At 71.7% G+C, this 115,343-nt stretch carries 87 protein-coding genes and 1 pseudogene (1 of these 88 running past the window's edge); 43 read left to right on the top strand and 45 right to left on the bottom strand.

Annotated elements, in window-relative coordinates; all coding sequences use genetic code 11:
- The 3 genes in view from ligD to ABZ386_RS09950 are tightly spaced (each overlapping or abutting the next) and all read right to left on the bottom strand, a layout consistent with a single transcriptional unit that may run on beyond the window.
- Window positions 1-731 carry the 5' portion of a non-homologous end-joining DNA ligase gene (gene ligD, locus ABZ386_RS09960; protein ID WP_355721431.1) on the bottom strand. The gene continues 199 nt to the left of window position 1, outside the view, so only the first 731 of its 930 coding nucleotides appear in the window; it begins with the start codon at window positions 729-731; the stop codon falls past the left edge of the window.
- Window positions 728-2,575: a transketolase gene (locus tag ABZ386_RS09955; RefSeq protein ID WP_356673209.1), complete on the bottom strand. Its 1,848-nt coding sequence runs from the start codon at window positions 2,573-2,575 to the stop codon at window positions 728-730. The genes ligD and ABZ386_RS09955 overlap by 4 nt, the downstream gene beginning before the upstream one ends.
- Window positions 2,572-4,455: an FAD-dependent oxidoreductase gene (locus ABZ386_RS09950; protein WP_355721437.1), complete on the bottom strand. Its 1,884-nt coding sequence runs from the start codon at window positions 4,453-4,455 to the stop codon at window positions 2,572-2,574. Before ABZ386_RS09950 ends, ABZ386_RS09955 begins: the two co-directional genes overlap by 4 nt.
- A 171-nt stretch (window positions 4,456-4,626) precedes the next feature.
- Between ABZ386_RS09950 and ABZ386_RS09945 the strand changes: the two genes are divergently transcribed.
- Entirely contained in the window at window positions 4,627-5,589 is a 963-nt protein-coding gene (locus ABZ386_RS09945; RefSeq protein WP_351343171.1) for an LLM class F420-dependent oxidoreductase, read from the top strand.
- Window positions 5,590-5,605: 16 nt separating this feature from the next.
- A pseudogene (locus ABZ386_RS09940) lies at window positions 5,606-6,729 on the top strand (enolase C-terminal domain-like protein).
- Window positions 6,730-6,800: 71 nt separating this feature from the next.
- Here the strand turns inward: ABZ386_RS09940 and ABZ386_RS09935 are convergent.
- Both ABZ386_RS09935 and ABZ386_RS09930 read right to left on the bottom strand, forming a co-directional pair.
- Complete coding sequence (locus tag ABZ386_RS09935) at window positions 6,801-7,823, bottom strand: SDR family oxidoreductase (protein WP_351343173.1); 1,023 nt, start codon at window positions 7,821-7,823, stop codon at window positions 6,801-6,803.
- Window positions 7,824-7,829: 6 nt separating this feature from the next.
- Window positions 7,830-8,300: a phage holin family protein gene (locus tag ABZ386_RS09930; protein ID WP_356615852.1), complete on the bottom strand. Its 471-nt coding sequence runs from the start codon at window positions 8,298-8,300 to the stop codon at window positions 7,830-7,832.
- Between the two features lie 48 nt (window positions 8,301-8,348).
- Here ABZ386_RS09930 and ABZ386_RS09925 point away from each other — a divergent pair, with 48 nt between their 5' ends.
- A complete protein-coding gene (locus ABZ386_RS09925) occupies window positions 8,349-8,696 on the top strand; it encodes a VOC family protein (RefSeq protein ID WP_356615854.1) in 348 nt (115 codons plus the stop codon).
- An 18-nt stretch (window positions 8,697-8,714) separates the two neighbouring features.
- Here ABZ386_RS09925 and ABZ386_RS09920 read toward each other — a convergent pair whose 3' ends face one another.
- From ABZ386_RS09920 to ABZ386_RS09870, 11 genes are all read right to left on the bottom strand, one after another.
- Window positions 8,715-9,275, bottom strand: a complete 561-nt coding sequence (locus ABZ386_RS09920; protein WP_351343178.1) for a GNAT family N-acetyltransferase — start codon at window positions 9,273-9,275, stop codon at window positions 8,715-8,717.
- A 37-nt stretch (window positions 9,276-9,312) separates the two neighbouring features.
- Complete coding sequence (locus ABZ386_RS09915; protein ID WP_351343180.1) at window positions 9,313-11,091, bottom strand: CocE/NonD family hydrolase; 1,779 nt, start codon at window positions 11,089-11,091, stop codon at window positions 9,313-9,315.
- A 145-nt stretch (window positions 11,092-11,236) separates the two neighbouring features.
- The gene (locus ABZ386_RS09910) at window positions 11,237-12,169 is read right to left on the bottom strand and encodes an LD-carboxypeptidase (protein WP_358964509.1); all 933 of its coding nucleotides are present in this window, start codon (window positions 12,167-12,169) and stop codon (window positions 11,237-11,239) included.
- 34 nt (window positions 12,170-12,203) lie between these two features.
- Window positions 12,204-14,168 (bottom strand): prolyl oligopeptidase family serine peptidase, encoded by a 1,965-nt coding sequence (locus tag ABZ386_RS09905; protein WP_351343184.1) that lies wholly within the window; start codon window positions 14,166-14,168, stop codon window positions 12,204-12,206.
- Window positions 14,169-14,172: 4 nt separating this feature from the next.
- Window positions 14,173-15,486 carry a M20/M25/M40 family metallo-hydrolase gene (locus tag ABZ386_RS09900; protein ID WP_351343186.1) on the bottom strand — a complete coding sequence of 438 codons (1,314 nt, stop codon included), beginning with the start codon at window positions 15,484-15,486 and terminating at the stop codon, window positions 14,173-14,175.
- Complete coding sequence (locus ABZ386_RS09895) at window positions 15,479-16,312, bottom strand: M55 family metallopeptidase (protein WP_355718627.1); 834 nt, start codon at window positions 16,310-16,312, stop codon at window positions 15,479-15,481. The genes ABZ386_RS09900 and ABZ386_RS09895 overlap by 8 nt, the downstream gene beginning before the upstream one ends.
- Before the next feature lie 74 nt (window positions 16,313-16,386).
- Entirely contained in the window at window positions 16,387-17,481 is a 1,095-nt protein-coding gene (locus tag ABZ386_RS09890) for an SGNH/GDSL hydrolase family protein (RefSeq protein ID WP_358964508.1), read from the bottom strand.
- 129 nt (window positions 17,482-17,610) lie between these two features.
- The gene (locus tag ABZ386_RS09885) at window positions 17,611-18,336 is read right to left on the bottom strand and encodes a class I SAM-dependent methyltransferase (protein WP_358964506.1); all 726 of its coding nucleotides are present in this window, start codon (window positions 18,334-18,336) and stop codon (window positions 17,611-17,613) included.
- A gap of 124 nt (window positions 18,337-18,460) precedes the next feature.
- Window positions 18,461-20,902, bottom strand: a complete 2,442-nt coding sequence (locus ABZ386_RS09880) for a SpoIIE family protein phosphatase (RefSeq protein ID WP_358964504.1) — start codon at window positions 20,900-20,902, stop codon at window positions 18,461-18,463.
- A gap of 144 nt (window positions 20,903-21,046) precedes the next feature.
- Window positions 21,047-23,437, bottom strand: a complete 2,391-nt coding sequence (locus tag ABZ386_RS09875; RefSeq protein ID WP_358964503.1) for an MFS transporter — start codon at window positions 23,435-23,437, stop codon at window positions 21,047-21,049.
- Between the two features lie 156 nt (window positions 23,438-23,593).
- Window positions 23,594-24,037: an SRPBCC family protein gene (locus ABZ386_RS09870; protein WP_351343198.1), complete on the bottom strand. Its 444-nt coding sequence runs from the start codon at window positions 24,035-24,037 to the stop codon at window positions 23,594-23,596.
- 170 nt (window positions 24,038-24,207) lie between these two features.
- On the opposite strand from ABZ386_RS09870, the gene ABZ386_RS09865 reads away from it, so the two are divergent.
- From ABZ386_RS09865 to ABZ386_RS09850, 4 genes are all read left to right on the top strand, one after another.
- Window positions 24,208-25,248, top strand: coding sequence for an Rv2578c family radical SAM protein (locus ABZ386_RS09865; RefSeq protein WP_358964501.1), 1,041 nt, complete (start codon window positions 24,208-24,210; stop codon window positions 25,246-25,248).
- A 137-nt stretch (window positions 25,249-25,385) separates the two neighbouring features.
- Complete coding sequence (locus ABZ386_RS09860; RefSeq protein ID WP_358964500.1) at window positions 25,386-26,981, top strand: alpha/beta hydrolase; 1,596 nt, start codon at window positions 25,386-25,388, stop codon at window positions 26,979-26,981.
- Between the two features lie 61 nt (window positions 26,982-27,042).
- Entirely contained in the window at window positions 27,043-27,441 is a 399-nt protein-coding gene (locus ABZ386_RS09855) for a RidA family protein (RefSeq protein WP_355728884.1), read from the top strand.
- 20 nt (window positions 27,442-27,461) lie between these two features.
- Window positions 27,462-27,959 (top strand): GNAT family N-acetyltransferase, encoded by a 498-nt coding sequence (locus tag ABZ386_RS09850; protein WP_358964498.1) that lies wholly within the window; start codon window positions 27,462-27,464, stop codon window positions 27,957-27,959.
- 4 nt (window positions 27,960-27,963) lie between these two features.
- Here the strand turns inward: ABZ386_RS09850 and ABZ386_RS09845 are convergent, their stop codons facing one another.
- The gene (locus ABZ386_RS09845; protein WP_114256312.1) at window positions 27,964-28,539 is read right to left on the bottom strand and encodes an adenylosuccinate lyase; all 576 of its coding nucleotides are present in this window, start codon (window positions 28,537-28,539) and stop codon (window positions 27,964-27,966) included.
- Between the two features lie 394 nt (window positions 28,540-28,933).
- Here ABZ386_RS09845 and ABZ386_RS09840 point away from each other — a divergent pair, with 394 nt between their 5' ends.
- From ABZ386_RS09840 to pssA, 9 genes are all read left to right on the top strand, one after another.
- A complete protein-coding gene (locus ABZ386_RS09840; protein WP_351343209.1) occupies window positions 28,934-30,739 on the top strand; it encodes a 3-hydroxybutyryl-CoA dehydrogenase in 1,806 nt (601 codons plus the stop codon).
- A gap of 136 nt (window positions 30,740-30,875) precedes the next feature.
- The gene (locus tag ABZ386_RS09835; RefSeq protein ID WP_198678341.1) at window positions 30,876-31,685 is read left to right on the top strand and encodes a TetR family transcriptional regulator; all 810 of its coding nucleotides are present in this window, start codon (window positions 30,876-30,878) and stop codon (window positions 31,683-31,685) included.
- 381 nt (window positions 31,686-32,066) lie between these two features.
- Entirely contained in the window at window positions 32,067-33,410 is a 1,344-nt protein-coding gene (gene ccrA, locus ABZ386_RS09830) for a crotonyl-CoA carboxylase/reductase (protein WP_114256309.1), read from the top strand.
- Between the two features lie 17 nt (window positions 33,411-33,427).
- Window positions 33,428-35,476, top strand: a complete 2,049-nt coding sequence (locus ABZ386_RS09825) for a protein meaA (protein ID WP_355719887.1) — start codon at window positions 33,428-33,430, stop codon at window positions 35,474-35,476.
- Window positions 35,473-36,435, top strand: a complete 963-nt coding sequence (locus ABZ386_RS09820; protein WP_351343214.1) for a CoA ester lyase — start codon at window positions 35,473-35,475, stop codon at window positions 36,433-36,435. Before ABZ386_RS09825 ends, ABZ386_RS09820 begins: the two co-directional genes overlap by 4 nt.
- Window positions 36,436-36,440: 5 nt before the next feature.
- Entirely contained in the window at window positions 36,441-36,953 is a 513-nt protein-coding gene (locus ABZ386_RS09815) for a MaoC family dehydratase (RefSeq protein ID WP_033309326.1), read from the top strand.
- Window positions 36,954-36,955: 2 nt separating this feature from the next.
- Window positions 36,956-38,161: an acyl-CoA dehydrogenase family protein gene (locus ABZ386_RS09810; protein ID WP_190050162.1), complete on the top strand. Its 1,206-nt coding sequence runs from the start codon at window positions 36,956-36,958 to the stop codon at window positions 38,159-38,161.
- 170 nt (window positions 38,162-38,331) lie between these two features.
- The gene (locus tag ABZ386_RS09805; protein ID WP_114256304.1) at window positions 38,332-38,988 is read left to right on the top strand and encodes a phosphatidylserine decarboxylase; all 657 of its coding nucleotides are present in this window, start codon (window positions 38,332-38,334) and stop codon (window positions 38,986-38,988) included.
- 58 nt (window positions 38,989-39,046) lie between these two features.
- Entirely contained in the window at window positions 39,047-39,829 is a 783-nt protein-coding gene (gene pssA, locus ABZ386_RS09800) for a CDP-diacylglycerol--serine O-phosphatidyltransferase (protein ID WP_351343358.1), read from the top strand.
- A 78-nt stretch (window positions 39,830-39,907) separates the two neighbouring features.
- Here the strand turns inward: pssA and ABZ386_RS09795 are convergent, their stop codons facing one another.
- Window positions 39,908-41,026 carry a glycerate kinase gene (locus ABZ386_RS09795; RefSeq protein WP_358964717.1) on the bottom strand — a complete coding sequence of 373 codons (1,119 nt, stop codon included), beginning with the start codon at window positions 41,024-41,026 and terminating at the stop codon, window positions 39,908-39,910.
- A 248-nt stretch (window positions 41,027-41,274) separates the two neighbouring features.
- Here ABZ386_RS09795 and ABZ386_RS09790 point away from each other — a divergent pair, with 248 nt between their 5' ends.
- The 3 genes from ABZ386_RS09790 to ABZ386_RS09780 all read left to right on the top strand — a co-directional run bounded on the left by ABZ386_RS09790 (window position 41,275) and on the right by ABZ386_RS09780 (window position 43,716).
- Window positions 41,275-42,348, top strand: a complete 1,074-nt coding sequence (locus ABZ386_RS09790; protein WP_351343218.1) for an ADP-ribosylglycohydrolase family protein — start codon at window positions 41,275-41,277, stop codon at window positions 42,346-42,348.
- A gap of 74 nt (window positions 42,349-42,422) precedes the next feature.
- Window positions 42,423-42,917 carry an NUDIX hydrolase gene (locus ABZ386_RS09785; RefSeq protein WP_351343220.1) on the top strand — a complete coding sequence of 165 codons (495 nt, stop codon included), beginning with the start codon at window positions 42,423-42,425 and terminating at the stop codon, window positions 42,915-42,917.
- 73 nt (window positions 42,918-42,990) lie between these two features.
- Window positions 42,991-43,716 carry a Sir2 family NAD-dependent protein deacetylase gene (locus tag ABZ386_RS09780; RefSeq protein WP_355719896.1) on the top strand — a complete coding sequence of 242 codons (726 nt, stop codon included), beginning with the start codon at window positions 42,991-42,993 and terminating at the stop codon, window positions 43,714-43,716.
- A 30-nt stretch (window positions 43,717-43,746) separates the two neighbouring features.
- Here the strand turns inward: ABZ386_RS09780 and ABZ386_RS09775 are convergent, their stop codons facing one another.
- Window positions 43,747-44,232, bottom strand: a complete 486-nt coding sequence (locus tag ABZ386_RS09775) for a methylated-DNA--[protein]-cysteine S-methyltransferase (RefSeq protein ID WP_351343224.1) — start codon at window positions 44,230-44,232, stop codon at window positions 43,747-43,749.
- An 8-nt stretch (window positions 44,233-44,240) separates the two neighbouring features.
- Window positions 44,241-45,710 (bottom strand): AlkA N-terminal domain-containing protein, encoded by a 1,470-nt coding sequence (locus tag ABZ386_RS09770; protein ID WP_351343362.1) that lies wholly within the window; start codon window positions 45,708-45,710, stop codon window positions 44,241-44,243.
- 142 nt (window positions 45,711-45,852) lie between these two features.
- Here ABZ386_RS09770 and ABZ386_RS09765 point away from each other — a divergent pair, with 142 nt between their 5' ends.
- Window positions 45,853-46,215, top strand: coding sequence for a metalloregulator ArsR/SmtB family transcription factor (locus ABZ386_RS09765; RefSeq protein ID WP_355728248.1), 363 nt, complete (start codon window positions 45,853-45,855; stop codon window positions 46,213-46,215).
- A 25-nt stretch (window positions 46,216-46,240) separates the two neighbouring features.
- On the top strand, window positions 46,241-47,392 hold the full coding sequence (locus ABZ386_RS09760) for an MFS transporter (protein WP_351343227.1): 1,152 nt from the start codon (window positions 46,241-46,243) through the stop codon (window positions 47,390-47,392).
- A 111-nt stretch (window positions 47,393-47,503) separates the two neighbouring features.
- On the opposite strand, the gene ABZ386_RS09755 is transcribed toward ABZ386_RS09760, so the two are convergent.
- Together ABZ386_RS09755 and ABZ386_RS09750 are read right to left on the bottom strand one after the other, a co-directional pair.
- Complete coding sequence (locus ABZ386_RS09755; RefSeq protein ID WP_358964496.1) at window positions 47,504-51,400, bottom strand: glycoside hydrolase family 2 TIM barrel-domain containing protein; 3,897 nt, start codon at window positions 51,398-51,400, stop codon at window positions 47,504-47,506.
- Between the two features lie 225 nt (window positions 51,401-51,625).
- Window positions 51,626-52,456 (bottom strand): alpha/beta hydrolase, encoded by an 831-nt coding sequence (locus ABZ386_RS09750; RefSeq protein WP_351343229.1) that lies wholly within the window; start codon window positions 52,454-52,456, stop codon window positions 51,626-51,628.
- 189 nt (window positions 52,457-52,645) lie between these two features.
- Here ABZ386_RS09750 and ABZ386_RS09745 point away from each other — a divergent pair, with 189 nt between their 5' ends.
- The 3 genes from ABZ386_RS09745 to ABZ386_RS09735 all read left to right on the top strand — a co-directional run bounded on the left by ABZ386_RS09745 (window position 52,646) and on the right by ABZ386_RS09735 (window position 57,674).
- On the top strand, window positions 52,646-54,691 hold the full coding sequence (locus tag ABZ386_RS09745) for a SpoIIE family protein phosphatase (protein ID WP_355724219.1): 2,046 nt from the start codon (window positions 52,646-52,648) through the stop codon (window positions 54,689-54,691).
- Window positions 54,692-54,927: 236 nt separating this feature from the next.
- Window positions 54,928-56,598, top strand: coding sequence for an ABC-F family ATP-binding cassette domain-containing protein (locus ABZ386_RS09740; RefSeq protein ID WP_358964494.1), 1,671 nt, complete (start codon window positions 54,928-54,930; stop codon window positions 56,596-56,598).
- Between the two features lie 242 nt (window positions 56,599-56,840).
- A complete protein-coding gene (locus ABZ386_RS09735; protein ID WP_358964492.1) occupies window positions 56,841-57,674 on the top strand; it encodes a class II glutamine amidotransferase in 834 nt (277 codons plus the stop codon).
- Between the two features lie 39 nt (window positions 57,675-57,713).
- Here ABZ386_RS09735 and ABZ386_RS09730 read toward each other — a convergent pair whose 3' ends face one another.
- Window positions 57,714-58,298, bottom strand: a complete 585-nt coding sequence (locus ABZ386_RS09730) for a TetR/AcrR family transcriptional regulator (RefSeq protein WP_351343236.1) — start codon at window positions 58,296-58,298, stop codon at window positions 57,714-57,716.
- A gap of 134 nt (window positions 58,299-58,432) precedes the next feature.
- Between ABZ386_RS09730 and ABZ386_RS09725 the strand changes: the two genes are divergently transcribed.
- Entirely contained in the window at window positions 58,433-59,257 is an 825-nt protein-coding gene (locus ABZ386_RS09725) for an SDR family NAD(P)-dependent oxidoreductase (RefSeq protein ID WP_358964491.1), read from the top strand.
- A gap of 41 nt (window positions 59,258-59,298) precedes the next feature.
- On the opposite strand, the gene ABZ386_RS09720 is transcribed toward ABZ386_RS09725, so the two are convergent.
- The 4 genes from ABZ386_RS09720 to ABZ386_RS09705 all read right to left on the bottom strand — a co-directional run bounded on the left by ABZ386_RS09720 (window position 59,299) and on the right by ABZ386_RS09705 (window position 64,195).
- Window positions 59,299-59,859, bottom strand: coding sequence for an O-acetyl-ADP-ribose deacetylase (locus ABZ386_RS09720; RefSeq protein WP_358964490.1), 561 nt, complete (start codon window positions 59,857-59,859; stop codon window positions 59,299-59,301).
- On the bottom strand, window positions 59,856-61,265 hold the full coding sequence (locus tag ABZ386_RS09715) for an NAD(P)/FAD-dependent oxidoreductase (protein WP_351343242.1): 1,410 nt from the start codon (window positions 61,263-61,265) through the stop codon (window positions 59,856-59,858). Before ABZ386_RS09715 ends, ABZ386_RS09720 begins: the two co-directional genes overlap by 4 nt.
- Before the next feature lie 172 nt (window positions 61,266-61,437).
- Window positions 61,438-62,283: an inositol monophosphatase family protein gene (locus ABZ386_RS09710; RefSeq protein WP_351343244.1), complete on the bottom strand. Its 846-nt coding sequence runs from the start codon at window positions 62,281-62,283 to the stop codon at window positions 61,438-61,440.
- Window positions 62,284-62,368: 85 nt separating this feature from the next.
- Window positions 62,369-64,195, bottom strand: coding sequence for a gamma-glutamyltransferase (locus ABZ386_RS09705; RefSeq protein WP_358964488.1), 1,827 nt, complete (start codon window positions 64,193-64,195; stop codon window positions 62,369-62,371).
- Window positions 64,196-64,469: 274 nt separating this feature from the next.
- Between ABZ386_RS09705 and ABZ386_RS09700 the strand changes: the two genes are divergently transcribed.
- The gene (locus ABZ386_RS09700) at window positions 64,470-65,138 is read left to right on the top strand and encodes a hypothetical protein (protein WP_351343248.1); all 669 of its coding nucleotides are present in this window, start codon (window positions 64,470-64,472) and stop codon (window positions 65,136-65,138) included.
- Window positions 65,139-65,164: 26 nt separating this feature from the next.
- Here ABZ386_RS09700 and ABZ386_RS09695 read toward each other — a convergent pair whose 3' ends face one another.
- The 9 genes from ABZ386_RS09695 to ABZ386_RS09655 all read right to left on the bottom strand — a co-directional run bounded on the left by ABZ386_RS09695 (window position 65,165) and on the right by ABZ386_RS09655 (window position 76,368).
- Window positions 65,165-66,691: an NCS1 family nucleobase:cation symporter-1 gene (locus tag ABZ386_RS09695; RefSeq protein ID WP_356615881.1), complete on the bottom strand. Its 1,527-nt coding sequence runs from the start codon at window positions 66,689-66,691 to the stop codon at window positions 65,165-65,167.
- Window positions 66,692-66,828: 137 nt separating this feature from the next.
- Entirely contained in the window at window positions 66,829-67,851 is a 1,023-nt protein-coding gene (locus ABZ386_RS09690) for a TIGR03842 family LLM class F420-dependent oxidoreductase (protein ID WP_355722601.1), read from the bottom strand.
- A gap of 12 nt (window positions 67,852-67,863) precedes the next feature.
- A complete protein-coding gene (gene hydA, locus ABZ386_RS09685) occupies window positions 67,864-69,264 on the bottom strand; it encodes a dihydropyrimidinase (protein WP_351343254.1) in 1,401 nt (466 codons plus the stop codon).
- A gap of 64 nt (window positions 69,265-69,328) precedes the next feature.
- Window positions 69,329-70,171 (bottom strand): nitrilase-related carbon-nitrogen hydrolase, encoded by an 843-nt coding sequence (locus ABZ386_RS09680; protein WP_358964486.1) that lies wholly within the window; start codon window positions 70,169-70,171, stop codon window positions 69,329-69,331.
- A gap of 155 nt (window positions 70,172-70,326) precedes the next feature.
- The gene (locus tag ABZ386_RS09675; RefSeq protein ID WP_351343258.1) at window positions 70,327-71,925 is read right to left on the bottom strand and encodes a PucR family transcriptional regulator; all 1,599 of its coding nucleotides are present in this window, start codon (window positions 71,923-71,925) and stop codon (window positions 70,327-70,329) included.
- 27 nt (window positions 71,926-71,952) lie between these two features.
- On the bottom strand, window positions 71,953-73,239 hold the full coding sequence (locus ABZ386_RS09670; protein WP_351343260.1) for an aspartate aminotransferase family protein: 1,287 nt from the start codon (window positions 73,237-73,239) through the stop codon (window positions 71,953-71,955).
- Window positions 73,236-74,078, bottom strand: a complete 843-nt coding sequence (locus ABZ386_RS09665; protein ID WP_355722588.1) for a nitrilase-related carbon-nitrogen hydrolase — start codon at window positions 74,076-74,078, stop codon at window positions 73,236-73,238. Before ABZ386_RS09665 ends, ABZ386_RS09670 begins: the two co-directional genes overlap by 4 nt.
- Window positions 74,079-74,248: 170 nt before the next feature.
- Window positions 74,249-76,009: a hypothetical protein gene (locus ABZ386_RS09660; RefSeq protein ID WP_358964484.1), complete on the bottom strand. Its 1,761-nt coding sequence runs from the start codon at window positions 76,007-76,009 to the stop codon at window positions 74,249-74,251.
- Window positions 76,010-76,116: 107 nt separating this feature from the next.
- Window positions 76,117-76,368, bottom strand: coding sequence for a helix-turn-helix transcriptional regulator (locus ABZ386_RS09655; RefSeq protein ID WP_198678340.1), 252 nt, complete (start codon window positions 76,366-76,368; stop codon window positions 76,117-76,119).
- A 32-nt stretch (window positions 76,369-76,400) separates the two neighbouring features.
- Between ABZ386_RS09655 and map the strand changes: the two genes are divergently transcribed.
- Together map and ABZ386_RS09645 are read left to right on the top strand one after the other, a co-directional pair.
- Entirely contained in the window at window positions 76,401-77,168 is a 768-nt protein-coding gene (gene map, locus ABZ386_RS09650) for a type I methionyl aminopeptidase (protein WP_356503423.1), read from the top strand.
- 179 nt (window positions 77,169-77,347) lie between these two features.
- A complete protein-coding gene (locus ABZ386_RS09645; RefSeq protein WP_356503425.1) occupies window positions 77,348-79,879 on the top strand; it encodes an ATP-dependent Clp protease ATP-binding subunit in 2,532 nt (843 codons plus the stop codon).
- A gap of 48 nt (window positions 79,880-79,927) precedes the next feature.
- On the opposite strand, the gene ggt is transcribed toward ABZ386_RS09645, so the two are convergent.
- The gene (gene ggt / locus ABZ386_RS09640) at window positions 79,928-81,727 is read right to left on the bottom strand and encodes a gamma-glutamyltransferase (protein WP_355723614.1); all 1,800 of its coding nucleotides are present in this window, start codon (window positions 81,725-81,727) and stop codon (window positions 79,928-79,930) included.
- 104 nt (window positions 81,728-81,831) lie between these two features.
- Here ggt and ABZ386_RS09635 point away from each other — a divergent pair, with 104 nt between their 5' ends.
- Window positions 81,832-82,587 (top strand): hypothetical protein, encoded by a 756-nt coding sequence (locus ABZ386_RS09635; protein WP_351343271.1) that lies wholly within the window; start codon window positions 81,832-81,834, stop codon window positions 82,585-82,587.
- A gap of 115 nt (window positions 82,588-82,702) precedes the next feature.
- Window positions 82,703-84,271 carry a CocE/NonD family hydrolase gene (locus ABZ386_RS09630; RefSeq protein WP_355723608.1) on the top strand — a complete coding sequence of 523 codons (1,569 nt, stop codon included), beginning with the start codon at window positions 82,703-82,705 and terminating at the stop codon, window positions 84,269-84,271.
- Between the two features lie 222 nt (window positions 84,272-84,493).
- On the opposite strand, the gene ABZ386_RS09625 is transcribed toward ABZ386_RS09630, so the two are convergent.
- Window positions 84,494-85,237 carry an amino acid ABC transporter ATP-binding protein gene (locus ABZ386_RS09625; protein WP_351343275.1) on the bottom strand — a complete coding sequence of 248 codons (744 nt, stop codon included), beginning with the start codon at window positions 85,235-85,237 and terminating at the stop codon, window positions 84,494-84,496.
- 140 nt (window positions 85,238-85,377) lie between these two features.
- Window positions 85,378-85,785, bottom strand: a complete 408-nt coding sequence (locus ABZ386_RS09620) for a DUF6278 family protein (protein ID WP_351343277.1) — start codon at window positions 85,783-85,785, stop codon at window positions 85,378-85,380.
- 313 nt (window positions 85,786-86,098) lie between these two features.
- Between ABZ386_RS09620 and ABZ386_RS09615 the strand changes: the two genes are divergently transcribed.
- Window positions 86,099-87,826, top strand: a complete 1,728-nt coding sequence (locus tag ABZ386_RS09615; protein ID WP_358964716.1) for an SGNH/GDSL hydrolase family protein — start codon at window positions 86,099-86,101, stop codon at window positions 87,824-87,826.
- Between the two features lie 10 nt (window positions 87,827-87,836).
- On the opposite strand, the gene ABZ386_RS09610 is transcribed toward ABZ386_RS09615, so the two are convergent.
- The 3 genes from ABZ386_RS09610 to pcaC are packed head-to-tail and all read right to left on the bottom strand — an operon-like array spanning window position 87,837 to window position 90,648.
- The gene (locus ABZ386_RS09610; protein WP_114256274.1) at window positions 87,837-88,616 is read right to left on the bottom strand and encodes an exodeoxyribonuclease III; all 780 of its coding nucleotides are present in this window, start codon (window positions 88,614-88,616) and stop codon (window positions 87,837-87,839) included.
- A gap of 53 nt (window positions 88,617-88,669) precedes the next feature.
- A complete protein-coding gene (locus ABZ386_RS09605; RefSeq protein ID WP_358964482.1) occupies window positions 88,670-89,305 on the bottom strand; it encodes an MBL fold metallo-hydrolase in 636 nt (211 codons plus the stop codon).
- A 35-nt stretch (window positions 89,306-89,340) separates the two neighbouring features.
- Window positions 89,341-90,648: a 4-carboxymuconolactone decarboxylase gene (pcaC, locus tag ABZ386_RS09600; protein WP_351343282.1), complete on the bottom strand. Its 1,308-nt coding sequence runs from the start codon at window positions 90,646-90,648 to the stop codon at window positions 89,341-89,343.
- Between the two features lie 447 nt (window positions 90,649-91,095).
- Between pcaC and ABZ386_RS09595 the strand changes: the two genes are divergently transcribed.
- From ABZ386_RS09595 to ABZ386_RS09585, 3 genes are all read left to right on the top strand, one after another.
- On the top strand, window positions 91,096-93,402 hold the full coding sequence (locus ABZ386_RS09595; RefSeq protein WP_358964480.1) for a beta-L-arabinofuranosidase domain-containing protein: 2,307 nt from the start codon (window positions 91,096-91,098) through the stop codon (window positions 93,400-93,402).
- Window positions 93,403-93,512: 110 nt separating this feature from the next.
- The gene (locus ABZ386_RS09590; protein WP_356619579.1) at window positions 93,513-94,922 is read left to right on the top strand and encodes a non-reducing end alpha-L-arabinofuranosidase family hydrolase; all 1,410 of its coding nucleotides are present in this window, start codon (window positions 93,513-93,515) and stop codon (window positions 94,920-94,922) included.
- Window positions 94,923-95,007: 85 nt separating this feature from the next.
- The gene (locus ABZ386_RS09585; RefSeq protein WP_358964478.1) at window positions 95,008-96,654 is read left to right on the top strand and encodes a lectin; all 1,647 of its coding nucleotides are present in this window, start codon (window positions 95,008-95,010) and stop codon (window positions 96,652-96,654) included.
- 80 nt (window positions 96,655-96,734) lie between these two features.
- Here the strand turns inward: ABZ386_RS09585 and ABZ386_RS09580 are convergent, their stop codons facing one another.
- From ABZ386_RS09580 to ABZ386_RS09570, 3 genes are all read right to left on the bottom strand, one after another.
- Window positions 96,735-99,359: an RICIN domain-containing protein gene (locus ABZ386_RS09580; RefSeq protein WP_358964476.1), complete on the bottom strand. Its 2,625-nt coding sequence runs from the start codon at window positions 99,357-99,359 to the stop codon at window positions 96,735-96,737.
- 164 nt (window positions 99,360-99,523) lie between these two features.
- Entirely contained in the window at window positions 99,524-100,630 is a 1,107-nt protein-coding gene (locus ABZ386_RS09575; protein WP_358964475.1) for a ricin-type beta-trefoil lectin domain protein, read from the bottom strand.
- Between the two features lie 523 nt (window positions 100,631-101,153).
- The gene (locus ABZ386_RS09570; protein WP_355718375.1) at window positions 101,154-102,323 is read right to left on the bottom strand and encodes an ROK family transcriptional regulator; all 1,170 of its coding nucleotides are present in this window, start codon (window positions 102,321-102,323) and stop codon (window positions 101,154-101,156) included.
- A 696-nt stretch (window positions 102,324-103,019) separates the two neighbouring features.
- Between ABZ386_RS09570 and ABZ386_RS09565 the strand changes: the two genes are divergently transcribed.
- From ABZ386_RS09565 to ABZ386_RS09525, 9 genes are all read left to right on the top strand, one after another.
- Window positions 103,020-104,297: an FAD-binding oxidoreductase gene (locus ABZ386_RS09565; protein WP_358964473.1), complete on the top strand. Its 1,278-nt coding sequence runs from the start codon at window positions 103,020-103,022 to the stop codon at window positions 104,295-104,297.
- 117 nt (window positions 104,298-104,414) lie between these two features.
- The gene (locus ABZ386_RS09560; RefSeq protein WP_358964471.1) at window positions 104,415-107,273 is read left to right on the top strand and encodes an FAD-binding and (Fe-S)-binding domain-containing protein; all 2,859 of its coding nucleotides are present in this window, start codon (window positions 104,415-104,417) and stop codon (window positions 107,271-107,273) included.
- Window positions 107,274-107,524: 251 nt separating this feature from the next.
- A complete protein-coding gene (locus ABZ386_RS09555; protein WP_358964470.1) occupies window positions 107,525-108,874 on the top strand; it encodes an aspartate aminotransferase family protein in 1,350 nt (449 codons plus the stop codon).
- Window positions 108,875-108,901: 27 nt separating this feature from the next.
- Window positions 108,902-109,984, top strand: a complete 1,083-nt coding sequence (locus tag ABZ386_RS09550) for a phosphotransferase (RefSeq protein WP_358964468.1) — start codon at window positions 108,902-108,904, stop codon at window positions 109,982-109,984.
- 48 nt (window positions 109,985-110,032) lie between these two features.
- Window positions 110,033-110,719, top strand: a complete 687-nt coding sequence (locus ABZ386_RS09545) for a haloacid dehalogenase type II (RefSeq protein ID WP_358964466.1) — start codon at window positions 110,033-110,035, stop codon at window positions 110,717-110,719.
- A 371-nt stretch (window positions 110,720-111,090) separates the two neighbouring features.
- On the top strand, window positions 111,091-112,188 hold the full coding sequence (locus ABZ386_RS09540; RefSeq protein WP_351349400.1) for a polyamine ABC transporter substrate-binding protein: 1,098 nt from the start codon (window positions 111,091-111,093) through the stop codon (window positions 112,186-112,188).
- Window positions 112,181-113,347, top strand: coding sequence for an ABC transporter ATP-binding protein (locus ABZ386_RS09535; RefSeq protein WP_358964465.1), 1,167 nt, complete (start codon window positions 112,181-112,183; stop codon window positions 113,345-113,347). Before ABZ386_RS09540 ends, ABZ386_RS09535 begins: the two co-directional genes overlap by 8 nt.
- Before the next feature lie 39 nt (window positions 113,348-113,386).
- The gene (locus tag ABZ386_RS09530) at window positions 113,387-114,256 is read left to right on the top strand and encodes an ABC transporter permease (protein WP_355727409.1); all 870 of its coding nucleotides are present in this window, start codon (window positions 113,387-113,389) and stop codon (window positions 114,254-114,256) included.
- Window positions 114,253-115,095, top strand: coding sequence for an ABC transporter permease (locus tag ABZ386_RS09525; protein WP_358964463.1), 843 nt, complete (start codon window positions 114,253-114,255; stop codon window positions 115,093-115,095). The genes ABZ386_RS09530 and ABZ386_RS09525 overlap by 4 nt, the downstream gene beginning before the upstream one ends.
- Window positions 115,096-115,343: the final 248 nt, after the last annotated feature.

The following is a 115,343-nucleotide window of genomic DNA, read 5'->3' as shown; positions in this document are numbered from 1 at the left end:
AAGGGCGCGACGGCGGTCTGCGCGTAGGCGTTGCGCTGGATGTCGAGGTAGAGCCGGTCGCCGCGGTCCTTCTTGCGGGCGGCGGTGGTCAGCCGGTCGGGGTGGGCGTCGGCGAGGGTGTCGGCTACGTCCCGGGCGAAGGCGCGGACCTCGTCGAAGTCGTACCGGCCGGTCAGCGGGACGATCGCGTGCAGCCCACGGGACCCGGTGGTCATCAGCGCGGAAGGCAGCTCCAGCTCGTCGAGCAGCTCCCCGAGCAGCCGGGCGGCCTCGCGCACGGCCTCGAAGTCGTCACCGGCCGGGTCGAGGTCGAAGACCAGCCGGTCGGGGTGGTCCGGGCTGTCGGCGCGGGACAGCCAGCGGTGCAGGGTGATGCTCGCCTGGTCGGCCAGGTAGAGGAGGGTGGCGGTGTCGTCGCAGACGGTGTGCCGGACGGTGCCGCCCTCCTTGGCCAGCTCGACGCGGGGGATCCACCCCGGGTAGTGGTCCGGGGTGTTCTTCTGCATGAACCGGGGCCCGTCGATGCCGTCCGGGTGCCGCTCCAGCATCAGGGGGCGGCCGCGCAGGTGGGGCAGCATGAAGGGGGCGACGGCCCGGTGGTAGTCCACCAGGTCGCCCTTGGTGTACTCCTTGGCGTCGCCGCCGCCGGGGAAGAGCACCTTGTCCGGCCGGTGCACCTCCACCGTGCGGCGGCCCGCCCGCACCCTGCGCGTGCCGTCGCCGCCGCTCACCGCACGACCGCCTCCTCCACCAGCAGCCGTCCGGCCGCCGCGACGGACTCGGCGTCGATGCCCGCGGCGTGCAGCTGCTCGTCGGGGGAGGCCGAACCCGGCATCGTCCGGACGCCGAGCCGCACCAGACGCGGTACGGGGCGCCCGTCGGTGAAGGCGTCGAGCACCGCGTCCCCGAGGCCGCCCTCGGGGCGGTGGTCCTCCACGGTCACCAGGCAGCCGGTCTCCTCGGCGGCCCGGCGCAGGGTGGCCCGGTCGACGGGCTTCACGGAGTACAGGTCGATCACCCGCACCCGGATGCCCTCCTGCTCCAGGGCGTCGGCGGCGGCCAGTGCCTCGTGCACGGTGACGCCCGCCGCGACGAGCGTCAGCCGGTCCTCGCCGGAGGAGCGCAGCACCTTGCTGCCGCCGATCGGGAACTCCTCGTCCGGGCCGTAGATCACCGGGCTCTCGCCGCGGGAGGTGCGCAGGTAGCGGATGCCCTCCAGGCCGGCCATCGTGCCGATGAGCCGCGCGGTCTGGTTGGCGTCGCACGGGTACAGCACGGTCGAGCCGTGCACCGCCCGCATCATCGCCAGGTCCTCCAGGCCCATCTGGCTGGGGCCGTCCTGGCCGATGGCGACGCCCGCGTGGGAGCCGACGAGGTTGAGGCCGGAGCCGCTGATGGACGCCATCCGGATGAAGTCGTACGCCCGGGTCAGGAAGGCCGCGAAGGTGGCCGCGTAGGGCACCCAGCCGCGGGCGGCGAGGCCGACCGCCGAGGCGACCAGCTGCTGCTCGGCGATGTAGCACTCGAAGTAGCGGTCGGGATGCTCCTTGGCGAAGAACTCGGCACGGGTGGAGTCGCCGACCTCGCCGTCCAGGGCGACGATGTCGCCGCGGCCGGTGCCGAGCGCGGCCAGGGCCTCGCCGAAGGCGTTGCGGGTGGCGACCTCCTCGCCCTTCTCCCAGGTGGGGAGCTCGAAGTCCCCGGTCTGGACGGAGTGCAGCATGCGGGCGGCGGCCGGTTCCCGCACCTGGACGCGGAGGTCGCGGGAGCCGCCGAGTTCGGCGATCGCGTCCTCGTCCTCCGGCAGCGGCTTGCCGTGCAGGCCCTCGCGGTCCTGGACGCCCTCGACACCCTTGCCCTTGAGGGTCCGGGCGAGGATGGCGGTGGGCTGGCCCTTGGTGGAGGCGGCCTCGCCGTAGGCCCGGTCGATCGCGTCCACGTCGTGGCCGTCGACCTCGATGGTGTGCCAGTCGAAGGCCTGGAAGCGGCGGGCGTAGGCGTCCAGGTCGTGGCCGTGCCGGGTCGGGCCGCGCTGGCCGAGCCGGTTGACGTCGATGATCACGGTGAGGTTGTCCAGGTGCTCGTACCCGGCGTGCTCGGCGGCCTCCCACACGGATCCCTCGGCCAGCTCGCTGTCGCCGCACAGCACCCAGACGCGGTAGCCGGTGCGGTCCAGGCGCTTGCCGGCCAGCGCGATGCCGACGCCGACGGGCAGGCCCTGTCCGAGCGAGCCGGTGGCCGTCTCGACCCACGGCAGGCGCTGCGGGGTGGGGTGCCCTTCGAGGCGGCTGCCCAGCTTGCGGAAGGTGAGCAGTTCGTCGTCGTCGATGGCGCCGGCCGCCTTGTACGCGGCGTACAACAGCGGCGAGGCGTGTCCCTTGGACAGCACGAAGCGGTCGTTGCCGGGGTGGGCCGGGCGGTCGAAGTCGTAGCGGAAATGGTTCGCGAGCAGCACCGCCATCAGGTCGGCGGCGGACATCGAGGACGTCGGATGCCCGGAGCCCGCGGCGGCGGCAGCGCGGACGCTGTCCACGCGCAGCTGCTGTCCGAGGTCGGTGAGTTCACCGGTGTTCATGAGTCTCCCTTCGCGGAGTCGTCCGGGACGTCGGTTCGTTTGACGGGGCCGGGTGCGGCGCCGGTGTCCGGGGGCGGCTGGTCGCCCGGGGGCGGCGGGGCGGGCTCGGGCTGGTTCTTCGCGGGCTCACCACCCGGCTGATTCCTCGCGGGCTCACCACCCGGCTGGTTCTTCGCCGGCTCACCACCGGGCTGCCCCTTCGCGGGCTCAAGGGGCTCAACGGGCTCAGCAGGATCACCACCGGGCCGGTTCCCGGTAGGTCCGGCGTCGGGGCGGCCCTTCGCCGTCTCCGACTCGGAGCGGCGCAGGACCGCGGATCCGGAGCCGGGGCGGTCGCCGGGCGCTGCGTCGTCCGGGCGGCCCTTCGCCGTCTCGGACTCGAAGCGACGCAGCTGAGCGGGCCCGGACCCGGCCGGCGGACCCGCCGCCGCGCCGGATCCGGGCTGCCCCTTCGCGGGCTCGTCACCGGCCCGGCCCCGGTCGGGACCCGTACCGGTCCCCCCGTCGTGCGTGTCGGCCTCGATCGCCGCCCCCGGCCCCGACCTGGCGCTCACCTCCTGCCGCCGCCCGGGCCCGCCCGGCACCCGGGCCAGCTCCGGCGACGACGTGTCCAGCGGCACGGACCAGGACCGCACGAGCCCCAACTGCACGGCCTGGCGCGGCAGTACGGCGTCCAGCAGCCAGTCGGCGGCGACCCGGACGCGGTTGCCGGGCATCGCGGCGAGGTGGTAGCCGCGCGTCACCGCACCGGCGGGCACCCCGGACAGGGGCACGCCGAGCGGGTTGGCGGCGGCCTTCGCACCGCCCAGGTCCACGACGAAGCCCAGGTCGCGATGGCGGTAGGGCTTCCGCGCCCCGCCGAGACCCAGCGACGCGGCGACGTTCTCGGCCGCTACCTTGCCGTGCCGCCAGGCGTGCTGCGCCGTCATCGGCGTGTAGCTCCCCGGCTTCTCCAGATCCGGCACCGCGGCCACGTCACCGCAGGCGAACAGTTCGGGCCGCCCCGGCACCTGCAGGTGGGGGTCGACGAGCAGCCGCCCCTTCTCCATCGGCAGCCCGAGGGACTCGACCAGCGGGTCGGGGCGTACGCCCACGCACCACACCAGCGTCCGGGTCTCGACGAACTCGCCGTCGGTCAGCACCACCCCGTCGTGCGTGGCCTCCTTCACGGAGGTCCCCATCCGCACGTCGACGCCCCGCTCCCGCAGCACCCGGTCGGCGGTGGCGGACAGCTTCTCGTCCATCTCGGGCAGCACCCGCGGCGCCACGTCCAGCAGCATCCAGCGCGGCCGCATGCCCCGCCGCAACGGGTGCTTGCGGACCTGCGCGTCGGTGAACATCTGCCCGTGCGCGGCGACCTCGGTGCCGGTGTAGCCGGCGCCGACCACGACGAACGTGCAGCGCGCGGCGCACGCCTCGGGATCGTCGGCGGCGGCCGCGAGCTCCACCTGCCGGGTCACGTGGTCGCGCAGGTACAGGGCCTCGGGCAGCCCGCGGAAGCCGTGCGCGTGCTCGGCGACCCCCGGGATGGGCAGCAGCTTGTTGACGCTGCCCGCGGCGAGCACCAGCCGGTCGTAGGCGAGCGTGCCGCCCTCGCCCTCGGGGCCGGTGTAGTGCAGCGTGCGGTCGTCGAGGTCGATCCGGTCGGCCTCGCCCAGCACCAGCCGTACGTCCGGCAGCGTGTCCGAGAGGGAGACGGTGACCCGGCGCGGCTCCAGCACACCGGCGGCGACCTGGGGCAGCAGGGGCAGATACAGGAAGTAGTCGGTCGGGTTCAGCAGGGTGATGTGGGCCCGGCCCCGGGTCATCCGGGACAGGGTGCGGGCCGTGCGGTATCCGGCGAAGCCGGCACCGACGATCACGATGCGGGGTCGACTCACGGTCGCTCGCCTCCGGCGCTGTCGCGTACCTCGGGAGCCTTCCGCGTCCCCCTGGCCAGGGCACCCAAACGTCCACCGGTCTCCGCCCGCCCGCACGGCACCGGTTTCCGGCCCGGCGCCCGGGTACTCGGTGCGGGTTACGAACCGCCGACGTCGCGGAGGCACTTCCCCATGCCCGAGTACGGTTACTTCCTCTCGTGCGAGCAGTACGGACCCGCCGAGCTGATCGAGCAGGCGCGGATGGCCGAGCAGGCCGGTTTCCAGGCGCTGTGGATCTCGGACCACTACCACCCGTGGAACGACGCGCAGGGTCAGAGCCCGTTCGTGTGGTCGGTCATCGGCGCGCTGTCCGAGGCGGTGTCGCTGCCCATCGAGACGGCGGTGACCTGCCCGACCGTGCGGATGCACCCGGCGGTGGTGGCACAGGCCGCGGCGACCAGCGCGGTGATGACGGACAACCGCTTCCGGCTGGGCGTGGGCTCCGGCGAGGCCCTCAACGAGCACATCCTGGGCGACCACTGGCCGCCGGCCCACGTCCGCCTCGACATGCTGGAGGAGGCCATCCAGGTGATGCGCCGCCTGTTCACCGGCGAGGAGGTCAACCACCACGGCCCGCACTACACGGTCGAGAACGCCCGCCTGTACACCGTGCCGGACGAGCCGATCCCGATCGACATCTCCGGCTTCGGCCCGGCGGCGACGCAGCTCGCCTCCCGCGTCGGCGACGGCTACATCACGATCCAGCCGGACGAGACGATGGTCGAGCAGTACCGCAAGGGCGGGGGCGGCGGAAAGCTGGTCAGCGGCGGCACCAAGGTCTGCTACGGCACGGACAAGGAGGAGGCCGTACGCACTGTGCACCGGCTCTGGGCGAACGAGCAGCTGCCGGGCGAGCTGGGCCAGGTGCTGCCCTCCCCCAAGCACTTCGAACAGGCGCAGCAGCTGGTCACCGAGGACATGGTGCGCGAGAACCGGGTGTGCGGCGACGACGTGGACGAGCACGTGCAGGAGCTGAAGCAGTTCGCCGACGCGGGCTTCGACCGGGTCTACGTCAACCAGATCGGCCCGGACCTGCGCGGCTTCTTCGACTTCTACCGCACGAAGGTGCTGCCCCAGCTCCAGCAGGCCGTCTGACGGGACGGGAGGCGCGATGCTGCTCCACCGACCGGTCGTCTCCGTGTACACGGTGCCGACCGACGCCCCCGAGGCGGACGGCACCCTGCACTGGGACTCCACGACCGTGGTCATCTGCGAGGTGGCGGCGGGCGACGAGACCGGCACGGGCTGGACGTACGGCCCGGCGCCGGTCGGCGACGTCATCACCGGGCAGCTCACCCCGCTCGTGGAGGGCATGAGCGCCCTGGACATCCCGGCCGTGCACGACGCGATGTGCCGCTCGGTGCGCAACGCCGGCCGCCCGGGCATCGCGGCCTGCGCCATCTCGGCGCTGGACATCGCCCTGTGGGACCTCAAGGCCCGGCTGCTGGAACTGCCCCTGGCCCGGCTGCTGGGCGTGCGCGAGGAGCAGGTGCCGGTGTACGGCAGCGGGGGTTTCACGACGTACCACGACACGCTCCCCCACTGCCTTAAGGGCGTGGGAGGGGCCCCATGGCCGCGCAGCTCAACGGCTGGGTGCACGGGCAGCGCATCCCGCGCGTGAAGATCAAGATCGGCGAGGGATGGGGCCGCGAGGTGGCCCGCGACCTGCACCGGGTGCGGGCCGCCCGTCATGTCATCGGTGACGACGCCGAGTTGTACGTCGACGCCAACGGCGCCTACACCCGCAAACAGGCGGTGCGGGTGGGCCGGGTCCTCGCCGAGCACGGCGTGGGCTGGTTCGAGGAGCCGGTCTCCTCCGACGACCTGACGGGCCTCAGGCTGGTCCGGGACGCGGTGGTGTGCGATGTGACGGCCGGGGAGTACGGCTTCGACCTGCCCTGCTTCGCCCGGATGATCACGGCCGGGGCGGTCGACTGCCTCCAGGTCGACGCGACGCGCTGTGGCGGCCTGACCGAGTTCCTGCGCGCCGCCGCCCTGGCCCAGGCCCACGGCCTGGAGGTCTCCGCGCACTGCGCCCCGCACGCCCACGCGGCGGCGTGCGCCGCGATCCCGAACCTCCGCCACATCGAGTGGTTCCACGACCACGTCCGTATCGAGGACATGTTCTTCGACGGTGCCCTGGACCCCACCGGCGGCACGATCCGCCCCACCCAGGGGGTGGGCCACGGACTCACCCTGCGCACGCAGGAGGTGGAGGAGTACCGCGTCGCCTGACCGCGAGCAGTCGCCTGGCCGCGAGCAGGGGTCCCGCAAGCAAGCACCAGCAGGGGTCGCGCAAGCAGAAGTCAGCGGCGGACCAGCCTGCGCGCCGCCAGGGCTCCGGCTCCCACAGTGAGGGCCGCGCCCACCCAGCCCCGGTTGCGTGACGCCCACTGCTGCGGGCTGTCGTCCGTGGCCTCGTCGTCGAAGCGCCCGTGCGCCCCGAAGTCCTGCCCGTGGAGTCCGTCCGCCGGGGCCCACAGGTTGGCGGGGCCGTCGGGCCGGCCCTCGTCCTGCTGCGCGTCGAAGTTCGTACGCGCCAGGTAGCGGTCCAGCAGCCCGGGGGCGATCGCGTTGGCGATGAGCGTGGCGGCCGTGGAGCCGCCGACCCAGTACTCCCGGCGCCGCGCGTGCGCCGAGGCGTGCACGACCGCCCGGGCCGCGACCTCCGGCTGGTACACGGGCGCGACGGGCCGGGCCCGGCCCGGCATCCGGTTCAGCACCCAGTCGAACTGCGGGGTGTTGAGGCCGGGCAGCTGCACCATCGTCGTCCGCACCCCGCTGCGGGCGTGCAGCAGCTCGCAGCGCAGCGACTCGTTGAACCCCTGGATGGCGTGCTTGGCGCCGCAGTACGCCGACTGCAGCGGAATGCCCCGGTAGGCGAGCGCGGAGCCGACCTGCACGATCGTGCCGCGGTCACGCGGCAGCATGTGGCGCAGGGCGGCCCGGGTGCCGAACACACAGCCGAGGTAGGTCACCTCGGTCACGCGGCGGAACTCGTCCGGGTCAACCTCCGTGAACGGCGCGAACACCCCGGTGAAGGCGTTGTTGACCCAGACGTCGATGCGGCCGTACGCGTCGACGACCTGCTGGGCGGCGTCCTCGACGGCCTCGGCGTCGGAGACGTCCACGCCGATGACGAGCGCCTCGCCGCCCGCGCGGCGCACGTCGTCCGCCGCGGCCGCGAGTCCCTTTCGCCCGCGGGCGAGCAGGGCGACCTTGTCGCCGCGCGCGGCGAAGGCCCGGGCCGTGGCCCGTCCGACGCCGCCGCTGGCCCCGGTCACCACGACCACCCGGCCGTGCCCGTGCGATGTCCCTGTCGTGCGCACCCGGCATCACGCCCTGTGGTGGGGTACGTCCGGGTCGTCCGTGGGCCGCGGGGGCACGGTGCCCGGGGCGGTCCCGGCGGGCGGGGCGGGCGGCACGGGCGGGTACGGCATGCCTCCGGCGGCCGCCTGGTCCGCTCCCGCACGGCCCGGGAACCGCCCACCGGCCGCGTGCTCGCCGCCCGGGCGGGACGGCCGGGCCATGCCGCGCAGTACGAACGCCGCCACTCCCAGGATCACGGCGGTGATCAGCGCCGCGGCCCAGTCGGGCAGGCCGAGGGCGAGGGCCAGGCCCACGGCGAGGGCGAGGGCCGCGCCCGCGTACAGGGCGAGGGCACCGGACGCGGCGTACAGCGCGGCCTTGCGGCGCTGCTTGCGGGTCTGTTCGCGCAGCTCGTCCCGTACGGTCTCGCGTGCCACCTGTGCCAGCTCGTCGACCAGGTGCTTGTCCAGATGCTCCAGGTGATCCAGCGGCTTCATGCCCGGCCGGGTACCCTCGCCCCCTCGCGCGTAACTAGGCTCCTCCCCATGGAGATTCTGGGTGCCACACTGCGCGTCTGCGTCGACGACCTCGAGACCGCGATTCCCTTCTACGAGCGGCTGGCGGGCGGCAGAGCCCAGCGCTTCGAACGGGGCGGTGTCCAGGTGGCGGCGATCGGCTGCTTCCTGCTGATGAGCGGGCCCCCAACCGAACTTGAGGTGCTGCGCAAGGTGGCCGCGACGATCGCCGTGACGGACGTCGAGGAGACGCACAAGGTGCTGACCGAGCTGGGCGCCCACATCGTCGCTGGGCCCATCGCCTCACCGGCGGGCCGCAACCTGATCGCCCTCCATCCGGACGGGTCGGTCTACGAGTACGTGGACCGTCAGGCGTGATCCCGGCCGGGGCCCGGTTCAGCGCCGCCCCGGCTCCGTGACCATCTCGGTGGTGATCGCCCAGCGCTCGTGGTCGCGCCAGGCCCCGTCGACGAAGAGCATCTTCGGCGAGAAGCCCTCCAGGCGGAACCCGCAGCCCCGGGCCAGGGCGATCGACGCGGCGTTCAGCGGCTGGACGTTGATCTCCAGCCGGTGCAGCCGCAGCGGGCCGAACGCGTACCGCACGACGAGGTCCAGCCCTTCGCGCATCAGCCCGCGCCCGGCGGCGTGCGCGAAGGCGCCGTAGCCCAGCGCTCCGGACTGGAAGCCGCCCTCGACGATGTTGTTGATGTTGATGAACCCGGCGATGGCCCCGTCGGTCCTCTCGCAGACGAGGAAGCCGGCCTTGGACGGGTCCTCGATCAGCCGGCTCGCGTAGGCGGTGTAGGCCTGTGCGGTGTCGGGCGGGAAGAGCCACGGGTGGTGCAGGTCCTTGCTCTCCCGGGCACGGGCGGTGAACTCGGCACCGTCCTCGTAGGTGAAGTGGCGTATGCCCACCCGGGGGCCTTCGGCGAGGTAGCGGGATGCGTTGTGCGGCACCCCGCCACAGTAACCGCCCCGACGGCGTCTCCTCAGGTCAGGGCCCGGTGACCGGCAGGCGGAGCACGCCGGTCTCCCGGGGTCCGCTGACCACGGTCACCGGCTTGATCCCCCGGTTGCCGAAGTAGGCGTCGTCGCTCGCCGCGATCACGAACCGCAGCCGGTGCCCCGTCTCGTACCGGTGCACGATGCCGGGCAGGGTGACGGTGAGGCTCTTGGTCACGTCCGGGACGCGGACCGGCGCGACCAGGCGGCGCACCAGGGTGCGGGTGCCGTCGGGGGCGACGTCGTAGAGCTTGGCGAAGAGGACGAGCTTGTCGGCGGCGTCGCCGGAGTTCTGGGTGCGTTCGGCCTCCGGGGAGCGGACCTTCAGCGTGGCCCGGGGAGCGCCCACGACGTCGAGGGGCCGTTCCAGCGGTGCGCTGGTCCAGTCGAGGTAGGTGCCCTTGGCGTCGCGCGGCGGCGAGTCCGGCACGCCGAGGAGGCCGGCCAGCGAGTTCTCCGAGTGGCTCGTGGGGATCGGCCAGTTGGCGTACCCGCGGCTGCCGCGGACCACCTTGGCGCGGTCGTCGACGAGCGTGCCGTCGCCGGAGAGGTACAGCGTGCGGCTGAGGGCGGGGAGGCGGTCGGCGGTGGCGTAGGTGCGGTCGGGGTCGGTGATCCAGTCGCGGTAGTAGGCGAAGGCGGGTCCGGTGTCGACGTGGGTCCGCTTGCGCAGGTGGCGGTCGAACCAGGCGAGGACGCGCCGGCCGACGTAGCTGGTCTCCAGGTTGCCCCGGGACAGGTCGAGTTCGCCTGTGGCCGGGCCGGTGAGTCCGCCGCTGTGCCCCCAGGACTGCCAGATCATCTTCACGGGGGTGCCCTGCGCCGCGAGTGTCCGGTAGGTCGCCGTCGCCTCGTTGAGGTTGAAGAGCGTGTCGGCCTGCCCCTGGACCAGCAGGGTGGGCGCCTTGACGCGGTGCAGGTACGACACCGGGGAGACGCGGTGCGCGAAGGCGAGCAGCTCGGCGGTCCGGTCGGCGGGGTAGCTCCCGGAGTTGAGGGTGTGGACGGTGCGGCAGGCCTGGGTGACGAAGTGCAGGCAGGTGAGGGAGTTGATCCGGGACGGGTCGAGGCTGGGCTGGAGCAGCGGCTGGCCCTCGCCCATGAGGTAGAAGCCGTTGGTCCACTGCCATTTGAAGACGCCGGGCACGCCGGCGCCGCCGACGGCGTTGTTGGGGTCGAGCGAGTAGGCCAGGTCGTTCCAGGTGATCATCGGGACGAGCGCGTCGAGGCGGTGGTCGACGGCGGCCGTCGCCAGCTGGACGGCGCCGCCGTAGGAGCCGCCGATCATGCCGACGCGTGGGTCGCCGGGGGCGTCGAGGGTGACGAAGTCGGCGGTGGTGCCGTCGTCGGCGGCGCGTTTGCCGCCGAGGAAGTCCACCAGCTGCGCGGCGGCGGCGCCGTCGATGTCCGGGTCGTCGAGGGAGATGAGGCAGCCGCTGCGGCCGAAGCCGAGTCCGGAGTAGACGAGGGAGACGTAGCCGCGCTGGGCGAAGGCCTTGCCGATGGTGTCCGTCGAGCCGTCCGACTTGCTGCCGCCGAAGCCGTTCGTGCCGAGCACGGCGGGCGCCGGGTGGTCGCGGTCCACGCCAGTGGGGCGGTAGAGGTCGGCGTCGACCGTGCAGGCCCGTCCGCCGGCCTGGACGGTGAACTTCAGCGGGGTGACGGAGTAGGAGGCGGCCGCGGTGGCGGGCGGGGTGAGGGCGAGCGGGGCGGCCAGGGCGGCGCCCAGGGCGAGGGCGAGTGCGCGGGATCTGGGCGCGCGTCGGGACACACGGACCTCCACGGTGGGGACGGCGACACCCGGACAACCCGGATACCGACCAGTAGGTACCGGCCGGTAGTCATGGTGTGACACGTGTCAGGGCGCGTCAATCACCGAAACGAGGGTTTCTTGACGGGATTTCAGCAGCGGCCGGTCAGCTCAGGGCCGGTTCGTCGAGCGTCAACGTGCCCGTCTCCGCGTCCAGTTCGGCCCCGATCCCGAGGGGCATCGTCAGCGCGCCCTCGCCGTGCCCGAACCCGAACTCCTCCACGACCGGGACCCCGAGCCCGCCCAGCCGGTCGGCGAGGACCGTGCGCACCTCCTCGTACGGACCGCACCTCGCCCACGACCCGAGCACGATGCCCGCGACCCCCTCCAGCCAGCCCCCGCGCAGGAGTTGGGTCAGATAGCGGTCCAGCCGGTACGGGCTCTCGCCGACGTCCTCCATCAGCAGCAGCCCGCCGCGGGCGCCGGCGTGGGCGTGCGGGGTGCCGAGGTCGCTCGCGAGCAGGCTCAGGCAGCCGCCCAGGGTGACGCCCCGGGCCCGGCCGGGCACCAGTGCGGCACCGCCCGGGGGCGCGGCGGCGATGGTCCGCACGGACTCCGGCTCGAAGAGGGTGGCCCGCAGGTGCTCCTGGGCGCGGGCGTTCTTGAGGAAGTCGACACCGGCCGCCGCGGGCCCGTACAGGGTGACCAGGCCGAGGCGGTTGGCGAACGCCTGGTGCAGGACGGTGATGTCGCTGAACCCGGCGAGCACCTTCGGGCCCGCCGCCCGCATCGCCGCCCAGTCGAGCAGGTCGACCGTGCGCTGCGCCCCGTACCCGCCCCGGGCGCACAGCACCGCGGCGACGGACGGGTCGCACCAGGCGTTCTGCAGGTCGGCGGCCCGCTGCTCGTCCGTACCGGCCAGATAGCCCAACTCGCCGTGCCGGCCGAGCACATGGGGTGCGGCCACGGGGTCGAGGTCCCAGCCGCGCAGGATGTCGAGCCCGGCCTGGAGCCGCTCCTCGGGCACGGGCCCGCTGGGGGCGACGACGGCCACGCGGGCACCGGGTGCGAGCCGGGGCGGCCGGACGAGCGGGTTCACGAGACGGGCTCCAGGGTGGGGATGCCGAGCGGATTCACTTGGTGAGTCGCAGGGTCGGGATGCCGAGCGGGTTCAGGCGGAACACCTGGGCGTACAGGGAGAGTTCGGCCTCCAGGGCGCGCACCATGGTCTCCGCCCTGCGGAAGCCGTGTCCCTCCCCCTCGAAGGCCAGGTAGGCGTGCGGCACCTCGCGGCCTTCGAGACGGGCCAGGAACCGCTCGCACTGGACGGGCGGGCAGATCACGTCGTCCAGGCCCTGGAGCAGCAGGAACGGCACGCGCAGGCGGTCGGCGTGGGTGGCGGGCGAGCGCTCCGCGTACCGAGCGGGCACCTCGGCGAGCGGCCCGATCAGGCTCTCCAGGTACTGGGACTCGAAGTCGTGGGTCTCCCCGGTGCCCCAGCCGGTGAGGTCCAGGATCGGGTACTTGATGGTGCCGCAGGCGTAGACGTCGGTCGTGGTGAGCGAGGCCGCCGCGGTCCAGCCGCCCGCGCTGCCGCCGCGGACGGCGAGCCGGTGCCGGTCGGCGGTGCCCTCCTCGGCGAGGGCCAGGGCGACGGCGGCGCAGTCCTCGACGTCGACCACGCCCCACTGCTCGCGCAGCCGGTCGCGGTACTCACGGCCGTATCCGGTGGAGCCGCCGTAGTCGACCTCGGCGACGCCGATGCCGCGCGAGGTGAAGTAGGCGATCTCCAGGTCCAGCACGAGCCCCGCGCGGCCGGTGGGGCCGCCGTGCGCCCAGATGACGTACGGCGGCAGCTCGTCGCCGGGCGCGACGCAGGCGGGGTGGTGCGGCGGGTAGATGTGGGCGTGGATGTCCCGCCCGTCCGGGCCGGTGAAGGTGCGGATCTGCGGCTCGGGGTAGAACGCGGGGTCCACGGCGTCGTCGTGCTCGGCGCCGATGACGCGGGCGTGGCCGGTGCGCGTGTCCAGCTCCACGACCTCGTGGGCGCTGCGCGGGCTGGCCCCGACGGCGACGACCCGCTCTCCGTGGGCCGCGAGGGTGGGGGCGAACTCGGTCCAGGGCCCGGCCGCGTCGACGACCTCGCCCGTCTCGGGGTCCAGGATGCCGAGGGCGGTGGCGCCGCGGCCGTGCACGACGGCGATCAGCCCGCTCTCCAGCGGCGTGAACCAGCGCGACCCCAGCTTCCACAGCGGGCCGCCGAACTCCTCCTCGCGGGGGCACAGCGGCTCCCCGTCGAGGTAGAGGTTCCACCAGCCGGTGCGGTCGCTCACGTGCAGCAGGCGGCCGTCGTGGGTCCAGTCGGCCTGCGGGATGGACTCCCCGGGGCCGCCGGCGACGGTCCGGGGCTCGAGCGGGGTGCCGTCGGGGCCGATGTCGGCGAGGACCAGTTCGGTGCCGTCCCAGGGCATGCGGGGATGGTCCCAGGCGAGCCAGGCCGCCTGCCGCCCGTCGGGCGAGAGCCTCGGGCCGGTCAGGAACCGGTGCCGGTCGTCGGTGAGTTCGCGCACGGCGCCCCGGTCCTGGGCGGCGGATCCGTCCAGCGGTACGGCCGCCAGGACGCGGCGCACGTCGGTGGGCCCGTCGCCGGTGAACTCCTCCAGCACGCACCACACCTCGCCCCGCTCCGGCCGGAGCAGCGGCTCCGCCCAGCGCAGGCCCGCGCCCACCGGGGACACCGGCGTGAGGGGACGCGGCTCGCCGCCCGGCTCGCAGCGGTAGAGCCGCTGGTCGGCGAAGTTCACGAAGACGAGCAGCGGTCCGTCCTCGCCGGCCAGGGCGGCCCACGGGTGTCCGCCGTACTCGATGACCCGGCTGCGCACGTTCCACGGGGCGGGCAGCACCGGCTCCTCCCGGCCGTCGGCGTGCCGCCGCACCAGGGTGCGCCGGCCGCCCTCGGCGGGGCGCGGCTCGGTCCACCACACCTCGTCGCCGACGAAGCCCACGTACTCCGGGTGCCCGTCGTGCGCGGCGGCCAGGGCCGCGTCGATGGGCGAGGGCCACGCCCCGTACGCCAGCGTCCGCACCGTCTCCCCCACTCGTTCAGGCGGTCCGCAGGAACCGGTCGAGCACCCGGACCCCGAAGTGCAGTGCCTCGACGGGTACCCGCTCGTCGACCCCGTGGTACATGGCGCCGTAGTCGTAGCCCTCCGGCAGCTTCAGCGGGGTGAAGCCGTAGCCGGTGATGCCGAGGCGGGAGAACTGCTTGGCGTCGGTGCCGCCGGACATGCAGAACGGCACGACGTGGCCCTCCGGCGCGAACTCCTCGACGGCGGCCCGCATCCGGGCGAACGTCGGCGAGTCCACCGGCGCCTGGAGGGCGACCTCCCGGTGGTGGAACTCCCACTCCACGTCCGGCCCGGTGAGCCGGTCGAGGGTGCCGCGGAACTCCTCCTCGGCGCCGGGCAGATACCGTCCGTCGACGTACGCCACGGCCTCCCCGGGAATGACGTTGATCTTGTAACCGGCGTCCAGCATGGTCGGGTTGGCGCTGTTGCGGAGAGTCGGCTCGACGAGGTGCGCGGCCGGGCCGAGCTTGTCCAGCAGCGCGTCCACGTCGGTCAGGTCGGTCTCGATGCCGTACACGGCCGCGAGTTCGGTGAGGGCGGCGCGTACGGTCGGGGTCAGCCGCAGCGGCCACTCGTGCGCCCCGATCCGCGCGATCGCCCCCGCGAGGCGCGTCACCGCGTTGTCCCGGTTCACCTTGGAGCCGTGCCCGGCGCGTCCCCGCGCGGTGAGCTTCAGCCAGGCGGTGCCGCGTTCACCGGCCGCGATCGGGTAGATCTGCCGCCCGGCCCCGTCGTGGAACGTGAAGCCGCCCGACTCGCTGACGCCCTCGGTGCAGCCCTCGAACAGCCCGGGGTGCTCGTCGGCGAGGAATCCGGAGCCGTCCTCGGCGCTGGCCTCTTCGTCGGCGGTGAACGCGATGACGATGTCCCGCCGGGGCCGCACGCCCCGGCGGGCCCAGGAGCGCACCACGGCCAGGATCATCGCGTCCATGTCCTTCATGTCGACGGCGCCCCGCCCCCAGAGGATCCCGTCGCGGACCTCCCCGGAGAACGGGTGCACGCTCCAGTCGGCGGCCTCGGCCGGTACGACGTCCAGATGGCCGTGGAGGAGCAGCGCGCCGGCCGTGGGGTCGGTGCCCTCGACGCGGGCGACGACGTTGGTGCGGCCCTTCGTGCGTTCCAGGAGCGTCGGCTCGATACCGGCCTCGGCGAGCCGCGCGGCGGCGTACTCGGCGGCGGGCCGCTCCCGGCAGTCGCCGCCGCCCCGGTTGGTGGTGTCGATCCGGACGAGGTCGGACGTGAACGTCACGACCTCCTCCAGCGCCTGCCCGTCCACCCGCTCAGCCATACTGCTCCTCCACCGCGGCCGCGACGATCGTGGTGACCGCCTTGAAGGCGCGGATGCCCTCGTACATGGTCCCGCTCGTGTACGCCACCTTCCGCTCGGCGATCCGGTCCACACCCGGTACGACCGTGGCGGCCATCGCCAGGTGCTCCGCGTCGAACTCCACGGCGACGGTGAACGGCCCGCCGCGCACGGGCTCGTGACGCACCGCCAGCGCGGCGGCCTCCTTGGCGGCGGCCCGGATGTCGGCCGCGGTGCGCGCGGGCGGGCGGCACACGGCCGCGTACCGGGACACGTGGTCCTTGACGGCGACCTTCAGCGCCCCGGGCGCGTACCCGAGCGCGTCCTCGCAGGCCACGTCGTCGCCGGTGACCAGCACGACCGGCACCCCGAACTCGGCCGCGACCTGCGCGTTGAGCAGCCCCTCGCTGGCCCGTACGTCGTTCAGCCACACGCCCGTGATGGAGTTGGCCAGGTAGGTGTGGGCGAGGACGCCCTCCATGCCGGCGCCCGCGTGGTAGCCGACGAACGCGACGCCGTCGACGTCGCCGTACTGCACGCCCTCCACCATGGACAGCGCCTTGTGCCGCCCGGTGAGCAGCTGGGCCCGGTCGTCCAGCTGCTCCAGCAGCAGGTTGCGCATCGTCGAGTGCGCCTCGTTGATGACCACCTCGTCGGCGCCGCCGTCGTGGAAGCCGAGCAAGGCGGCGTTGACGTCGGAGGTGAACAGCGAGCGGCAGCGCTCCCACTGCGAGGCGCCCGGCAGCACGTCGTCCGGCCAGGTGACTCCGGTGGCGCCCTCCATGTCCGCGCTGATGAGGATTCTCATGACGAGCCGTCCCGGGTGCAGATCTTCATGGTTCGTCACGTTACGCGCTGCGGGCGGAACCGGCTACGAGGTGGTCACCACCGTATCGGCAGGTCGCTGATGAACGCGGTGAGCCGGTCGGCGAGGAGCCGGTGGTCGCGGGCCGAGTAGTGCCAGTGGCAGCCGGTGTTGTCCAGGCCGGTGGCGTCGAGGGACCAGTGGCGGACCCGGCGGTCGCCGGCGGCGGTGCGGTCCCGGACGACCTGCTCGACGTGTCCGGCGAACGGGCCGGTGCCGACGGCCAGCAGGGCGGTCCCGGGGCCGTAGCGCGTGCGCAGTTTCTCCAGGAAGCCGCGGTAGGCGCTGCGGTAGGCGGCGGCGAGGCTCTCGTCCGTCCACGGCTCCCCGGGGTTGACGGGCGTCGAGAAGTCGTTGGTGCCGAGGTACACCACGACGAGCTGCGGCCGCCAGGTGCCCGGGTTCTGCCAGACGTCGCCCGGCACGTTCAGCAGCGCGCGGTCGTAGAAGGTGCGGTAGTTCACCTCCGGGGAGCCGCCGTTGTAGTTGCGCACCATGCCCAGGCCCGAGTAGGCGTTGAGCTGGTAGTCGGCCTTCAGCCGCCGGGCGGTGAGGGCGCCGTAGCTCACGTCCGCGTTGGTGGTGCGCTTGAGCTGTTCGCCGTCGCAGTCGCGGGACGCCGAGAGGTTGCCGTAGCCCGCGGTGAGGGAGTCGCCGACGAACTCGATCTGGCGGCTCCGCGCGGCCGGCCTGCTCAGCACGGCGCCGCCCGGCGCGGCGACGAACCCGCCGAACGCGCTGGTGCTCCAGGGCGTGTCGTTGCGCTTGACGAGCCGGACGGTGTGCACGCCGTCGCGCAGTCCCCTGACCCAGTGGGTCGTCCGGCCCGGCGTGACGAGGGTCGCGACGGTGGTTCCGTCGACCTGGACGTCGTAGTCGGCGGCCGGGTCGTCGAGGACGATTCCGACGCCGGTCCCCCGGACCCGGCCCTCGAAGTACACGCCGGGCCAGCTGTACCGGAGGACGTCCCCGGCGTCCTGGACCCGCCCGGCGGTGTGCACGCTCGCCCGCACTCCGTCCCGGTCGGGCGCGGCGGTGGCGACGGCCGACGTGCCGAGCAGCAGCAGCGACGCCGCCGACGCGACGAGCATCCGGACCCAGGGCAACGGCATGACTGTCCTCCGGACGGCGAGGCAGGTACACGGACAGGACGGCTCACCAGTGACCGTACACCGACAAAAACCAAGGTCACCAGGGTCCGTGCCGGAGCCGGCCGAAGCGGCGGGGCAGGAGCGCCTCGGTCAGCCCGTGCGCCCCGCCACCACCCACCGCGAGGGCAGCTCGACGCGGGTGCCGTCGGGGCGGTACTCCGTGGTGCTCAGGGGGAGTTCGCCGCTCGCGAGGACGGTGAGCCCCGCGGCGCGCAGGTACTCGGGGACGGCGTCGTCCGAGACCTCGCCGGGCGCGATGCCGTGCCGGAACACGGGCGCGAGCTTGGGCGGCGGACCGGCCGGGCCGCTCGCCAGGGCCATCAGCACCGGCTTGGCGTCCCCCGAGAGTTCCACGAGGAGGGCGCGGCCACGGTCGCCGACCAGCGTGGCGATGCCGTCCACGAGCGCCTGCCGGTCGTCCGGCTCGCACTGGTGCAGGACGCCCCGCACATAGACGTTGGCGTCGCCGAGTTCCGCGTGCAGGGCCTGGGTCTCGCTCTTCTCGGCGGCGTCCAGCTGCCGGTAGGTCACCTGCCCCGCCGGGTCGGCCCGCCGGGCGTGGTCGAGGGCCGCGGCGGACAGATCGGCGCCCAGGACCCGCGGGAAGCGGTCGGCGAGGAAACGGGTCTGGGTGCCGTTGCCGCAGCCGAGGTCCACCAGCGGCAGGGCGGGATCGGCCAGGTGCGGTTCGAACAGGGCGAGGTGCGGACCGGCGGTCAGGGCCGGTTCGGCGTCCCAGATCACCGCCCCGGGTTCGTCGGACGCCTCACGCCAGAACCCCTCCCAGGACTCCCGGTACCGACTCGTCACGCTCATGTCCGACTCCCCAGGGTGCGAACGGTTCCCGCCATGAGTGACGGGCGAGTACGGTGTACCGCGCCCCGGTCGCGGCCACAAGGACGCGGCGCGTTCCTTCACCTCGCGTTCGACGCGGCGGTGCTCAGCGGCGCGGCAGGGTCAGCTCGAACCACACCGTCTTGCCGGCGTTGGTCCGGCTGGTCCCCCACTCGCGGGACAGGGTGCTCACCACGCGCAGGCCGCGTCCGGCGTCGTCGAGCGGGCCCGCGTCGATCAGCGTCGGCAGTTCGTGGTCGTCGTCGTGCACCTCGCACAGCAGCGTGTCGCCGCGGACCAGGCGCAGTTCGACGGGGCGGGCGTGGGAGTGCCGTACGGCGTTGGTGACGAGTTCGCCGACCATCAGCTCGGCGGACGCGACCAGCTTCGCCAGGCCCCAGTCGTGCAGTTGCTCGCGGACCGCGGCGCGGGCCCGGCCCACCTCGGCCGGGTCGAGGGCCAGGCGCCATTCGGCCACGTCGTCCGGCTCGATGCCGTTGAGGCGGGCCATCAGCAGGGCCACGTCGTCCTTGCGGCCGCCCCGCGTGTTGAGGGCGCGGATGATCGTGTCGCAGGCCTCGTCCATGGACGCGGCCGGATGAGCGGCCGACTCGCAGAGGGTCGCCAGGCCCACGCCGATGTCCTCGCCGCGCACCTCCACCAGCCCGTCGGTGCACATCACCAGCCGGTCGCCGGGCTCGACGCGCACCCGGACCGCCTCGAAGGGCACTCCCCCGACACCGATGGGCGCGCCCGTGGGCAGGTCCAGCAGTTCGCTGCGGCCGTCCTCGGCCCGGACCAGGACGGGCGGGATGTGCCCGGCGTTGGCGAGGTGGAGTTCGCTCGCGATCGGGTCGTAGACGGCGTACAGGCAGGTCGCGAGGTAGGTGTCGCCGAGGCGCTGGGCGAGGTCGTCGAGGTTGCGCAGCAGCTGGGCGGGCGGCAGGTCGAGCCCGGCCATGGTCTGCACGGCCGTGCGCAACTGGCCCATCATGGCGGCCGAGTTCAGGCCGTGGCCCATGACGTCGCCGACGACGAGCGCGGTGCGCCCGCCGTGCAGCTTCACCGCGTCGAACCAGTCGCCGCCGACCCGTCCGAGCAGGGTGCCCGGCAGGTAGCGGGTGGCGATGTCGCAGCCCGGCATGCGGGGCGGGATGTGCGGCAGCATGCTGTCCTGGAGCGTCTCGGCGACGTTCTCCTGGAACGTGTACATGCGCGCGTTGTCGAGCACCAGGCCCGCGCGGGCGGCGAGTTCGGCGCCGGTGACGCGGTCCATGTCGTTGAAGACGGGCCGCTCCGGGTGGCGCAGCAGGATCATGAAGCCGAGGACGACGTTGCGCGCCTTCAGCGGGACGACGAGCATGGAGCGGCCCGTGATGAGCGGCCGGATGTCGCGCTTCTCGAACTGCGCGGCGATGGCGTGCCCCATCTCCTCGCTGATGCGCGGCACGAGCACGGGTTCGCCGCTGGTCATGCACTGGAAGAACGGCGTGTGCGCCGGGAACGGCATGGCCTCGCCGACCGGCACGACGTCGTCCCAGCGGCCCGGTTCGTCGGTGTGCTCGACGGCGACCCGGTGCCACAGGGTCGTCGTGTCGGGCACGCCGTCGGGGAAGCCCTCGCCCGCGACGACCTGTTCGCGCAGATAGGTGCCGGCGACATCGGTGAAGCGCGGCACGACCGCCCTGCTGACCTCGATGATCGTGCGGGACAGGTCGAGGGAGGTGCCGATGCGCCCGCTGACCTCGTTGAGGAACTCCAGGCGCTCGCGGACGGCGGCGTACTCCAGATCCTCGGCCTCATCGCGCAGTTCCTCCGGTACGGGCTCACCTGCGGCCCGGGCCCGCGCGGCCCGCTCGCGGCGCGCCCTGCGTTCGGCGCGCCGGGCCACGCCCCAGTCGGGGGTGACGGGCACCCGGTCGTTCTGGCTGAACTCCAGGACGGGGTAGCCGAGTTCGAGGACCTGCGCGACGATGCGGGCGCTCTCGCCGACGCTCATGCTGGGCATGATCTCCGGGAGCCGGCGGGCGAGGTCCTCCGCGCCGGGGAAGTCGGTGTGCAGGGCGAAGCCGGGCGCGATCCGCTCGAAGGTCCCGTCGCCGGGCCGCAGCCCGTCCGCGTCGGCGGCGAGCACGAGCAGCCGCTCGGGTCCGGGACCGACCAGCGGATAGGCCCACCACAGGACGTCGGCCCGCTCCCGGCCGGGCGCGGCGAGGCGGGCGCGGCCCGCCGCGGGGTAGGACAGCCCGCCGTCCAGGGAGGATTCGAGGTCGGGCCCGAGGCCGTCGTCGTCGGCGTACGGGGCGGGGTCCTGCCCCTCGGCCAGGGCGCCGGAGACGGGCAGCAGGTCGAGGGCCGGGCGGCCGATCGCCTCTTCCTTGGGGACGCCGAACAGGCGCCGTGCGCCCCGGCTCCAGTGGGACACGAGGCCCTCGCGGTCGACGACGACCACGGCCAGCGGGACCCGGCCGGGCTCGCCGGCTTCCGTCGCCGCGCCGCGCCCAGCCCCGGGGCTGGGGGTGGTGTCCGTCTCGGTGCCACGGTCCATGGCCCAGGCCCTCTCTCCCCACGGATCCGCAAGATCTGTGCCGGCGTCACCACCGTACGGCTCCCGCCGGGGGTGAGGTGAGTCAACGCGGGAATTGCTCGCGCGGGGTGCGCACCGGCGTACGACCCCGCGCGCCCGCGCCGTTCAGTCCTCGTGCCCCAGTTGCAGATCCCGCTCGGTGCGTCCGCCGCCGGCCACCTGGAGGACGGTGGCGACGGGCGGGTAGCCGGCGGCGATGACGGTGTACTCCCCGGAAGCCAGGTCGACGAAGCGGAAGGTGCCGTCGGCGCCGGTGGTGAGCGTGTCGATGACGTTGCCGCCCACGTCCAGCAGGGTCACCCGCGCGTCCTCCACCGGCCGTCCGCCGCCCGCCCGGACGGTGCCGCGCAGCACGGCGCCGCCGGCCAGCTCGATGTCCCGGCGGGTCTCGCGGGCGGCCTGGACGGTGACGGGGAGCGCGGCCGGGCGGAAGGCGGGCGCGCTGGCGGCGAGGGTGTACTCGCCGGCCACCAGCTCGGTGATGACGTAACCGCCCTCGCGGCCGCTGCGGGTGGTGGCGACGACCTCGCCGTGCGCGTTGGTGAGGGTGACGGTGGCGTCCCGCACGGGCGTGCCATCGGCGGTGACCACGCTGCCGACGAGGTTCCCGGCGCCGCCGAGCACGATGTCGAGTTCGACGGGGCGTTCGCCGACGGTGACGGAGACCGCCTGCGGCTGGTGGCCGCCGGCCGCGGCGATCAGCACGTACGAGCCCGGGCCCGGGGTGGCCAGCGCGTAGCGTCCGTCCTCGCCGCTCGCGCCGCGCCCGGTCTGCCGGCCGGTGACGTCGATGAGCGTGAGCGCCGCGCGGGGCACGACGGTCCCGTCGTGGTGCTGCACCGAGCCGCAGACGGGCACGCCGGCGGTGTACGCGCCGCGCGCCTGCGGGATCGGGGCGTTCCCCGGTGCCGTGTCCGGGTCGGTGACGGAGGCGTTGTGGGACACCAGGGGTTTCTCCTTGAGGAAGAAGGCGATGACGAGTCCGAGGACGAGCACCGGCACCAGGTAGAGGAAGATCCGCGGCATGGTGTCGGCGTAGGCCCGGACGTAGTCGTCGCGCAGGGCCGGGGGCAGGGAGTGCACCAGCTGCGGGGTGAGGGACTCCGGGTCGGGCAGCCGGGTCCCCGCGCGCGTGGGCGGGCGGTCGGCCAGGGCGTCGGTGAGCCGTTGCGCGAGGAGCGTGCCGCAGACGGCGGCTCCGACGCTGCCGCCGATCTGCCGGAAGTAGTTGTTGGCGCTGGAGGCGGTGGACAGGTCGGCCGGGCGCACGGAGTTCTGCACGGCGAGGATCAGCACCGGCATCACCATGCCGATGCCGGCGCCGAGGACGGCCGTCCAGATGCCGAAGTGCAGCCGGGGAGTGCCGGCCTCCAGGCGGGAGAGTAGCCACATGCCGGCCACGGAGAGGGCGCAGCCGAGGATCGGGTAGGCCTTGTAGCGGCCGGTGTGGCTGATGAGCTGTCCGGCGATGACCGAGGCGCCGACGATGCCGGCCGTCATCGGCAGCATGAGCAGGCCCGACTCGGTGGCGGAGACCCCGTCGACCATCTGCAGGTAGGTCGGCAGGTAGCCGGCGGCGCCGAAGAGCGCGACGCCGATCACCAGGCCGACGAGGCCGGTGACGGTGAAGACGGAGTCCCGGAACAGCCGCAGCGGCATGAGGGGCTCGGCGGCGAAGCGCTCGACGACGAGGAAGAGGACGGTCGCCGCGGCCGCTCCGGCGCCGAGGCCGAGGATCACGCGCGAGTCCCAGGCGTGCTCCGTGCCGCCCCAGGTGGTCAGCAGGACCAGGCAGGTGGAGGCGGCGGTCAGCAGCAGCGCGCCGAGGATGTCCGGCCGGGCCCTGGCGGCCGGTTTCGGGAGTTTCAGCGCGAGGGCGACGACGGCGAGGGTGACCAGGCCGAAGGGCACGTTGACGTAGAAGCACCAGCGCCAGGAGAGGTGGTCCGCGAAGTAGCCGCCGAGCAGGGGGCCGGCCACGGAGGCGAGGCCGAAGGCGGCGCCGATCACGCCCAGGTAGCGGCCGCGCTGCCGGGGCGGCGCGATGTCGGCGGTGATCGTCTGCACGCCGATCATGAGGCCGCCCGCGCCGGCGCCCTGCAGGGCGCGGAACGCGATCAGCTGGTCCATGGTCTGCGCCCGGCCCGCGAGCGCGGAGCCGGCGACGAAGACGACCAGGGCGAACTGGAAGACACCCTTGCGGCCGAGGAGATCGCCGAGCTTGCCGTAGACGGGCAGTCCGACGGTGGCGGTGAGCAGGTAGGCCGTGATGGCCCAGGACATCCGGTCCGCACCGTGCAGCTCGCCGACGATCTCCGGGAGCGCGGTGGCGACGATCATCTGCTCCAGGGCGGCCAGGAGCAGGGCCGGCAGCAGCGCGAGGAAGACCAACCGCACCCGCCACGGGCTCAGTCGGGCGTCCGCCGTCGGTGGTGGTGCGGGGGCGTCGGGAGGTGCTACCGCCGGTTCGTCCTGCGCCAGAGTGATACCGCCCACCTACCGCTCCCCTCGTCGCGCTGCCGCACAATTCCCGCGTAAAAGCGACAACTACGAGCAAGCGCGACGAGTTACGGCACAGGAGCGAGCCGTACGGAGATCACCCGAACCGGTGAGGGGCCCAACGGCCCCCCGGGGTCCGGGCCTTGGGAGCGGCTACTTCTCGACCTCGGTGGCGAGCCTGGCGAGCACCGCGTCGTAGATCCGGCCGAGCCCCTTGGGCGCGAACGTCTTCTCGAAGAAGCCGCCGATGCCGCCGGCGCCGGTCCAGGTGGTGGTCACGACGACGCGGGACTTGCCCTCCCCGGCCGGGGTGACCCGCCAGGTGGTGACCATGGAGGAGTTGCGGTCCTTCTCGACCAGCTCGCCGTCAGTGGGCTCGGTGACCTCCAGGAGGCAGTCGCGCACGCGCTTGCTGGTGGCCTGGAGCCGCCAGTGGACGAGGGTGCCCTCGCCGTCGCCGCCCTCCCGGACCTCGTACTCGCTGAACTGCTCGGGCAGCAGCTTCGCGCGCGTGCCGCTGTAGTCGGCGAGGGCGTCGAACACCGTCTCCGCGTCCGCCGCGACGATCCGCTCCGTAGTGGCTTCGACCTGCGCCATCGCTTTCCTCCAGGACATGGTTGCTCGGGGGTCGGGGCAAGCCAACCACCCCGCCGCCCGGCCGCCCAAATCGGGGTGGCCCAACCCGGTCGAACACGTTCGGAAAACACCCTCGCACGATCAAGGGAACATGTGTTCTATTCTGTGGGCAGTGCTACCGAGGAGGCGTCATGCGCTGGGAGAACCTCACAGTGGACTCCGAACACAGCCGGGCCGATGCCGCGCTGTTCGGCGCGGACGCGGTGACGACCCGGACCTTCGACACCCCGGAGTTCGCCGGGATCACATTCCACGAGATCCGGGCCCGTTCGATCATCAACCGGGTGCCGGCGGTCTCCCGGATGTCGTTCCAGTGGACGGTCAACCCCTACCGGGGCTGCACGCACGCGTGCGTGTACTGCTTCGCGCGCAAGACGCACAGCTACCTCGACCTCGACACGGGGCTCGGCTTCGACAGCCAGATCGTCGTCAAGATCAACGCGCCGGAGCTGCTGCGCCGGCAGCTCGGCTCGCACCGCTGGCAGGGCGAGCACATCGCGATGGGCACGAACGTCGACTGCTACCAGCGCGCCGAGGGCCGCTACCGCCTGATGCCGGGCATCGTCTCGGCCCTGCGCGACCACGCGAACCCCTTCTCGATCCTGACCAAGGGCACGCTGATCCTGCGCGACCTGGACCTGATCCGGCAGGCCGCCGAGGTGACCGACGTGGGCATCTCCGTCTCGGTCGGCTTCACCGACCAGGAGCTGTGGCGCACCGTCGAGCCGGGCACGCCCGCGCCGGAGCGGCGCCTCGAGGTCGTGCGGACCTTCGGCGAGCACGGCATCGGCTGCGGTGTGCTGATGGCGCCGGTGATCCCGTTCCTGAGCGACGAGCCGGCCCAACTGCGCGCCACCGTACGGGCGATCGCGGCCTCGGGCGCCACGTCCGTCACGCCTCTGGTACTGCACCTGCGGCCCGGCGCCCGCGAGTGGTTCATGACCTGGCTGGGACAGCACCACCCGCACCTGGTGCCGCGCTACGAGCGGCTGTACGCGGAGGGCTCCTACGCCCCGAAGTGGTACCAGCGCCGGATCACCCGTCAGGTGCACGAACTGGCCGAGGAGTACGGCATCGGGCCCACGCGCGCGGGGATGCCGCGGCGGACCCGGCCACCCGAGCCGGCAAAGGAGCCGCCGGTGTCCGGACCGACCCAACTCTCGCTCATTTAGGAGCATACGAGCGCATCCGAAGATCCAATTGGGTCATCAATTTGACGGAATGCGTTCTTCCGGGACCGCTTTCCGGGACGATGCGGCGAGGACGGTGACCCTCGCGGCCCGACATCCCGCCGTCCTGGGAGGACTCCATGAGAAAACGCGCAGCCGCGCTGTGCGGCGCCGCCGTCGTCATGGCCGGGGCCTTCACGGCCGTTCCCGCCGAGGCGAACGCACCCGGCACCGCCGGCTCCGTACAGACCGCGAAGCTCACCTGGAAGAACTGCGCCACCGACAACTACCCGACGCTGCAGTGCGCGTCGCTGAAGGTGCCGCTCGACCACCGCAGGCCGCACGGGAAGCAGATCACCCTCGCCCTGTCCCGCGTCCCGCACACCGCCAAGACCTACCAGGGCCCGCTCCTGGTCAACCCGGGCGGTCCCGGCGGCAGCGGTCTGACGCTCGCCGGGTTCGTCGCGTCCGCGCTGCCGAAGGAGGTCGCGGCCCAGTACGACGTCATCGGCTTCGACCCGCGCGGCGTGGGAGCGAGCCAGCCCGCCCTGGACTGCAAGCCGGGCCACTTCGACCCGGTGCGCCCGAACTCGCTGCCCAGCACGCCCGCGATCGAGAAGGCCAACCTCGACCGCGCCAAGTCCTTCGCCGCCGCCTGCGGCGAGAAGTACGGGCACCTGCTGCCGTACGTCAACACCACGAGCGCCGTACGCGACATGGACGCGATCCGGCAGGCCCTGGGCGCGAAGAAGATCAACTACTTCGGCTACTCGTACGGCACCTACCTGGGCGCGGTCTACGCCAAGTTCTTCCCGGAGCGGGTGCGGCGCCTGGTCCTCGACTCGGTGGTCGACTCCACGGACGTCTGGTACGAGGCCAACCTCAACCAGGACGTGGCCTTCGACGACCGCCACCGCGCCTTCCTGGCCTGGGTCGCCGAGCACGACGCGACGTACCGGCTGGGCACCGATCCGGAGGAGGTCGAGGCCAAGTGGTACGCGATGCGGTCCGCTCTGGCGAAGAAGCCGGCCGGCGGCACGGTGGGCGCCTCGGAGCTGGAGGACACCTTCATCCCGGGCGGCTACTACAACGGCTACTGGCCGGACCTGGCGGAGGCGTTCGCGGCGTACGTGAACGACAAGGACCCCGAGCCGCTGGTCGACGCGTACGAGGACTTCGGCGCGGTGGACGCCTCCGGCGACAACGGCTACAGCATCTACACCTCGGTGCAGTGCCGGGACGCCGGCTGGCCGCGTGACTGGCGGCAGTGGCGCAAGGACAACTGGGCGGTGTACGAGAAGGCACCGTTCATGACCTGGAACAACGCCTGGTACAACGCGCCGTGCGCGTTCTGGCCGACGGACTCGCTGCGCCCGGTGAACGTCGCCAACGGCAAGCTGCCGCCCGTGCTGCTGTTCCAGGCGACCGGCGACGCGGCCACTCCGTACCAGGGCGGCGTCACCGTCCACCATCTGCTGGCCCGCTCCAGCCTGGTGGTCGAGAAGGGCGGCGGCAACCATGGCATCACGCTGAGCGGCAACGCCTGCCTCGACAAGCACCTGGCGGCGTACCTGACCGACGGCACCGTGCCGCGCGGGTACGGCGAGGCGGACGCGGTGTGCGCGGCGCTGCCGGACCCGAAGCCGGCGGCGTCGGCCGAGGGGCCCTCGGCGAAGGCCGGGTCGGCCTCCTCGAAGGGCTCGACGCTGCACGGCCTGCTCGGCTTCCGCGGCTGAGCAGTTGACGGGCCGTCCGTCGGGGGCGGGCCCTGTCAGACCCATGGTCCACCATGGACCCATGAGTGAGCTGACGAGGATCCCCGCCCCCGCCGGAGTGGCCGCCGCGGCCCAGTACAGCCACGTGGTCATGGGCACGGGCCGTTTCGTGGCGGTCTCCGGTCAGCTCGCGCTCGACGAGCGGGGCGAACCGGTCGGCGAGGGCGACCCGGCGGCGCAGGCCCGCCAGGTCTTCGAGAACCTCCGACGCTGCCTGGCCGCCGCCGGGGCGACCTTCGACGACGTCGTCAAACTGACCTATTTCGTCACGGACATGGCCCACATGCCCGCGATCCGGGCCGCCCGCGCCGAGCACATACCCGACGACCGGCTGCCGGCCGCGTCGGCGGTGCGGGTCGCGGGGCTGGTCCGCCCCGAGTTCCTGCTGGAGATCGAGGCGTTCGCGGTGGTGGCGCCGTGACGGGCCCGCGCGTCCGGGAGATGACCCTCTCTGACTGCGACCGCGTCGCGGAGATCCGCGTCCGCGGCTGGCAGCACGCATACCGCGGGATGATCCCGCAGTCGTACCTCGACGGACTCAGCGTCGCGGAGGACGCCGAGCGGCACCGCACCCGTCTCGCGCGGGCCGACGGCCGGGTGGTGAACCTGGTCGCCGAGGACGCGCGCGGCGAAGTCGTCGGCTGGGCCTGCCACGGGCCGTACCGGGAGGGCGAAGTCCTCACCGACGACGCCGAGTTGTACGCCGTCTACGTCCACCCGGACCACCTCGGGCAGGGCGCGGGGCAGGCCCTGCTCGCGGAGTCGCTCACGCGCTGCGCCGCCGCGGGCCACGGCCGTCTCCTGCTGTGGGTGCTGAAGGAGAACGTCCGGGCCCGCCGCTTCTACGAACGGGCCGGCTTCCGGGCGGACGGCGCGGAGGAGCCCTTCGACGTGGAGGGCGTCGCCGTCCCGGAGGTGCGCTACAGCAGGGCGCTTTGAGCCCTCACCGCTGCCTCGGGATCCGCCCCAGCGCCCGCACCGCCGCCTCGGCCAGCGCCGGATGCGCCAGGGCCTCGTTCAGCACGGGTCTGGCCCGGCCGTCCCCCAGCGCGCCCAGTCCGTCCACGCAGGCGAGGGCCACGCGGCGGTACGGATCGTGCGGGCGCAGCCGGCGCTGGAGGGTGGTGATCAGCGCGGGTACGGCCTCGGGGGCACGCAGCTCGACCAGGAGGCGCACGGGGTGCAGGGCGTAGGCGACGCGCAGCTCGTTGGTGGCGAGGGCTGCGGCCGCGCGGGCGGTGCGCGGGTCGCCGAGTCGGGCCAGCGCGTACGCCGCGGAGGCGCAGCGCGGTGGATCGCGGTGGTTGAGCAGCAGCACCAGGGCCTCGAAGGCCCGCCGGTCCCCCGCGAGACCGAGCCGGAACGCGGCCAGTTCCCGCGCCCAGAGCGGTTGCCCGGGTTCGGTGAGCACCGCCGCCAGGGCGTCGAGGTCGTCGGTCGCCACGAGCCGCTCGAACGCGGGCGACGCCCCCGACTCCTGCCGTAAGCGCTCCGTGAGTGATCGCAACTCTTCGTCCATGACGGAGAGGTTAGGCGGGCCGCGAGCCGCGCGGGACGTACATCACAAACACGGGGGCTGGCGCGCTCGTTACCCGCCAGTTAAGCTCAGACGAGCGAGTTACCCACTCGCATTCCTCGCGGTGGTCTGGTGACGCGGCCACCGTGAGAGCAGTCGGTTCGGTGCCTCAGGTACCGCAGTACGGCCCGGCCCCGGGACAGGGCCGGTCGGAACGGCCGATGCTCTCCGGGCGTGTGCACGCCCGTGGAGACGGCACCGGGCGTGTGCGCTCGCAGCCCGGCCACACCCGCACTTCACACGCACCCGGTGCGCCCGGGGTCCGGCTTCCCGCCGGGCCGCCTTCGGCGCACCCGGGCGGCGTTCCCCGTCGTCACCCTCATCCTGGAGTCCCGCGATGGCCACTCCCCTTTCCGACCCGTCCCTGTCCCCGCTGCGGACCGTCGCCGTCGTCGGCCTCGGCACGATGGGCACCGGCATCGCCGAGGTCCTCGCCAAGGCCGGCCGCGAGGTCGTCGGCATCGACATCAGCGAGGCCCAGACCGCGAAGTGCGTCGCCGCCCTGGAGGCCTCCACGGCCCGTGGCGTCGAGCGCGGGCGGCTCACCGAGCAGGAGCGCGCCGAGATCCTGGGCCGCGTCCGCACCTCCGCCGACCTGCGGGCCGCGGCCGACGCCGACCTGGTCATCGAGGTCGCGCCGGAGTCGTACGAGGTCAAGCAGCAGATCTTCCGGGAGCTCGACGGGATCGTGCGCCCCGAGACCATCCTGGCGACCGGCACCAACGCCCTGTCCGTCACCCGGCTGGCCGCCGACTCGGCGCGTCCCGAGCGGGTGCTGGGCCTGCACTTCTTCAACCCGGCCCCGGCGATGCGCCTGGTCGAGGTCGTCTCCTCGGTGCTGACCGCCCCGGCGGCCGTCACGGCGGTCACCGACCTCGCGCTCGACCTGGGCAAGGAGCCCGTCGCGGTCGGCGACCGGCCCGGTTTCGTCGCCGACGGCCTGCTGTTCGGCTACCTGAACCAGGCGGCGGCGATGTACGAGGCGAAGTACGCCTCCCGCGAGGACATCGACGCCGCGATGCGGCTCGGCTGCGGTCTGCCCATGGGTCCGCTGGCGCTGCTCGACCTGATCGGCGTCGACACCGCCCGCACGGTCCTGGAGGCCATGTACGCCGCCTCCCGCGACCGGCTGCACGCCCCCGCACCCATCCTCAAGCAGCTCAGCGAGGCGGGTCTGACCGGCCGCAAGGCGGGGCGCGGTTTCTACACGTACGAGGCGCCGGGCAGCGGCACGGTCGTGCCGGACGCGCTCACCCCGCGGGAGGGCGGCGACACGGTCGCCGGCCGCACGGTCCGCTCGGTCGGTGTCGCGGGCTCCGGGACGATGGCCTCCGGGATCGCCGAGGTCTTCGCCAAGGCCGGGTACGAGGTCGTGCTGGCGGCCCGCAGCGAGGAGAAGGCGCAGGCCGCCAAGGCCCGGATCGGCAAGTCCCTGGCCCGCTCGGTCGACAAGGGCCGCCTGACCGCCGAGGCCGCCGCCGAGACCCTGGACCGCATCACCGCCACGGGCACGTACGACGACTTCGCGGACGTGGACCTGGCCGTCGAGGCGGTCGCCGAGGACCTGGAGGTCAAGCGGCAGCTGTTCGCCGCGCTGGACAAGGTCTGCAAGCCGGGCGCGGTCCTGGCCACCACCACCTCGTCCCTGCCGGTCGTCGCCTGCGCCCGGGCCACCTCGCGCCCGCAGGACGTGATCGGCATGCACTTCTTCAACCCGGCGCCGGCCATGAAGCTGGTCGAGGTCGTCCGGACGGTGCTGACCGCCGACGACGTCCACGCGACGGTCCGCGAGGTCTGCGGCAGGATCAGGAAGCACGCCGTCGACTGCGGGGACCGCGCCGGTTTCATCGTGAACGCGCTGCTGTTCCCGTACCTGAACAACGCGATCAAGATGGTCCAGGAGCACTACGCGTCCCTCGACGACATCGACGCGGCGATGAAGCTGGGCGGCGGCTACCCGATGGGCCCGTTCGAGCTGCTGGACGTCGTCGGACTGGACGTCTCGCTCGCCATCGAGAAGGTCCTGCACCGCGAGTTCCGCGACCCGGGCCTCGCCCCGGCGCCCCTGCTGGAGCACCTGGTGGCCGCGGGCTGCCTCGGCCGCAAGACCGGCCGTGGTTTCCGCGAATATGCCAAGCGCTGAGCGTCCCGGCGACTGGTTCCGGTCCGGCTCCGAGTGGGGCGGCCTGCTCGGCCCGGACCGGTTCCCGCCCCCCTCCGGCGGGGGCGGAGAACCAGGTCATGCGCACCGAGCTGCGCACATGCAGTACGTTCAGGGCATGTCCCAGCCCGCCAAGTCCGCACGTACACCAGCTACGACCGACGCGCCGGAGAGTGCCGCAGGCTCCCGTGCCGCCGCCCAGCGGCTCAAGATGCGCCGGGAACTGGCGGCCGCCGCGATGGAGCTGTTCGCGACCAAGGGGTACGAGGCGACCACCGTCGACGAGATCGCGGCCCAGGCCGGGGTCGCGCGCCGCACCTTCTTCCGCCACTTCCGCTCCAAGGAAGAGGCGATCTTCCCCGACCACGACGACACCCTGATCCGCGCCGAGGCGGTGCTCAACGCCGCGCCCGCGCACGAGCATCCGCTCGACACGGTGTGCCGCGGCATCAAGGAAGTCATGCGGATGTACGCGGCCCGGCCGGAGATCTCGGTCGCCCGCTACAAGCTGACCCGCGAGGTGCCCACCCTGCGCGAGGCGGAGATCGCGTCGGTGGCCCGCTACGAGCGCCTGTTCACCCGCTATCTCCTCGGCCACTTCGACGAGCGCGCGCACGCCGACGACGCCAACGACGACCCGCTGCTGGCCGAGGTCGCCGCGTCCGCCGTGGTCACCGCCCACAACCACGTGCTGCGGCGCTGGCTGAGGGCCGGCGGGCAGGGCGACGTGGAGGCGCAGCTGGACCACGCCTTCGCGATCGTGCGCAAGACCTTCGGCTCGGGCATCGGAGCCGGGCGCTCCACGGAACCGCAGCCGGCCGTCGCCACGGCCTCGGCGCAGGGCGAGGTGCTGGTGACGGTCGCCCGCACCGACGCCCCTCTGGACGAGGTCATGCGGACGATCGAGCAGGCCCTCAAGGAGCGCTGAACCCTCTCCTGCTGTGTGATGACGGCCACCCCACGGGGTGGCCGTTTTGGCATGTCAGGGGCCGTTTTGCAGGCCCTTGAAGCTTCGATTCGATCGATCATCGCTCATTTGTTACGTAAAGATTTCATCTGAGAGCAAGTTCTGGCACTCAGTGCCTTGCGGGGTGACACGCGGTGTCATACGTTGAAGAGGTCCGGGCGACGTCCCAACGGGCCTCGCGCCCGTCCGCCCCGGACGCCTGCGTCACAGGCAACCTCCCGCGCCACCAGCGCTGCCGAACAGCACCACCGCCGAACCGACGGCACACCCTCGAACCCTCAGCAGCACCGACGTACCCATCGGCGCCCCTCCCTCAGGGCGCTCACCGCCGGAGGCAACACCGTGACCGTGAAGGACATCCTGGCCGCGATCCAGTCGCCCGACTCCACGTCGGAGGACTTCGCCGCCCTCCCGCTGCCCGAGTCGTACCGCGCGATCACCGTGCACAAGGACGAGACGGAGATGTTCTCCGGGCTCGCCACGCGCGACAAGGACCCCCGCAAGTCGATCCACCTGGACGAGGTGCCGCTGCCCGAGCTGGGCCCGGGCGAGGCCCTGGTGGCCGTCATGGCCTCCTCGGTCAACTACAACTCGGTGTGGACGTCGATCTTCGAGCCGCTGTCCACCTTCGGCTTCCTGGAGCGCTACGGCCGCACCAGCGAGCTGGCCAAGCGCCACGACCTGCCGTACCACATCATCGGCTCGGACCTCGCGGGCGTCGTCCTGCGCACCGGCCCGGGCGTCAACGCCTGGCGCCCCGGTGACGAGGTCGTCGCGCACTGCCTCTCCGTCGAGCTGGAGTCGTCCGACGGCCACAACGACACGATGCTCGACCCGGAGCAGCGCATCTGGGGCTTCGAGACCAACTTCGGCGGCCTCGCGGAGATCGCGCTGGTGAAGTCCAACCAGCTGATGCCCAAGCCGGACCACCTCAGCTGGGAGGAGGCCGCCGCCCCGGGCCTGGTCAACTCCACCGCCTACCGGCAGCTGGTCTCCCGCAACGGCGCCGCCATGAAGCAGGGCGACAACGTCCTGATCTGGGGCGCGAGCGGCGGACTCGGCTCCTACGCCACCCAGTTCGCGCTGGCCGGCGGCGCCAACCCGATCTGTGTCGTCTCCTCGCCGCAGAAGGCGGAGATCTGCCGCTCGATGGGCGCCGAGGCGATCATCGACCGCAACGCCGAGGGCTACAAGTTCTGGAAGGACGAGAACACCCAGGACCCCAAGGAGTGGAAGCGCTTCGGCAAGCGCATCCGCGAACTCACCGGCGGCGAGGACATCGACATCGTCTTCGAGCACCCCGGCCGCGAGACCTTCGGCGCGAGCGTCTTCGTCACCCGCAAGGGCGGCACCATCACCACCTGCGCCTCGACCTCGGGCTACATGCACGAGTACGACAACCGCTACCTGTGGATGTCGCTGAAGCGGATCATCGGCTCGCACTTCGCCAACTACCGCGAGGCCTGGGAGGCCAACCGGCTCATCGCGAAGGGCAAGATCCACCCGACCCTGTCCAAGGTGTACTCCCTGGAGGACACCGGCCAGGCGGCCTACGACGTGCACCGCAACCTGCACCAGGGCAAGGTCGGCGTGCTGTGCATGGCCCCTGAGGAGGGCCTGGGCGTGCGCGACGAGGCCAAGCGCGCGCAGCACATCGACGCCATCAACCGCTTCCGCAACATCTGAGACACCCGGGGTCATAGATGACTGAGCGTCAGCCCGCCGACGGCAGGCGGGAGAAGGACCGGCCGTGGCTCATGCGCACCTACGCCGGTCACTCCACGGCCGAGGCGTCCAACGAGCTGTACCGGCGCAACCTCGCCAAGGGCCAGACGGGTCTGTCGGTGGCGTTCGACCTGCCGACGCAGACCGGCTACGACTCCGACCACATCCTCGCCCGCGGCGAGGTGGGCCGGGTCGGCGTGCCGATCGCGCACGTCGGTGACATGCGCCGGCTGTTCCAGGACATCCCCCTGGAGCAGATGAACACCTCGATGACCATCAACGCCACGGCCATGTGGCTGCTGGCGCTCTACCAGGTCGTCGCCGAGGAGCAGGGCGCCGACATCACCAAGCTCCAGGGCACGACCCAGAACGACATCGTCAAGGAGTATCTGTCCCGGGGGACCCACGTCTTCCCCCCGGGGCCCTCCCTCCGCCTGACGACGGACATGATCGCGTACACGGTCTCCCACATCCCGAAGTGGAACCCGATCAACATCTGCAGCTACCACCTGCAGGAGGCGGGTGCCACACCGGTCCAGGAGATCGCGTACGCGATGTCCACCGCGATCGCCGTCCTCGACGCCGTGCGCGACTCCGGCCAGGTGCCGCAGGAGCGCATGGGCGATGTCGTCGGCCGCATCTCGTTCTTCGTGAACGCGGGCGTCCGCTTCATCGAGGAGATGTGCAAGATGCGCGCCTTCGGCCGCATCTGGGACAAGATCACCCGTGAGCGGTACGGCATCGAGAACCCCAAGCACCGCCGCTTCCGCTACGGCGTCCAGGTCAACTCCCTCGGCCTGACGGAGGCCCAGCCGGAGAACAACGTCCAGCGGATCGTCCTGGAGATGCTGGCGGTGACGTTGTCGAAGGACGCCCGCGCGCGTGCCGTGCAGCTGCCCGCCTGGAACGAGGCCCTCGGCCTGCCCCGCCCCTGGGACCAGCAGTGGTCGCTGCGCATCCAGCAGGTGCTGGCCTACGAGAGCGACCTGCTGGAGTACGACGACATCTTCGAGGGCTCGAAGGTCGTCGAGGAGAAGGTCGAGGGACTGGTCGAGGCGGCGCTCGCCGAGATGGAGCGCATCGAGGAGATGGGCGGCGCGATGGCGGCCGTCGAGTCCGGCTACCTCAAGTCGCAGCTGGTCGCCTCGCACGCCGAGCGCCGGGGCCGGATCGAGTCCGGCCAGGAGAAGATCGTCGGCGTCAACATCTTCGAGGGCACCGAGCCGAACCCGCTCACCGCCGACCTGGACACCGCGATCCAGACGGTGGACCCGGAGGTCGAGGCCCGGGTCATCGAGGCGCTTCAGCAGTGGCGCGACAGCCGCTACCAGCCGCCCTTCAACCACCCGCGGCCCTGCAAGGCCCTGGAGCGGCTGAAGGAGGCCGCCCGCGGCACGGAGAACCTCATGGAGGCCACCCTGGAGTGCGCCCGCGCCGGCGCGACGACCGGCGAGTGGGCCGGGGCACTGCGCGAGGTGTTCGGCGAGTTCCGGGCGCCCACGGGCGTCTCCTCCGCGCCGGTGGCCGTGCCCGCCGAGGAGGGCAGCACGCTGGCCCTGGTGCGCCGCAAGGTGGAGCTGACGGCCAAGGACCTGGGCGTGGGCAAGCTGCGCTTCCTGGTCGGCAAGCCGGGCCTGGACGGGCACTCCAACGGCGCCGAGCAGATCGCGGTGCGCGCGCGGGACGCCGGCTTCGAGGTGGTCTACCAGGGCATCCGGCTGACGCCCGAGCAGATCGTGGACGCGGCCCTCGCCGAGGACGTGCACGCGGTCGGGCTGTCCATCCTGTCCGGCTCGCACGCCCAGCTGGTGCCGGACGTCCTCGAACGGCTCCGTGTGGCCGGTGCCACAGATATACCGGTGATCGCCGGTGGCATCATCCCGAACGGTGATGCCGAGCAGCTCAGGGCAGCCGGAGTGGCCGCGGTCTTCACCCCGAAGGACTTCGACATCACCGGAATCATCGGCCGCATCGTCGACGAGATCCGGAAAGCGAACCAGCTCGACCCCCTGGAGGTCCCCGCATGACCACGGTCAACCGCCTTCGCCCCCGGCGTTCCTGCCTGGCGGTACCGGGCTCGAACCCGCGCTTCCTGGAGAAGGCCCAGGGCCTCCCGGCGGACCAGGTCTTCCTCGACCTGGAGGACGCCTGCGCCCCGCTGGCCAAGCCCGAGGCGCGGCACACCATCGTGAAGTTCCTCAACGAGGGCGACTGGACGGGCAAGACGCGCGTGGTCCGGGTCAACGACTGGACGACCGAATGGACGTACCGCGACGTCGTCACGGTCGTCGAGGGCGCCGGCCAGAACCTCGACTGCATCATGCTGCCGAAGGTCCAGGACGCCCAGCAGATCGTCGCCCTCGACCTCCTGCTGACCCAGATCGAGAAGACCATGGGCTTCGAGGTCGGCAAGATCGGCATCGAGGCGCAGATCGAGAACGCGCAGGGCCTGAACAACGTCAACGAGATCGCGCAGGCCTCCCAGCGCGTCGAGACGATCATCTTCGGCCCGGCCGACTTCATGGCCTCGATCAACATGAAGTCGCTGGTCGTGGGCGAGCAGCCGCCCGGCTACCCGGCGGACGCCTACCACTACATCCTGATGAAGATCCTGATGGCCGCCCGCGCCAACAACCTCCAGGCGATCGACGGCCCCTACCTGCAGATCCGCAACGTCGACGGCTACCGCGAGGTCGCCCAGCGCGCCGCCGCGCTCGGCTTCGACGGCAAGTGGGTGCTGCACCCGGGCCAGGTCGAGGCGTCCAACGAGATCTTCTCGCCGTCCCAGGAGGACTACGACCACGCCGAGCTGATCCTGGACGCGTACGAGTACTACACGTCCGAGGCGGGCGGCAAGAAGGGCTCCGCGATGCTCGGCGACGAGATGATCGACGAGGCCAGCCGCAAGATGGCCCTGGTCATCGCGGGCAAGGGACGCGCCGCCGGCATGCGGCGCACCAGCACGTTCGAGATCCCGGAGGCCTGAGCGCGATGCAGTTCGGACGCACCTACGAGGAGTTCGAGGTCGGGGCGACGTACAAGCACTGGCCGGGCAAGACGGTCACGGAGTACGACGACCACCTGTTCTGTCTGCTCACCATGAACCACCACCCCCTCCACATGGACACGAACTATGCGGAGAAGACGACGGACTTCGGCAAGAACGTCGTCGTCGGGAACTACATCTACTCCCTGCTGCTCGGCATGTCCGTGCCGGACATCTCCGGCAAGGCCATCGCCAACCTGGAGATCGAGTCGCTGAAGCACGTGGCGCCGACCTTCCACGGCGACACGATCTACGGCCAGACGACCGTGCTCGACAAGTGGCCGTCGAAGTCGAAGAACGACCGCGGCATCGTGCACGTCGAGACCAAGGGCTACAAGCAGGACGGCACGCTGGTCTGCGTGTTCCGCCGCAAGGTGATGGTGCCGACCGAGACGTACATCAAGGAGCGCGGCGGCGAGCAGCCCGGCCGCCCGGAGCTGCGAGAGCAGGAGAAGTAGCCATGGCGCGACTCGCCCAGACCGCCGGTCTGACGGACGTCCAGCAGGAGATCCTGTCCACCGTCCGCGACTTCGTGGACAAGGAGATCATCCCGGTCGCGACCGAGCTGGAGCACCGCGACGAGTACCCGCAAGCGATCGTCGACGGGCTGAAGGAGTTGGGCCTGTTCGGCCTGATGATCCCCGAGGAGTACGGGGGTCTGGGCGAGTCGCTCCTGACGTACGCGCTGTGCGTGGAGGAGATCGCCCGCGGGTGGATGTCGGTGTCCGGCATCATCAACACGCACTTCATCGTGGCGTACATGCTCAAGCAGCACGGCACGCAGGAGCAGAAGGACCACTTCCTGCCGCGGATGGCGGCCGGCGACATCCGGGGCGCCTTCTCGATGTCGGAGCCGGGCCTCGGCTCGGACGTCTCGGCGATCACGTCGAAGGCGGTGAGGGACGGCGACGAGTACGTCCTGAACGGCCAGAAGATGTGGCTCACGAACGGCGGAACGTCCTCCCTGGTGGCCGTTCTGGTGCGAAGTGACGAAGGTCACCCCGAGGGCACCGCGCCCCACAAGTCGATGACGACCTTCCTGGTCGAGAAGGAGCCGGGCTTCGGCGAGGTCCGCCCCGGCCTCACCATCCCCGGCAAGATCGACAAGATGGGGTACAAGGGGGTCGACACCACCGAACTCATCATGGATGGCCTGCGGATTCCTGCGGATCGTGTGCTCGGCGGGGTCACCGGCCGTGGTTTCTACCAGATGATGGACGGCGTCGAGGTCGGCCGCGTCAACGTGGCGGCGCGTGGCTGCGGCGTCGCTCAGCGTGCGTTCGAACTGGGCGTCCAGTACGCGCAGCAGCGTCACACCTTCGGGAAGCCGATCGCCCAGCACCAGGCGATCCAGTTCAAGCTGGCCGAGATGGCTACCAAGGTCGAGGCCGCCCATGCGATGATGGTGAACGCAGCACGCAAAAAGGACTCCGGGGAGCGAAACGACCTCGAGGCTGGGATGGCGAAGTACCTCGCCTCCGAGTACTGCAAGGAGGTCGTCGAAGACGCCTTCCGGATCCACGGCGGCTACGGCTTCTCCAAGGAGTACGAGATCGAACGCCTCTACCGCGAGGCGCCGATGCTGCTCATCGGTGAAGGTACCGCCGAGATCCAGAAAATGATCATCGGCAGGCGGCTGCTCGAAGAGTATCGATTCCAGGGCTAGATGTCCGGATGCGGGGTGTTTTCTTGGAGAAGAAGATCACACCCCGTCAGCACTCTTCCGCCGCCGACTCGGCTGCCTGGCTTACCCAGTTAGGGCCCCGAGCCGCTACGATCGCCGGAAAGCCGCCGTCCCCCGTCAGAGTGCGGCATCATCCGCTACGAAGGTCATCCATGCCCCACAGCCAAACCTCTGCACCTCGCGACAGCCGGGCCGGCGTACGCCTCGCGCGCGGAGCATCGCCGTGGCTCCTTCCGACCGTCGCCACCGCAGCCCTCAGCCTGGCCCGGGCCCGCCGCTCCGGCGCCGCCAAGGCCGTCGCCGTTCCCGCCACCGCGCTCGCGGCGGGAATGCTGTGGTTCTTCCGCGACCCCGAGCGCGAGATCGCCCAGGGCCGGGTCATCTCGCCCGCCGACGGTGTGGTGCAGAGCATCATGCCGTGGAAGGACGGCCGCACCCGCGTCGCGATCTTCATGAGCCCGCTCAACGTCCACGTGAACCGCGCCCCGCTGGCCGGCACCGTGACGTCGGTCGAGCACATCCCCGGTGGCTTCGTTCCCGCCTTCAACAAGGAGAGCGAGAACAACGAGCGCGTCGTCTGGCACTTCGACACCGAGCTCGGCGACATCGAGATGATCCAGATCGCCGGCGCGGTCGCCCGCCGCATCGTCCCCTACGTGCCCGAGGGCACCAAGGTCGAGCAGGGCGAGCGGATCGGCCTGATCCGCTTCGGCTCGCGGGTCGACCTCTACCTGCCCGAGGGCGTGGAGGTCGCGGTCGAGGTGGGGCAGAAGACCGTGGCTGGGGTGACTCGCATTGACCGTGATTGATCCTGACACCAAGGCCGGCTGGGTCCCGGACGCCGACGAGGTCGACGAAGAGGAGGAGATGCCCCTCTCTCTGCGTCTGTCGATAGCGGACACCCTGACGCTCGGCAACGCCACGTGCGGCTTCATGGCGGTGTACTTCACCACCACCGGCATCCTGATCCCGGACCTCATGGGCAGCCAGGAATCCGGCATGGCGCGCAACAGCGCGGCCACGGCGGTCATCCTGATGCTGTGCGCGGCGGTCTTCGACCTGTTCGACGGCCTGGTGGCGCGCAAGCTGCGCTCCTCCCCCATGGGCGCCGAGCTGGACAACCTCTCCGACCTGATCAGCTTCGGCCTGGCCCCGGCGTACTTCGTCCTCGTCTACGGCATGGTGGCGGAGGGCGCGTACCAGCGGGTCGCCGCGGTCGGGGCGATCGTGGTGCTGCTGGCGGTGGTGCTACGGCTTGCGCGGTTCTCGTGCGTCACGGTCAAGGACGGCACCTTCCAGGGCATGCCGTCGCCGTTCGGCGCGCTGACAGTGGTGTCCATCGTGCTGCTGGAGCTGCCCTTCGTGGCGACGCTGCTGGCGATCCTGGGGACGGCGTGGCTGATGGTGAGCCGCGTGGAGTACCCGAAGCCGCGCGGCCGGCTCGCGGTGGCGATGCTGACGTGGATCGTGGTGGGCATGGGCATGATGGCGGCCTGGGCGTTCGACGCGCCGAGCGGTCAGCTGCTGCTCCAGACGGGATGCGCGCTCCAGCTGGTCATGGGGGCGGTGATTCCGCTGTTCGCGACGGCCCGGCGGGTGAACAACTTCCGTGACAACCGGCGCGAGGCGCGGGCGGCACAGCTTCCGTAACGACCGTACGACGAGGAAGGCCCCGAGCTGACAAGCTCGGGGCCTTCCTCGTGCCTGCGGCGACGGGAGCCGCCCGGCTCAGGTCAGGAAGTCCCTGGCGATGCGTTCCGCCACGCGTTCCAGGATCGGGCCCGCCTCCGCGATGCACTTCGCGACGTCCGGCTCCGCGTCCGTCAGGGGGTAGGCCCGGCGGATGCCCGCGCGGCCCAGGGCCTCCGGGGGCAGGGCGAGGCGGCCGCAGACCGCGACGACGTCCTTGCCTGCGGCACGTGCGGCGGCGGCGACACCGGCCGGGGCCTTGCCGTGGAGGGTCTGCTCGTCGAGGGAGCCCTCGCCGGTGATCACCAGCTCGGCGCGGTCCAGGGCGGGGGCGAAGCCCAGGACGTCGAGCATGACCTCGATGCCGGGGCGGAAACCGGCGCCCAGGAGCAGGGCGCCGTAACCGATGCCGCCGGCGGCGCCCGCGCCCGGGGCGGCCGCGTACTCGGCGGCCTTCGGGCCGACCGGGCCCTCCAGCACCTCCGCGAAGTGCGCCAGGGCGGCGTCCAGGGCCGTCACGTCGTCCGGTGTGGCGCCCTTCTGCGGGCCGTAGACCGCGGGTGCGCCCTTCGGGCCGGTCAGGGGGTTGTCCACGTCGCTCGCGAGGATGAATTCGATCTCGCTCAGGCGCGGGTCGAGTCCCGACAGGTCCGCGGTCGCCAGCTCGGCGAGACCGCCCCCGCCCGGGGGCACCGGCTCCCCGTCGGCGTCCAGGAACCGGGCGCCCAGCGCCGACAGCATGCCGGCGCCGCCGTCCGTGGTGGCGCTGCCGCCGACCCCGAAGACGATCGTGCGGGCGCCCGCGTCCAGGGCGGCCCGCAGCAGCTCGCCGGAGCCGTACGTGGACGCCGTGAGCGGTGCGAAGACCCCGGCGGGCAGCCGCTGGAGGCCACTGGCCTCGGCCATCTCCACGACCGCGGTGCCCTCGCGCAGCGCGAACGCCGCCGTCACCTCGTCGCCGAGGGGGCCGGCGACCCGCACCTCCCGGCGTTCGAACCCGGCCGCGACCGCCGCGGCCACGGTCCCGTCGCCGCCGTCGGCCACGGGCAGCGCCTCGACCTCCAGGTCCGGCACGACCCGGCGCAGCCCGGCCGTCACCCGCTCGGCGACCTCCACGGCCGTCAGCGAGCCCTTGAACTTGTCCGCGGCGACGAGCACCCGCTGTGCCTGCCAGGTGCCGCTCACTGCAGCGTCCGCCACTTGCACTCCCCTTGCTCTCCGGGCCCTCACGCACGTCAAGGCCAGTCGCGCCGCTGCGACCTTAACCGCAGGACGCCCCGCCCGTCAGCATCTGCCCATCGCGTGGACCGAGGCTCCCAGGGGCGCGGGGAACCGCGCGAGCGAGCACAGCGCACCCGCGGGGACGAACACACCACGACCCCGGGCGAAACGGGTAGACCGTAACCATGACCCTCGCACGCACCGAGACAGACCTGGCGAACCGCATCCTCGGCGGCTGGCAGGGCCGCATCGCCGGCAACATGCTCGGCAAGCCCGTCGAGCAGGGCGAGGTCTGGACCCGCGACCGCATCGACCGCTACCTGCGGCAGGCCTCCGCCCTGCCCCTGACCGACTACCTGCCCGAGCCGATCAGCGAACACGAGGGCTTCGAGCTGCGCCCCGAATGGCGCCAGTGCGTCCGCGGCCGCATCCACGGCAGCTGCCGTGACGACGACGTCGACTACGCGATCCTCGGCCTGGACCTGCTGGAGACGCACGGCTTCGGGTTCAGCACCGAGCAGGTCGGCGACCTGTGGCTGCTGCGGCTGCCGTACCTCCAGACGTTCACCGCGGAGCGGGCCGCGTACCGCAACCTCGCCAACGGGCTCAAGCCGCCGCTGACGGCGACGTACGACAATCCGTACCAGGAGTGGATCGGGGCTCTGATCAGGGCCGACATCTTCGGCTGGACCCACCCGGGCGCGCCGCGCCGGGCCGCCTCGCTGGCCCGGCGGGACGCGGTGCTGTCGCACACCGGCAACGGGGTCTACGGGGCGATGTGGGCGGCGGCGCTGATCGCGGCGGCGTTCACGGCGCCCACCGTGCGGCACGCCGTCGACGAGGCCCTGGCCGTGATCCCGGCGAGCAGCCGCCTGGCCCGCACGGTACGGCGGGTGGCCTCCCTGCACGACGCCGGGATGTCCTGGGAGGACACGCTCACCACGGTCGCCGAGGAGACCATCGGGATGGGCTGGATCCACACCGTCCCGAACGCGGCCGTCCTCACCGCCGGCCTGCTCTACGGCGACGGCGACTTCACCCGGACCATCACCCTGACCGTCCGCGGCGGCCTGGACACCGACTCCAACGGCGCGACGGCGGGTTCCGTCGCGGGCGTGTTCGGCGGGGCGGCGGCCATTCCGGACCAGTGGAAGGTGCCGCTGGAGGACACGGTCCGCAGCGCGGTGTTCGGTTTCGACGGGGTGCGGATCAGCGAGCTGGCGGAGCGGACGGTGCGGCTGGCGGAGTCCGCGGCCTGACCGCATGCTTCGCCTGCGCCCCGGTGACCGCGAAGATGGGCTCGTCCTCCAGCAGCGGTGGCTACCCTGCTGCGATGACCACCTCTCCTGACTTCGCCGCCTACATCGCCTCCCTGCCCCGCGTCCTGGCCGGTGCCGCCGCGCTGTTCCGGGACGGCGAGGGCCGTGTCCTGCTCGTCGAACCCAACTACCGGGAGGGCTGGGCGCTGCCGGGCGGCACCGTCGAGTCCGACGACGGCGAGACACCGCGGCAGGGCGCGCGGCGCGAGACGGCCGAGGAGATCGGCCTGGACCGCGAGCTCGGCCGGCTGCTTGCGGTCGACTGGGTGCACGGCACCGGCCGTCCGCCGCTGGTGGCGTACCTGTACGACGGCGGGGTGCTCGGCGAGGACGACCTCAAGGCGATCCGCCTCCAGGAGGAGGAGCTGCTGTCCTGGCGGCTGGTCCCGCGCGAGGAGCTGGCCGAGTACCTGCCGGGCGCCCTCGGCCGCCGGGTGCTGACCGGGCTGGACGTGCTGGCGGACGGCTCGGGCCCGGCGGAGCTGGAGAACGGCCACCGGGTGTCCTGACCGGCGCCGCCCGGGCCACCACCGTTCGATATCCGCTCGCCGCCCCGGTGCGGCCCGGCCTACGCTCGGGGGCATGGCCAAGCCACTCGTCGCGCTTCTCACCGGTGCCGGTATCAGCACGGACTCCGGGATCCCGGACTACCGCGGGCCGAACGGGCTGTGGCGGCGGGATCCGGAGGCCGAGAAGCTCGTCACGTACGAGTACTACATGGGCGACCCGGAGATCCGCCGCCGCTCCTGGCAGATGCGGCGCCAGAACCGGACGCTTCAGGCGGAGCCCAACGCCGCGCACCGGGCGGTGGCCGAGCTGGAGCGGTCCGGGGTGCCCGTGCGGGTGATCACGCAGAACGTGGACGGGCTGCACCAGCTCGCCGGGATGCCCGACCGCAAGGTGCTCGAACTGCACGGCACCGCGCGGAGTGTCGTGTGCACCGGCTGCCACGCGCGCGGCCCCATGGAGGACGCGCTGGCGCGGGTCGAGGCCGGTGAGGACGACCCGCCGTGCCTGGAGTGCGGCGGGATCCTGAAGTCGGCGACGGTGATGTTCGGCGAGCGGCTCGACCCCGTCGTCCTCGGCGAGGCGGCCGCCATCAGCAAGGCCTGCCAGGTGTTCGTCGCCGTCGGCACGAGCCTCCAGGTCCAGCCCGCCGCCGGCCTCGCCGGTGTCGCCGCCGACCACGGCGCCCGCCTGATCATCGTCAACGCGGAGCCGACGCCGTACGACGACCGTGCCGACGAGATCGTCCGCGAGCCCATCGGCACGGCCCTGCCCGAACTGCTGCACGGCCTCGCCGTCTAGGAGACAGCACCGGCTGCGCCGGGAGTCCGTTCATGCGAAGAGTGCGGCGCCCCGCTCGAAGTCCAGCAGGCGCTGCTTGCGCTCCAGGCCGCCGCCGTAGCCGGTCAGGCTGCCGTTCGCGCCGATGACGCGGTGGCAGGGGACGATGATGCCGACGGGGTTGCGGCCGTTGGCGAGGCCGACCGCGCGGGAGGCGGTGGGGGTGCCGAGGGCGTCGGCGAGTTCGCCGTAGGTGCGGGTCTCGCCGTAGGGGATGCGGCGCAGCCGGTCCCAGACGGTGCGCTGGAACGGGGTGCCGGTCAGGCGCAGTTCGACGGTGAACTCCTTGAGCTCGCCGGCGAAGTAGGCCCGCAGCTGTTCCTCCGCCTCGGTGAAGAGGGTGTCGTCGCGCGGGCCGAAGGTCTCCTCCGGCGGGCGGTGGCGCTGTTCGGTCATGTAGAGGCCGCACAGGACGCCGTCGTCGGCGACGAGCGTCAGGGGGCCGTACGGGCTGTCGGTCACGGTGTGCTGCTTCATGAACGTCCCTATGCCGGAAGGAAGTTGATGGGGTGGCTGTCGGTCGCCCAGAGGTACTGGACGGCGTACGCCCGCCAGGGGCGCCAGGCCGCCGCGCGGGCGGTGAGCGCGGCCGGGGTCGACGGCAGGCCCAGTTCCCGGGCGGCGCGGCGGACGCCGAGGTCGGTGGGGAGGAAGGCGTCGGGGTCGCCGAGGGCGCGCATGGCGATCACGTCGGCCGTCCAGGGGCCGAAGCCGGGCAGGGCGAGGAGCAGCTCGCGGGTCCGCGGCCAGTCGCTCTCCACGCCCAGTCGGAGGGAGCCGTCGGCGAGCCGGCCGACCAGGGTGGTGAGGGTGGCGCGGCGGGTGCGGGGCATGGCCAGTGACTCCGGGTCCACCTCCGCGAGTGCCTCGGGGGACGGGAACAGGTGGGTGAGGCCGCCCTCGGGGTCGTCGACCGGGTCGCCGTGCGCGGTGACCAGGCGGGCCGCGTGGGTGCGGGCGGCGGCGGTGGAGACCTGCTGGCCGAGCACGGCCCGGACGGCGAACTCCGCCTCGTCGACCGTGCGCGGCACGCGTCGGCCCGGTGCCTTGTCGACCAGGGGGGCGAGGGCCGGGTCGGTGCGCAGCTGGTCGTCGATGGCGACCGGGTCCGCGTCCAGGTCGAGCATGCGGCGGCAGCGGCTGATGGCGACGGTCAGGTCGCGCAGGTCGCTGAGGGTGAGGCGGCAGGCGATGTGGTCGGGGTTGGGGGTGAGGGCCGCGATGCCGTGGCCGTAGGGCAGCCGGAGGGTGCGCCGGTAGGCGCCGTCCCGCCACTCCTCCACGCCGGGTACGGCGGTCGCGGCCAGGTGGCCGAAGAGGTTGTCGGGGTTGAGGGGGGCGCGGAACGGCAGGCGCAGCGTCAGCGCCCCCGCGGTGGCGCCGGTGCTCTTCTTCGGCGCCCGGGTCCGCAGCTCGCTCGGGGACAGGGCGAAGACCTCGCGGACGGTGTCGTTGAAGGTGCGGATCGAGGCGAAGCCCGCGGCGAAGGCGATCTGCGCCATCGGCAGGGCCGTCGTCTCGATGAGCAGCCGGGCCGTCTGGGCGCGCTGCGCGCGGGCGAGCGCGAGGGGTCCCGCGCCCAGCTCGGCGAGGAGCTGGCGTTCGATCTGCCGGGTGCTGTAGCCGAGCCGGCCGGCGAGGCCGGGCACACCCTCGCGGTCGACGACGCCGTCGGCGATCAGCCGCATGGCGCGGGCCACGAGGTCGGCGCGCTGGTTCCACTCCGGGGAGCCGGGGCTGGTGTCGGGCCGGCAGCGCTTGCAGGCCCGGAACCCGGCCTGCTGGCAGGCCGCCGCGCTCGGGTGGAAGACCATGTTCTCCGGCTTGGGCGGCACCACCGGGCAACTGGGCCGGCAGTAGATGCGGGTCGTCAGGACGGCCGTGAAGAACCATCCGTCGAACCGCGCGTCCTTGGACTGGACCGCGCGCACGCAGCGCTCGGTGTCGGTGTGCATCCCCATCTGCATGCGTCCAGCTTCGGGCACCGGCGGGCCGGGGTCTGGCGAGAATCCGACATCGACGTGAGCGCCCGGCACTTCCGGCAGGCACAGATGAAGATTCATTCATGTGTTCGTGCGGGGCCGGTACGATGACGTCATGGGTCATGGAGCCGTCATCCCCGCGCAGGACGCCGCCGAGCGCGTACGTCTGGACGCGGACAACGTCGCGAAGGTCGCCACCACGCTCCAGGCCCTGTCCACACCCTCCCGGCTGCTGATCCTGGCGCGGCTGCGGGAGGGCCCGCTGCCGGCCACGGAGCTGGCCGCCGAGGTGGGCATGGAGCAGTCGGCCTGCTCGCACCAGCTGCGGCTGCTGCGCAACCTGGGCCTGGTGGTGGGCGAGCGGCAGGGCCGCTCGGTCGTCTACGCGCTGCACGACCACCATGTGGCCGAGCTGCTCGACCAGGCGGTGTACCACGTGGAGCACCTGCGCCTGGGCATCAGTGACGCCGCCGAATGAGGCGTCCCCGGCGTCAGCGCGCCGGATGTGGCCCCTGTACGCGGCCGGCTTCACCACCGCCTTCGGGGCGCACGGCATCGCCGCGAACCTGGGCGGCTCCGGCGCCGACGCGGTCACCTCGCTGCTGGTCCTCGGCGGGCTGCTGGCGCTGTACGACGGGGCGGAGGTGCTGCTGAAGCCGGTGTTCGGCACGCTGGCGGACCGGGTGGGGGCGCGGCCGGTGCTGCTGGGCGGCCTGGTGGCCTTCGCCGCCGCGTCCGCGCTGTACGCCCTGGCCGGTTCCCCGGGCTGGCTGTGGGCCGCCCGGCTCGGGCAGGGCGCGGCGGCCTCGGCGTTCTCGCCGGCGGCCTCCGCCCTGGTGGCCCGGCTGAACCCGGCGGCGAAGCAGGGGCGGGCGTTCGGGAGTTACGGCTTCCACAAGTCGGTCGGCTACACGCTCGGGCCGCTGCTCGGCGGGCTGCTGGTGTGGGCGGGCGGGCTGCGGCTGCTGTTCTGGGTGCTGGCGGTGCTGGGTGCCGGGGTCGCGCTGTGGGCGCTGGTGGCCGTGCCCGTCGTGCCGCCCCTCCCCCGGGCCCGGCAGACCGTGCTGGACCTGGCGCGGCGGCTGGCCGACCCGGTGTTCCTGGGCCCGACGGCGGCGCTGGCGGGAGCGACGGCCGCGCTGTCGGTCGGGGTGGGCTTCCTACCGGTGTCGGGTGCGGCGGCCGGGCTGGGGACGGTGGCGACCGGGGCCGCGGTGTCGGTGCTGGCGGCCTGCGCGGCGGTCGTCCAGCCGCGTGCGGGGCGGGCCCTGGACACCGGCCGGATCACGCCGCGCGCCGGGCTCACCGCCGGTCTGCTGCTCACGGCGGCCGGTCTCGCCGCGGCGATGCTGCCCGGCCTGGCCGGTCTCCTCCTCGCCGCCGTCCTGATCGGCACGGGCACCGGCGTGATCACCCCGCTCGGCTTCGCGGCCCTGGCCTCGTCCACCCCGCGCGAACGCCTCGGCCAGACGATGGGCGCCGCCGAGCTCGGGCGCGAACTGGGCGACGCGGGTGGCCCGTTGCTCGTCGCCGGGGTGGCCGTGGCGACGACGCTGACGTACGGGTACGGGGCGCTGGCGGTGCTGCTGGCGGCCGGGCCGGTGGTGGTCGCCGTGGCGGTGGGGGTACGGCGACGGGGAGCGGCCCGGGCATAACCCCGCCCGGGCATGGCCCCGCGCGGACGGCTCACGGCCGGGGAGCCGTACCCGCTGCTCCCCGGCCGTGTCCTGGTCCGCTCCGACCGCTCCGTCGCTGTCGTGTTCCGGCTACTCCGTCGCCGTCGGACGGCGCGAGAGCTTCATCGCGTCGGCCACGTCCGTCAGGGGGCGCAGCCGGTAGGTGTACGCGTAGTCGCGGTTCGCGAACAGCTTGAACTCGTCGTGCGGGTGCGCGCCCCAGCTGTTGTCGCCGCCCACGCCCGTCTGGCGGTGGTTGACCCGGAGGACCACCGCGTCCCGGGGCGTGAGCTGGTAGTCGTGGCGGGCGCCGACCGACAGGTCCTCGGGCGTGAAGTGCGAGGCGTTGACCTCCAGCAGCGGCTCACCGGAGACGAGCAGTCCGCGTCCGCCGGAGTCGGTCAGCGCGGCCCAGCGGACGTCGGTCTTGTTGCCGTTCTCCTGGGGCCGCAGGTAGGGGGTCCACTGCCCGGCGACGGTGCCGGAGTACAGGCCCACGTCGGTGGCGTTGTTGCGGTCCCACATGTTCTCCTCGGGGCCGCGGCCGTAGTAGTGCAGCCGGTCCAGGCGGCGCGGCAGGAACAGCAGGGTGCCGACCTCGGGGATGTACGGCAGGTTCGCCGCGCCCGGGTGCAGGGTGTTGTCGACCCTGATCTCGCCGTTGCCGAAGACCGTGTAGGTGGTGCTGAAGGTGGACTCGGTGCCGGTGGGCAGCGTGCCGGTGATCGTGATCTGGACGGCCCGGTCGCTCAGCGGCCGTACCCGTACGTCCGCGACCTTCCGCTTCGCCCCGGCGTCGCGCCAGATCTGGTTGCGGGTGTGGTGGCCGTTGCCCCGGTCGTTGTCGGTGGGCGCCCGCCAGAAGTTCGGGACGGGCCCGGAGGTGATGAGGCGGGTGCCGGCCGCCTCGTACGAGGTGATGGTGCCGCTGCTCTTGTCGACGGTGACGGAGAAGCCCTTGCCCTTGACCGTGACGGTCTGGTCGCCGTCGGTGTGGCGCAGGGCGGGCACGCCGTCGAGCGGTGCCGGTTTCACGGCCGGGCTGCCCGCGTCGAGGGCGAGTTGCTGTTTGGCCACCTCGAAGCCCGCCCTGGCCCACGGGGTGGTTTCCCGGGTGGTGAAGGACAGTTGCAGGAAGTACTCGGTGCCGGGTGCGGGCTTGGCCGGCAGCCGGACCGGGATGTCGATGTCCTTGCTGCTCAGCGGTGCGACGTTCAGCTGGTCGCGGGTCAGCCGGCCGCGCTGGACGACCTTGCCGTCGGCGACCAGGGACCAACGGCCGTCGAACTCGCGGAGGTCGGTGAACAGGTACTCGTTGGTGAGCGTGACGGCGCCGGGGCCGCCGGAGGCCGGGACGGCGTTGATCGCCTGGTAGATCTGCTTGACCTCGGCGGACTTGCCGGTGAGGGCGCGGTCGGGCAGGACGATGCCGTCCCCGGCGAAGGCGCCGTCGTTCGGGTTGTCGCCCCAGTCGCCGCCGTAGGCGTAGAACGTCTTGTCGCGCGGGCGCTTCTCGGTGAAGCCGACGGTGGCGGCGTCGAACCAGAACCGCACGCCCTCGTCGTCCGGGCCGCGGCTGTCCGAGGCCAGCTCGGCGGCGCTGAGCGCGCGGGCGTAGACACGGGCCCGGCGGATGGTGCCGCTGAACTCCCGGGTGGGGTTGTCCACGTCGGTGGCGAGCGTCAGGGAGGCGGTATTGGTGCCGGGACGCCGGGTGGTGGTGCGGGTGCCGCGCACCTGGCCGTCGACGTAGAGGGTCAGCGTGCCCCCGTCCGCGTCGAAGACGCCGGCGACGTGGTGCTCCTTGCCCGTCCATCCGTCCGGCAGCGGCCAGCTCGCGGTGACCCACTGGCCGCCGCCGTGGATGAAGAACTCCAGGTTCTTCTCCGTCTGCTTGAGGGCGTACTGGGTGTCGCCCTTGGCGAGGATGGGCTGGTGGCCGTAGGGCACGTCCGGGGTGACCCAGGCCTCCAGCGTGAGCGAGCCGGTGAGGTCCAGACCGGGGTCGCGGGGGAAGACGGTGCCGCCGGAGACGCCCTTGGCGCGGTCGAAGGTACCGGCCGGCGCGATGATCTCGCCGCGCAGGGCGCCCGGGCCGGACTCGGTCAGCAGCTTGCGGGTGGGGGTGGGCCAGCTCAGGGCCTGGTCGACGAAGTCCCAGATCCAGCCGCCCTGGAGGACGTCGTAGCGGCGGACGATGTCCCAGTACTTCTTGAAGTTGCCGTTGGAGTTCCCCATCCCGTGCGAGTACTCGATCATCACGTACGGGCGGGTGTCGCTCGTGTCCTTGGCGCGCTGCTCGACCCGCTGCGGGCTGTCGTACATCTCGGAGCGGATGTCGCTGATGCCCGGGCGGTCGTCGCCCTCGTACTGGATGACGCGGGTGGGGTCGTAGGAGCGGATCCAGTCGTACATGGCGTTGAACGTGGTGCCGCCGCCCGCCTCGTTGCCGAGGGACCAGATGACCACCGAGGCGTGGTTCTTGTCGCGGTGGACCATGTTCTGGGCGCGCACCACGCACGCCTCGGTCCACTCGGGGTGGCCGCTGCCGGGGTACCTGTCGCGGATGCCGTGGGTCTCGAGGTTGGTCTCGTCGACGAGGTACAGGCCGTACTCGTCGGCGAGTTCGAGCCACAGCGGGCTGTTGGGGTAGTGCGAGGTGCGGACGCTGTTGATGTTGAGCCGCTTGATGATCCGGATGTCCTCGACCATCTGCGCGCGAGTGAGGGCCGAGCCGGTGACGGGGTGCATCTCGTGCCGGTTGGTGCCGCGGAAGGAGACCGGCTTGCCGTTGATGCGCATCAGGCCGTCCTTGAGCGCGAACTCGCGGAAGCCGACCCGGTGCGACAGGGTCTCGATCACCTTTCCGGCGGGGTCGCGCAGCCGCAGTACGGCGGTGTACAGGTTCGGGTGCTCGGCCGACCAGAGCTTCGGCGCCGGGACGGCTCTGGCCGCCTCGGCCGTGGCCTCGTCGCCGTCGGGGACGTCGACGGGCTGGTTCAGGGGCCGGGACCAGACGGCGTGGCCGCGCGCGTCGTACAGCTGGGTCTCGACGGTGTAGCGGCCCGCGCCGTCGCCGCCGTAGTCACGGACGTGCGCGGTGACCTTGAGTTCGGCGGAGGTGTAGCCGTCGCCGAGGGGGGTGTCGAGCTTGAAGTCGCGCAGGTGCACGTTCGGCGTGGAGTACAGGTGGACCGAGCGGAAGATGCCGCTCAGCCGGATCATGTCCTGGTCCTCCAGCCACTCCGCGTCGGAGTAGCGGTACACCTCGACGGCGATCTGGTTGGTGCCCGGCTTGAGGTGGCGGGTGATGTCGTACTCGGCGGAGGTGTAGGAGTCCTCGTGGTAGCCGACCAGCTCGCCGTTGATCCACACGTAGTGGGCGGACTTGACGCCCTCGAAGTGCAGGAAGGTGCGCCGGCCCTTCCAGTCGCGGGGGACGGTGAAGGTACGGCGGTACTGGCCGACGGGGTTGTAGCGGGTGGGGGCGGCGGGCGGCTGGGCGTTCTCGCCGCCGCCGTTGGGGCCCCACCAGGGGTAGGTGATGTTGACGTAGATCGGGAAGTCGTAGCCGTGCAGCTGCCAGGCCGAGGGCACCGGGATGGTGTCCCAGCCGGAGTCGTCGACGTCGGTGCGGTAGAAGTCGGGGTCCCGGTCGTCGGGCCGGTCGGCGTAGGCGAACTTCCATCTGCCGTCGAGGCTCAGGCGGTACGGCGAGCGCTCGCGGTCGCCCTTCAGTGCCTGGCCGAGGTCGGGGTACGGCATGAGCGTGGTGTGCGGTGGCTCGGTGCCCACCCGGTAGACCGACAGGCCGTCGTTCCACTCCGGGGGGCCGTCCGCCGCCGGGCGCCGGCCGGCCGCGTACGCCGCGGCGGGCGACGCGGACAGGGCGAGCGCGCCGAGCACGGCGGCGCCTCCCTCGAGCAGACGACGGCGGCTGACGACAGGTCGGTCGGCGGGAGTGGGGTGCGGGTGCGGGTGCGGCATGACCGTGGCCTTCCTCGGTTCGACAGGGTGCTGCACGGACTGAGGGCACGTCAGATGCGCTCCCCAACTACCCATCCAGGATGGGTGTTTCTGTTGGGAAGCGTGTCAACTGACGGTGACGGAGCAACTGCTGAGCAGGCACACCCTAGGACTCGAACACAACCGAAGCAATGACCCCGTCGGACTTTGTGCGGTCCTGATGGTTCAGCCCCCGGCACAGGGGGATCAGCCCCTGAGGAAGGCGAGCACCTCGCTCGTCAGCCGGGCCGGCGCGTCCAGCGGGACGAGGTGTCCGGCCTCCGGTACGGGCACCAGCCGGGCACCGGGGATCAGCCCCGCCAGCTCCTCCCCCTTGGCGAAGGGGATCCAGGTGTCCTCGGTGGCCCAGCAGACCGTGACCGGCAGGTCGATCGTGGGGTACAGCGGCTGGATGTCGTCGGTGTAGCGCTGGTCGGCCTGCGCTATCTGGCGGTAGAAGGCGGCCTGGCCCCGCTGCCCCGTCCACGGCCGGACCAGCGCGTCGAGCGTGACGGGGCGCAGCCCGGTGTGGCTCGCGGACGTGACGTACTCGCGCACCAGGGCCCGGTGCAGCGCGTCCGGCAGTTGCTCGAAGACGTGGCTGTGCTCGCCGACCAGCCGGAAGAAGGGGGAGCCCCACGGCTCCAGGGCCACCGGGTCGACCAGGGCGAGCCGCCGGTAGCGCGCCCCGTGCAGCAGGTGGGCCCGCAGCGCCACGCAGCCGCCGAAGTCGTGCGCGACGACGGACGGCTCCCGCAGCCCCCAGTGCTGGAGCAGCTCGGTGAAGACGCGGCCCTGGGCGCCCAGCGAGACGTCCTGGTCCGGGTACATCTCGGAGGTGCCGTAGCCCGGCATGTCCCACACGTGCACGCGGTATCCCGAGGCGGCGAGGGCGGGGGCGATCTCGTGCCACACGTACGACGAGAACGGCGTGCCGTGCAGCAGCACGACCGGCTCGCCGCCCGGGTCCCCCAGCCGGTCCCAGCGCACGGTCCCCGATGCGGTGGCCAGGCTCTCCCGCAGAATCCAGTCACTCAAGACGCCGCTCCCTCTCTCTGTGTGCGGGCCCTCGATTCGGGCCCTCGATCCCTCTGTGTACGGACCCTCGATTTTTTGTCATTTCGGCGCGACAGTGTCGCGCCTCCGACCGTAATGTGACCTCATCGGACAGCCCGAGCAACGGATCTTGGCGGTACCTATTGCCGCGCCGGAAGGGGAGCGGCTCGCATGAACGGGTATGCGACCTCGGATCGCGACGCCGTCACGGCCGCACCCGGCGGGCTGCTGGACCTGCTGAAGGTCGCCGCCGTGGTCCTGGACGGCACCGGGCACATCGCCCTGTGGAGCCCCGAGATCGAGCAGCTGCTCGGCTACACCGCCGAGGAGGCCCTGCGGCAGCGCGCCGACACGCTCCTGGTCGCGCCCGAGAACCGCCCTCGCGGCAGGGAGCTGTTCGCCCAGGTCAGCTCCGGGGCCCGGTGGGCCGGTGTCTTCCCGCTGCGACACCGCGACGGCACGGAACGCGCCGTGGAGTTCCGCACGATGCGCCTCCTCGACAACGAGGGCCAGCCCCATCTGCTCGGGCTCGCCACGGACGCCTCGACCGTACGGAAGGTGGAGCGGGACCTCGCCCTCTCGCACAGCCTGGTCAACCAGACGCCGCTCGGCATCGCCGTCTTCGACAACGACCTGCGCTGGGTCGGGGTGAACCCCGCGCTGGAGCGCATGAACGGCGTCCCCGAGGAGGCCGTGCTGGGCCGCCGGGTCGGCGAGGTGCTGCCGGGCCTGGACGTGGCGGCCATCGAGGCCCGGATGCGGCACGTCCTGGAGACCGGCAGGCCCCTGCTCGACCAGCAGACGATCGGCCGTACGGCGGCGGACGCCCAGGACCGCGCCTACTCCGAGTCGTACCACCGCATCGAGGACAGCGACGGGCGGGTGCTGGGCCTGGCGATGGCCGTGCTGGACGTCACCGAGCGGCAGCAGGCCTCGACCGAGGTCGCGCAGGCCCGCCAGCACCTCTCGGTGATCGCCGACGCCGGGGTGCGGATCGGCACCACGCTCGACCTGCGGCAGACCGCCCGGGAGCTGGCCGAGGTGGTCGTGCCGCAGCTGGCCGACCTGGCGGCGGTGGACGTCCTGGAGTCGGTCGTGGCCCACGGCACCATCGCGCCCGTGTCGGGCGGTGCGCCCGCCGAGTTCCGGGCGCTGGCCGTCGCGGCCGGCTATCCCACCGACGCCATCCACGCCGCCGACCCGGTCGGCGAGCTGGCCACGTACGGATCGTCGCGGGTCATCACGCAGTGCGTCCGCAGGGCCCGCCCGGTCCTCGTCGAGCGCGTGGAACCGAAGATGCTGCGGCGCCTCGCCCGGGATGCTCGGGCCGCCCAGGCCCTGCACGAGGCCGGGGCCCACTCCTACCTGGCGCTGCCGCTGATGGCCCGGGGCAAGGTGCTCGGCACGCTCTCGCTGTACCGCACGGTCAACGAGCGCCCCTTCGACGACCGGGACCAGCTGCTCGCCTCGGAACTCGCCGCCCGCGCCGCGATCTGCATAGACAACGCCCGCCTCTACGGCCGGGAGCGCGGCACCGCCCTGACCCTCCAGCGCAGCCTGCTCCCCAGCACGCCCGCCCAGCAGGAGGGGCTCGACATCGCCGCCCGTTACCGCCCGGCCCTCAGCGAGGTCGGCGGCGACTGGTACGACGTGCTGCCACTGGGGCCGGGGCGCACCGGGCTCGTCGTCGGGGACGTGATGGGCAAGGGCGTCCAAGCCGCCGCGATCATGGGGCAGTTGAGCACGGCGACACGGGCGCTGGCCCGGCTGGACCTGCCGCCCGCCGAACTGCTGCGGCACCTGGACGACATCGCCGGCTCGCTCGGCGACGCCATCGCCACCTGCGTGTACGCCGTGTGCGACCTGGAGCGCGGCACGTGTGCCCTGTCCAGCGCGGGCCATCTGCCGCCGGTGCTCGCCGGGGCGGACGGCGGCGCGCGGCTCGTCGAGGTGCCGGGCGGTGTGCCGCTCGGTGTCGGGGGTGTCGAATTCGGCACCGTGGAAGTGGAGTTCGCGCCGGGCTCGCTGCTCGCCCTGTACACCGACGGGCTGGTCGAGAACCGCGGGGAGCCGATCGACACCGGGCTGAGCACACTGACCCGTCTGCTGACGACGGCCGGTCCCAGTCTGCAGCGGACCAGCGACAGTCTCCTCGGCGCGCTGAGCCCGGAGCCCGACGACGACGTGGCGCTGCTGCTGGTGCGCAGCCGCACCTGAGCGCGCGGACCGCAACTGTTAGCATGTATGTGTGAGTTACGTTCTCTACCTCTGATCCGGGCCACCGGCTCCGCCCCTCACCCGACGTGTCGTACGCGGGTCGAGGCGCCGGGAGCCGCGACGTCGCCCACGGCCCGCCCTGTTTCCGGGCCCGGCCGTCCGTCGGATCCGTAGGCCCGCTCGCACCCCCGTCCTGAACCCGGGGTGAAGTGTGCCTCCTCACGGAGGAAGAGAACGTGACCACCCTGACCCTGCCCGCCCGCGCCCGGGCGCAACTGACCTGTGCCGGAATCCGCGTCGCCCGCGGTGGCCGCACGGTGCTGCGCGATGTCGACATGAAGGTCTCCCCCGGTTCCCGCTGGGGCGTCGTCGGCGAGAACGGCCGCGGCAAGTCGACCCTGCTGCACGTCCTGGCCGGCCTCCTGGACCCGGACGCGGGAACCGTGCACCGTGTGGGCACCCTCGCCCTGGCCGAGCAGGAGATGCCGGCCGAGGACGCGCGCACGGTCGGCGACTTCATCGACGCGTATCTGGCCGACGCCCGCGCGGCCCTGCGGGACCTGGACACCGCGGCGGAGGCACTCGCCGCGGATCGTCCCGGGGCCGGACAGGCCTACGCCGACGCCCTGGAGACGGCGCAGGCCCTGGACGCCTGGGACGCCGACCGCCGCGTGGACGCCGCCCTGGACGGACTCGGCGCGGTCAGCGACCGGACCCGTCCGCTCGCCACGCTGTCGACCGGCCAGCGCTACCGCGTCCGGCTGGCCTGTCTGCTCGGCACCGAGTACGACTTCCTGCTCCTGGACGAGCCGACCAACCACCTGGACCTGGCCGGGCTGGAGTACCTCACCGCCCGGTTGCGCGCCCACCCGGGCGGCGTCGTCGTGGTCAGCCACGACCGGGCGCTCCTCGCGGACGTCGCCACCACGATCCTCGACCTCGACCCCACGCGGGACGGCCGCCCGGCCGTCCACGGCGGCGGCTACGCCGGTTACCGCGAGGGCCGCGAGGCCGAGCTGGTCCGCTGGGAGGAGGAGTACGAGCGGCAGCGGACCGAGCACGTCCGGCTCCAGCAGGCCCTGTCCGAGGCGCAGAACCGGCTGACCACCGGGTGGCGTCCGGGCAAGGGCACCGGCAAGCACCAGCGCGCCACCCGCGCCGGCGCGCTGGTGCGCTCGGTCCACCGGCGCCAGGACGACTTGGACCGGCACCAGGTCACCGCGCCCGTGCCGCCGCAGCGTCTCTCGCTGCCCGGCCTGCCCGCCCGGCCGGGCGTCGTCCTGCTGCGCGCGGAGGAGGTGACGGTGGACGGGCGGCTGCACCACGCGGCGAGCCTGTCGGTGACGTCCGGTGACCGGCTCGCCGTCACCGGTCCGAACGGGGCGGGCAAGTCCACGCTGCTGTCCGTCCTGGCCGGGCTGCTCACCCCCGGCACGGGCCGGGTGCACCGGGCGCGCGGGGTGCGGCTGCGCCTGCTCGGGCAGGAGTCGCCGCGGGCGACGCACCAGCGGGCCCGTGACGTCTACGAGGCCCACCTCGCGCGGTTGGTCACGGCGGGCGTGCTGGCGGAGGGCGAGGTGGTGGGGCTCGGCTCGCTGGGCCTGCTCACCTCGCGGGACGCCGACAAGCCGGTGGCCGAGCTGTCGACGGGCCAGCAGCGCCGGCTCGACCTGGCACTGACCGTCGCGTCCCGCCCGCACGTCCTGCTGCTGGACGAGCCCACGAACCACCTGTCCATCGCTCTGGTCGACGAACTCACCGAAGCGCTGCACACGACCGACGCGGCGGTCGTCCTGGCCACGCACGACCGCCGGCTGCAGCGCGACGTCAGCGCCTGGCCACGGCTGACGCTGACGCGGGCGCGCGGGGTGGGGACGGAGGAGGGAGCGGGGGCAGTGACGCGGTGACGGGGCGCGGTGCACGGCCCGGGAGTGGGTGACCAGGCGCCGGGCCGGCTCTCCGGCGGTGGCGGCACCGGACGGTCCGGGGGACGGCCGGCCGGTGCTCGCCACCGCACTCCTGGTGGTCGTGGGCCGGCCGCCGGTGCGAGGAGGAAGACCGTGAGTTCCGGGTACTCGCGCGGGAGACGTATCCGCACCCACGGAGCCGCGCGGGCCGGCCGAGGCGGCTCGGAAACGGGGGTCCGACCATGTGCCGCTGGCTCGCCTACTCCGGCACTCCCGTGCTGCTCGACGACGTCCTCTACCGCCCGCAGCACTCGCTGATCGACCAGAGCCTGCACGCGCGGATGGGTGTCGACACCACCAACGGCGACGGCTTCGGCGTCGGCTGGTACGCGTGGCACCTGCGCAGCCCCGCCGTCATCCGCGACACGGGCCCGGCCTGGAGCGACCGCAACCTCCGGGAGATCGCCGACCACGTCCGCTCACCGCTGTTCTTCGCCCATGTACGGGCTTCCACCGGGACGGCCGTGCAGCAGACCAACTGCCACCCCTTCCGTCACGGGCGCTGGATGTGGATGCACAACGGGGCGATCGCCGGGTTCGCCGACATGCGCCGGGAGCTGATGCTGGCCGTGGACCCGGCGCTGTTCCCGTCGATCGAGGGCACGACGGACTCCGAGGTGATGTTCCACGTGGCCCTCACCTTCGGCCTCGACGGCGACCCGCCGGGCGCGGTGGCCCGGATGGCCGGGCTCGTCGAGCGGCTGGGGCAGCAGCACGGGGTGGCGGAACCCCTCCAGATGACGGTCGCGGTGACCGACGGTGAGCGGGTGTGGTTCTTCCGGTACTCCAGCGGCGGAGACGCCCGGTCGCTGTACTACAGCAGCCGGGTGGAGGACATCCGCGCCCTCCACCCCGACCTCGCGTTCCTGAACCACATCTCCGACGAGACCCGCCTGGTCGTGTCGGAACCGCTCGGCGATCTCCCCGGCGTGTGGAACGCCGTACCGGAGAGCAGCTACGGCGTCGTCCAGCCCGGCCGGGACCTGCTGCGGCACTTCGAGCCCGAGCCCGTGTGAGTCCCGCGGGAACGCCTCGGTCCTGTCACTGCGGGACGGCTATGAGTCGGCGACGGCCAGGGACGTTGCGGCCCGGACGACATCGCGGGCCAGCGCGACGGCTTCCGCGGCGGCTCCGGTGGCGCCGAGTGTGGCACCACTGGCGTACACGCCGTCGATGATCAGCATGATCCGGTCGCCCAGCCGGTCGGGGTCGGCCGCGGACGTCCGCCGTGCCACCGCGCGCAGTTGTTCCCGGACGGTCTTGAAATGCTCCAGGGACACGCGGTGCGCGGGGTGTTCCGGATCCGGGAATTCGGCGTGCGTATTGCGCAGGGAGCAGCCGCGGGTGCCGGGCACCATGGCCTGCACGGCGCGGACGACTTCGACGAGCTGTTCCTCGGGGGTGTCGGCCGCCGCGAGGGCGCGTTCGAAGGTGCGGTCCCAGTCCTGGGTGCAGCGTTCCAGATAAGCCACGACCAGCTTGTCCTTGCTGGCGAATTCGCGGTACAGGAGCTGTTTTCCGCATCCCAGCTCATCGATGACCTGCTGCATCCCGACGGCGTGCACGCCATAGCGGTCGAAGAGGTCGGCCGCGGCATCCAGGATGCGGTCGTGAGCGTCGGGCGTGGGCTTTCGCGGCATGGTTCCGAACGGTATCAGACCGATCGGTCCCGGCCCGGGCAAAGCTCATTGACATCCCGTCAGCGGTGTGACCATGCTGTGCCCCGCCGATTACAGACCGATCGGTCCGGACCTCCTGATCCAAGGAGAACATCATGAAGACCCTGGTTGTCTCGGGCGGTACCTCCGGTATCGGAGAAGCAGTCGCCCACACCTATCTGAAGCGGGGCGACCAGGTGGTGGTCATCGGCCCGAACCCGGAGAAGGGGCGGAAGTTCCTCGCCACGGCGGAAGGTCTGGGCGCCGGGGAGCGGGCCTTCTTCCTGACCGCGGATCTCAGCCTGGTCAGCGAGAACGAGCGGGTCGTCGGGGAAATCGGGGAGAACTTCCCCGCAGTGGACGCGCTGGTGCTGTGCGCCCGGTTCTTCCGCTCTCGTCGACACGTCACCTCCGAAGGCTTCGAGCACAATTTCGCGCTGTACTACCTGAGCCGCTTCCTGCTCGGCCACGGCCTGCTCGACCTGCTGGAGAAGGCGCCCGAGCCGGTCATCGTGAACGTGGCCGGGCCGGGCGTCGAAGCCGGCCGGATCCACTGGGACGACCTGGGCCTGGAGCGGGGCTACGACGGCTGGGGCGCCATGTTCCAGGGCGGCAAGCTGAACAACCTGCTCGGCGTTGCCTTCGCCCTCCAGGGCCGTGGTCACCGGACCCGGTACGTGCTGGACTTCCCGGGCGGTACGGCGACCGGATTCGCCGGTGAGTTCGATCCGGCCACCGCGGCCCACGTCAAGGAGATGCTGCGGTTCGCCAAGCCGGTGGAAGCGGGCATCGCCCCGATCGTCGCGGCCATCGACAGCCCGCCCGCCGAACCGCTGAGCGCCTTCTTCGAGGGCCGGCGCCTGGATCTGCGGCACCACTCCTTCGCCCCCGAGGACGCCCGGCGGCTCGACGCCGTCACCCGGGAGCTGCTGGCCGGCTGAGGCGCACGTCAGGTGCGCCCGCGCAGAGCCGGCCGACGCGGTCAGCGAGACTCGAACTCGGGCGCGTCAGGGCCCTCGCCGCCGTGTCGCAGCCGGTGGACGTGATCGGTGAACGCCGTGAACGCCCGCTCGTTGAACAGGACGAACCTGACGTCCTCGACGGCGGTCTCCGCGTCCCGCACCGTCTCGACGGCGATGCGAGCGGCGTCCTCGATCGGCCACCCGTACGTACCGGCCGAGATGGCCGGGAACGCCACCGTGCGGGCACCCAGCTCATCGGCGACCCGGAGCGACTCGCGGTAACAGGAGGCGAGCAGCGAGGAGTCGTCGCGGGAAGGCTGATAGACGGGGCCGACGGTGTGGATGACCCAGCGGGCGTCCAGGTTCCCGGCGGTCGTGGCGACGGCCCGGCCTGTGGCCAGGCCCTTGCCGTACTGGGAGGCGCGCAGCTTGCGGCAGGCCTCCAGGATCGCCGGGCCGCCCCGCCGGTGGATCGCTCCGTCGACCCCTCCCCCGCCCAGCAGCGAGGAGTTGGCCGCGTTGACGATGGCGTCGACCCGCTCGCGGGTGATGTCGCCCTGGACCGCTTCGATGGTGGTCACGTCTGCCTCAGCCGCTTCCACACGGCCTTCGCCGCGTTGTGCCCGGACATGCCGTGCACCCCAGGGCCGGGCGGCGTCGCCGAGGAGCAGATGAAGACGGCCGGGTGGGGCGTGTGGTACGGGAACAGGGTGAGCTTCGGGCGCAGCAGGAGCTGGAGGCCGGACACCGACCCGGAGGCGATGTCGCCGCCGACGTAGTTGGCGTTGCGGGCGGCGAGTTCGGGCGGTCCGGCCGTGGCGCGGGCCAGGACGCGGTCGCGGAACCCCGGGGCGAAGCGCTCCAGTTGGCGCTCGATGGCGTCGGTGAGGTCGCCGGTCCAGCCGTGCGGGACGTGGCCGTACGCCCAGAAGACGTGTTTGCCCGCGGGGGCCCGGGTCGGGTCGACGACACTCGGCTGGACCGTGATCATGAACGGCTTGTCGGGGGCCCTGCCTTCCCGGGCCGCCGCGCGCAGGGCCGTGCCGATCTCCGCGCGGCTCGCGCCGATCTGCACCGTGCCGGCGACGCGGGCCTCCTTCGCGGTCCACGGCACGGGGCCGTCCAGCGCGTAGTCGACCTTGAAGACGCCCGGCCCGTAGCGGTAGCCGGCGTAGTGGTCGCCGAAGCCGGCGATGCGGGCCAGGGCGGTGGGCGAGGTGTCGAAGACGTACGCCCGGGCCGGCGGCAGGTCGTCCAGGCGCTTGACCTCGTAGTCGGTGTGCACGCTGCCGCCGAGGTCGCGCAGGTGGGCGGCGAGGGCGTCGGAGATCGCCTGGGAGCCGCCGCGGGCGACCGGCCAGCCGCGGGCGTGCGCCGCGAGGGCGAAGACCAGGCCGATGGCGCCGGTGGCGAAGCCGCCCAGCGGCGCCATGACATGGGCGACGAGCCCGGCGAACAGCGCCCTGGCCGGTTCGTCGCGGAAGCGGCGCATGAGCAGCGTCGACGGGGGCAGTCCGACGAGGCCGAAGCGGGCGAGGGTGACCGGGTCGCGGGGCAGCGCCGTGAGCGGCAGGGACATGAAGTCCCGGGCGAGCGTGTCCCACTTGGGCAGGAAGGGCTCGACGAGCCTGCGGTACGCCCCGGCGTCGCGCGGCCCGAAGGAGGCGGCCGTCTCACCCACCGACCGGGCCAGCACGGCCGCCGAGCCGTCCGGGAAGGGGTGCGCCATGGGCAGCTCGGCGTGCAGCCACTGAAGGCCGTACCGCTCCAGCGGCAGGGCGCGGAAGGCGGGCGAGTTGACGCCGAGCGGGTGGGCCGCGGCGCAGGGGTCGTGCCGGAAGCCCGGCAGGGTGAGTTCCTCGGTGCGGGATCCGCCGCCCACGGTGCCCCGGGCCTCGAAGACGGCGACGGAGAAGCCGCGGCGGGCCAGCTCCACGGCCGCGGTCAGTCCGTTCGGCCCCGCACCCACTACGACGGCATCGAGCATCGACGGCACCTTCGGACCCCTTCGTCAGCCGACGGCCACTGGGGATCAGGATATGCCCGGGGACGGTCCGTCACCGGCCGCGGGTGATGTCCGGTGCGCGAGGGCAGCGCTGAAGCGGTCAGCGCTACCGTACGCCTACGGTCGGTGACCGTTCGTCGCGCTTCCGCCGGGCTCACGCCCCGCCCGACAGCAGCGCCGCGACCCGCCGGGCCGTGGCCGCGTCGCGGGCGGCGGTGAACGGCAGGGCGTTGCCGCCCGTGATGCGGAACGGATCGCCCGCGCGGGTCAGATGGGCGCCGCCGGCCTCCTCGACGAGGAGCAGTCCGGCCGCGTGGTCCCACGCCGCCTCCCACGAGAAGGCCACGGCGTCCAACTCGCCCCGGGCGATGGCGAGGTACTCCAGGCCGGCCGAGCCGCACGCGCGCGGTGCCACCCCCTCGGTGCGCAGCCCGAGCAGGGCGTGCTTCTGCTCGTCCGTCGTGTAGTCCGGGTGGGAGGTGGCCACGCGGAGGTCGCGGCCGGGCTCCGGCACACCGGCGAAAAGCCGCTCGCCGTCGAGGTAGGCGCCCTTGCCCCGCTCGGCGGTGGCGAGCCGGTCCCGGGCGGCCGCGTAGGTCCAGGACGCGAGCAGGGTGCCGCCCTGGGCCAGCGCGACCAGCGTGCAGAACCCGGCCTCGCCGCGTACGAACGGCCTTGTGCCGTCGACCGGGTCGATGATCCAGACCGGGGCGTCGCCCCGTATCGCCTCGTAGGAGGCCGGGTTGGCGTGGACCGCCTCCTCGCCGACCACGACCGAGCCGGGCAGCAGGGCGGCCAGGGCCTCGGTGAGGTACAGCTCGGCCTTGCGGTCGGCGTCGGTCACCAGGTCGTGCGGGCCGGCCTTCTGGTCGACCTCGTGCGCGGCGAGCTGACGCCAGCGCGGCATGATCTCGGTGGTGGCCGCCTTGCGGATCGCCTCCTCGACGTCGGAGGCGTGCTGCGCGAGAAACTCTTCGATGGTTTCGTTGCTGTCGATCACCCTTCCATGACAACACGTGCCACTGACAATCCCCACCCGCCGGGTGCACCCCGGGTGGAATCGCGGTGAACTCCAGCGGGGGCGGTCACCGGCCGACCGCGTACCCCTGCATGCCGCGCGGGTTCGCCGCCGCCGACAGGACGCCGGTCTCCGGGTCCCGGGCGACGGCGCAGAGCCGGCCCTCCGACCAGGGGGCGCCGGCGGTCACGTCGTGGCCGCGGCGCCGCAGCTCCGCGACGACGGCCGGGTCGGTGCGGGCCTCGACGGTCACGCTGCCCGGGCGCATGCCGCGCGGGAAGAAGGAGCCCGGGAAGCTGTCGTTGTGCCAGTTCGGGGCGTCGATCGCGCCCTGGAGGTCGGGGCCGCCGCGCACCTGGGGGCGCAGCGCGACCGCCAGGAGGAAGTGCAGCTGCCACTGGTCCTGCTGGTCCCCGCCGGGCGTGCCGAACGCCATGACGGGCACGCCGTCGCGCAGGGCGATCGAGGGGGACAGGGTGCTGCGGGGGCGGCGGCCGGGGGTGAGGGTGCTGGGCAGGCCCTCCTCCAGCCAGGTCATCTGGAGCCGGGTGCCGAGCGGGAAGCCGAGTTCGGGGACGACGGGGTTGGACTGGAGCCAGCCGCCGCTGGGCGTGGCCGAGACCATGCCGCCCCAGCGGTCGACGACGTCCAGGTGGCAGGTGTCGCCCCGGGTGCTCCCGTCGGCGGTGACGACCGGTTCGCCGGGCACGGGGGACGTCGGGAGTTTGGCGACGGTCGGCTCGCCGACGCCCAGGGCGTCGAAGCCCTCCTGGGCGGCGGCCGCCACGCGCGCGTGCGCGCTCAGCCGCGGGGTGCGTCCGCCGGGGCTGCCGGGCCGCAGGTCGTGCTCGGCCCGCTCGCCGACGAGGGCGCGGCGGGCCGTGTTGTACTCGGCGGACAGCAGGTCGTCGAGGGGCACCTCGGCGGCGTCCCCGTACCAGGCCTCCCGGTCGGCCATGGCGAGTTTGCAGCCCTCGACCAGGAGGTGGACGTACTCGGCCGAGCCGTAGGGGGGCAGTTCGGGCGGCAGCAGGGCGAGTTGCTGGAGCAGGACCGGGCCCTGGCTCCAGGGGCCCGGCTTGCACACGGTCCAGCCGTTCCAGTCGTACGTCACGGGTGTCTCGTAGGTCGCGGACCAGGTGGCGAGGTCGGCGGCCGTGAGGGTGCCGGTGTGGTGGTCGCCGCTGGTGTCCAGGGTGGGGCGGGCGGCCTGGCGTACGAGGGCCTCGGCGATGAAGCCGGTGCGCCACACCTGCCGCGCGGCCTCGATCCCGGCCTCCCGGTCGCCCGCCCCGGCGGTCTCGGCGAGCAGGCGCTTCCAGGTGGCGGCGAGCGCGGGGTTGCGGAAGAGCTCGCCGGGGCGCGGTGCCTTGCCGCCGGGCAGGTAGACCTCCGCCGACGAGGTCCACTCGGTCTCGAAGAGTTCGCGCACCGTCTCGACGGTGTCCGTGACCCGCTCCACGGGCGCGTGGCCGTGTTCGGCGTAGCCGATGGCGTACTTCAGGACGTCGGCGAGGGACTTGGTGCCGTGGTCGCGCAGCAGCAGCATCCAGGCGTCGAAGGCGCCCGGGACGGCGGCGGCCAGCGGACCGGTGCCGGGGACCAGGTCCAGGCCGAGGTCCCGGTAGTGCGCGACGGTCGCCCCGGCGGGTGCGACGCCCTGTCCGCACAGCACCCGCACCTCGCCACCGGGCGGGGCGAGCAGGATCGGCACCTCGCCGGCCGGGCCGTTGAGGTGGGGTTCCACGACGTGCAGTACGAAGGCGCCGGCCACGGCCGCGTCGCAGGCGTTGCCCCCGTCCTCCAGGACGGCCATCGCCGACTGCGCGGCGAGCCAGTGGGTGGAGGAGACCATGCCGAAGGTGCCCTGGAGGGTCGGGCGGGATGTGAACATACGTCCTCTCACCTCTCGTACGCGCGCCACCCGTCCCCCTCCCCCGGTCACGGCTGCGGCGAAACCCCCGGTCCCGTCTCGGGCGGAACCCCCGGTCAGGGCTCGGGCGGAACCCCGGCCGGGGCTGCGCAGTGCGACCGCGCCGGTGCGAACCGTGTTTCCGCGGCCTGTGTGCCGGACCGCACTTCCGCACCACAGGGACTCATGTGAAACTGTCGTCCCGTCCGCCGTGCGGACTCGCTCCGCACCGTCCGTCCCCCACGAGAAGGGCGCCGTGCGTTCCCTACCCCTGCCTCTGGCCCTGACCGCACGCCTGTCCCCGGTGGCTGTGCTCGCCGCGGCGGGCTGGGCGCTGTCGTCCGGTCCGCTCGCCGCGCCGCAGGCCGCCGAGCACAAGCCGGCCGACGAGCAGACCGAGACCCAGTCCGCGTCCACCCCGTCCACGTCGACCGTCGCGAAGGCGTACTCGGCCGCTCCCGCCCCCTGCGAGAGCATCGCGAAGAAGACGATCGAGTCGCTGGTGCCGGGTGCCAAGACGGCCGGGAAGGAGATCCCGTCCACGGACGCCGAGCTGCGCCGCACCTGCTCCTGGAACGCGCTCAAGGGCTACGACTACCGCTGGCTGGACGTGTCGTACGAGGTGCTGGAGTCGGACGAGGCGGCGCAGAAGGCGTACAAGGAGAGCACGGAGAAGCGCAGCGGTGGCGGGGCCGTCCCCGGTCTGGGTGACAGCGCGTACTCCGTCGTGAACCTCACCACCGAGGACAAGCAGGAGACGCGCGAGGGCGTCGTGGTCGCCCGCGCGTCCAACGCGCTGGTGACGGTCACGTACAACGGCAGTGACTTCGAGTCGAAGAAGGCGCCCGATACGGACACGATCAACAAGGGCGCCATCAAGGCCGCGAAGGAGGCCGTGGCGGCGCTGGAGGCCGACAAGGGCTGATCGTCGTCCTCCAGCGCCGGTCCGCGTCAGACGATCGTGCGGTCACGGCCTCGCAGGGCCATCAGCAGCAGGTACAGCACCATCGACGTGCCCAGGCCCACGGCCCAGCCGTAGTCGGCGAGACCGGCCAGTGCCGGGATGGGGCGGCCGTCGATGAGCGGCTTGAAGCTGGCGCCGCCGACGGCGAGCACACCGCCGGCCACGAAGGCGACGACGGCCCGCCAGTTCCAGCCGCCCTCGTACCAGTAGCGGCCGCCCGTGCGGTAGAGGTCGGCCAGGTCGAGCCGGGAGCGGCGCAGGATCCAGTAGTCGGCGATGAGGATGCCCGCGACGGTGCCGAGCAGGCCGCCGACCAGGCCGAGCCAGGTGAAGATGTAGCCCTGCGGGTCGGAGTACAGCTTCCACGGGAAGATCAGCACACCGAGGACGCAGGTCGCGAGGGCGCCGGCGCGGAAACTGATCCTGCGGGGCGCGATGTTGGAGAAGTCGAACGCGGGCGAGACCAGGTTGGCCGCGACGTTGACGGACAGCGTCGCCACCAGGACGGTGACGAGGGCGAACAGCAGGCCGACCGTGTTGTCGGTCTTGGCCGCGAGCTGGACCGGGTCCCAGATCGCCTCGCCGTAGACGGCCTGCGAGCCGGAGGTGACCATCACGGACAGGAACGCGAACAGCGTCATCGTCGTCGGCAGGCCGAGGGCCTGGCCCCACGTCTGCGCCTTCTGGCTCCTGCCGTAGCGGGTGAAGTCGGGGATGTTCAGCGACAGCGTGGACCAGAAGCCGATCATGCCCATGAGGGCGGGGGCGAACAGCGTCCAGAAGTCGGCGCCCCAGCCGAGCTTGGAGGGCTGGTCGAACAGCGGGCCGAAGCCGCCCGCCTTGTCGCTCATCCACCACAGCATCACGAACGCGCCGACGAGCACGAAGGGCGCCGCCCAGTTCTCGAAGCGGCGGATCGTCTCCATGCCCCGGTAGATGATGACGACCTGGAGCGCCCAGAAGATCGCGAACGACAGCCACATCGACCAGGCGTAGCCGCCGACCTTCGCCGCGTCCGTCCAGCCGCTGCCGATCAGCTTGCCGGCCAGGAAGTAGATGGCCTCGCCGCCGATCCAGGTCTGGATGCCGAACCAGCCGCACGCCACCAACGCCCGTACGACGGCGGGCAGGTTGGCGCCGCGGATGCCGAAGGAGGCCCGGGCGAAGACCGGGAAGGGTATGCCGTACTTCGGTCCGGCGTGCCCGGTGAGCAGCATCGGTATCAGCACGATCACATTGGCCAGGGCGATGGTGAACACCGCCTGCTTCCAGTCCATGCCGACGGCGATGAGCCCCGAGGCCAGGGTCCAGGAGGCGGTGTTGTGGGCCATGCCGACCCACAGCGCGGAGAAGTTGTACGTGGTCCAGGTGCGCTTGGCGACGGGGACCGGCAGCAGGTCCTCGTTGGCGTAGGGACCGCTCGGCGCCGGGGCGCCCGGGGCGATCTCCACCCGGCCGTCGGCGAGGGTGACTTGGGTGGTCGGCGGTGTGGCCGTGGGAGCGGTATCGGTCATGGGCCGGGCCAATCAGGGAGGTGGGACGGGAAAGGCCGTGCGGGTGATGCCGATGGGGGGTGCGCTCGGGGCGTCCTGCGCCCCCTTCCCGGGCCGGGGGAAGGGGGAGTTCATGAGGGGTGCTCTCGCGTGGGAGTTCAGCCGTTGACCGCCGGGATCACCCGCGATCCGTAGGCGTCGATCACGGCCTCCTGCGCGTCGTGCATGTCGTACACGGCGAACTGGTCCACGCCGAGGTCGCGCAGCGCGTTCAGCTTCTCGACGTGCCGTTCGACCGGGCCGATCAGGCAGAACCGGTCGACGATCTCGTCGGGCACGAACTGGGTGTCCGGGTTGCCGGCGCGGCCGTGGTGGGAGTAGTCGTAGCCCTCGCGGGCCTTGATGTAGTCGGTGAGTTCGTCGGGGACGGCGGCGGAGTGCTCGCCGTACTTGGAGACCAGGTCGGCCACGTGGTTGCCGACCATGCCGCCGAACCAGCGGCACTGCTCGCGGGCGTGGGCGAGGGCCTCGGGCGAGTCGTCCTCGGTGACGTACGCCGGGGCGGCCACGCAGACGGTCACCTCGGCAGGGTCGCGGCCGGCGGCGACCGCCGCGTCCTTCACGGCCTTGACCATGTACTCCGTCAGGTAGAGGTCGGCCAGCTGGAGGATGAACCCGTCGGCCTCCTCGCCGGTCATCTTCAGGGCCTTGGGACCGTACGCGGCCATCCACACGGGGAGTTCCGCGCCCGGCTTGATCCACGGGAAGCGGACGACCGTGCCGCCGCCGAGGTCGGCCTCCCGGCCGCTGCCGAGGGCCCGGATGACCTTCATGGCCTCGCTGATCCGGGTCAGGGTGTTGGGCTTGCGGCCGGCCACGCGCATCGCGGAGTCGCCGCGCCCGATGCCGCAGACCGTGCGGTTGCCGTACATGTCGTTGAGGGTGGCGAAGGTGGAGGCGGTGACCTCCCAGGTGCGGGTGCCCGGGTTGGTCACCATCGGCCCGACCTTCAGTTTCGTGGTGTTGGCCAGGATCTGGCTGTAGATCACGAACGGCTCCTGCCACAGCACGGCGGAGTCGAAGGTCCAGCCGTAGGAGAAACCGTTCCGTTCCGCGCGCTTCATCAGGCTGATCACCCGCGAGGCCGGCGGGTCGGTCTGCAGGACGAGTCCGAAGTCCATCTGCGCCACTCCCTAGTTCAGGTACTGACAGGTGGAGCGCGGGGCGAAGACGCCGTGACCCGGGCGCCCGGTGTACTCCCGCTCGGTGATGACCGGTACGCCGCGCGAGAGCACGGTCTCGACGCGGCCGGTGACGCGCTTGCCCTCGTACGCCGAGTAGTCGACGTTCATGTGGTGGGTCTCGGCCGACATGACCTGCTCGGCGTGCGGGTCGTAGATCACCACGTCGGCGTCGGCGCCGGGCGCGATGGTGCCCTTCTTCGGGTACAGGCCGAACATCCGGGCCGGGGTGGCGCAGGCGATCTCGATCCAGCGGCGGCGGGAGATGTGCCCGTCGAGGACGGCCTGGTGGAGCAGGTCCATGCGGTTCTCGACGCCCGGCAGGCCGTTGGGGATCTTCGAGAAGTCGCCGCGGCCGAGTTCCTTCTGGCCGGTGAAGCAGAACGGGCAGTGGTCGGTGGAGACGACCTGGAGGTCGTTCGTCCGGAGCCCCTGCCACAGCTTGGCCTGGTGTTCGCGGGGCCTGAGCGGGGTGCTGCACACGTACTTCGCGCCCTCGAAGTCGGGCTCGGCGAGGTTGTCGGTGGACAGGAACAGGTACTGCGGGCAGGTCTCGCCGAAGACGTTCAGCCCGTCGTCGCGGGCCCGGGCCAGTTCGGCGACCGCCTCCATCGCCGAGACGTGCACGACGTACAGGGGCGCGCCGGCGACCTGGGCGAGCCGGATGGCGCGGTGGGTGGCCTCGGCCTCCAGCAGGGCCTTGCGGACCTCGCCGTGGTAGCGCGGGTCGGTCTCGCCGCGGGCCAGGGCCTGTTCGACCAGGACGTCGATGGCGATGCCGTTCTCGGCGTGCATCATGATCAGGCCGCCGTTGTCGGCGGAGCGCTGCATGGCGCGCAGGATCTGGCCGTCGTCGCTGTAGAAGACGCCCGGGTAGGCCATGAACTGCTTGAAGGAGGTGACGCCCTCCTCGACCAGCAGGTCCATCTCCTTGAGCGTGTCCTCGTTGACGTCGGAGACGATCATGTGGAAGCCGTAGTCGATCGAGCAGTTGCCCTCGGCCTTGGCGTGCCAGGCGTCGAGGCCCTCGCGCAGGCTGTGTCCGACGCTCTGTACGGCGAAGTCGATGATCGTGGTCGTGCCGCCCCAGGCGGCGGCGCGGGTGCCGGTCTCGAAGGTGTCGGAGGCGAAGGTGCCGCCGAAGGGAAGCTCCATGTGGGTGTGGGCGTCGACGCCGCCGGGGATGACGTACTTTCCTGTGGCGTCGATGACCCGGTCGGCGGTGAAGGTGCCGGCGGCGGGTGTGCCGGTGGCGGCGAGGGCGGCGATGCGGCCGTCCTCGATCAGGACGTCGGCGTGGATCTCGTCGGATGCGGTGATCACCAGGCCGCCGCGAATGACTGTACGGCTCATCGGTCGCTCCTCACGGTGTGCACGTGACGGTTGTACGTGGCTGGTCGCGCAGTTCCCCGCGCCCCTAGAGGTCGGTCAGCGGACCGTACGTTCCAGGCGCCCGGTCCCGGTAGAACTGCCAGCGGTCGCGGACCTCTCGGAGCTTCGCCATGTCCAGGTCGCGGACGACCAGTTCCGGCTCCTTGTCGCTCGCCACCTCGCCGACGAACTGGGCCTCCGGGTCCACGAAGTACGACGTGCCGTAGAAGTCGTTGTCGCCGTACTCCTCGACGCCGACCCGGTTGATCGCGCCGATGAAGTACTCGTTGGCGACGGCCGCCGCCGGCTGTTCCAGCTGCCAGAGGTAGCCGGACAGGCCCCGGGAGGTGGCCGAGGGGTTGAAGACGATCTCGGCGCCCGCGAGGCCGAGGGCGCGCCAGCCCTCGGGGAAGTGGCGGTCGTAGCAGATGTAGACGCCGACCTTGCCGACAGCGGTGTCGAAGACGGGCCAGCCGGAGTTGCCGGGCCGGAAGTAGAACTTCTCCCAGAAGCCCTTCACCTGGGGGATGTGCGTCTTGCGGTACTTGCCGAGGTAGGAGCCGTCCGCGTCGATCACGGCGGCGGTGTTGTAGAGGACGCCGGGCTGCTCCTCCTCGTACATCGGCAGCACGAGGACGAGGCGCAGTTCCTTCGCCAGGGCCTGGAAGCGGCGGACGATGGGGCCCTCGGGGATCTGCTCGGCGTACTCGTAGAAGGCCGGGTCCTGCACCTGGCAGAAGTACGGGCCGTAGAACAGCTCCTGGAAGCAGAGGACTTGGGCGCCCTGCGCGGCGGCGTCGCGGGCCGCCTGCTCGTGGACCTGGATCATCGATTCCTTGTCGCCGGTCCAGGCGGTCTGGAAGACGGCGGCACGGATCACTCGGCTCATCGGGACCTCCGGTCGCTCGGTGTGCCGTGAGCCTAGGAAGCCGGGACGTCCTCTTTGAGTTGCACCGTGTCACGTCCCGGGGCGTGCGGCGTGCCACCGTGTCACTCTCGCGTGGGCCCATGTTTCACCGCCGTTTTCCCAGGTGGTTCCGTGTTTCACTGCTGTTGCGCGTCGTGCGCGAGGAGCGCGATGTGCACCGAGGCGGCCTGCTCGAAGTCGTCCAGGTCCACCCCGAGGCGGACCTGTATCGCCTCCAGGCGGCGGTAGAGGGCCGGCCGGGAGACGTGGTGGAGCTGGGCGGTGCGGGACTTGTTGCGGCCGGTGGCGAGGTAGGTGCGCAGCACGGACAGCAGGTCCTCGTCCGCCTCGCGCAGCAGCCCGTCCAGTTCCCGCTCCGCGAAGGACTGCACGTGCGGGTCGTCGCGCAGCAGGCGGATCAGGCCCCGCAGGTGGACGTCCTTGAGGCGGACGACCGGCGGGAGGGCGAGGGCGGCGGAGGAGTCGGCGACGGCGTCCGCGACGTGCTGGGCCTCGCGCAGGCCGGTGGGGACGTCGTCCCAGGCGGCCCGGGGGTCGGCCGCCGCGACGACCGTGCGGTCCCGGCCGGACTCCGTGCGCAGCCGGGTCGCGAAGTGCGCGGCGAGGGCGTCCGCGTCCTGGTCGCGGGGGAGGCTGAGCAGCACGGCGGTGGCCCCGTCGGCCAGCTCGGCGACCAGCCCGGACAGGCCCAGCAGCCGCAGCAGCCGTTCCAGCCGCGGGGGGTCGCCGTCGCGGACGACCAGGGGGACGAACGTCCGCCGGTTGACCGGAAGCCCGGCCGCCCGGGCCCGGGGCAGCAGTTGCCGCGCCGGTACGACACCGCTGACCAGGTCGGTCAGCAGGCTCTGCGCGGACTGCTCCTCCCAGGAGCAGGCGGCGCCGCCGCCGAGCATGCGGTGCAGGACGAGGGCCTCGGCGGCGCGGTCGGCCAGCAGCCGTCCGGTGGCGGTGTCGCCGCGGTAGCCGCACAGCACGATCCGGCCCCAGCGCTCCCCGCGTCCGCCCAGTTCGGCCCGGATCCAGCCGTCGCCCTCGGTGCCTCCCCCAGTGCCTGAAAGGCCTGGGCGGTGCCCCCATGCCTGCCGGGCGATGCGCTCCCAGTCGCGCAGCACGTCGTCGACCGCGGGCCGCTCCCCCGCCGTGCCGAGGACGCGGTGGGCGAGGTTGGTGACGACGACCGGGCAGGCGCTGTGCCGGGCGACCTCGTCGAGCAGGCGCTGCAGCGGGGCGCCCGCGGTGATGAGGGCGGTGAGTTCGGTGCGGACGGCCTCGGAGAGGCTGACGGCGGCGAACTTGCGCCGCACCAGCCGGGACTGGACCTCCTCGGTCAGTTCGGCGAAGGGGAACGGCCGGTGCAGCACCACCATCGGCAGCCCGCACCGCTCGGCGGCCCGGCGCATCACGTCCGGCGGGGAGGGGAAGGCCCGGCCGAGCCCGAGGACGACCGCCGCCGCCTCGGCGCGGTGCAGCGAGCGGACGTACTCGGCCTGCTTGTCCTCGTCCCCGGCGAGCAGCACGCCGGTGGTGAGGACCATCTCGCCGCCGCTGAGCATGACGCCGACGTCGGCGGCCTCGGCGACGTGCACCCACCGGACGGGCCGGTCGAGGTGGCTCGCGCCGGCCACCACCTCGGGCTCCCCGGCGAGCACCCGCTCCAGGGTGAGGACCTGCCGCACCGACAGGGCCGGTTCCAGGGCGTCCCAGGTGGTGGTCATGTGACGGTTCCCTTGTTCAGTCCACTGCTACTGGATGCTCCTCAGAGCGTTCTCGAGGATCGCGGCGCCCTCCTCGGCCTCCGCGACGTTGAGGGACAGCGGCGGGGCGACCCGCAGCGAGCTGGTGTTGTGGCCGCCGCCCTTACCGATCAGCAGTCCGCCCGCGCGGGCCGCCTCCAGGACGGCCGCCGCGGTCTGCGGGTCGGCCTCGTCCGTACCGGGTTTGGTGATCTCGATGCCGATCATCAGGCCGCGCCCGCGGACCTCGCGGACGGCCGGGACCGGGGCGGCGGCGGCCCGCAGCCGCTCGATGAGCAGGCCGCCGACGCGCCGGGCGTTGCCCTGGAGGTCGTGTTCCAGCAGGTAGTTGAGGTTGGCGAGGCCCGCCGCCATGGTGATCTGGGTGCCGCCGAAGGTGGAGATGCTGTTGGAGTCCAGGCAGTTCATGATCTCGGAGCGGGCGACGACCCCGCCGATGGACATGCCGTTGCCGATGCCCTTGGCGAAGGTCATGATGTCCGGCGGCCCGTTCTGCCCGTGGGCCTGCCAGCCCCAGAAGTGCTCGCCGGTGCGGCCCCAGCCGGTCTGCACCTCGTCGGCGATCCACAGGATGCCGCGCTCGTGCAGCACCTCGCGGAAGGCGGCGTAGAGCCCGTCCGGCGGGGAGGTGAAGCCGCCGACGCCCTGGATGGGCTCGGCGATCAGCGCGGCCGGGGGGCGGGTGTGGCCGAGCAGGTCGACCAGGTCGTCGACGCAGGCGGCGATGAAGTCGTCGTCGCTCAGCGAGGCGTACGGGCCGCGGGTGCGGACGCCGCCGTGCACGTACAGCGTCTGCAGCGGGGAGAGCGAGGTCGGGGACCAGCCGCGGTTGCCGGTGATGCCGACGGAGCTGAAGGAGCGGCCGTGGTAGCTGTTGCGCATCGCCAGGATCGTGTTGCTGCGCCGGTACGCCGTCGCCAGCAGCAGGGCGGTGTCGTTGGCCTCGGTGCCGGAGGTGGTGAAGAAGACCCGGGCGTCCGGGATGCCGCTCAACTGGGCGACCCGTTCGGCGAGTTCGACCATCGGGCGGTTGAGGTACAGGGTCGAGGAGTGGATGATCCGCCCGGCCTGCTCGCTCACCGCCTTGGTCACCTCGGGCAGGGCGTGCGCGGTCATCGTGGTGAGGATGCCGCCGAAGAAGTCGAGGTACCGGTTGCCCTCGGCGTCCCAGACGTGGCGGCCCTCGCCGTGGGTGATCTCGATCGGCTCCTCGTAGTAGAGGGCGAGCCAGTCGGGGAGTACCGCCCGGTGGCGGCCCAGGAGGTCGTCGGTCACGGCTGCACCAGCCCTTCGTAGGCGTCGGGGCGGCGGTCGCGGTAGAAGGCCCACTGCTGCCGCACTTCTTCGATGAGGTCGAGATCCAGGTCCCGGACCACGAGTTCCTCCTTGCTGTCGCTGGCGACGTCCCCCACGAACTGCCCGCGCGGGTCGACGAAGTAGCTCGTCCCGTAGAAGTCGTTGTCGCCGTACTCCTCCTGCCCGACGCGGTTGATCGCGGCGATGTAGTACGCGTTGGCGACGGCGGCCGCGGGCTGCTCCAGCCGCCACAGGTGGGACGACAGGCTCCGGTGCGTGGCGGAGGGGTTGTAGACCAGCTGGGCCCCGGCCAGGCCCAGCTCCCGCCAGCCCTCCGGGAAGTGGCGGTCGTAGCAGATGTAGACGCCGACCTTGCCGACGGCCGTGTCGAAGACGGGCCAGCCGAGGTTGCCCGGCTTGAAGTAGTACTTCTCGCGGAAACCCTTCAGCTGCGGGATGTGGTGCTTGCGGTACTTGCCGAGGTAGGTGCCGTCGGCGTCGATCACGGCCGCGGTGTTGTAGTAGAAGCCGGGCTGCTCGGCCTCGAACACCGGTGCGACGATCACCATGCCGGTCTCGCTGGCGAGGGCCCGCATGCGCCGCACGGTCGGTCCGTCGGGGACGGGCTCGGCCCAGCGGTAGTGCTCCGGCTCCTCGACCTGGCAGAAGTAGGGGCTGTTGAAGACTTCCTGGAAGCCGATGATCTTCGCGCCCCGGCGGGCCGCCTCGCGGGCGTGCTCCTCGTGTTTCGCCACCATGGACTCGGTGTCGCCGGTCCAGGCGGCCTGGACCAGAGCGGCACGTACGACGTTGGCCATGAGCTGCTCCTTCGACGCGACGTCTGCGCCTCTACGCCCGTAGAAGCGGGCCGTAGAGCCACGAACGTAAGCCTCCGGCACGGGCTTGCCAAGACCATCGTCGCCAACCCGCGGGGCCGGGCGCGATTCGCACTCCTGTGGGTGAGTCGCCGGGGGCACGTCGGCGCCGGTCAGACGGCGTGTCCGGCGACCCGGAGCGCGTGCAGCAGATCCCAGCGGCGCTCGTCCGAAACGCCCTGGGCGGCCTCCAGCAGCAGCGGCACCAGGCGCCGCGGATCGGGCTCGGCGCTGCGGGCGGCCTCCTCGGGGGTCCGGGTCCGTACGTACGCGTCGAGCAGTGCGCGCACCTCACGGCGGCGGCCCTCGGCGACCAGCCCGAGGACGGCCTCCCCGACCTCGCCCGGGGGCCGGGAGACCCCTTGGCGCAGCATCTGCTGCCCGTCGCCCTCGCGCCCGGCCGCGGCCAGGGCGTCAGCGGCCGCGACCAGGCGTCCTGCGGGCAGCGAGGCGGCCTCCCAGAGCAGGGTCTGCCAGTCCGCTCCGAGTCCGGCGCGTTCGAGTTCGCGGGCGAGCAGCGGGAGCCGGGCGGGGGCCCAGTACGCGGCCTCGACCAGCAGTGCGTGCGCCTCCCCGCTGCGCCCCTCCCCGCGGAGCCGCGCCAGCGTCTCGACGGCCCGCGCGACCTCGGTCCAGTCCGCCGGGCCGACCGCACCGGCCGGGCTGGCCGCACCTGCCTGGCCTGCCTCCGGTGCCGCGCGCTCCCCGACGGCCTCCTGGGCGGCCCCGGCGAAGCGCGCGCCGCGCGGGGTGCGGCCGGCGACGGGCGCGGGCACGGTGGCCGCGGGCACGTCGGTGGGCGGCACGACGACGGGCGCGGCGTCCTCCTCCCCCATCCCCGCGAAGCGAGCACTGCCGCGCCGCCGCTTGCGTTGCTTGGAGGCGGAGGGGTGGGGGGCAGGGGGTTCGGGGGCGACAAGGGTCTGCGGAGCGACGGGGGCCGACTCGGGAAACGCCGAGGGCCTGACGAGCGTCTCCGAGGCAGGGCCCGAATCCGTGAGGGCATGGGCGCTGCCCTGGGCGACGGCTTCCCGAGGGCCCCCGCCCCGGGGGGAACCGCGCTCGCCGGAGGCCGCGCCACCTGTCTCCGGCCCGCCCGGGACCGCCGGCCCGCTGCCGTACCCGCGCACGGCTTCCCAAGCATTCCCGCCCCGCAGGGAACCGTGCTCACCGCCGGCGGCCGCGCCACCCGTCTCCGGCCCGCCCGGGGCCACCGGCCCGCTGCCGTACCCGCGCGTATCACCTGCTGTTTCACCACCCCGCGCCCACCCCGCGGCCTCCGGTCCGCCACCGTCGGTCCGCGGCCAGGGGTCCGCTTCGCGGTGGTCGCCGCGCCGGGGGGTCGGCAGCGGGCTCGACCCGGGCGGCTGCCGGTCCAGGTATGCCATCCGCGCCCTGAGTTCCGCGCAGCGGGCGGTCGCGCGTTCGTGGTCGTCTCGGGCCCACGCGAGGTCCACCCGGAGGGCGTCGGCCTGCTCGCGAGTGGTGGCGGAGGCCAGTTGCCGGGCCAGGCCGGCCTGGCGTTCGGCGGCGAACCGCTGCTCGCGGAGCATGACGTCCAGCAGGTCCCCGAGCGCGTCCCGGCCCCCGGGCCGGCTGTCGAACGCGGCCAGCGCGGCGGCATGCAGCGAGCGGGCGCGTTCCGTCTCCGGCCCGGCGCCCCCGGGGCCGTACTGCCCGGCGAGGTCCCGCAGCAGCGCATCCACCACGTCCCAGGGCGGCATCTCGCGCCCGTCGAGGCAGGCCCGCATCCCCTCGGGGTCACGCTGCCAGAACACGGCGCACCAGCCGCCGGACGGATCGAGACGTGCCAGCAGACCGTCCAGGTAGTTCGCGAACTCCCGCACCTCGGCTGGGAGTTGATCCGCTGCCATCGCTCAACTCCCGCCAGACCGGAGCACTCCGCCCCGTAGGCAACACCAGTCGTGTTACAGCGGTGCTACGGGCAGTTTTCACACGGGACGCAGGAGCCTCAGCAGCCTCAGAGCGGCACGAGGACACACCGCCCCGCCAGTTCGTCCATGGACAGCCCGAGCACGCCGGCCAGCGCGGCCACCGTGAAGAAGGCCGGGGTCGGGGCCCGCCCGGTCTCGATCTTGCGGAGGGTCTCGGCGGAGATGCCCGCGCTCGCCGCGATCTCGGCCATGCTCCGGTCGCCACGCGCCTCACGCAGCAGCTTGCCCAGCCGCTCGCCGCGTTCGCGCTCTTCGGGGGTGAGAGGGGTGCGCACCATGCCCCCATTCTAATACCGGTATAGTAATTGGCATGGTGGAGCTGAAGACGGACACATCGATCGATGCCATGTACGAGGCGGGGCAGGTCGTCGCCCGTGCGCTGACGGCCGCGCGGAAGGCCGCCGGCGTGGGCGTCTCCCTGCTGGAACTGGACGAGGTGGCACACGACGTGCTGCGCGAGGCGGGCGCGACCTCGCCGTTCCTCGGGTACCGGCCCTCCTTCGCGCCGACCCCGTTCCCCGCCGTCCTCTGCGTCTCGGTGAACGACGCGATCGTGCACGGCATCCCGACCCGCTACCGCCTGCGCGACGGCGACCTCGTGTCGATCGACTTCGGCGCCGAGCTGGGCGGCTGGGTCGGCGACTCCGCGCTCAGCTTCATCGTCGGCACTCCGCGCGAGGCCGACCTGCGCCTGATCGAGACCGCCGAGCGCGCCCTCGCGGCCGGCATCGAGGCGGCCGTCGTCGGCAACCGCATCGGCGACATCGCCCACGCGATCGGCACGGTCTGCCGCGGCGCGGGCTACGGCATCCCCGACGGCTTCGGCGGCCACGGCATCGGCCGCCGGATGCACGAGGACCCCGGCGTGCCGAACGAGGGCCGGCCGGGGCGTGGCATGCGCCTGCGGCACGGCATGGTGCTGGCGATCGAGCCCATGGTCATCGCGGGCGGCACGGACGACTACCACGCGGCCCCCGACGGCTGGACCCTGAAGACGAACGACGGCTCCCGCGCGGCCCACGCCGAGCACACGGTGGCGATCACGGACGCGGGTCCGAGGATCCTGACCGCGCGCTGACATCCGACCGGTTCACCCGGACATGTCCCGAAGGTGCCCCTTGTCGGCGATCGTGCGAAGGTGTTCTACGAGCGCGCCCCAGGTGTAACGGGCTGCCACCCGGGTTACCCGACCCCGGCACGTCGACCAGCGAGGGCGTCCCCCGCCCGCGCGCCGGGGACGCCGGGAACGGAAGGCCCATGAGCAGCGGCTTCAGCAGCCCGGAGGGCTACGGCTCGGATCCCTTCGGAGAATTCCTCGCACGCTTCTTCGGCGGACCGCGTCCGGGTCCCCGGCAGATCGACCTCGGCCGGCTGCTCAGCCAGCCGGCCCGGGAGCTCGTCCGCGGCGCCGCCCAGTACGCCGCCGAGCACGGCAGCCGCGACCTCGACACGCAACACCTGCTGCGGGCGGCGCTCGCCACCGAACCCACCCGGACCCTGCTCAGCAAGGCCGGCGCGAACCCGGACTCGCTGGCGTCGCAGATCGACGAGCGGTCGGGCCCGGCCCAGCACAGCCCGAACGACGCACCGCCGCCGACCGCGCTCTCCCTCACCCCGGCGGCCAAGCGGGCCCTGCTGGACGCGCACGACATGGCGCGGGCCCGCGGCTACGGCTACATCGGCCCGGAGCACGTGCTCAGCGCCCTGGCCTCGAACCCCGACTCGGCGGCCGGACACATCCTGAACGCGGCCCGCTTCGCCCCCTCCGAGCCGCCCGAGGCGCCCGAGGCACCCCAGGCCGAGCGGCCGCGTCCGACGAACACGCCGACCCTCGACAAGTACGGCCGCGACCTCACCGAGCTGGCCCGGCACGGCCGGATCGACCCGGTGATCGGCCGGGACCAGGAGATCGAGCAGACCGTCGAGGTCCTCTCCCGCCGCGGCAAGAACAACCCCGTGCTGATCGGTGACGCCGGCGTCGGCAAGACCGCCATCGTGGAGGGGCTGGCGCAGCGTATCTCCGAGGCGGACGTGCCGGACGTGCTGATCGGGCGCCGCGTGGTCGCCCTGGACCTGACGGGCGTGGTCGCGGGCACCCGCTACCGGGGTGACTTCGAGGAGCGGATGAACAACATCGTCAGCGAGATCCGCGCCCACTCCGACCAGCTCATCATCTTCATCGACGAGCTGCACACGGTCGTGGGCGCCGGTGCCGGTGGCGGTGAGGGCGGCTCGATGGACGCCGGCAACATCCTCAAGCCGGCCCTCGCCCGGGGCGAGCTGCACATCGTGGGCGCCACCACGCTGGAGGAGTACCGCCGCATCGAGAAGGACGCGGCGCTGGCCCGCCGCTTCCAGCCGATCATGGTGCCCGAGCCGACCCCCGCCGACGCGATCGAGATCCTGCGCGGCCTCCAGGACCGCTACGAGGCCCACCACCAGGTCCGCTACACCGACGAGGCGCTGGTCGCCGCGGTGGAGCTGTCCGACCGCTACCTCACCGACCGCCGGCTGCCCGACAAGGCGATCGACCTGATCGACCAGGCCGGTGCCCGGGTGCGGCTGCGGGCCCGGACCAAGGGCACGGACGTGCGGGCCATGGAGCGGGAGCTGGAGCAGCTGACCCGGGACAAGGACCAGGCGGTCGCGGACGAACAGTACGAGCAGGCCACCCAGTTGCGCGACCGGATCATGGAGCTGAAGCAGCGGATCACCGAGGCCGGTGGCGACGGCGAGGTCGACGAGGGCCAGGACCTGGTTGTCGGGGCCGAGGCGATCGCGGAGGTCGTGTCGCGGCAGACGGGCATCCCGGTCAGCAGCCTCACCCAGGAGGAGAAGGACCGCCTGCTGGGCCTGGAGGAGCATCTGCACCAGCGGGTGATCGGCCAGGACGAGGCCGTACGGGTCGTCTCCGACGCGGTGCTGCGCTCCCGCGCCGGGCTCGCGAGCCCGGACCGGCCGATCGGCAGCTTCCTGTTCCTCGGCCCGACGGGCGTCGGCAAGACCGAGCTGGCCCGGGCGCTCGCCGAGGCCCTGTTCGGCAGCGAGGACCGCATGGTCCGCCTCGACATGAGCGAGTACCAGGAGCGGCACACCGTCAGCCGCCTGGTCGGCGCCCCGCCCGGCTACGTCGGCCACGAGGAGGCGGGCCAGCTCACCGAGGTCGTCCGCCGCCACCCCTACTCGCTGCTGCTGCTGGACGAGGTGGAGAAGGCCCACCCGGACGTCTTCAACATCCTGCTCCAGGTCCTCGACGACGGCCGGCTGACCGACTCGCAGGGCCGGACGGTGGACTTCACCAACACGGTCATCGTCATGACCAGCAACCTCGGCTCGGAGGCGATCACCCGCCGCGGCGCCTCCGTGGGCTTCGCGTCGGGCGGCGCCGACGCGGACGAGGAGGCCCGCCGGGAGCAGATCCTGCGGCCCCTGCGCGAGCACTTCCGCCCCGAGTTCCTCAACCGTATCGACGAGATCGTCGTCTTCCGCCAGCTCTCCACGGAACAGCTGCGGCAGATCACCAACCTGCTGCTGGACCGCACCCGCTCCCTCGTCCAGGACAAGGGCATCACGGTGACGTTCACCGACCGCGCGGTGGACTGGCTGGCCGACCGCGGCTACCAGCCGGAGTACGGCGCCCGCCCGCTCCGCCGCACGATCCAGCGCGAGGTGGACAACGAACTGTCACGCCTGCTGCTGGACGGCAGGGTCGAGCAGGGCGGCCGGGTGACGGTGACGGTGGAGGACGACCGCCTGGTGTTTGAGACGCAGAGTGCTGCGCCCCGATAGGGGCGCGGGGAACTGCGCGACCAGCCCCCGCCCGCCCGCACGTGCCCCTCAACGCACAGGCCGCACCACCATCGCCGACCCCCCACCGCGCCGCACGGTCTCAGCGGCTGCAAGCCACTTCCCCCCGGGCAGCCGCTGAACACCCGTGGCCGCCCCGATCTCCGGGTTGGCCTTGAACGAGTGCCCGATCGCCTCGAGCCGCTTCCTCACCTGGGCGTCGAGGCCCGGCTCCAGCTCCGTCTGCGCGGCATTCCGCTGACTGGCCCGGGGCGCCGCGATCGCGTCGACGAGCGGCAGCCCCCGGTCCAGGAACCCCGTGAGCGTCTGCAGCACGGTCGTGATGATCGTCGCCCCGCCCGGCGACCCCAGCGCCACCACGGGCCTGTCCTGCCGGTCGAGGACGATCGTCGGCGACATCGAGGACCGCGGCCGCTTCCCCGGTCCCGGCAGGTTCGGGTCGTGCACGGCCGGGTTCGCCGGCGTGAAGGAGAAGTCCGTCAACTCGTTGTTGAGGATGAACCCCCGCCCGGGCACGGTGATCCCGCTGCCACCGGTCTGCTCGATGGTGAGGGTGTAGGAAACGACGTTCCCCCACTTGTCGGCCACGGTCAGATGCGTGGTGCTGTCGCCCTCGTACGTGGTGGGAGCGGCCGTACCCCCTGAGTCGCAGGCCTTGGGGTCGCGCGGATCCCCCGGCGCCACGGGGCTGGTGAGCACCGCGTCGTCCTTGATGAGGCACTCCCGCGAGTCGGCGAACCGCTGCGACAGCAGCTCCTTCGTCGGCACGTCCTCGAAGGCCGGGTCGCCCACCCAGCGGCCGCGGTCGGCGAACGCGATCCGGCTCGCCTCGATGTACCGGTGCAGGTACTCCGCCTCGCTCGCCTTGGACAGGTCGGTCCGCTCCAGGATGTTGAGCGCCTCGCCGACCGTGGTGCCCCCGGAGGAGGAGGGCGCCATGGAGTAGACGCCGAGGCCCCGGTAGGAGGTCCTGGTCGGAGCCTGGAGCTTGGTGCGGTACGCAGCCAGGTCCTTCACGGACAGGTCGCCCGGGCGGGCGTTCCAGCCCGAAGCCGGGTCGACCGGCGGCTTGTTGACCGTATCGACGATGTCCCGTCCGAGCGGGCCGTGGTAGAGCGCCCCGACGCCCTTGCGTCCCAACTCGGCGTAGGTGCGCGCGAGGTCGGGGTTCTTGAAGGTGGAGCCCACGACCGGCAGCCGTCCGCCCGGCAGGAAGAGGTCCGCGGTGTCCGGGAAGTAGCGGAAGCGGGCCTCGTTGGACGCGGTCTGCGCGCGGAACGTCTCGTCGACGGTGAAGCCGTCGCGGGCGAGTCGCTCGGCCGGCTTCAGGACGCCGGCCAGCCGCTTGCTGCCCCACCGGTCGAGCGCCGTCTGCCAGGTGGCGGGCGTGCCCGGCGTGCCGACGCTCAGGCCGCTGCTGACGGCTTCGGCGAAGGGGACGGGCTTGCCGTTCTCGACGAACAGGTTCTCGTCGGCGCTCAGCGGGGCGGTCTCGCGGCCGTCGATGGTGCGCACCGTGCGGGACTTGGCGTCGTAGTAGACGAAGTAGCCGCCTCCGCCGATGCCGGCGGAGTAGGGCTCGGTGACGCCGAGCGCGGCGGCCGTGGCGACGGCCGCGTCGACGGCGTTGCCGCCCTTCCTGAGGACCTCGATCCCGGCGGCGGAGGCGTCGGGATCGACGCTGGAGACGGCGCCGCCGTAGCCGACGGCCAGGGGGGTCTTCCCACCTCCGGGGCTCTGCGCGGCGGGTGGCGCCGCGGCCCCCACCGAAGCCACCACGGCGGCCGAAACCGCCAGGACCGTCAGATTCCGTGCGACAGGGCGACGCATCCGCACCTCCAGTCAAGGGCCGTCCGCGCAGCTTAATTCATGGACATGCCCTCGTCAGGAAGGCGCCGAACGCGTGTCCGCTCGGCCCGCTACCATGCGCGCCCATGAATGACGACGTGCGCAACATCGTCCTGGGCGTGATAGCGGCGGGCATCAGCGCCGCGCTCGGCTGGGTGGCCCGCACCTACCTGTGGCGGCGCAGGCTGCGCCGCAAGCAGGCGTTCTTCGGGCTGCCGGACAACTCCGAGTCGCTGCTGGTGGTGAACCGGGGCGCCGGCGGACCGGAGTTCGCGGTGATGCGCTACGACGTGTTCGCGCTGCTCGAACTGGCCGCGCTGATCAAGGACTGCAACGCCCACGCCCAGATCCTCCCGCACGACACGGCCCGTCAGGGCTTCGGCGAGCGCACCGAGTTCTGCGTGGGCGGTCCGGCGTCGAACCGCCGGATGGCGGCCCATCTGTCCTCCCTGCTGCCGGGCGTGCGGGTGAACGTCGACGCCGAACCGGGCCCGGACCGGGGATCGTTCCTGGTGGGCTCCGAGCGGTACCGCGTGGAGAACGGCAGGGAGGAGTACGCGCTGCTCGCGCGGCTCACCGCGGAGCGCAGCCAGAACACCCGTCCGGTGTTCCTCTTCTGTGGCCAGACGTCGATCACCAACCAGGCCACCACCCGCTACCTCGCCCGCCACCACGAGCGGCTGGCCCGCAAGTACGGCAACAGCTCTTTCGTCCTGCTGCTCAAGGTGATCAACTCGCAGGCCTATGGTCCGGACGTCGTCGAGCTGGTGGACGACGTGACGCGCGCGGCGCAGACCGCGCCGGCCGCCGCGGCTCCACGCACTTCGCACCGCGCCTCCTGAGTTCCTCCACTTCTCAACGATCGTTACCGCCACGTAACTTACCGACGGGTTACCCCTGGTAAGGGGGTGAGGTTACCGTTCGGTCACTTTGCACTGACACGAGTGAGGAGTGACCGTGGGACCCCACCGCAAGGCCCTGCGCACCACCGCCGTAGGCGCCGTCTCGGCGACCCTGGTCGCCGGCACCGCCCTCGGAATCGCCCCCACCGCCCAGGCGGCGCCGAACCCCGTCCGCTTCGTCGACATCAGCGGCGAGGGCGGCACCGTCCTCAAGGCCAACGTCGTCACCCCGGCCGGCTCCGACGGCACGCGCCGCTACCCGCTGCTCGTCATGCCCACGAGCTGGGGCCTGCCCCAGGTCGAGTACCTGGCCCAGGCCCAGAAACTCGCCGACTCCGGGTACGTCGTGGTCACGTACAACGTGCGCGGCTTCTGGCAGTCCGGCGGCGAGATAGAAGTGGCGGGCCCACCCGACGTCGCCGACGCCTCGAAGGTCATCGACTGGGCGCTCGCGCACACCCCCTCGGACGCCGGGCGCGTCGGCATGGCGGGCGTCTCCTACGGCGCCGGCATCAGCCTGCTCACCGCCGCGCACGACAAGCGGGTCAGGGCCGTCGCCGCACTGAGCGGCTGGGCCGATCTGATCGACTCGATCTACGCCGGACGCACCCAGCACGTCCAGGCGGCCGCCCTGCTGGACGGCGCGAGCGTGGTGACGGGCCGGCAGAGCGCCGAACTCCGGCGGATCTTCGACGACTTCTACGCCTCCAACCTGGCGAAGGAGCCGGAGCTCATCGCCTGGGGGAAGAAACGTTCCGCTGCGACCTACGTCGACCAGATCAACAAGAACGGCGCGGCGATCATGCTCGCCAACGCCTGGGGCGACTCGGTCTTCCCGCCCAACCAGTACGCCGACTTCTACGAGAAGCTGACCGGCCCCAAGCGGCTGGAGCTGCGGCCCGGCGACCACGCCACCGCCGAGCTGACCGGCCTGTTCGGGCTGCCCAACGACGTCTGGCAGGACACCGAGCGCTGGTTCGACCACTACCTGCGGGGCGAGGACAACGGCGTCGATCACGAGCAGCCGGTCCGGCTCAAGTCCCGCGCCGCGGGCGGCTACGAGGGCTACCCGGACTGGAAGTCGGTCGGCGCGGACGACCGGAAGATCGCCCTCGCGGGCTCGAAGACCATCCGTGCGAACGTGAACTCGGGCGCGGACGGCGGGGTCGTCTTCCTGTCCAGCATCCTCGACCAGGTGGCCCAGCTGCCCCCGATGGCCTCGATCCCGCTGCTCCCCCGCCGCTGGGCCGCCGTGTGGCAGTCGGAGAAGTACGCCACGGCCCAACAGGTGCGCGGGACGACCAGGTTGCACACGACCCTCACCCCGACCAAGGAGAGCGGCACCCTCGTCGCCTACCTGTACGACGTGGGGCCGCTCGGCCTCGGCAAGCTGGTCACCCACGCGCCGTACACCTTCCACGGGCGCACCCCCGGGAAGCCGTTCGGCGTCGACCTGGAGCTGTACTCCACGGCCTACGACGTCCCGGCCGGGCATCGCCTCGCCCTGGTCGTCGACACGGTCGACCCGCTCTACATCGAGCACAACCCGTCCGGCGCGCAGCTGACCTTCTCCTCGCCGGCGAACGACCCGTCGTACGTGTCGGTGCCGCTGCGCGAGCAGTGATCTCCGGCTGCCGCCGGACGGGCCTGGCCGATGTGAACCGCCGCCCCCGTGGCCGTACGGGCCTCGGGGGCCGCACCCGACGGGAAGGCCCCGTGGACCGGGCGGGCGGTCAGCTCATCCCGGACGGGATCGGCGGACTCTGGCGAAGCCCCCTCTCCGACAAGGATGAAGGGCACATCGTAGTCGAGGTCCGATGCGACGAGCCGTCCGGTGCCCGCCCGTTCAGTGCTTGAGGATCTTGGAGAGGAAGTCCTTGGCGCGGTCGCTGCTGGGGTTGGTGAAGAACTCGTCGGGCGTGCGGTCCTCGACGATCCGGCCGTCGGCCATGAAGACGACGCGGTTGGCGGCCGAGCGGGCGAAGCCCATCTCGTGCGTGACCACGATCATGGTCATGCCGTCGCGGGCGAGCTGCCGCATGACCTCCAGCACCTCGTTGATCATCTCCGGGTCGAGGGCCGAGGTCGGCTCGTCGAAGAGCATCGCCTTGGGCTCCATGGCCAGGGCGCGGGCGATGGCCACACGCTGCTGCTGACCGCCGGAGAGCTGCGCCGGGTACTTGTCCGCCTGGTCGGCGACGCCGACCCGGTCGAGGAGTTCACGGGAGCGTCGGTCGGCGTCCTCCTTCCGGCGCCCGCGGACCTTGACCTGCCCCAGGGAGACGTTCTGCAGCACCGTCTTGTGCGCGAAGAGGTTGAACGACTGGAAGACCATGCCGACATCGGCGCGCAGCCGGGCCAGGGGCTTGCCCTCGTCCGGCAGGGGCTGCCCGTCGAGGACGATCTGGCCGGACTCGATGGTCTCCAGCCGGTTGATCGCCCGGCACAGGGTCGACTTCCCCGACCCCGAGGGGCCGATGACCACGACCACCTCCCCCCGGCCGACAGTGAGGTTGATGTCCCGCAGGACATGCAGCTCCCCGAAGTGCTTGTTGACGTCACGCAGCTCGATCAGCGGATCGACGGCCATGCTCAGCCCTACTCACTCTCAGCTGTGTGGTGGTTGCCGCAACGTATCCAGGCAAGATCGAAGTTGTAGGGCGACACGCACTTTTCGATCATTAGCCGTATTTACGTCGGACTTTGGGCCAAAGGTTACGGCCTCGGGGCTCAGGTCTCCGCGACCTCGGCGTACAGCTGCGACAGCTCCGGCACGCCGTACGCGGCCCATTCGTGCCCCGAGTCCACGACGTCGAACTCCCGGCCGGAGGCCAGCCGTACGACGGGCTGCCCGTCGGACCGGATCTCCCAGGCGGCTCCCGGGACGGTACGCACGATGACGGTGCCCAGGTACAGCCCGGCGTCGTTGCCGAGCCAGGTCAGGGTCTCCTCGTCGTCCCGCCAGCGCGGGACGAGCTGGTCGAGCGCCTCCAGGGAGGCCGCCGAGTCGTCCAGCCGGACACCCTCCCGGGACGCCTGGGAGCGGAGCAGTTCGCACTCGGCGAGGAGTTCCGCGATGCCCGCCGGATCGGGGAACCCCACCTTCTGGCGCCGGTTGCCCAGGAAAGGGATGTTCATACGTCCAGCGTGTCATTCGTACCGCCGTACGCACCACAGGCGCGCGGGCCGTCGGTGACGGTCGAGTTCACGCCGAGTTCGCGCCTGGCTCGTTGACGGGTCCCTGTTGTCTCCCTAGCTTCACCGTGCGTCCAGCGTCTCGGCTTTCGTTACGTCTTCTGTCCACATCTTCTGTTCCACGTCTTCTGTTCCACGTCTTCTGTTCCACGTCTGCTGTCCCGTCCCTGGCTTTCGTGGTGTCGCGTCGTGTGTCGATGAGCGGGAGGAGTCGGCCGTGCGCCGATGTGTCCGGGGGATCCTGGTCGTCCTGACCCTGTGCGGGTCGTTGGTCCCGGCGGTGTCGGCGCGGGCCGCCGAGAGCGGACCGGCCGCGCCGGTGCCGCTGGAGCGGCTGTTCGACAACAGCGCCGTCAGCGACGACGGCCGGCCCGCCGAAGCGGACTTCGACGGGGCCGGCGCCTCCCTGTCGGCGCGTGACCTCGCGGCCGCCGGCTGGACGCCCGGCCGGACCCTCACCGTCCAGGGCGCCCGGCTGACCTGGCCGAAGCGGCAGTCCGGCGAGCCGGACAACGTCCGCGCCGCCGGGCAGGACGTCCGCGTCACGGGGCGCGGTGACGGCCTCGCCTTCCTGGTGGCGGGCACCGCCGGCACGGACGTGGGCGGCGCGGGCACGATCGGGTACGCCGACGGCACCCGCTCCGGCTACCGGCTCACGGCGCCGGACTGGCGCACCGGGCCGCTCGCCACGAAGGCCGTGGCCCTGCCGCACATCAACACGCCCGGCGGGCAACTCGCCGAGCGGGCCCGCCTGTACGTCGTGACGGTGCCGCTCGCGCCGGGACGCGCGGTCGTCTCCGTCCGGCTGCCGAGGGCGGCCGGACTGCACGTCTTCGCGGTGTCGGTACGGACCGCCACGCAGGGCTGGACGGGCAGCTGGACGACGGCCACGGGCGGTTACGCCGCGGTGGGTCCCTGGACGGACCGGACGCTGCGGCTGGTGGTGCACACCTCGGCCGGCGGGCCCCGGGTGCGGGTGCGGTTCGACAACACGTTCGCGGCGGCGCCGGTACGGATCGGGAGCGCGACGGTGGCGGTGCGGGCGTCGGGCGCGGCCTCGCGGGGCGCCCCGGTGCCGTTGTCCTTCGGCGGGGCGGCGGGCGTGGAGATCCCGGCCGGGGCGCAGGCGTACAGCGATCCGCTCGGCTTCGCGGTGCCCGCGGACACCGACCTGCTGGTGAGCTTCCACCTGCCCGGCCCGGTGCCGGCGGCGCCCGTGCACCGGCTCGCGCAGCAGCGGTCGTACCTCAGCGAGCCCGGCGATCACGCGGCGGACGGCTCGGCGGGGGCGTACACCTCGGTGATCGGCAGCTGGCCGCTGCTCGCGGGGGTCGACGTGGGCGGCGGGCCCGGGTCCGTGGTGCTGCTCGGGGACTCGATCACCGACGGCGACAAGTCCACGGTGGACGCGAACCGGCGCTGGCCGGACGTCCTGGCCGGCCGGCTGCTGCGGCAGAACGCCGTCCCGCGCTATGGCGTGCTGAACCAGGGGATCTCGGGCAACCGGGTGGTCAGCGACCGCTATCCCGGCGACGGGGTGTCCACGGACACCGCCGGGGTGAGCGCCCTGCACCGGTTCGACCGGGACGTCCTGGCGCAGCCGTCGGCGCGTACGGCGGTCGTCTTCGAGGGCGTCAACGACCTGCGCTGGGACACCTCCGCGCAGCAGGTGATCGTCGGGCTGCGGGAGATCGCGGCGCGCGGGCACGCCCGGGGCCTGAGGATGCTCGCGGCGACGATCCTGCCGTGCGAGGGCGAGGCGCGGTGCACGGCCGCCGTCGACGCCGAGCGGGTCGCGGTGAACGAGTGGATCCGGGGCGGCGGGGTCTTCGACGGCGTCCTCGACTTCGACGCGGTCGTGCGGGATCCGCAGCGGCCGTCCCGGATGCTGCCCGCGTACGACAGCGGGGACCATCTGCATCCGGGCGACGCGGGGCTGGCGGCCCTGGCGGACTCGGTGGACCTGCGGCTGCTGAAGCCGTAGGGGTGGCCGTCTAGACGTCCAGGTCCACCACGACCGGGGCGTGGTCCGAGGCGCCCTTGCCCTTGCGCTCCTCGCGGTCCACGTACGCGTCCTTGACGGCCTTCGCGAACGGCTGGTTGCCGTAGACCAGGTCGATGCGCATGCCGCGGTTCTTGGGGAAGCAGAGCTGGCGGTAGTCCCAGTACGTGAAGGGGTGCTCGTACTTGAGGGGCCGCGGGACCACGTCCGACAGCCCGGCCTCGCGCAGGGATGCGAGGGCGGCGCGCTCGGCGGGCGTGACGTGGGTGGAGCCCTCGAAGAAGGCGGGGTCGAAGACGTCGTCGTCCGTCGGCGCCACGTTGTAGTCGCCCATCACCGCGAAGGGGCGGCTGCCCGCCGCGTCACCGGCGACGGCCGCCTTGAGGGCCTCGAACCACTGGAGCTTGTAGGCGTAGTGCGGGTGGTCCACCTCACGGCCGTTCGGCACGTAGACCGACCAGACGCGGAGCGGGCCGCAGGTGGCCGAGATGGCGCGGGGCTCCACCGAGCCGTCGAAGCCGGGGTCGCCGGGCAGGCCCTTGACGACGTCCTCGATGCCGACGCGGGAGAGCACCGCCACGCCGTTCCACCGGCCGGTGGCGTGGACCGCCGACTCGTAGCCCAGCTCGCGCAGCTGCTCCGCCGGGAACTGGTCCTCGGCGACCTTGGCCTCCTGGAGGCACAGCACGTCCGTGCCGCTGCTCTCCAGCCAGGCCAGGAGGCGCGGCAGGCGGGCGGTGATCGAGTTCACGTTCCAGGTCGCGATGCGCATGTCCCACAACCTACCCGGAGGGTCTGACAACGCGGTCCGCTCCCCCGCGGGCCTCAGAGCTCGGCGGAGTCCCCGGGCGTCAGCCGCAGGTGTTCCGAGCCGCCGAGCTGCCCGATCTGGCGGTCGTAGATGGGGCGGGCCAGGTCGGTGAGGAGGGCGTCGTGGATGTCGTAGGCGCGCTGCGGCTTCAGCTCGCGGACGTAGTCGATGACCTCGGAGATCTTGCTCCAGGGGGCCATGACGGGGAGCATCAGGGTCTCGACCGGGTGGTCGGGGACGGTGAGGGCGTCGCCGGGGTGGAAGACCTTGCCGCCGTCGACGAGGTAGCCGACGTTGGTGATGCGCGGGATGTCCGGGTGGATCACCGCGTGGAGTTCGCCGTGGACCTGGACGTCGAAACCGGCGGCGGTGAAGGTGTCGCCGTGGCCGACGGTGTGGACGCGGCCCGGGAAGGCGGCCGAGATCTTCTCGGCGACCGACGTCAGGGTCCAGATCTCGGCGGCCGGGTTGTTCTCCATCGCGGCGCGCAGCCGGGACTCGTCGAAGTGGTCGGGGTGCTCGTGGGTGACGAGGATCGCGTCCGCGCCGAGCGCGGCGTCCTCCTCGCTGAATCCCCCGGGGTCCAGGACGAGCGTCCGCCCGTCCTTCTCGAGGCGGACGCAGGCGTGCGACTTCTTCGTGAGCTTCATGGTCTCCATCCTGCCTCCGGAGCCGCGGGACGGGTTCACTCCTGGGGCGTGGTCTCCTCGCGGATGACCTGCTGGGCCACCTTGAACGCGCTGTTCGCCGCGGGCACGCCGCAGTAGACGGCCGCCTGGAGCAGGACTTCCTTGATCTCGCCGGGGGTGAGGCCGTTGCGCAGGGCGGCCCGGGTGTGGAAGGCCAGCTCGTCCAGGTGGCCGCCGGCGACCAGCGCGGTGAGGGTGACGCAGCTGCGGGTGCGCCGGTCGAGGCCGGGCCGGTCCCAGATCTCGCCCCAGGCGTAGCGGGTGATGAACTCCTGGAAGTCCCCGGAGAACTCGTCGGCCTGTGCCAGCGCCCGGTCGACGTGCGCGTCGCCCAGCACCTCGCGGCGGACCTTGATGCCGGCGTCGTACGGGTCGGGCCGCCCCTGGGCCTGCGGCGGTACGGCGACGGGGCCGATCTCGGCGACGGGCCCGGTCTGGACGGGCTGCGCGGGGGCGGCGGACAGGACCGGCTTGAGGGCGGCGGCCGGCAGGGCGTTCTGGCCGGTGGAGGTCTCGAAGGCGGGCTGCCAGGCGGTGGAGAAGTGCCGTACGAGGAGGTCGGTGACCGCGGCGGGCTGTTCGACGGGCACCAGGTGGGAGGCGCCGGGGACGACGGCGAGGCGGGCGTCCGGGATGCCCGCGACCAGGGTGCGGGCCTCGGCCGGGCCGGTGACCTGGTCGTCGGAGCCGACGAGGACCAGGGTCGGCACGCCGACGCGCCCGAGTTCGGCCCGGACGTCGAAGGAGGCGAGGGCCTCGCAGGAGGCGATGTAGCAGCCGGGGTCGGTGGTGCGGACCATCTGCACGGCCCACTCGGTGATCGCGGGCTGCGCGGCGGCGAACCCGCCGGTGAACCAGCGCTCGGGCGCGGTGCGGGCGATGGGGTCGAGGCCGTTCGTGCGGACGATCACGCCTCTCTGGCGGAACTCGTCGGCCGTGCCGAAGCGGGGCGAGGCGGCGATCAGCGCGAGGGAGGCGAGCCGCTCGGGGTGGCGCAGGGCCAGCTCGATGCCGACGGCACCGCCGAGCGCGCAGCCGGCGTAGCCGAAGCGCTGCACGCCGAGCCCTTCGAGGGTGGTCAGCAGCCGTGTGGTGAGATCGGTGACCGAGCCCGCCGGGTACGCGGGAGCGCCGCCGTGGCCGGGCAGGTCGAACCGGAAGACGCGCCACTGCCTGGTCAGCTCGGGGACCTGGCGGTCCCACATGTGCCAGGTGGTGCCCAGGGAGGGACCCAAGATCAGGACGGGAGCCTCTTCTGGCCCGTCAAAGCGGTATTGCAGGGTGTTCGACGGTGTCTCGCTCACGCTTCAGACTCTCTCACGTATCACAGACGCCCCTCTGAGGCGGGGCTGCGGGAAACCGGTCTGACCAGGTTGAAGACCTCTCGGGCGGCATAGTCCGGGCCGCCGCGGGCTCGGTGAGCCTGGAGTCGTACAACCCTTCACGGTGGTCATCCCCTGGGTGTGACCTCTCCAACCCCTGCCGTGCCCGTCGTGGACCCGCCCGCGGCGGTGCGGTCCTCGGTGTCGCCCCGCAGGTCAGGGGCCTCATGGCGTGGATACGCATCCGCAGGTAGCGAAGTCTTTCGTGTCGCAGGGCTAGACAGAGGCAACGTCCGTACCAGTTAATCCATCCCATGTATCCGTGGAAAGGGCCAGGAGCGAACAGGACCAACGCAGTGCCGTGATGTCGTCGCGAGCGAACGCACCTACGAACCAGGCAGTCACTCTGCCCTCACCGAAAGGTTCAAGATGTCTTCCTCCCTCAGCAGACGGCGCCTGCTGCAAGCAGTGGGGGCCACCGCCGCCGCCTCTGCCACCGGATCCTTAGTCTGCGCGTCCCCCGCCCGCGCGGCCGTGCCTCCCGCACGGGTCGACATCGGGGTCTCCGCGCACCCCTTCGCACTCGACCAGGTCCGGCTCACCGCGAGCCGCTGGCTGGACAACCAGAACCGCACGCGGAACTACCTGCGGTTCGTCGATGTCGACCGGCTGCTGTACAACTTCCGCGCCAACCACAAGCTGTCCACCAACGGCGCGTCCCCGAACGGCGGTTGGGACGCGCCGGACTTCCCCTTCCGCACCCACGTCCAAGGGCACTTCCTCACGGCGTGGGCACAGCTGTACGCCGTGACCGGGGACACCGTCTGCCGGGACAAGGCAACCCACATGGTCGCCGAGTTGGCCAAATGCCAGGCCAACAACAGCGCCGCCGGCTTCAACGCCGGGTACCTCTCCGGCTACCCCGAGTCCGACTTCACCGCTCTTGAGCAGCGGACCCTGAGCAACGGCAACGTGCCGTACTACACCATCCACAAGACCCTCGCCGGCCTGCTGGACGTATGGCGTCACATCGGCAGCACGCAAGCCCGTGACGTGCTGCTCGCGTTGGCGGGATGGGTGGACCTGCGCACCGGCCGGCTGAGCGGCCAGCAGATGCAGGCCATGCTGGGAACGGAGTTCGGCGGCATGAACGCCGTACTGACCGATCTCTACCAGCAGACGGGCGACGCGCGGTGGCTCACCGTCGCCCGGCGGTTCGACCACGCCGCGGTGTTCGACCCGCTGGCGGCCAACCAGGACCGGCTCAGCGGACTGCACGCCAACACCCAGGTACCCAAGTGGATCGGGGCCGCCCGGGAGTACAAAGCGACCGGCACCACCCGCTACCGGGACATCGCCACCAACGCCTGGAACTTCACCGTCAACGCGCACACCTATGCCATCGGCGGCAACAGCCAGGCGGAGCACTTCCGCGCCCCGAACGCCATCGCCGGCTACCTGAACAAGGACACCTGCGAGAGCTGCAACACCTTCAACATGCTCCTTCTCACGCGGGAGTTGTTCGCGCTGGACCCGAACCGGGCCGCGCTGTTCGACTACTACGAGCGGGCGTGGCTGAACCACATGATCGGCCAGCAGAACCCGGCGAGCGACCACGGCCACGTCACCTACTTCACCCCGCTCAACCCGGGAGGCCGACGCGGCGTGGGCCCCGCGTGGGGCGGCGGCACCTGGAGCACCGACTACGGCACGTTCTGGTGCTGTCAGGGCACGGGCCTGGAGATGCACACCAGGCTGATGGACTCCATCTACTACCGCAGTGACGACACCCTGATCGTGAACCTGTTCGTGCCCTCGGTGCTCACCTGGTCGGAGCGCGGGATCACGGTCACCCAGACCACGGCATACCCCGTCAGCGACACCACGACCCTGCAGGTCACCGGCAACGTCAGCGGAACCTGGGCGATGCGCTTGCGCATCCCGGGCTGGACCGCCGGGGCCACCGTCAGCGTCAACGGCACGCGGCAGGACATCGCCACCACGCCCGGCAGCTACGCCACCCTGACCCGCTCCTGGACCTCCGGCGACACGGTCACCGTCCGCCTGCCCATGCGGGTCGTCATCCGAGCGGCCAACGACAACGCGAACGTCGCCGCGATCACCTACGGCCCGGTGGTCCTGTCCGGCAACTACGGCGACTCCACGCTCAGCTCCCTCCCCTCGCTGAACACATCCTCGATCAGACGGACCAGCAGCACGTCACTCGCCTTCACCGCCACCGCCAACGGCTCCACCGTCGACCTGGGCCCGTTCCACGACGCGCACGGCCACAACTACACCGTCTACTGGAACGCCGGCGGCACCGTCCGTCTCGCCAATGTGGGCAGCGGCCTCGTGCTGGGCATCCAGAACATGTCCACGGCCGACGGCGGCCGCGCTCTTCAGTGGCACGACTCGGGCACCGCCGACCACGACTGGCACATGATCGCCGACGGGGGCGGGTTTCGTTTCCGCAACGCCCACAGCGGCAAGGTGCTCGGCGTCTTGAACATGTCCACGACAGACGGCGCGACCGTCCTGCAGTGGGCGGACAACGGCACCGCCGACCACCGATGGACACTGCTCGACCAGGGAGACGGGACCTACAAGATCCGCAACGAGCACAGCGGCAAGTTGCTCGCCATCGCGAACGATTCCACCGCTGTCGGCGCGTTCGCGGTCCAGGGTTCGGACGACGGCACCGCCGACAACCGGTGGCGCATCGTGAGGAATTGAGCTCCGCCCCGGAAGCAGACGGCCGCTCTCCCCGCCCTTCCGTCTGCTCGACAGCTCGACCCTTGTTCGGCATGACGAACAGAACCGCTCACTCAAGGAATGAGGCCCCCATGCACCGACGTGGTTTCAGCCGCAGGCACTTGCCTGTGGTGCTCGCGACCCTGGTCGCTTCGGCGGCGACACTCGTCGCCAACCCCGCCCAGGCGGCCACCACGAGCGCCGTGCGCGGCGTCGGTTCCGGCCGGTGCCTCGATGTGCCGGGCGCCGGCCAGACCGACGGCACCAACGTGCAGGTCTGGGACTGCAACGGCGGCACCAACCAGAAGTGGACGCTGACGGATGACAACCAGCTCACCGTGTACGGCAACAAATGCCTGGACGTCCCGAACCACGCCACCACGGCCGGCACCCGGCCGGTGATCTGGTCCTGCAACGGCGGCACCAACCAGAAGTGGCGCGCGAACGCCGACGGCACGATCGTCGCCGTGGAGTCCGGACTGTGCCTGGACGTCAGCGGCGGCGCGACGGCCAACGGCACGGCGGTGCAACTCTGGGACTGCAACGGCGGCAACAACCAGAAGTGGACCGGCCTGACCGGGACACCGAACACGTGCGCACTTCCGTCCACCTACCGGTGGTCCTCGACCGGCCCCCTCGCCCAGCCGGCGAACGGCTCGCTCGCGCTGAAGGACTTCACCACCGTCAAGATCAACGGCCAGAACCTGGTCTACGCCACCAGCTCCGACGGAAACGCCTGGAGCGGGATGATGTTCAGCCCCTTCAGGAACTGGTCCGACATGGGCACAGCCACCCAGAACAGCGTGAGCGGGCCGGCGGTGGCGCCCAAACTGTTCTACCTCTCGACCAGGAACATCTGGGTGATGGCCTCGAACGGGTGGGGCACCAACTGGCCCTTCACCTACCGCACGTCCAGCGACCCCACCAACCCCAACGGCTGGTCCGCCCCGCAGCCGCTGTTCACCGGCAGCGTCCCGGTCGGCGGCCCGATCGACCCGACCCTGATCGCCGACGACCAGAACATCCACCTGTTCTTCGCCAACGACAAGGGCAGCATCTTCAGGTCGACCATGCCGCTCGGGAACTTCCCCAGCAGCTTCGGCTCCTCGTACACAACGGTCATGACCGACACCGAGGAGCGCCTGTTCGAGGCCCCCGAGGTCTACAAGGTCCAGGGCCAGAACCAGTACCTCATGATCGTCGAAGCGCGGGGCGTCAACGGGCGCTACTTCCGCTCCTTCACCGCCACCAGCCTGTCGACCGACAGGTGGACCGAGCAGGCCGGCACCGAGAGCAACCCCTTCGCCGGCAAGGCCAACAGCGGTGCCACCTGGACCAACGACATCAGCCACGGCGACCTGGTCCGCGTCAACGCCGACCAGACCATGACCATCGACCCCTGCAACCTGCAGTTCCTCTACCAGGGCAGGTCTCCCTCGTCGGATGGCACCGACTACCTGAAGCTGCCGTACCGGCCGGCCCTGCTCACCCTGCAGCGCTGACCCGCGCGCACATGACCACAAACTCATGAGCGGCCCATCAGGCCCGCACAGCGGCTTCGCTTCGCGGGCCAGGAAGGAACCCTCCATGGTTTCCCTACACAGACGACTGCTGCGTCTCCTCACGGCCACCGCGCTGACGCTCACCGCCTGCGTCACCGCCTCCGCCGGCACGACTGCCGAGGCCGCACCGGGCAGCCCGGCGCTCACCCCGCCGCTGGGCTGGAACAGCTGGAACAGCTTCGGGTGCTCGATCACCGAGGCGCAGGTCCGCCAGGCCGCCGACGCGATGGTGTCCTCGGGCATGCGCGACGCCGGCTACCAGTACGTCGTCGTCGACGACTGCTGGTTCGACCCGCAGCGTGACGCGGCGGGCAACCTCCGGGCCAACCCGACCAAGTTCCCCAGCGGCATGAAGGCGCTCGGGGACTACATCCACGGCAAGGGCCTGAAGTTCGGCATCTACCAGGCGCCCAACGAGAAGACGTGCGCGCAGGGCGTGGGCACCTACCCCGGCTCCACCGGCAGCAAGGGCCACGAGAGGCAGGACGCCGCCACGTTCGCCTCCTGGGGCGTGGACTACCTCAAGTACGACTGGTGCTCCGGCAGCGGCACCCTCAGCGAGCAGACCGCGCGGTTCACCCTCATGCGTGACGCCCTGCGCGCCACCGGCCGCCCGATCGTCTACAGCATCAACCCCAACAGCTTCCACGCCCCCACCGGCGACAAGTACGACTGGGGCGAGGTCGCCGACCTGTGGCGGACGACCGAGGACCTGCTCGACATCTGGCAGAACAACAACACCAACAGCTACCCGATGGGCGTCGGCAACGTCCTGGACGTCACCGCGCCGCTGGCCGCGCAGTCGGGCCCGGGAAACTGGAACGACCCCGACATGCTGGTCGTCGGCCGGCCCGGCCTGTCGTTGACCGAGTCCCGCTCCCACTTCGCCCTGTGGTCGCTGCTCTCGGCCCCGCTCATGGCCGGCAACGACATCCGCACCATGTCCGCCGACGTGAGCGCGATCCTGCGCAACCCCCGTCTGCTGGCGGTCAACCAGGATCCGCTGGGCGCGGGCGGGCGCAGGGTGCGCGACGACGGCGACACCGAGGTGTTCGCCAAGCCCCTGTCCGACGGCTCGGTCGCCGTGGGCCTGTTCAACCGGGGAGGGAGCACCACGACCATCACCGCCTCGGCCGCGCAGGTCGGCCTCACCGGAGGGTCGTTCACCCTCACCGACCTGTGGACCGGTGCCACGTCGAGCACCTCCGGGCAGATCTCGGCGAGCGTCCCGGCGCACGGTGTCGCCGTGTTCAAGGTGACCGGCGGCAGTCCGCTGGCCTCCACCACCGCACGCCTGCGCGGTACCGGGTCCGGCCGCTGCCTGGACGTGGACCGCGCCGCCACCGCGGCCGGGTCGGCGACGCTGATCTGGGACTGCCACACCGCCGCCAACCAGCTCTGGACCACCTGGGCGGGAGGCGAGATCCGCGTCTACGGCGACAAGTGCCTGGATGCCGCCAACCAGGGCACGACCAACGGCACACGGGTCGTCATCTGGCCCTGCAACGGTCAGAACAACCAGAAGTGGACCCGGCAGACCGATGGGTCGATCCGCAACGTCCACGCCGGGCTCTGCCTGGACGTCCAGCAAGCAGGGACCGCCAACGGGACCCCGGTCGTCCTGTGGACCTGCAACGGCCAGAACAACCAGAAGTGGACCACACTCCCGTAAGCCGCCACCCCTGACACCGCGCGGACCAGCCATGCGGGGCCGCAGGCCGTCACGGCTGCGGCCCCGCCACGGCTCTCGGGTCAGGACGGGTCGCCGTACTGCAGGCCGCGTCCGTTGGTGCCGACGTAGACACGGCCGAAGGTGTCGGGGTCGCCGGTGATGACGCCGACGCCGCCGATGGCGCCCCACTGGTGGGCGTCGTCGTTGACGCGGACCCAGGTGGCTCCCTTGTCGGTGGAGCGGAAGACGCCGGTGACGTCCTTGACGGTGCCGATCAGGTACAGAGCCTGGTAGTTGGTGCCCGGCTTGGCCTTGCCGAAGCCGAGGGCGGACGCGGACTGCACCGTCTTGAGCGTGGTGAAGGTACGGCCGCCGTCGGTGGAGTGCAGCAGCCCCTTGGCACCGCCGGCGATCCACAGGTCTCCGGCGATGCCGGGGACCGCCTTGAGCCGGCCGTCGGGCAGGTTGCCGGCGCGGGCGGTGAAGGTCGCGCCGCCGTCGGTGCTGGCGTGGAGCGTGCCGCCGGACAGCGAGTAGAAGGTCCTGGCCGAGGAGCGGTCGGCGACGACCACGGCGCCGTCGCCCAGGCCGCCGACCCTCGACCAGCTCGCGCCCTTGTCGGTCGAGCGGTACGGGGCCTGACCGGCCTCGGTCCAGACGATGGTGGAGCCGTCCGCCGCGAGCGCGACATGCCCGTCCTGGGCACTGGCCACCGGCTCGGCCTTGAAGCCGTTCCAGTTGCTGCCGCCGTCGGTGGAGTAGGCGCCGTCCTGCTCGCCGCCCCGGCCGACGCGGACCATCATCGAGGGCTTGGACTGGGCGAAGTCGATGTCGGTGCTGTTGGTCATCAGCGGGTTCTTCAGCCGCCCGGCGGGCACCTTGGTCAGGTCGTCGTGCCGGAAGCCGCCCTGGTCGCCCATGGAGGTGATGACGGTGGCGCCGCCGGGCGGGGCGATCGCGTCCAGCAGCGAGGTCTCCTCCAGCCCTCGGGCGCCCATGCTCCAGTGGCTGGTGCCGCCGCTGTCGGAGGCGTTCGCGTCCTTGCTGCGCAGGATGCCGTTGCCGGTGCCGTACAGCACGTGCCCGGAGTCGAAGGGGTCGATGGCCAGGGCGGTCATCCAGTGCCCGGTGTGGGTGCCGACGTAAGGGGCGGCGGAGGCGTTGCGCTTCGACTTGTCGGCCAGGGCCTTCCAGGTCGTGCCGCCGTCGGTGCTGCGGTAGATCTCGTCCTCGGGCCACCAGCGGCCGAGGGTGGTGACCATCACCGTGGAGGGCTTGCGCGGGTCGACGGCCAGGCCGGAGAAGCCGTAGTCGCCCTGGGACGGGGAGATGTTCTTCCATGCCCCGCTGCCCGGCGTGTACTTCCACACCGAGCCCGCCGTCACGCCGTTGGGGCCGAGGTTGTCGGTGTACGTCAGGTACAGCGAGCCGTCACCGGAGAGCACGGCGTGCTGCGGCAGTTGGCCGGTGGGCTGCCCGCCGACGGCCTTCCAGGTGCCGCCGCCGTCGGTGGAGCGGTACAGGGAGGTGGACCTGTCGTTGACGCCGACGTAGATCGTCCTGCTGCCGGCCGGGCCGTACGTCACGAAGGAGATGCCCGCGCCGCTGCTCGCCCCGTCCTTGACGGGGAACGAGGAGACCTGACGCCATGTCACGCCGTAGTCGGTGCTGCGCCACAGGCCGTTCTTGCGGGTGCCCAGCAGCAGGGTGCTGTTGTTCGCGGGGTCGATCACGAGCCGTTCGCCCGCCCCGCGGCCGTCCTCGTTGCCGCCCAGCTTGAAGGGCAGGTTGGTGCGCTTGAAAGTGCGGCCCCGGTCGGTGGAGCGCAGGATCGCGCCGTTGCCCGCCCACTCGTTGGTGTAGGTGCCCGCCCCGAGGTAGAGCCGCTTGGGGTCGACGGGGTCCGTGGCCACCGAGTCGATGCCCAGCAGGTTCCAGTCCTTCTCGCCGATCCAGTCGGTCAGCGGGATCCACTGCTCGGCCCCGCTGTCCCAGCGGTAGGCGCCTCCCATGTCGGTGCGCGCGTACAGCAGACCCTTCTCCCGCTGGTTGAACACCAGTCCGGTGACGTAACCACCGCCCACCACCTGGGCGTTCCTCCACACATACGGACCGGCCCCGGCCGCCCGGGTCTCGGCTGTCTTCACCAGCTTCCACTGCTGGTTGGCACTGCCTGTGCCGGGATACTGGATGACTGCCGCGCCGTCGGCCTTGGAGCCGCTGGAGACGTCCAGCAGCTGGCCGCTCCTGCGCGAGGTGAAGGTGACGGCGTCGGAACCACTCACCTCATTGATCTTCCACTCCTGGGAGGTGGAGGAACTGTCGGTCTGTTGCTCCGTGGCGGCCGCCCGGGCGGTCGAGTCGCCCGCTATGCCCAGCACCTTGCCGCTGTTGCGGTTCACCAGCTCGTAGTAGCCGTCCCGGGTGGGCCGCAGCCTCCATTGCTGGTTGGCGGTGTTCTGGTCGGTCCACTGCTGGATACGGGTGCCGTCTGCGGTGGAGAAACCGTTGACGTCCAGCACCTTGCCGCTGCGCACGGAGACCAGCCGGTAGTAGGCATCGCCATCGACCGTCGCGGCCTGCGAGTCCTCCTGCGCGATCAGGAGATACGGCACGAGAACGGCGGGCACGCCGAGCAGCAGACCGGTGGCGGTCCAGCGGCGGCGGTGACGCCCGCGGCGCCCGCCGTTCGTGGGGTGGTTCATGGGGAGGCGTTCTCCTTGCATGCTGTTCAACAGTGGAAACCGGATTCCGGCCACTTGAACTGGCCGGATCCGCTCCCTTGTCGTCACAGACGTCACACAAGGTTGCCGCGAGCCGGGAACTACTTCTCAGGGCCAAGCCGGGGACGCGCCACAGCGGGAGCGGGTCATCCGGCGGTCAGAGTGGTCCACTTCTGGTTGGAGCCGCCGTTGCAGTCCCACAGGTGGAGCTGCGTGCCGTCGGTCGTGGAGGAGCCCGGAACGTCGAGGCAGCGACCGGATGCGGGGTTGCGGTAGCCACCGTTGTAGGGCTGCCATACCTGGTTGGCACCGCCGTGGCAGGACCAGAGCTGTACTTTGGTGCCGTTGGCGGTGGCTCCGCCGGCGGCGTCGAGGCACTTGCCCATGGAGCGCAGCGTGCCGTCGGTGTAGGCGGACCAGAACTGGTTGGCACCGTCGCCGCAGCTCCACGTCTGGACGGCGGTCCCGTCGGTGGTGGCGGCGCCCTTGACGTCCATGCACTTGCCGGCCACACCGGACTGGACGCGGGCGGGAGCGGGGGCGGGGTTCTTCAGCCATCCGGCGCTGTCCGCGGTCCTGACGCCGCGGTGGAAGGCGTCGGCCATCTTCTGATAGCCCGAGTCGTTGGGATGCAGGGCGTCGGCCAGGTCGGCCGTGGTCAGGTTGCTCATGTCCACGTATGCGACGCGCTTGCCCGCGGCCCGTGCCTCGCTGACGATCTGGGGGATGGCCTGGTTGTACGCGGCCCGGTACTGCTCCTCCGTGCCGCTGGTGGACACGACCAGCGAGGCCACGAGGACGGTCGCGTCGGGGGCGGCGGCGGTGATCTGGCCGACCAGCGACTTCAGCCGGGCGGTGGCGGTGGAGACCTGGTAGGACATGTTGAGGTCGTTGGTGCCGATGTGCAGCGTCACGACATTGGGCCGGTAGCGGGTGAGCGAGGCGTCGGCGAGCGCGGCGATCTGGTCGATGCGATATCCCGAGTGGCCTTGGTTGTCCGGGTCGGACATCGAACCGCCCCGCAGCGTGCCGACGAAGTCGAGCGGATGGCCGTCCGCGGCGAGCTTGTCCCACAGCGGGCCCCGGTAGCCGTTGCCCGTACTGCTGCCCACACCCCAGGTGATGGAGTCGCCCAACGGCATGACCCGCAAGGGCGTGGTGGAGGCCGCGGAGGCAGGGGCCGCACCTCCCGCTGTCACCCCCAACGCGGCGGTGACCAGCGTGATCAGGGACAGGATCCAAGACTTTCTCATGGAGTTCCTCTCTGCGAGCGATTGCTGAATCAGCGAACTGACCGCCGCCCGGCCGTACCAGTGAGTGGTTCGGCGACGACGGCTGGGAAATTGGCTGAGCTGAAAGAGGGACATCCCATGACTGGGACACGAGGTGCTGTCGAACCGCTTCGACGTTGCTGTGAGATTAAGTGAACGCCCATGGGTGCACAAGGCCCCGTCCAACCTTCCCGGGACCCTGGAAGCGCCTCTTCGTAGGGCTACTTGACGGGACGACGTTGCTGATGCACTGCCCGCCTCTGGTCCCGCAACGGGTATCGAAGCGCTTCGAATGGGTTCTTCTACAGCGGGAAAGGTCGGCGTCCGAGCGCCCATGACTGCGAGCCCGAGCTGAGGGCGAATGGTGCATGGCCGGCATGCAAGATGGTGAACGCCTCACCTCTCCGTGCCGAGGCTCCCGTCGGTCCCCGAGAGGGCTTCACACCGACGCCGCTCTCACAGGGGGACGCCGAGCCGGCGCTCGGCCGTCCTGCCCGGAGTCGCCTCAGAAGGCCGGTGCGGACTGCTCGGCGGCCTGGCTCTGGCGCCGTGCTCCGAGTACGGCGTCGCGCAGCCGTTCGTGGGCCATCGCCAGGCACGCGTAGACCGCGCCTTGTGCCGTCGACAGGCCGATCAGGTGCGGCACCGTCCTGATCTCCGGGACCGCCGGAAGGTTCCGGTCGAGTCGACGGCGCGCCTCGGGCAGCACCTCGTCGACGAGCGGACTCAGGCGGCCCACGAAGTAGACGGACTCCGGGTCCAGCGTCACGGCGACGACGCTGACGGCGGTCACGATCGCCGTGGTGAACGCCTCGAGCACCTGGGCGCGCGCTGCCGCGTCGTGCGGCCCCTCCCAGAGGTCCTCGACGCGCTCCAGGTCGAGTCCCCGCTTACGGGCGAAGCGGAGGAGACCCCGGGTGCTCAGCAGCTCGTCGAGGATGTCGTCGCCGGTGCCGGAGGAGAGCACTCCGATGTCGCCGAAGGTGGGCGTGCTCCCGTGGGCGAGCTCGTGATCGGTGCAGCTGGCGAAGTTGAGCATGGTGCTGACGCTGAACAGCGCGGCGTTGGTGACGGTGGCGTCGTTGGTGAGGATCCCGAGCAGGGAGGCGTTGGCGTCGCTGTCGAGGAGCACGGGGACGTCGACCAGCCCCTCGATGGCCCGGTGGAGGCCGGAGCCCGCGAAGATCCTCATCGACTCCGCCGGGCCGAAGATCTCCTTGCCGTCCCGGACCCGGCCGGGCACGGCGGCGACGAGTTGACGCAGGGGGCCCTGGGCGGACGCCGCGGTCCGGTCGACCAGATCGACCAGCCATCGGGCCGCGTCCCCGACGTCCTGGTGGTCGGGGGTGGGAACCGTCACGTGCTGGATCTCGCGGCCCCTGAGGTCGGCCACGACGACACCGGTCGTCTGGATGCCGAAGCTGATCCCGACGACGTGCCCGGTCGTGCCGGGCAGATCCAGATAGGTGGACCGGCGGCCGCGGCCCGTGACCTCGTCGACCCCGCCGTCGACGACGAAGCCGTCGGCCCGGAGCTCCTCCACCGCTCTGGACACCGTGGCCTTGCTCAGACCCGTCAGCTCGATGAGCTGGTTCCGGGTCAGGGGCGCGTGGGAGAGGAGAACGTCGAGGACCGACGCCTTGTTGTAGTCGCGAGAGGTCGGGTTGGTGGTCACGTGCTGACCATAGCGAGACCGGTACGCCGGTCGGACCGGGACCGGCCTGGGCGTGATGATCCCGGGCTGCGAGGCGGGGACGGGTGACCATTCCCGCGTGTCCGTCGCTTTCGCCTCGGTGGGCGGGAGGGGGCTCTTCCCGCGTCTTTCGCGGTGCCGGACCGTTCTCGGCTCATCTGTGATGCACTCGCATCGATCAGACGGTGGACCCCTCTGCGGTCCGGCCGCCGGAACGTCGTCGACGTCGCGGGCCGATCGCCCTGCGCACAGGGCCAGTTGACCGCACGCCCGGGAGCGGACCACCCGCGATCAACGCCCTTTCGCTGGTCCGGGCGCTCTCGGCCCGCGCTCTCCGAAGGGACACTCCCCCGCGCACGACGCTGGTCGCTCGCCGGGGCGGCGTCTAGATTGAGGCGCTATCCGACAGAAGCGGCACTTCGCGAGCCGCGACGAGCACGCCCTGACCAGCCCAGCACCAGACCTCGGACCACGTCGTCGGTCAAAATATTCCTTGTTTCAGGTTGGAACTGGAACTAAAGGTGTTATGGTCTGAGCGCAGCAGCGAGCACGTTCCGACACCCGGCAGATCAGGCGTCGTCGAACGGCGACCGCGATCCCTGAGACGACACACCCCGGCAAGCCGACGCAGGTGCGTCCAGAGCGGCTGACGGCACTGGCAGGAGAGAGAGCAGCGACATGAAGTTCACCCCCTACTGGCTCGACACCGCGCCCCAGGGTCCTGACCGGTCCCGGACCCAGATCGGCGGCCGGGTCGACGTGGCGATCATCGGAGCCGGCCTGACCGGCCTCTCGGCGGCCCTGCACCTGGCGCGCAAGGGCGCCAACGTGCACGTCTTCGAGAAGGAGACCGTCGGATTCGGCGCGTCGGGGCGCAACGGCGGCATGGCCACCCTCGGCATGTCGATCGGATTCCGCTCCGCGATCGACCGCTACGGCTTCGACACCGCGAAGCGGTATCTGCTGGCCTACCACGACGCGGTCGACACCATCGAGAACCTCGTCAAGGAAGAAGACATCGACTGCGACTTCGCCCGCACGGGCAAGCTGAACCTGGCGTCCAAGCCGGCCCACTTCGAGGGGCTGCGCAAGACCCACGAGATCATGTCCGGCAAGCTCGGGATCGAGACGCGGCTGATCTCCAAGAGCGAGCTCCACACCGAGATCGGCTCCGACTGTTACCACGGCGGCATGGTCGACGCCAGGAGCGCCGGACTGCACGTCGGCAAGTTCACCAAGGGACTCGCCGAGGCCGCCGTCCGGGCAGGCGCCACCATCCATGAGAAGGCCCCGGTCGAGCAGGTCCGGCGCCTGGGCGGCACGAAGCACGAGCTGGTCACGCCGCGCGGCAGCGTCCAGGCCGACCAGGTGCTCGTCGCGACCAGCGGCCACACCCGTCGGCCGTTCCGCTGGCAGCAGGTCAGGATCGCGCCGGTCGGCAGCTTCATCATCGTGACCGAACCGCTGGGCGAGGACGTCTGCGACATGCTGCTGCCGAACCGGCGGATGGCATCGACGTCCCTGAACCTGCTGAACTATTTCCGCATCACCCCGGACCACCGGCTGCTGTTCGGCGGCCGCGCCCGCTTCGCGATGTCCAACCAGCAGTCGGACGCCAAGAGCGGCCGCATCCTGCACAAGGCGATGACCGAGGTCTTCCCGCAGCTCACGAACACGCGCGTCGACTACTGCTGGGGCGGCCTGGTCGACATGAGCATGGACCGCATGGTCCACGCCGGTGAGCAGGACGGGCTGTTCTACTCCCTCGGCTACTCCGGCCACGGCGTCCAGATGGCGACCCACATGGGCAAGCAGATGGCCGAGTACATGAACGGTGACACCGGCGCCAACCCCTGGGCCGACCTGCCCTTCAAGCGGATCCCCGGCCACTTCGGCCCGCCGTGGTTCCTGCCCTTCGCGGGCGGTTTCTACAAGTTCCTCGACGTCATCAAGTAGGCGCGGGACAGAGATGCGCAGCACATGTGTGGAGCGCCGTGAGGTGCTCCGTACCGTCCGAGAGATCCTCCGTGCCGTCGCTTCGCAGGCAGCGGGCATGTCAAGGGTGGCGGAGTGATGACGGCCGCCGTCACGTCCTTGGTCGTTCGGCTCGCCGAGATCGCGCCCGGTCTGCGGGTGGAGACCGGCCCGGGAGCGACGGGCCCCTACGCCTACGACGCCTCCAACTACCGTGTCCCGCCGCAGGCCGTGGTCTTCCCGCGTACCGCGGACGACGTGGTCGCGGTGGTGCGGGCCTGCCGTGAGACGGGCATCCCGGTCACGGCCCGGGGCGGCGGCACGAGCATGGCCGGCAACGCGGTCGGGCCGGGGGTGGTGCTGGAATTCTCCCGGTACATGAACCGGATCCTCGACATCGACGTCGAGGCCCGTACGGCGCGGGTGGAGGCGGGTGTCGTCCTGGACGCGCTGCGCGGTGCGACCGCGCTGCACGGGCTGGACTTCGGGCCGGATCCGTCCTCGCACAGCCGCTGCACGCTCGGCGGCATGATCGGCAACGACGCGTGCGGGAACCGGTCGGTGCGGGACGGGCGGACCGGTGGTCATGTCGAGGCATTGGAGATCGTGACGGCGGACGGTGTGCGGGCCGTGGCCGACCGCACGGGGCTGCATCCGGTGGACCCTGGTGACGGCGGGGTCATCGCGCGCCTGGAATCCGACCTCAGGCGGCTGGTCGAGGACAATCTGGCGCCGATCCGCACGGAGCTGGGCCGGATCCCGCGTCAGGTGTCCGGTTTTCAGTTGCATCATCTGCTGCCGGAGAACGGCTTCGATGTGGCCCGTGCTCTGGTGGGCACGGAGGGCTCCTGTGCGGTCGTCACCGCCGCGACGGTCCGCCTGGTGGCGACCGCACAGGCATCCGCGCTGCTGACGCTGGGCTACGAGGACGTGGTCGAGGCGGCCGAGGACGTGCCGGAGATCCTGCGCTTCTCGCCCAGCGCCGTGGAGGGCATGGACGAGGCGATCGTCGCCACCATGCGCGCCCGCCGGGGCCCCGAATCCGTCACCGGGCTGCCCGAGGGGCGGGCCTGGCTGTATGTCGAGCTGGAAGGCGACGACCAGGCCGTGGTGCATGCCCGGGCCGCTGAGCTGCTGGATGTGCTCAAGGCCCGGGGGCGGATGACGGGCGGGCGGGTCGTGGAGACCCCGGCCGAGCGGCGTGCGCTGTGGCGGGTGCGTGAGGACGGGGCCGGGCTGGCCGCCCGGCTCGTGGACGGCGGCGAGTCATGGCCCGGCTGGGAGGACGCGGCCGTCGCCCCGGAGAACCTGGCCGCCTACCTGCGCGACTTCCGCAAGCTGCTGGCATCGCACCAGCTGACCGGTGTGCTGTACGGGCACTTCGGCGCAGGATGCGTGCATGTACGCATCGACTTCGACCCGGCGACGGAGGCGGGGCGGGCGGTGATGCGCCGGTTCCTCACCGAAGCCGCTGCCCTGGTCGTCGAGCACGGCGGCACGCTGTCGGGCGAGCACGGTGACGGACGCGCCCGCAGCGAGCTGCTCCAGGTCATGTACAGCCACCGCATGATCGGCCTGTTCGCCGCGTTCAAACGGATTTTCGACCCCGACGGTCTGCTCAACCCCGGCGTGATCGTCGACCCGGCGCCGCTCGACGCGGACCTCGCGCTGCGTGAACTGCCGCTGCTGGACACGACGTTCGGCTTCCCGCACGACGAGGACGGTTTCGCCGACGCCGTGCGCCGCTGCGTCGGTGTGGGCCGGTGCCGCAGCGACGCGGGCGGGGTGATGTGCCCCAGCTACCGCGCCACCGGTGAGGAGAACGCCTCCACCCGCGGCCGGGCCCGCATGCTCCAGGAAATGGTCCGCGGCGAGACGATCAAGGACGGCTGGCGCTCGACCGAGGTGCGCGATGCTCTCGATCTGTGCCTGTCGTGCAAGGCCTGCTCCAGCGACTGCCCGGTCGGCGTCGACATGGCCACCTACAAGGCGGAGTTCCTCCACCACCACTACAAGGGCCGTCTGCGCCCGCGCTCCCACTACTCACTGGGCTGGCTGCCCAAAACCTCCGCGCTGGCCGGATACGCCGCCCGGCCGGTCAACGCCCTCCTGCGCGGACCGCTCGGCACGCTCCTGGCCCGCCTGGGAGGCGTCACCACCAAGCGCCGGATCCCCGCCTTCGCCTCCCGGCGCGCCCTGCGCAGGATCCTGCGCGCGGCCCAGGCCCCCGGGTCCGCGAAGGCCGTGCTGTTCGTGGACAGCTTCACCCGTGCCTTCCGCCCCGAAATCGCGGGCGCGGCGAGCCGTGTCCTGGCCGACGCGGGCGTCCCCTGCGCCACGCAGGACGACCTGTGCTGCGGACTGACCTGGGTCAGCACCGGCCAGCTGTCCGTCGCCCGCCAGATCATGGCCCGCACGGTCGAGGCCCTCGACAACGGCGACGACCGGCCGATCATCGTGGCCGAGCCGAGCTGCGCGGCAGCGTTGAAGCGTGACGTGCCCGAGCTGCTCGGCACTCGTGCCGCCCGGCGCGTCGCCGACCGGGTCCATACCTTCGCCGGGGCCCTGACCGACCTCGCCGATGAGGGCTGGAGCCCGCCTGCGCTGCCCGAGAACGTCGTGCTGCAGACCCACTGCCACGAGTACGCCACCTTCACCAGCCGCCGCCCCGCCGACCTCCTGCGCCGGCTCGGCGTGCGCGAGGTGGACGAGGCCGAGGGCTGCTGCGGACTCGCCGGAAACTTCGGCTTCGAGGCCGAGCACTACGACACCTCCATCGCCGTCGCCGGACTGGCCCTCAAGCCCCGCATCGACAACCTCGACGGACGCCCCGTCGTCGCCGACGGCTTCAGCTGCGCCACCCAGATCGACCACCTCGCCGGAGACCGGGACATCCGCGCACTGCACCTCGCGGAACTCCTCGACCCCGCCGCCGAACGTCCGGAAGACGCCTCGTGACCGAGGCAGTGGACGTCACCCGCTGAGCGATCACGCACGCATCGCGAGCGACCCCGCAAGACAGCCCTGCCCTCGCCCAATTCCACTACGCGATAGGCGAGTTGGCACCTCTGGACCTGACCCTCGGATCCTCCGTGAAGTCAGCCGAAAAAGTTTCTAGTTTCAGGTTGGAACTGGAACGAACGATGGTATGGTCTCAGCCACAGCAGCGAGCAAACCTCGACGAGAACAGACTGAAGGTGTGCCTGCAGATGACTTCGACGCTTAGTCGGGCGATCGCCAATTACCCCAACCGGTTCGATCCCGGGGTACTGAGCGAGCTCCCCGAACACCTCCAGGAGACGATCCGGCGCCGCAACAGGGTCCTCGGCCCCGGCTACACGCTCATCTACAAGGAGCCGGTCGAGTTCGTCTCCGGTCACGGGGCCCACCTGATCGACCGTGACGGCAACGACTACCTGGACGCCTACAACAACGTCCCGTGCGTCGGGCACGCCCACCCGCACGTGGCCGAGGCCGTCGCCCGCCAGATGAAGGCGGTCAACACCAACACGCGCTACGTCCAGGAAGCCCTGGTCGACTACGCGGAGCGGCTGCTCGCTACGTTCCCCGAGGAACTGTCGAAGCTGAGCATCGCGTGCAGCGGGTCGGAGGCGAACGACCTGGCGGTGCGGGTGGCGAGGTTCCACACGGGCGGCGAGGGCATCGTCGTCACCCGCTGGGCCTACCACGGCATCACCCGCGAGGTGGCGAGCTTCTCCCCGCACCTGGGCGCCGGCTCACCGCTCGGACCGAACGTGCGGCTGATCGACCCGCCGGACCCGCGCCTGGCCGCCCCGGGGACCACCCTCGCCGAGCACATGCGGCAGCAGGTGCGCGGCGCGATCGAGGACCTGGAGCGCCATGGCTTCCGGCTCGCCGCTCTGATCACCGACTGCGCCTACACCAGCGACGGCATCTTCACCGACCCGGTCGACTACATGCCGGGTGTGGTGGAGGAGGTGCACGCGGCCGGCGGTGTCTACATTGCCGACGAGGTGCAGTCCGGTTTCGCCCGGCTCGGGGAGTCGATGTGGGGGTTCACCCGCCACGGCGTGCTGCCGGACATCGTGACCATGGGCAAGCCGATGGGCAACGGGATGCCGATCTCCGGTGTCGTCTTCCGTCCCGAGGTCTGCGAGGAGTTCGGACGCAACGTCCGCTACTTCAACACCTTCGGCGGCAGCTCGATCCCCGTGGCCGCCGGCGCCGCCGTCCTGGACGTCCTGGAGAAGGAGAACGTGCAGCAGCGCGTCCTGGAGTGCGGCAACGCTCTGCGCGCGGGGCTGCGGGAGATCACCAAGGACTCCCCCTTCGTCGCCGAAATCCGGGGTGCCGGCCTGTACGTCGGCGTGGAGATCGTCAAGGACCGGGACACCCTCGAGCCGGACCGCTTGCTGACCGAGGACGTCATCAACGACATGCGCGACCGCCGGATCCTGATCAACGGAACGGGCCGGTCGGCGAACACCCTGAAGATCCGGCCCCCGCTGGCCTTCGACTCCGCCGACGTCACCCGCTTCCTGGAGACCTTCGCCGAGGTCGCGAAAAACCGTCTGTAGCAGCAGGACGCCCCGAAGGGACTGACCGTGAACACCTCACCGGCTTCGAACCATGCGCAACGCCTCCTGGAGGTAAGCGGCCTGGCGGCGTCCCACGAGCCCGTCGACGCGGTGCTGGTGAGCATCTTCCTCGAGAGGCACTACCGCCTGGGCGGGCGGCTGGAGCGGCTGGCGACCGAGAAGGACGACACGTTCAGGCTCCGGACCGACGCGGGCGACCACCTCGTGAAGGTCTCACCTCCGGACGAGGCGGAGGAGGTCGTCGACCTCCAGACCGCCGCGATGCGCTACCTCGAACGCGCCGCCCCGCAGTTGCCGGTCCAGCGGGTGAGACTGACCGTCGGCGGGGACGACAGCGTGGCCATCCTGCTGAACGACGGCAGGCGACGGATCCTGCGGGTGTTCGACTTCGTCGCGGGTCCCGTCCTGGCCCGGACGAACCCGGACGCCGAGCAGCTCGCCAAGGCGGGCGAGATGCTGGGACGGATCGACGTGGCGCTGAACGCGTTCACGCATCCGGCGGCCGGACGCGGTCTGGTGTGGGACATCCGCCACTTCCACCAGCTGACCGGCCTCGTCCAGTACACACCGGACCCGGAGCACCGCCGATTGGCCCGAGAGGTCTTCTGGAACTTCGACGAAACCGTCGTCCCGAAGCTGAGCGTTCTCGAGACGCAGGTGATCCACGGCGATTTCAGCCCCTACAACGTCGTGGTGGACCCCGGCAGCGAGGAACACTTCGTCACCGGTGTCATCGACTTCGGCGACACCGTGCGCAGCGCGGTGATCTTCGACCCCGCCGTGCCCATGGCGAACCTGCTCGGCCGGACGCCGGAACAGCCCTGGCGGGACGCCCGCGCCTTCCTGGCCGGCTACCAGCGGGAGCGGCCGATCAGGGCCTCGGAGCTTCCCCTGCTCCCCGTCGCCGCACTGGCACGCCTCACCCTGCGCGCGCTCCTCACCAACTGGCGAGCGGAGCGCGCACCCGAACGGCGCGAGTACCTCCTCGCTCACGCCAAGGACGACTGGACCAACATCGAGCGGGCCTTGGCCGTAAGCCTGAACGACGTCGTCGCGCAACTCAGGGAATCCCAGCATGGGCATGCCTGAGAACCCAACCCCTGTCCCGTTTCCACAAAGGAAGATCGGAGCAACCTCATGAGCAACAAAATTCCCTCGCTGCAGTTCCGTCCGAAGTACGTCTCGTTCGACTGCTACGGCACGTTGATCGAGTGGCCGATGACCCCCATCACGCGGGAACTCGTCGGCGACCAGATTCCCGCCGAGCAGTGGGACCAGTTCGTCAAGGAGTTCCGCGGCTACCGCTACGACCAGGTCTGCGGCGACTACTACCCCTACGAGCAGGTGCTGCAGGACTCCTTCGAGCGGGTCTGCCGCAAGTGGGGCATCAAGGCGGCCCCCGACGCGGGCAAGCGGTTCGCCGACGGCGTGCGCAGCTGGGGCCCGCACGCGGATGTGCCCGAGCCGCTGAAGAAGATGGGCGAGAACTACAAGCTGGTCATCCTCTCCAACGCCGACGACTCGTTCCTCCAGGAGAGCGTGCCCCGGCTCGGGGCGGACTTCCACGCGGTCTTCACCGCCGAGCAGGCCGGCTACTACAAGCCCCGCTACGCGGCGTTCGAGTACATGCTCGACCAGCTCGACGCGTCCCCCGAGGACTTCGTGCACGTCGCCTCGCACACCCGCTACGACCACATGCCGATGCACGACATGGGCTTCCGCAACCTCGTCCTCCTGGACCGCGGCTACGACCCGGTGACTCACGGCTACGACTACGTCACGGTGAAGTCCCTGGACGACCTCAACACCATGCTCGGCATCTGATACACGGCTCACACACACCCGTCCCGCATGGCACCGCCGCGAAAGGCGTCAGCGCCTCACAATTCGCGCTGCCGTGCGGGATGAAGCTCCGGCCTGCCCCGCACTCGGCCTCTTGTGCCCTGCGGGCGCGACGGTAATCAAATCGATAGCGACGAACCTCGCGCTGATTGCCTCGTGACGGTTACGGTGCGGCTTCACCGAAGATTCTCCCTTTCTTCTCTTTCCTCCGGGTCTCGCTCGGCGGGCCCTTTGGGCCCCGTGCGTTTCCCTCCGCCGATTATCGGCGCCCCAAAAGCCCCCCCGCATCGGGACACCTATGTCCCCGCATCACGGATTTCCCGCATCCCCAGCGATCTCCAGGAGGCACCGCCATGGAAGGCAAGCAGATAGGACGCAGAACCGTACTCCGCACCGCAGGAGCCCTGGCCGCCGCCACCACGGTGGCCGGCTGCGGCAACCTCATGGGCAACGGCGAGAGCCGCACCTCGTCGGGCAGTGGCGGTAAGAAGCGGCTCGTCGTCAGCAACAGCGGTGGCGCCTACAACGATGCTCTGACGAAGGCGATCTACGAGCCGTTCACCAAGGAGACCGGCATCACGGTCACGACGGTGAACTACCAGTCGGCGCAGGTCATCGCCCAGGTCAAGCAGGGCCGCCCGCAGGTCGACCTGATGGACAACTCGCTGCTGGTCTTCCAGAAGATGGCCCGCCTGGACTGTCTGGAGCCGATGGACCACGACCGGCTGAAGAGCGTCAAGGGCGCCGGTATCCCGGAGCACCAGCTGCCGGAGCACGCGGTCGGCAAGAACGTGTGGTGCAGCCTGATGGCCTACCGCACGGACAGCCTGAAGCGCGCCCCGAAGAGCTGGGCGGACTTCTGGAACACCGATGCCTTCCCCGGCCCGCGTTCGCTGCAGAGCGCGGAGGTCGACATCCCGGAGCTGGAGTTCGCGCTGCTGGCCGACGGTGTGCCGCTGGACAAGCTCTACCCGCTGGACGTGGACCGGGCCTTCAAGGCGATGTCGCGGATCCGCGGCGGCGTGAAGAAGTTCTGGAACACCGGCGCCCTGCCGGCCGTCCTGATCGGCCGCAAGGAGGTCGTCGCGACCAGCCTGTACGGCGGCCGGGCCGACGAGCTGATCAAGCAGGGCATGCCGGTCGCGTACCAGTGGAACGGCGCGCGACGGCTCACCAACGGCTGGGGCATCCCCAAGGGCGCGGACAACACGGACGCCGCCTACAAGCTGATCGACTTCTCCCTGCGCCCCGAGGTCCAGGCGGCCTTCGCCAAGCTCTACCCCGGTGGCCCGGTCGTTCCCGGCGCGATCAAGCTCCTCTCGGAGGACGTCCTGGCCACGCTGCCGACCTCGCCGCAGAACCTGAAGGTCGGTTTCGACGCCGACGTCGCCTGGTGGGACAAGAACCGTGACGCCGTCACCAAGCGCTGGCAGGAGTGGGCCGATGCCTGAGACGACCCATACGATCAACACCGGGCAGCTGTCAGCAGACGACCTCGCCGCCGTCCTGGCTCCACGGTCCAACGCGCCGACCGGCAGGTCGCTGTCGGTGAAGGGGCTGCGGAAGTCGTACAGCGGGACGACGGTGGTCGACGGTGTGGACATGGAGATCGCGGCGGGTGAGTTCGTCACCTTCCTCGGCTCCTCCGGTTCCGGCAAGACCACGACGTTGATGATGCTGGCCGGGTTCACCGAGCCCGACTCCGGCACCATCGCCGTGGACGGCCGCGACATCACCCGCCTGAACCCCGGCAAGCGCGACTTCGGTTTCGTCTTCCAGCAGTACCTGCTCTTCCCGCACATGACCGTCAGCGAGAACGTCGCCTTCCCCCTGCAACTGCGCGGGGTGTCGAAGACGGAGATCCGCCGGCGGGTCGGGGAGACGCTGGAGGCGGCGGGCCTGTCGAAGTTCGCCGGCCGCAAGCCCCGCGAACTGTCCGGCGGTCAGCAGCAGCGTGTCGCGCTGTGCCGGGTGCTGGTCTACCGGCCGCCGATCGTGCTGATGGACGAACCGCTGGGCGCGCTGGACAAGAAGCTGCGCGACCAGATGCAGACCGAGATCAAGTCCATCCAGCGCGAACTCGGCCTGACCGTGGTCTATGTGACGCACGATCAGGAAGAAGCCCTGGTCATGTCGGACCGGATCGCCATCATGAAGGACGGCCGCATCGAGCAGTTCGACACACCTCGGGGTCTCTTCGAGCGGCCCTCCTCTCCGTTCGTGGCCGACTTCCTGGGCGCCGCCAACTTCCTCACCGGCAAGGTCGAGGAATCGACGGAAGACGGGTGCACCCCGGTCCGTCTGGATACCGGCGGTGTCCTCAAGGCCCGTGCGCACGCCTTGGCGCCGGGGCAGCGGGTCCGCGCCGCTGTCCGGCCGAGCAAGCTCCGCCTGGTCAGCGCCGAGGAGAGCTGTTGCAGCGGCACGGTCGAGACGGCTGTGTACTGCGGTTCGCTGACCCGCGTCACCGTGCGCCTGGACGGCGCCGCCCCCGGCACGCCCCCGCTGCGGATCGAGACGGCCCATACGCCGCCGCGCCCGGGCGAGCGGGTGTGTGTCACCGCCGATCGTGAGGACGTCAGTGTCTTCGACGAGACGGACGGGGGGTGAGCCGTGGCCGGCACCGCTCTCGCACCTGGCCAGGTGCGTGTGAAGAAGACGTCCGCGAAGCGCGGGCACCGCTCCCGCATCGCGCTGGTCAACGCCGTCCCCGTCACGGTGTTCCTGCTCGTGCTGTTCGTCTACCCGATCGTCGGGGTGCTCTCGCTGAGCCTGAAGGGCGACACCGGCGGGTTCACCCTGCACTGGTACACCGACGCCCTCAGCGGCGCGAACCTGTCCGTGCTGATGTCGACGCTGCGCATCTCGGCGGAGACCGCGGTACTCAGCCTGCTGGTGGGCTTCGTCCTGGCGCATGCCATCGCCCGCATGCGGCCGGTGTTCGCCGCGCTGGCGATGCTGATCGTGGTGGTGCCGCACTTCATCAGTGCCCTGGTGCGCACCTACGGGTGGATCATCATGCTCGGTGAGCACGGCCTGATCAACTCGCTGGCCACCTCGCTGCACGCGCCGGGCGCGCCGTACTCGCTGCTCTACAACGAGACGGGTGTGGTGATCGGTACTACCTCGGTGATGCTGCCCTACACCGTCTTGGTGTTGCAGGGCGTGATGCGGGGCGTGGACCGTCGGCTGCTCGCGGCGGCCGCCGGGTTCGGTGCCTCCCGTTGGACGATCTTCGTCAGGGTGTATCTGCCGCTGGTCGCGCCGGGTATCGGCACGGCGGGGCTGCTGAGCTTCATTCTGTGCCTGGGCTACTACATCACCCCCGCCCTGATGGGCGGTGACCAGCAGACCGTCGTCGCCGCGCTGATCGACCAGCAGGTGATGAAGCAGGACCAGTGGAACTCGGCCGCGGCCTTCGGCGTGATTCTCCTGCTGCTCACCTTCGCCGGCCTGGGCATCCTCGGCCTGGCCAAACTCCGCCGCAAGAAGACGGCCGCACGAGGAGGCAGCTCATGATGGAACTGCCCCCCACCCGGGCCGGACACATCAGCCGCGCCCTCAGCGCCACCGCCATCCTGCTGTTCCTGGCGATGCCCATCGTGATCATCCTGGTCACGTCCTTCGGCGCCGACGGCATCGGCACCTTCCCGCCCAAGGACTACAGCACCCGCTGGTACGAGCAGATGGCCGCACCCGGCGGGAACTGGGCCACCTCCATCGCCCTGTCCAGCCTCATCGCGGCCCTGACCACGGTGTTCTCCCTGATCCTGGGCGTGACGGCGGCGACCGCCCTGGCCCGTGGCCGGCTCCCGCTGCACGCGGCCGTCTACGGACTGGTCCTGGCACCGATGCTCATCCCGCAGGTGGTCATCGCGCTCGGGCTGTTCCTGTTCTTCGAACCCGCCGGCATGCTCGGCAGCCCCCTGGCGATCGCCCTGGGCCACACCGTGCTCGCCGCACCCATCGCAATCCTCATCATGATCTCCACCCTCAAGGGCATCGACGAACGGCTCGAAGACGCCGCCGCCAGCATGGGCGCCAGCCGGATGACCATCGCCCGCCGCGTCACCTTCCCCCTGGCCACACCCGGCCTCATCGCGGCAGCGGTGTTCTCCTTCATCACCAGCTTCGACGAGTTCTTCATCGCCCAGTTCCTGTCCACCCCCGACACCCGCACCCTGCCGGTCCTCGTCTTCAACGCCCTCCAGTTCGACGTCGACCCCACCGTCACCGCAGTCAGCGCCGTCCTGATCGCGCTCGCCATCCTGGCCCTCGCCCTGGTCGCCCTCGTCCGCAAGCTGGGTGGCCACCGCAACCAGCAAGGCGGCCTCCTGCCGACGGAACCCCTCGCCTGACCAGCGCCCCAGAGCGGCCCACACCTGCTGCCTCCCCCGGCCGCAGGTGTGGTGCCCACCAACCGGGCGCGGTGCGACGTCCGTCCGTCCGCGAAACACGGGGCAACACCCGCCTTTTCACATTCCGAGGAGAAGTCAGCCATGACCACGACCGTCGTCCGTGATGTTCCCAAGCAGCTGTTCATCGGGGGGAGTTGGCAGGACGCGGAGTCCGGCCGGACCCTGCCCGTCGACAACCCGGCCACCGG

It is taken from the genome of Streptomyces sp. NPDC006140 (assembly GCF_040628815.1).
In the GTDB taxonomy this organism is placed as follows: Bacteria; Actinomycetota; Actinomycetes; order Streptomycetales; family Streptomycetaceae; genus Streptomyces.
Note: the sequence above shows the minus strand (reverse complement) of the source record. Positions and strands in the feature narration are given on the sequence as shown.

Coding starts and splice junctions, on each gene's coding strand:
- ABZ386_RS09775 (WP_351343224.1), bottom strand. CDS start 44,232: ATGAAGCAGCACACCGTGACCGACAGCCCGTACGGCCCCCTGACGCTC.
- ABZ386_RS09660 (WP_358964484.1), bottom strand. CDS start 76,009: ATGGCAGCGGATCAACTCCCAGCCGAGGTGCGGGAGTTCGCGAACTAC.
- ABZ386_RS09735 (WP_358964492.1), top strand. CDS start 56,841: ATGTGCCGCTGGCTCGCCTACTCCGGCACTCCCGTGCTGCTCGACGAC.
- ABZ386_RS09865 (WP_358964501.1), top strand. CDS start 24,208: ATGCGCTGGGAGAACCTCACAGTGGACTCCGAACACAGCCGGGCCGAT.
- ABZ386_RS09900 (WP_351343186.1), bottom strand. CDS start 15,486: ATGGCTGAGCGGGTGGACGGGCAGGCGCTGGAGGAGGTCGTGACGTTC.
- ABZ386_RS09850 (WP_358964498.1), top strand. CDS start 27,462: ATGACCCTCTCTGACTGCGACCGCGTCGCGGAGATCCGCGTCCGCGGC.
- ABZ386_RS09560 (WP_358964471.1), top strand. CDS start 104,415: ATGACGGCCGCCGTCACGTCCTTGGTCGTTCGGCTCGCCGAGATCGCG.
- map (WP_356503423.1), top strand. CDS start 76,401: ATGGTGGAGCTGAAGACGGACACATCGATCGATGCCATGTACGAGGCG.
- ABZ386_RS09705 (WP_358964488.1), bottom strand. CDS start 64,195: ATGTTCACATCCCGCCCGACCCTCCAGGGCACCTTCGGCATGGTCTCC.
- ABZ386_RS09590 (WP_356619579.1), top strand. CDS start 93,513: ATGCACCGACGTGGTTTCAGCCGCAGGCACTTGCCTGTGGTGCTCGCG.
- ABZ386_RS09625 (WP_351343275.1), bottom strand. CDS start 85,237: ATGGCCGTCGATCCGCTGATCGAGCTGCGTGACGTCAACAAGCACTTC.
- ABZ386_RS09580 (WP_358964476.1), bottom strand. CDS start 99,359: ATGAACCACCCCACGAACGGCGGGCGCCGCGGGCGTCACCGCCGCCGC.
- ABZ386_RS09895 (WP_355718627.1), bottom strand. CDS start 16,312: ATGAGAATCCTCATCAGCGCGGACATGGAGGGCGCCACCGGAGTCACC.
- ABZ386_RS09760 (WP_351343227.1), top strand. CDS start 46,241: ATGTGGCCCCTGTACGCGGCCGGCTTCACCACCGCCTTCGGGGCGCAC.
- ABZ386_RS09930 (WP_356615852.1), bottom strand. CDS start 8,300: ATGAAGCCGCTGGATCACCTGGAGCATCTGGACAAGCACCTGGTCGAC.
- ABZ386_RS09845 (WP_114256312.1), bottom strand. CDS start 28,539: ATGGACGAAGAGTTGCGATCACTCACGGAGCGCTTACGGCAGGAGTCG.
- ABZ386_RS09555 (WP_358964470.1), top strand. CDS start 107,525: ATGACTTCGACGCTTAGTCGGGCGATCGCCAATTACCCCAACCGGTTC.
- ABZ386_RS09820 (WP_351343214.1), top strand. CDS start 35,473: ATGACCACGGTCAACCGCCTTCGCCCCCGGCGTTCCTGCCTGGCGGTA.
- ABZ386_RS09680 (WP_358964486.1), bottom strand. CDS start 70,171: ATGAGCCGAGTGATCCGTGCCGCCGTCTTCCAGACCGCCTGGACCGGC.
- ABZ386_RS09575 (WP_358964475.1), bottom strand. CDS start 100,630: ATGAGAAAGTCTTGGATCCTGTCCCTGATCACGCTGGTCACCGCCGCG.
- ABZ386_RS09535 (WP_358964465.1), top strand. CDS start 112,181: ATGCCTGAGACGACCCATACGATCAACACCGGGCAGCTGTCAGCAGAC.
- ABZ386_RS09540 (WP_351349400.1), top strand. CDS start 111,091: ATGGAAGGCAAGCAGATAGGACGCAGAACCGTACTCCGCACCGCAGGA.
- ABZ386_RS09690 (WP_355722601.1), bottom strand. CDS start 67,851: ATGGACTTCGGACTCGTCCTGCAGACCGACCCGCCGGCCTCGCGGGTG.
- ABZ386_RS09810 (WP_190050162.1), top strand. CDS start 36,956: ATGGCGCGACTCGCCCAGACCGCCGGTCTGACGGACGTCCAGCAGGAG.
- ABZ386_RS09785 (WP_351343220.1), top strand. CDS start 42,423: ATGACCACCTCTCCTGACTTCGCCGCCTACATCGCCTCCCTGCCCCGC.
- ABZ386_RS09880 (WP_358964504.1), bottom strand. CDS start 20,902: ATGGACCGTGGCACCGAGACGGACACCACCCCCAGCCCCGGGGCTGGG.
- ABZ386_RS09610 (WP_114256274.1), bottom strand. CDS start 88,616: ATGCGCATCGCGACCTGGAACGTGAACTCGATCACCGCCCGCCTGCCG.
- ABZ386_RS09885 (WP_358964506.1), bottom strand. CDS start 18,336: ATGAGCGTGACGAGTCGGTACCGGGAGTCCTGGGAGGGGTTCTGGCGT.
- ABZ386_RS09770 (WP_351343362.1), bottom strand. CDS start 45,710: ATGCACACCGACACCGAGCGCTGCGTGCGCGCGGTCCAGTCCAAGGAC.
- ABZ386_RS09945 (WP_351343171.1), top strand. CDS start 4,627: ATGCCCGAGTACGGTTACTTCCTCTCGTGCGAGCAGTACGGACCCGCC.
- ABZ386_RS09855 (WP_355728884.1), top strand. CDS start 27,043: ATGAGTGAGCTGACGAGGATCCCCGCCCCCGCCGGAGTGGCCGCCGCG.
- ABZ386_RS09835 (WP_198678341.1), top strand. CDS start 30,876: ATGTCCCAGCCCGCCAAGTCCGCACGTACACCAGCTACGACCGACGCG.
- ABZ386_RS09755 (WP_358964496.1), bottom strand. CDS start 51,400: ATGCCGCACCCGCACCCGCACCCCACTCCCGCCGACCGACCTGTCGTC.
- ABZ386_RS09955 (WP_356673209.1), bottom strand. CDS start 2,575: ATGAACACCGGTGAACTCACCGACCTCGGACAGCAGCTGCGCGTGGAC.
- ABZ386_RS09620 (WP_351343277.1), bottom strand. CDS start 85,785: ATGAACATCCCTTTCCTGGGCAACCGGCGCCAGAAGGTGGGGTTCCCC.
- ABZ386_RS09870 (WP_351343198.1), bottom strand. CDS start 24,037: ATGGCGCAGGTCGAAGCCACTACGGAGCGGATCGTCGCGGCGGACGCG.
- hydA (WP_351343254.1), bottom strand. CDS start 69,264: ATGAGCCGTACAGTCATTCGCGGCGGCCTGGTGATCACCGCATCCGAC.
- ABZ386_RS09695 (WP_356615881.1), bottom strand. CDS start 66,691: ATGACCGATACCGCTCCCACGGCCACACCGCCGACCACCCAAGTCACC.
- ABZ386_RS09715 (WP_351343242.1), bottom strand. CDS start 61,265: ATGCTCGATGCCGTCGTAGTGGGTGCGGGGCCGAACGGACTGACCGCG.
- pssA (WP_351343358.1), top strand. CDS start 39,047: ATGCCCCTCTCTCTGCGTCTGTCGATAGCGGACACCCTGACGCTCGGC.
- ABZ386_RS09825 (WP_355719887.1), top strand. CDS start 33,428: ATGACTGAGCGTCAGCCCGCCGACGGCAGGCGGGAGAAGGACCGGCCG.
- ABZ386_RS09655 (WP_198678340.1), bottom strand. CDS start 76,368: ATGGTGCGCACCCCTCTCACCCCCGAAGAGCGCGAACGCGGCGAGCGG.
- ABZ386_RS09780 (WP_355719896.1), top strand. CDS start 42,991: ATGGCCAAGCCACTCGTCGCGCTTCTCACCGGTGCCGGTATCAGCACG.
- ABZ386_RS09525 (WP_358964463.1), top strand. CDS start 114,253: ATGATGGAACTGCCCCCCACCCGGGCCGGACACATCAGCCGCGCCCTC.
- ABZ386_RS09925 (WP_356615854.1), top strand. CDS start 8,349: ATGGAGATTCTGGGTGCCACACTGCGCGTCTGCGTCGACGACCTCGAG.
- ABZ386_RS09645 (WP_356503425.1), top strand. CDS start 77,348: ATGAGCAGCGGCTTCAGCAGCCCGGAGGGCTACGGCTCGGATCCCTTC.
- ABZ386_RS09730 (WP_351343236.1), bottom strand. CDS start 58,298: ATGCCGCGAAAGCCCACGCCCGACGCTCACGACCGCATCCTGGATGCC.
- ABZ386_RS09725 (WP_358964491.1), top strand. CDS start 58,433: ATGAAGACCCTGGTTGTCTCGGGCGGTACCTCCGGTATCGGAGAAGCA.
- ABZ386_RS09585 (WP_358964478.1), top strand. CDS start 95,008: ATGGTTTCCCTACACAGACGACTGCTGCGTCTCCTCACGGCCACCGCG.
- ABZ386_RS09840 (WP_351343209.1), top strand. CDS start 28,934: ATGGCCACTCCCCTTTCCGACCCGTCCCTGTCCCCGCTGCGGACCGTC.
- ABZ386_RS09545 (WP_358964466.1), top strand. CDS start 110,033: ATGAGCAACAAAATTCCCTCGCTGCAGTTCCGTCCGAAGTACGTCTCG.
- ABZ386_RS09765 (WP_355728248.1), top strand. CDS start 45,853: ATGGGTCATGGAGCCGTCATCCCCGCGCAGGACGCCGCCGAGCGCGTA.
- ABZ386_RS09815 (WP_033309326.1), top strand. CDS start 36,441: ATGCAGTTCGGACGCACCTACGAGGAGTTCGAGGTCGGGGCGACGTAC.
- ggt (WP_355723614.1), bottom strand. CDS start 81,727: ATGCGTCGCCCTGTCGCACGGAATCTGACGGTCCTGGCGGTTTCGGCC.
- ABZ386_RS09565 (WP_358964473.1), top strand. CDS start 103,020: ATGAAGTTCACCCCCTACTGGCTCGACACCGCGCCCCAGGGTCCTGAC.
- ABZ386_RS09675 (WP_351343258.1), bottom strand. CDS start 71,925: ATGACCACCACCTGGGACGCCCTGGAACCGGCCCTGTCGGTGCGGCAG.
- ABZ386_RS09790 (WP_351343218.1), top strand. CDS start 41,275: ATGACCCTCGCACGCACCGAGACAGACCTGGCGAACCGCATCCTCGGC.
- ABZ386_RS09860 (WP_358964500.1), top strand. CDS start 25,386: ATGAGAAAACGCGCAGCCGCGCTGTGCGGCGCCGCCGTCGTCATGGCC.
- ABZ386_RS09635 (WP_351343271.1), top strand. CDS start 81,832: ATGAATGACGACGTGCGCAACATCGTCCTGGGCGTGATAGCGGCGGGC.
- ABZ386_RS09745 (WP_355724219.1), top strand. CDS start 52,646: ATGAACGGGTATGCGACCTCGGATCGCGACGCCGTCACGGCCGCACCC.
- ABZ386_RS09890 (WP_358964508.1), bottom strand. CDS start 17,481: ATGCCGTTGCCCTGGGTCCGGATGCTCGTCGCGTCGGCGGCGTCGCTG.
- ABZ386_RS09665 (WP_355722588.1), bottom strand. CDS start 74,078: ATGGCCAACGTCGTACGTGCCGCTCTGGTCCAGGCCGCCTGGACCGGC.
- ABZ386_RS09595 (WP_358964480.1), top strand. CDS start 91,096: ATGTCTTCCTCCCTCAGCAGACGGCGCCTGCTGCAAGCAGTGGGGGCC.
- ABZ386_RS09805 (WP_114256304.1), top strand. CDS start 38,332: ATGCCCCACAGCCAAACCTCTGCACCTCGCGACAGCCGGGCCGGCGTA.
- ABZ386_RS09605 (WP_358964482.1), bottom strand. CDS start 89,305: ATGAAGCTCACGAAGAAGTCGCACGCCTGCGTCCGCCTCGAGAAGGAC.